At 36.1% G+C, this 115343-nt stretch carries 102 protein-coding genes, 2 tRNA genes, 1 other RNA gene, 2 pseudogenes and 2 other annotated features (2 of these 109 running past the window's edge); of the genes and pseudogenes, 23 read left to right on the top strand and 84 right to left on the bottom strand.

All coding sequences use genetic code 11. From position 1 onward, the window contains the following. Both folK and folB read right to left on the bottom strand, forming a co-directional pair. On the bottom strand, nt 1-177 hold the 5' end (the start) of the coding sequence (folK, locus tag IGJ50_RS11530; protein ID WP_069640619.1) for a 2-amino-4-hydroxy-6-hydroxymethyldihydropteridine diphosphokinase. Its footprint begins 312 nt before the window's first position; 177 of the gene's 489 nt are visible here — the first part of the coding sequence; its start codon is at nt 175-177; its stop codon lies off the left edge, out of view. After that, complete coding sequence (gene folB, locus IGJ50_RS11525; protein ID WP_069640618.1) at nt 174-539, bottom strand: dihydroneopterin aldolase; 366 nt, start codon at nt 537-539, stop codon at nt 174-176. Before folB ends, folK begins: the two co-directional genes overlap by 4 nt. Nucleotides 540-731: 192 nt before the next feature. Between folB and IGJ50_RS11520 the strand changes: the two genes are divergently transcribed. Further along, entirely contained in the window at nt 732-1664 is a 933-nt protein-coding gene (locus tag IGJ50_RS11520; RefSeq protein ID WP_429950491.1) for an aldo/keto reductase, read from the top strand. Between the two features lie 326 nt (nt 1665-1990). Here the strand turns inward: IGJ50_RS11520 and IGJ50_RS11515 are convergent, their stop codons facing one another. From IGJ50_RS11515 to IGJ50_RS11480, 8 genes and pseudogenes are all read right to left on the bottom strand, one after another. Next, complete coding sequence (locus tag IGJ50_RS11515) at nt 1991-3751, bottom strand: choline/carnitine O-acyltransferase (RefSeq protein WP_429950490.1); 1761 nt, start codon at nt 3749-3751, stop codon at nt 1991-1993. Between the two features lie 263 nt (nt 3752-4014). After that, a complete protein-coding gene (gene dtd, locus IGJ50_RS11510; protein WP_429950489.1) occupies nt 4015-4461 on the bottom strand; it encodes a D-aminoacyl-tRNA deacylase in 447 nt (148 codons plus the stop codon). A gap of 12 nt (nt 4462-4473) precedes the next feature. Beyond that, the gene (locus tag IGJ50_RS11505) at nt 4474-6687 is read right to left on the bottom strand and encodes a RelA/SpoT family protein (protein WP_069640614.1); all 2214 of its coding nucleotides are present in this window, start codon (nt 6685-6687) and stop codon (nt 4474-4476) included. Between the two features lie 414 nt (nt 6688-7101). Continuing rightward, a complete protein-coding gene (locus tag IGJ50_RS11500; RefSeq protein WP_429950487.1) occupies nt 7102-7749 on the bottom strand; it encodes a deoxyribose-phosphate aldolase in 648 nt (215 codons plus the stop codon). 17 nt (nt 7750-7766) lie between these two features. Then, nucleotides 7767-8516 (bottom strand): 16S rRNA (uracil(1498)-N(3))-methyltransferase, encoded by a 750-nt coding sequence (locus tag IGJ50_RS11495; RefSeq protein WP_429950485.1) that lies wholly within the window; start codon nt 8514-8516, stop codon nt 7767-7769. 1 nt (nt 8517) lies between these two features. After that, complete coding sequence (gene prmA / locus IGJ50_RS11490; RefSeq protein WP_429950483.1) at nt 8518-9465, bottom strand: 50S ribosomal protein L11 methyltransferase; 948 nt, start codon at nt 9463-9465, stop codon at nt 8518-8520. 21 nt (nt 9466-9486) lie between these two features. Continuing rightward, nucleotides 9487-9972 (bottom strand): DUF3013 family protein, encoded by a 486-nt coding sequence (locus IGJ50_RS11485; RefSeq protein ID WP_429950482.1) that lies wholly within the window; start codon nt 9970-9972, stop codon nt 9487-9489. Further along, a pseudogene (locus IGJ50_RS11480) lies at nt 9908-10607 on the bottom strand (DNA-3-methyladenine glycosylase). Before IGJ50_RS11480 ends, IGJ50_RS11485 begins: the two are co-directional and overlap by 65 nt. A 177-nt stretch (nt 10608-10784) precedes the next feature. On the opposite strand from IGJ50_RS11480, the gene IGJ50_RS11475 reads away from it, so the two are divergent. The 4 genes from IGJ50_RS11475 (at nt 10785) to IGJ50_RS11460 (ending at nt 13256) form a co-directional block, all read left to right on the top strand. Then, nucleotides 10785-12074 carry a replication-associated recombination protein A gene (locus IGJ50_RS11475; protein ID WP_429950481.1) on the top strand — a complete coding sequence of 430 codons (1290 nt, stop codon included), beginning with the start codon at nt 10785-10787 and terminating at the stop codon, nt 12072-12074. 62 nt (nt 12075-12136) lie between these two features. Then, nucleotides 12137-12330, top strand: a non-coding RNA gene (gene ssrS / locus IGJ50_RS11470) — 6S RNA. Nucleotides 12331-12398: 68 nt separating this feature from the next. Beyond that, on the top strand, nt 12399-12677 hold the full coding sequence (locus IGJ50_RS11465) for a hypothetical protein (RefSeq protein ID WP_429950479.1): 279 nt from the start codon (nt 12399-12401) through the stop codon (nt 12675-12677). Between the two features lie 99 nt (nt 12678-12776). Continuing rightward, entirely contained in the window at nt 12777-13256 is a 480-nt protein-coding gene (locus IGJ50_RS11460) for a universal stress protein (RefSeq protein WP_069640607.1), read from the top strand. Between the two features lie 51 nt (nt 13257-13307). Here the strand turns inward: IGJ50_RS11460 and IGJ50_RS11455 are convergent, their stop codons facing one another. From IGJ50_RS11455 to ulaG, 17 genes are all read right to left on the bottom strand, one after another. Further along, nucleotides 13308-14495 (bottom strand): acetate kinase, encoded by a 1188-nt coding sequence (locus IGJ50_RS11455; RefSeq protein WP_069640606.1) that lies wholly within the window; start codon nt 14493-14495, stop codon nt 13308-13310. Nucleotides 14496-14522: 27 nt separating this feature from the next. Next, entirely contained in the window at nt 14523-15530 is a 1008-nt protein-coding gene (locus IGJ50_RS11450) for a class I SAM-dependent methyltransferase (protein ID WP_069640605.1), read from the bottom strand. A gap of 255 nt (nt 15531-15785) precedes the next feature. Continuing rightward, nucleotides 15786-16130: a competence type IV pilus minor pilin ComGG gene (gene comGG / locus IGJ50_RS11445; RefSeq protein WP_069640604.1), complete on the bottom strand. Its 345-nt coding sequence runs from the start codon at nt 16128-16130 to the stop codon at nt 15786-15788. Next, nucleotides 16123-16596 carry a competence type IV pilus minor pilin ComGF gene (comGF, locus tag IGJ50_RS11440; protein WP_429950477.1) on the bottom strand — a complete coding sequence of 158 codons (474 nt, stop codon included), beginning with the start codon at nt 16594-16596 and terminating at the stop codon, nt 16123-16125. Before comGF ends, comGG begins: the two co-directional genes overlap by 8 nt. Further along, entirely contained in the window at nt 16562-16867 is a 306-nt protein-coding gene (gene comGE / locus IGJ50_RS11435) for a competence type IV pilus minor pilin ComGE (protein WP_429950475.1), read from the bottom strand. The genes comGF and comGE overlap by 35 nt, the downstream gene beginning before the upstream one ends. Continuing rightward, the gene (gene comGD / locus IGJ50_RS11430; protein WP_429950473.1) at nt 16848-17291 is read right to left on the bottom strand and encodes a competence type IV pilus minor pilin ComGD; all 444 of its coding nucleotides are present in this window, start codon (nt 17289-17291) and stop codon (nt 16848-16850) included. The genes comGE and comGD overlap by 20 nt, the downstream gene beginning before the upstream one ends. 2 nt (nt 17292-17293) lie before the next feature. Next, the gene (comGC, locus tag IGJ50_RS11425) at nt 17294-17584 is read right to left on the bottom strand and encodes a competence type IV pilus major pilin ComGC (RefSeq protein WP_207121122.1); all 291 of its coding nucleotides are present in this window, start codon (nt 17582-17584) and stop codon (nt 17294-17296) included. Continuing rightward, nucleotides 17581-18627 (bottom strand): competence type IV pilus assembly protein ComGB, encoded by a 1047-nt coding sequence (gene comGB / locus IGJ50_RS11420; RefSeq protein ID WP_429950471.1) that lies wholly within the window; start codon nt 18625-18627, stop codon nt 17581-17583. Before comGB ends, comGC begins: the two co-directional genes overlap by 4 nt. Further along, on the bottom strand, nt 18581-19543 hold the full coding sequence (comGA, locus tag IGJ50_RS11415; RefSeq protein WP_069640598.1) for a competence type IV pilus ATPase ComGA: 963 nt from the start codon (nt 19541-19543) through the stop codon (nt 18581-18583). The genes comGB and comGA overlap by 47 nt, the downstream gene beginning before the upstream one ends. A gap of 599 nt (nt 19544-20142) precedes the next feature. After that, entirely contained in the window at nt 20143-21474 is a 1332-nt protein-coding gene (locus IGJ50_RS11410) for an APC family permease (protein WP_207121120.1), read from the bottom strand. A 140-nt stretch (nt 21475-21614) separates the two neighbouring features. Then, nucleotides 21615-22325 carry an L-ribulose-5-phosphate 4-epimerase gene (locus IGJ50_RS11405; protein ID WP_100630376.1) on the bottom strand — a complete coding sequence of 237 codons (711 nt, stop codon included), beginning with the start codon at nt 22323-22325 and terminating at the stop codon, nt 21615-21617. After that, the gene (locus tag IGJ50_RS11400) at nt 22315-23175 is read right to left on the bottom strand and encodes an L-ribulose-5-phosphate 3-epimerase (RefSeq protein WP_429950469.1); all 861 of its coding nucleotides are present in this window, start codon (nt 23173-23175) and stop codon (nt 22315-22317) included. The genes IGJ50_RS11405 and IGJ50_RS11400 overlap by 11 nt, the downstream gene beginning before the upstream one ends. Nucleotides 23176-23180: 5 nt before the next feature. Beyond that, a complete protein-coding gene (locus IGJ50_RS11395; RefSeq protein ID WP_069640595.1) occupies nt 23181-23819 on the bottom strand; it encodes a 3-keto-L-gulonate-6-phosphate decarboxylase UlaD in 639 nt (212 codons plus the stop codon). Nucleotides 23820-23886: 67 nt separating this feature from the next. Further along, nucleotides 23887-24186, bottom strand: a complete 300-nt coding sequence (locus IGJ50_RS11390) for a PTS sugar transporter subunit IIB (protein WP_207121119.1) — start codon at nt 24184-24186, stop codon at nt 23887-23889. Nucleotides 24187-24369: 183 nt separating this feature from the next. Beyond that, entirely contained in the window at nt 24370-25848 is a 1479-nt protein-coding gene (locus IGJ50_RS11385; RefSeq protein ID WP_429950467.1) for a PTS ascorbate transporter subunit IIC, read from the bottom strand. Between the two features lie 15 nt (nt 25849-25863). After that, on the bottom strand, nt 25864-26322 hold the full coding sequence (locus IGJ50_RS11380) for a PTS sugar transporter subunit IIA (RefSeq protein WP_207121118.1): 459 nt from the start codon (nt 26320-26322) through the stop codon (nt 25864-25866). 15 nt (nt 26323-26337) lie between these two features. Continuing rightward, nucleotides 26338-27402 (bottom strand): L-ascorbate 6-phosphate lactonase, encoded by a 1065-nt coding sequence (gene ulaG, locus IGJ50_RS11375; RefSeq protein ID WP_429950466.1) that lies wholly within the window; start codon nt 27400-27402, stop codon nt 26338-26340. 195 nt (nt 27403-27597) lie between these two features. Here ulaG and IGJ50_RS11370 point away from each other — a divergent pair, with 195 nt between their 5' ends. The 3 genes from IGJ50_RS11370 to IGJ50_RS11360 all read left to right on the top strand — a co-directional run bounded on the left by IGJ50_RS11370 (nt 27598) and on the right by IGJ50_RS11360 (nt 30153). Beyond that, nucleotides 27598-28362: a hypothetical protein gene (locus IGJ50_RS11370; RefSeq protein WP_429950464.1), complete on the top strand. Its 765-nt coding sequence runs from the start codon at nt 27598-27600 to the stop codon at nt 28360-28362. 15 nt (nt 28363-28377) lie between these two features. Beyond that, entirely contained in the window at nt 28378-29145 is a 768-nt protein-coding gene (locus IGJ50_RS11365) for a DeoR/GlpR family DNA-binding transcription regulator (RefSeq protein WP_069640589.1), read from the top strand. Between the two features lie 78 nt (nt 29146-29223). After that, nucleotides 29224-30153, top strand: a complete 930-nt coding sequence (locus IGJ50_RS11360) for a LysR family transcriptional regulator (protein ID WP_069640588.1) — start codon at nt 29224-29226, stop codon at nt 30151-30153. Between the two features lie 50 nt (nt 30154-30203). On the opposite strand, the gene rlmN is transcribed toward IGJ50_RS11360, so the two are convergent. From rlmN to IGJ50_RS11320, 8 genes are all read right to left on the bottom strand, one after another. Further along, nucleotides 30204-31268, bottom strand: coding sequence for a 23S rRNA (adenine(2503)-C(2))-methyltransferase RlmN (rlmN, locus tag IGJ50_RS11355; protein ID WP_069640587.1), 1065 nt, complete (start codon nt 31266-31268; stop codon nt 30204-30206). A gap of 174 nt (nt 31269-31442) precedes the next feature. Next, nucleotides 31443-33266, bottom strand: a complete 1824-nt coding sequence (locus IGJ50_RS11350; RefSeq protein WP_429950461.1) for an FtsX-like permease family protein — start codon at nt 33264-33266, stop codon at nt 31443-31445. Continuing rightward, nucleotides 33256-34005 (bottom strand): ABC transporter ATP-binding protein, encoded by a 750-nt coding sequence (locus tag IGJ50_RS11345; RefSeq protein WP_429950459.1) that lies wholly within the window; start codon nt 34003-34005, stop codon nt 33256-33258. The genes IGJ50_RS11350 and IGJ50_RS11345 overlap by 11 nt, the downstream gene beginning before the upstream one ends. A 108-nt stretch (nt 34006-34113) precedes the next feature. After that, nucleotides 34114-34815 carry a GntR family transcriptional regulator gene (locus tag IGJ50_RS11340; protein ID WP_207121114.1) on the bottom strand — a complete coding sequence of 234 codons (702 nt, stop codon included), beginning with the start codon at nt 34813-34815 and terminating at the stop codon, nt 34114-34116. Nucleotides 34816-35079: 264 nt separating this feature from the next. Continuing rightward, entirely contained in the window at nt 35080-37455 is a 2376-nt protein-coding gene (locus tag IGJ50_RS11335; RefSeq protein ID WP_429950453.1) for a DNA translocase FtsK, read from the bottom strand. Nucleotides 37456-37578: 123 nt separating this feature from the next. Further along, the gene (nhaC, locus tag IGJ50_RS11330; protein WP_429950452.1) at nt 37579-38961 is read right to left on the bottom strand and encodes a Na+/H+ antiporter NhaC; all 1383 of its coding nucleotides are present in this window, start codon (nt 38959-38961) and stop codon (nt 37579-37581) included. 346 nt (nt 38962-39307) lie between these two features. Next, complete coding sequence (locus IGJ50_RS11325) at nt 39308-40519, bottom strand: NAD(P)/FAD-dependent oxidoreductase (RefSeq protein ID WP_429950450.1); 1212 nt, start codon at nt 40517-40519, stop codon at nt 39308-39310. A gap of 31 nt (nt 40520-40550) precedes the next feature. Then, entirely contained in the window at nt 40551-41456 is a 906-nt protein-coding gene (locus IGJ50_RS11320) for a prenyltransferase (protein ID WP_207121111.1), read from the bottom strand. A gap of 119 nt (nt 41457-41575) precedes the next feature. Between IGJ50_RS11320 and IGJ50_RS11315 the strand changes: the two genes are divergently transcribed. Then, complete coding sequence (locus tag IGJ50_RS11315) at nt 41576-42556, top strand: polyprenyl synthetase family protein (RefSeq protein WP_069640579.1); 981 nt, start codon at nt 41576-41578, stop codon at nt 42554-42556. A gap of 50 nt (nt 42557-42606) precedes the next feature. Here the strand turns inward: IGJ50_RS11315 and cydC are convergent, their stop codons facing one another. From cydC to IGJ50_RS11275, 8 genes are all read right to left on the bottom strand, one after another. Further along, nucleotides 42607-44367 carry a thiol reductant ABC exporter subunit CydC gene (gene cydC / locus IGJ50_RS11310; protein WP_069640578.1) on the bottom strand — a complete coding sequence of 587 codons (1761 nt, stop codon included), beginning with the start codon at nt 44365-44367 and terminating at the stop codon, nt 42607-42609. After that, nucleotides 44367-46097 carry a thiol reductant ABC exporter subunit CydD gene (cydD, locus tag IGJ50_RS11305; protein WP_429950447.1) on the bottom strand — a complete coding sequence of 577 codons (1731 nt, stop codon included), beginning with the start codon at nt 46095-46097 and terminating at the stop codon, nt 44367-44369. Before cydD ends, cydC begins: the two co-directional genes overlap by 1 nt. Continuing rightward, a complete protein-coding gene (gene cydB, locus IGJ50_RS11300; protein WP_069640576.1) occupies nt 46094-47119 on the bottom strand; it encodes a cytochrome d ubiquinol oxidase subunit II in 1026 nt (341 codons plus the stop codon). The genes cydD and cydB overlap by 4 nt, the downstream gene beginning before the upstream one ends. Next, a complete protein-coding gene (locus IGJ50_RS11295) occupies nt 47116-48534 on the bottom strand; it encodes a cytochrome ubiquinol oxidase subunit I (protein ID WP_069640575.1) in 1419 nt (472 codons plus the stop codon). The genes cydB and IGJ50_RS11295 overlap by 4 nt, the downstream gene beginning before the upstream one ends. 339 nt (nt 48535-48873) lie before the next feature. Then, on the bottom strand, nt 48874-49923 hold the full coding sequence (locus tag IGJ50_RS11290; RefSeq protein WP_429950445.1) for a DUF916 and DUF3324 domain-containing protein: 1050 nt from the start codon (nt 49921-49923) through the stop codon (nt 48874-48876). A gap of 41 nt (nt 49924-49964) precedes the next feature. Then, nucleotides 49965-53000 carry a WxL domain-containing protein gene (locus IGJ50_RS11285; RefSeq protein ID WP_429950443.1) on the bottom strand — a complete coding sequence of 1012 codons (3036 nt, stop codon included), beginning with the start codon at nt 52998-53000 and terminating at the stop codon, nt 49965-49967. A gap of 299 nt (nt 53001-53299) precedes the next feature. Next, the gene (locus IGJ50_RS11280) at nt 53300-53599 is read right to left on the bottom strand and encodes a hypothetical protein (RefSeq protein WP_207121106.1); all 300 of its coding nucleotides are present in this window, start codon (nt 53597-53599) and stop codon (nt 53300-53302) included. 187 nt (nt 53600-53786) lie between these two features. Next, nucleotides 53787-55865, bottom strand: coding sequence for a DNA topoisomerase III (locus IGJ50_RS11275; RefSeq protein WP_069640571.1), 2079 nt, complete (start codon nt 55863-55865; stop codon nt 53787-53789). A 187-nt stretch (nt 55866-56052) separates the two neighbouring features. Between IGJ50_RS11275 and IGJ50_RS11270 the strand changes: the two genes are divergently transcribed. Next, nucleotides 56053-56766, top strand: a complete 714-nt coding sequence (locus tag IGJ50_RS11270) for a DsbA family oxidoreductase (RefSeq protein WP_429950442.1) — start codon at nt 56053-56055, stop codon at nt 56764-56766. 151 nt (nt 56767-56917) lie between these two features. Then, complete coding sequence (locus tag IGJ50_RS11265; RefSeq protein ID WP_069640570.1) at nt 56918-57103, top strand: hypothetical protein; 186 nt, start codon at nt 56918-56920, stop codon at nt 57101-57103. A gap of 25 nt (nt 57104-57128) precedes the next feature. On the opposite strand, the gene IGJ50_RS11260 is transcribed toward IGJ50_RS11265, so the two are convergent. Beyond that, nucleotides 57129-57494 carry a DUF1033 family protein gene (locus tag IGJ50_RS11260; RefSeq protein ID WP_069640569.1) on the bottom strand — a complete coding sequence of 122 codons (366 nt, stop codon included), beginning with the start codon at nt 57492-57494 and terminating at the stop codon, nt 57129-57131. Between the two features lie 226 nt (nt 57495-57720). On the opposite strand from IGJ50_RS11260, the gene IGJ50_RS11255 reads away from it, so the two are divergent. After that, nucleotides 57721-58113 (top strand): hypothetical protein, encoded by a 393-nt coding sequence (locus tag IGJ50_RS11255; protein ID WP_069640568.1) that lies wholly within the window; start codon nt 57721-57723, stop codon nt 58111-58113. A 22-nt stretch (nt 58114-58135) separates the two neighbouring features. Here IGJ50_RS11255 and mnmA read toward each other — a convergent pair whose 3' ends face one another. The 6 genes from mnmA to IGJ50_RS11225 all read right to left on the bottom strand — a co-directional run bounded on the left by mnmA (nt 58136) and on the right by IGJ50_RS11225 (nt 63770). Beyond that, a complete protein-coding gene (mnmA, locus tag IGJ50_RS11250; RefSeq protein ID WP_207120511.1) occupies nt 58136-59260 on the bottom strand; it encodes a tRNA 2-thiouridine(34) synthase MnmA in 1125 nt (374 codons plus the stop codon). A 267-nt stretch (nt 59261-59527) separates the two neighbouring features. Then, nucleotides 59528-59797 (bottom strand): hypothetical protein, encoded by a 270-nt coding sequence (locus IGJ50_RS11245; RefSeq protein WP_069640566.1) that lies wholly within the window; start codon nt 59795-59797, stop codon nt 59528-59530. A gap of 352 nt (nt 59798-60149) precedes the next feature. Then, a complete protein-coding gene (locus IGJ50_RS11240; protein ID WP_207120510.1) occupies nt 60150-60491 on the bottom strand; it encodes a DUF1831 domain-containing protein in 342 nt (113 codons plus the stop codon). Nucleotides 60492-60572: 81 nt separating this feature from the next. After that, nucleotides 60573-61718, bottom strand: coding sequence for an aminotransferase class V-fold PLP-dependent enzyme (locus IGJ50_RS11235; RefSeq protein ID WP_207120509.1), 1146 nt, complete (start codon nt 61716-61718; stop codon nt 60573-60575). Nucleotides 61719-61796: 78 nt separating this feature from the next. Continuing rightward, nucleotides 61797-62699, bottom strand: a complete 903-nt coding sequence (gene rarD, locus IGJ50_RS11230; RefSeq protein WP_207120508.1) for an EamA family transporter RarD — start codon at nt 62697-62699, stop codon at nt 61797-61799. A 105-nt stretch (nt 62700-62804) separates the two neighbouring features. Then, nucleotides 62805-63770 carry a ribose-phosphate diphosphokinase gene (locus tag IGJ50_RS11225; protein WP_207120507.1) on the bottom strand — a complete coding sequence of 322 codons (966 nt, stop codon included), beginning with the start codon at nt 63768-63770 and terminating at the stop codon, nt 62805-62807. A gap of 242 nt (nt 63771-64012) precedes the next feature. On the opposite strand from IGJ50_RS11225, the gene IGJ50_RS11220 reads away from it, so the two are divergent. From IGJ50_RS11220 to IGJ50_RS11205, 4 genes are all read left to right on the top strand, one after another. Then, nucleotides 64013-65194: a serine hydrolase domain-containing protein gene (locus IGJ50_RS11220; RefSeq protein WP_207120506.1), complete on the top strand. Its 1182-nt coding sequence runs from the start codon at nt 64013-64015 to the stop codon at nt 65192-65194. Nucleotides 65195-65333: 139 nt separating this feature from the next. Then, on the top strand, nt 65334-66089 hold the full coding sequence (locus IGJ50_RS11215; RefSeq protein WP_069640559.1) for a metal ABC transporter ATP-binding protein: 756 nt from the start codon (nt 65334-65336) through the stop codon (nt 66087-66089). Continuing rightward, nucleotides 66086-66943, top strand: a complete 858-nt coding sequence (locus IGJ50_RS11210) for a metal ABC transporter permease (RefSeq protein WP_069640558.1) — start codon at nt 66086-66088, stop codon at nt 66941-66943. Before IGJ50_RS11215 ends, IGJ50_RS11210 begins: the two co-directional genes overlap by 4 nt. Further along, nucleotides 66940-67869, top strand: coding sequence for a metal ABC transporter substrate-binding protein (locus tag IGJ50_RS11205; RefSeq protein ID WP_069640557.1), 930 nt, complete (start codon nt 66940-66942; stop codon nt 67867-67869). The genes IGJ50_RS11210 and IGJ50_RS11205 overlap by 4 nt, the downstream gene beginning before the upstream one ends. Nucleotides 67870-67914: 45 nt before the next feature. Here the strand turns inward: IGJ50_RS11205 and IGJ50_RS11200 are convergent, their stop codons facing one another. The 8 genes from IGJ50_RS11200 to IGJ50_RS11165 form a co-directional block, all read right to left on the bottom strand. Beyond that, the gene (locus IGJ50_RS11200; protein ID WP_429950436.1) at nt 67915-69453 is read right to left on the bottom strand and encodes an ABC-F family ATP-binding cassette domain-containing protein; all 1539 of its coding nucleotides are present in this window, start codon (nt 69451-69453) and stop codon (nt 67915-67917) included. Nucleotides 69454-69919: 466 nt separating this feature from the next. After that, nucleotides 69920-70384, bottom strand: coding sequence for an NUDIX hydrolase (locus IGJ50_RS11195; protein ID WP_429950435.1), 465 nt, complete (start codon nt 70382-70384; stop codon nt 69920-69922). Nucleotides 70385-70505: 121 nt separating this feature from the next. Then, the gene (locus IGJ50_RS11190; protein WP_429950433.1) at nt 70506-71699 is read right to left on the bottom strand and encodes an amidohydrolase; all 1194 of its coding nucleotides are present in this window, start codon (nt 71697-71699) and stop codon (nt 70506-70508) included. 15 nt (nt 71700-71714) lie between these two features. Further along, nucleotides 71715-72548: a MetQ/NlpA family ABC transporter substrate-binding protein gene (locus tag IGJ50_RS11185; protein ID WP_429950431.1), complete on the bottom strand. Its 834-nt coding sequence runs from the start codon at nt 72546-72548 to the stop codon at nt 71715-71717. Nucleotides 72549-72574: 26 nt separating this feature from the next. Continuing rightward, nucleotides 72575-73255: a methionine ABC transporter permease gene (locus tag IGJ50_RS11180; RefSeq protein ID WP_069640553.1), complete on the bottom strand. Its 681-nt coding sequence runs from the start codon at nt 73253-73255 to the stop codon at nt 72575-72577. A 23-nt stretch (nt 73256-73278) separates the two neighbouring features. Further along, nucleotides 73279-74349, bottom strand: a complete 1071-nt coding sequence (locus IGJ50_RS11175) for a methionine ABC transporter ATP-binding protein (RefSeq protein WP_429950429.1) — start codon at nt 74347-74349, stop codon at nt 73279-73281. An 11-nt stretch (nt 74350-74360) separates the two neighbouring features. Next, nucleotides 74361-75191 (bottom strand): MetQ/NlpA family ABC transporter substrate-binding protein, encoded by an 831-nt coding sequence (locus IGJ50_RS11170; protein ID WP_069640551.1) that lies wholly within the window; start codon nt 75189-75191, stop codon nt 74361-74363. A gap of 65 nt (nt 75192-75256) precedes the next feature. Continuing rightward, nucleotides 75257-75508 (bottom strand) — a binding site (T-box leader). Nucleotides 75509-75622: 114 nt separating this feature from the next. Further along, nucleotides 75623-75856 (bottom strand) — a binding site (T-box leader). A 65-nt stretch (nt 75857-75921) separates the two neighbouring features. Further along, nucleotides 75922-76182, bottom strand: a complete 261-nt coding sequence (locus IGJ50_RS11165; protein WP_429950427.1) for a zinc-ribbon domain-containing protein — start codon at nt 76180-76182, stop codon at nt 75922-75924. A 193-nt stretch (nt 76183-76375) separates the two neighbouring features. On the opposite strand from IGJ50_RS11165, the gene IGJ50_RS11160 reads away from it, so the two are divergent. Further along, nucleotides 76376-76448: transfer RNA gene (locus IGJ50_RS11160), tRNA-Thr, on the top strand. Nucleotides 76449-76635: 187 nt separating this feature from the next. Further along, complete coding sequence (locus IGJ50_RS11155; protein WP_429950425.1) at nt 76636-77130, top strand: GNAT family N-acetyltransferase; 495 nt, start codon at nt 76636-76638, stop codon at nt 77128-77130. 78 nt (nt 77131-77208) lie between these two features. On the opposite strand, the gene rpoN is transcribed toward IGJ50_RS11155, so the two are convergent. After that, a complete protein-coding gene (gene rpoN / locus IGJ50_RS11150; RefSeq protein ID WP_429950423.1) occupies nt 77209-78534 on the bottom strand; it encodes an RNA polymerase factor sigma-54 in 1326 nt (441 codons plus the stop codon). Between the two features lie 59 nt (nt 78535-78593). Here rpoN and IGJ50_RS11145 point away from each other — a divergent pair. Next, nucleotides 78594-78665 (top strand) — tRNA-Arg (locus IGJ50_RS11145). A 579-nt stretch (nt 78666-79244) separates the two neighbouring features. Here the strand turns inward: IGJ50_RS11145 and IGJ50_RS11140 are convergent. From IGJ50_RS11140 to IGJ50_RS11120, 5 genes are all read right to left on the bottom strand, one after another. Further along, complete coding sequence (locus IGJ50_RS11140; RefSeq protein WP_240604503.1) at nt 79245-80222, bottom strand: hypothetical protein; 978 nt, start codon at nt 80220-80222, stop codon at nt 79245-79247. Between the two features lie 130 nt (nt 80223-80352). Then, nucleotides 80353-80643 carry a hypothetical protein gene (locus tag IGJ50_RS11135; RefSeq protein WP_429950421.1) on the bottom strand — a complete coding sequence of 97 codons (291 nt, stop codon included), beginning with the start codon at nt 80641-80643 and terminating at the stop codon, nt 80353-80355. Between the two features lie 167 nt (nt 80644-80810). Then, the gene (locus tag IGJ50_RS11130) at nt 80811-81482 is read right to left on the bottom strand and encodes an ABC transporter ATP-binding protein (RefSeq protein WP_069640546.1); all 672 of its coding nucleotides are present in this window, start codon (nt 81480-81482) and stop codon (nt 80811-80813) included. Between the two features lie 4 nt (nt 81483-81486). After that, entirely contained in the window at nt 81487-82578 is a 1092-nt protein-coding gene (locus IGJ50_RS11125; RefSeq protein WP_429950419.1) for an ABC transporter permease, read from the bottom strand. Between the two features lie 143 nt (nt 82579-82721). Next, a complete protein-coding gene (locus tag IGJ50_RS11120; protein WP_069640544.1) occupies nt 82722-83303 on the bottom strand; it encodes a TetR/AcrR family transcriptional regulator in 582 nt (193 codons plus the stop codon). A gap of 350 nt (nt 83304-83653) precedes the next feature. Here IGJ50_RS11120 and IGJ50_RS11115 point away from each other — a divergent pair, with 350 nt between their 5' ends. Further along, nucleotides 83654-84547, top strand: a complete 894-nt coding sequence (locus IGJ50_RS11115; RefSeq protein ID WP_429950417.1) for an NlpC/P60 family protein — start codon at nt 83654-83656, stop codon at nt 84545-84547. 275 nt (nt 84548-84822) lie between these two features. Here the strand turns inward: IGJ50_RS11115 and IGJ50_RS11110 are convergent, their stop codons facing one another. Next, nucleotides 84823-85155 carry a hypothetical protein gene (locus tag IGJ50_RS11110; RefSeq protein WP_429950415.1) on the bottom strand — a complete coding sequence of 111 codons (333 nt, stop codon included), beginning with the start codon at nt 85153-85155 and terminating at the stop codon, nt 84823-84825. A 284-nt stretch (nt 85156-85439) separates the two neighbouring features. Here IGJ50_RS11110 and IGJ50_RS11105 point away from each other — a divergent pair, with 284 nt between their 5' ends. Then, a complete protein-coding gene (locus tag IGJ50_RS11105) occupies nt 85440-86138 on the top strand; it encodes a response regulator transcription factor (RefSeq protein WP_429950413.1) in 699 nt (232 codons plus the stop codon). Beyond that, a complete protein-coding gene (locus tag IGJ50_RS11100) occupies nt 86128-87627 on the top strand; it encodes a HAMP domain-containing sensor histidine kinase (protein ID WP_429950411.1) in 1500 nt (499 codons plus the stop codon). The genes IGJ50_RS11105 and IGJ50_RS11100 overlap by 11 nt, the downstream gene beginning before the upstream one ends. 232 nt (nt 87628-87859) lie before the next feature. Here IGJ50_RS11100 and glmS read toward each other — a convergent pair whose 3' ends face one another. The 5 genes from glmS to IGJ50_RS11075 all read right to left on the bottom strand — a co-directional run bounded on the left by glmS (nt 87860) and on the right by IGJ50_RS11075 (nt 94205). Next, nucleotides 87860-89671, bottom strand: coding sequence for a glutamine--fructose-6-phosphate transaminase (isomerizing) (glmS, locus tag IGJ50_RS11095; RefSeq protein ID WP_207120564.1), 1812 nt, complete (start codon nt 89669-89671; stop codon nt 87860-87862). A 442-nt stretch (nt 89672-90113) separates the two neighbouring features. Beyond that, the gene (locus IGJ50_RS11090; RefSeq protein ID WP_429950409.1) at nt 90114-90947 is read right to left on the bottom strand and encodes an energy-coupling factor transporter transmembrane component T family protein; all 834 of its coding nucleotides are present in this window, start codon (nt 90945-90947) and stop codon (nt 90114-90116) included. Continuing rightward, nucleotides 90944-92653 (bottom strand): ABC transporter ATP-binding protein, encoded by a 1710-nt coding sequence (locus IGJ50_RS11085; protein WP_429950407.1) that lies wholly within the window; start codon nt 92651-92653, stop codon nt 90944-90946. The genes IGJ50_RS11090 and IGJ50_RS11085 overlap by 4 nt, the downstream gene beginning before the upstream one ends. A 131-nt stretch (nt 92654-92784) precedes the next feature. Beyond that, nucleotides 92785-93336, bottom strand: coding sequence for an ECF-type riboflavin transporter substrate-binding protein (locus tag IGJ50_RS11080; protein ID WP_069640536.1), 552 nt, complete (start codon nt 93334-93336; stop codon nt 92785-92787). A gap of 11 nt (nt 93337-93347) precedes the next feature. Beyond that, a complete protein-coding gene (locus IGJ50_RS11075) occupies nt 93348-94205 on the bottom strand; it encodes an SAM hydrolase/SAM-dependent halogenase family protein (RefSeq protein WP_429950405.1) in 858 nt (285 codons plus the stop codon). Nucleotides 94206-94572: 367 nt separating this feature from the next. On the opposite strand from IGJ50_RS11075, the pseudogene IGJ50_RS11070 reads away from it, so the two are divergent. Next, nucleotides 94573-94722 (top strand): annotated as a pseudogene (locus IGJ50_RS11070) (transposase); the annotation flags it as partial. A gap of 69 nt (nt 94723-94791) precedes the next feature. On the opposite strand, the gene glmM reads toward IGJ50_RS11070, so the two are convergent. The 14 genes from glmM to IGJ50_RS11000 all read right to left on the bottom strand — a co-directional run. Then, the gene (glmM, locus tag IGJ50_RS11065; RefSeq protein WP_207120568.1) at nt 94792-96147 is read right to left on the bottom strand and encodes a phosphoglucosamine mutase; all 1356 of its coding nucleotides are present in this window, start codon (nt 96145-96147) and stop codon (nt 94792-94794) included. Between the two features lie 84 nt (nt 96148-96231). Then, nucleotides 96232-97380, bottom strand: a complete 1149-nt coding sequence (locus IGJ50_RS11060; protein ID WP_429950402.1) for a CdaR family protein — start codon at nt 97378-97380, stop codon at nt 96232-96234. Then, the gene (gene cdaA / locus IGJ50_RS11055) at nt 97377-98264 is read right to left on the bottom strand and encodes a diadenylate cyclase CdaA (RefSeq protein ID WP_069640532.1); all 888 of its coding nucleotides are present in this window, start codon (nt 98262-98264) and stop codon (nt 97377-97379) included. The genes IGJ50_RS11060 and cdaA overlap by 4 nt, the downstream gene beginning before the upstream one ends. Before the next feature lie 158 nt (nt 98265-98422). Beyond that, a complete protein-coding gene (nifJ, locus tag IGJ50_RS11050) occupies nt 98423-102100 on the bottom strand; it encodes a pyruvate:ferredoxin (flavodoxin) oxidoreductase (RefSeq protein ID WP_429950400.1) in 3678 nt (1225 codons plus the stop codon). Nucleotides 102101-102288: 188 nt separating this feature from the next. Beyond that, nucleotides 102289-103287 (bottom strand): DUF3114 domain-containing protein, encoded by a 999-nt coding sequence (locus IGJ50_RS11045; protein WP_429950398.1) that lies wholly within the window; start codon nt 103285-103287, stop codon nt 102289-102291. Nucleotides 103288-103417: 130 nt separating this feature from the next. Next, a complete protein-coding gene (locus IGJ50_RS11040; protein ID WP_069640529.1) occupies nt 103418-103726 on the bottom strand; it encodes an antibiotic biosynthesis monooxygenase family protein in 309 nt (102 codons plus the stop codon). Between the two features lie 136 nt (nt 103727-103862). Further along, entirely contained in the window at nt 103863-105203 is a 1341-nt protein-coding gene (glnA, locus tag IGJ50_RS11035) for a type I glutamate--ammonia ligase (protein WP_069640528.1), read from the bottom strand. A 42-nt stretch (nt 105204-105245) separates the two neighbouring features. Continuing rightward, nucleotides 105246-105629 (bottom strand): MerR family transcriptional regulator, encoded by a 384-nt coding sequence (locus tag IGJ50_RS11030; RefSeq protein ID WP_010764139.1) that lies wholly within the window; start codon nt 105627-105629, stop codon nt 105246-105248. A gap of 366 nt (nt 105630-105995) precedes the next feature. Next, the gene (hflX, locus tag IGJ50_RS11025; RefSeq protein ID WP_429950394.1) at nt 105996-107225 is read right to left on the bottom strand and encodes a GTPase HflX; all 1230 of its coding nucleotides are present in this window, start codon (nt 107223-107225) and stop codon (nt 105996-105998) included. 3 nt (nt 107226-107228) lie between these two features. Further along, nucleotides 107229-108149 (bottom strand): tRNA (adenosine(37)-N6)-dimethylallyltransferase MiaA, encoded by a 921-nt coding sequence (gene miaA / locus IGJ50_RS11020; RefSeq protein WP_429950392.1) that lies wholly within the window; start codon nt 108147-108149, stop codon nt 107229-107231. 5 nt (nt 108150-108154) lie between these two features. After that, nucleotides 108155-108895: a glycerophosphodiester phosphodiesterase gene (locus IGJ50_RS11015; protein ID WP_069640525.1), complete on the bottom strand. Its 741-nt coding sequence runs from the start codon at nt 108893-108895 to the stop codon at nt 108155-108157. Between the two features lie 205 nt (nt 108896-109100). Continuing rightward, nucleotides 109101-111245 (bottom strand): glycosyltransferase family 2 protein, encoded by a 2145-nt coding sequence (locus IGJ50_RS11010; RefSeq protein ID WP_429950390.1) that lies wholly within the window; start codon nt 111243-111245, stop codon nt 109101-109103. Between the two features lie 9 nt (nt 111246-111254). Next, complete coding sequence (locus IGJ50_RS11005; RefSeq protein ID WP_429950388.1) at nt 111255-114494, bottom strand: glycosyltransferase; 3240 nt, start codon at nt 114492-114494, stop codon at nt 111255-111257. 1 nt (nt 114495) lies between these two features. Beyond that, nucleotides 114496-115343, bottom strand: partial view of an ABC transporter ATP-binding protein gene (locus IGJ50_RS11000; RefSeq protein WP_429950386.1) — the 3' portion only. The gene runs 358 nt beyond the window's last position; 848 of the gene's 1206 nt are visible here — the last part of the coding sequence; its start codon lies beyond the right edge, outside the window — the gene reads right to left on this strand; its stop codon occupies nt 114496-114498.

The raw sequence follows: 115343 nt of genomic DNA, 5'->3' as shown, positions 1-115343 counted from the left end.
AATCACAGCGTTATAATAATTTTCTTGCGGAACATCCCCATATGGTAATGTTTCATACAATTTTGATTTTTTCAAAACTTGAATATCCTCATCTTGATTGAGTAACTCAATTGCTTCTTGTAATGTCCTAAGACGATCTCCCAAATTACTCCCCAATGCTAAATAACCGATTGTCATACGAAGTCTCTTTCCATTTCGATTTCGATATTATCAAACACTCCAGGCATCGGTACACTATATTTTCTGACACGAACAAGAGCACTTTCTAACTTTTTGCCATGTTCTGTTTCAATATCATCCAAGATAGCTGAAGCGACAGCTTCTATTAAGTTGTAAGAATGAGTGGTTAAACGCTTAGCAATTTGATCATTCACTTCCGCATAACTAACGGTGTCATTGACATCATCCGTCTTACCAGCCTGATCTAACGGCAATCTTAATTCGATATCAACTTCTAATTGTTGTCCTAAAATTCGTTCTTCTGGTAAAACACCATTTTTAGTGTAAAACTTCATATTATTGATTCTAATTTTTCCCAATTTGCTTCCATCCTTCAACTATTTACTCACTGATACATTCAGTTGCAACTATTATACTATAGAAAATCAAGAAATCTTTAGCTTTCTGTTTTTTGAGACATTTTGTTACAAAAATTCTAGCCATAAGTGGCATAACTTTCTTCTTTTGTTTTAATGAACTACACTAATTATAGAAAGTCAGGAGGAATCATCATGACAAAAAACGTACGAATTGGTAAAACGGAAGTTTATTCAACCCCAATTGGTTTAGGAACAAATGCTGTCGGCGGTCATAATTTGTTTCCAAACTTAAACGATGATACTGGAAAAGAAATCGTCCGAGTTGCTTTAACAAACGGTATCACATTATTGGATACTGCCTTTGCATATGGAATGGGGCGTTCAGAAGAGTTGATTGGTGAGGTGTTAAAAGATTTTGACCGTGATCAAGTAGTGATTGCTACAAAAGCTGCACATGATCCAGCTAACGGGGGTGCCTTTAATAATACACCCGAGTTTTTGATACACTCTGTCGACGAAGCATTAAGACGTTTGCAAACAGACTATATCGATATTTTTTACATTCATTTTCCAGATGAAACGACGCCTAAAAATGAAGCTGTGGCTGCTTTGCAAAAGCTAAAGGAAGCTGGTAAAATCAAAGCGATTGGCGTTTCTAATTTTAGCTTGTCACAAATTAAAGAAGCAAATCAAGAGGGCTATGTCGATATTGTCGAAGATGAATATAGCTTGATCCATCGTGAAGCAGAAATCGAATTATTCCCTTATTTAAAAGAAAATCAGATTTCTTTTGTGCCCTATTTTCCGTTGGCTTCTGGCTTATTAACTGGAAAATATGAACAAGGTGTAATTTTTCCACCTGAAGATTTACGCAGTAAAAAACCAGACTTTCAAGGGGAACGTTTTAAAACAATTATCGATAAAGTTAGCCAACTTAAATTGATTGCGGCCGATTATAACACCAGTGTTGCAGCGATTGTAGTTGCTTGGTACATCAAGAATCCTTTTGTGGATGTTGTGATTCCTGGTGCTAAAAAACCAGAACAAGTAAGGAATAATGTAAAAGCTTTGACTGTACATTTGACAGCAGAGGATTATCAACGAATCGATAGCTTGTTTAGTTGATAAAAAAGTAGCTTCTTCTCATTGAAGACACCATTTGCTAAAATAGATACATTAAGAAATCTTATGAGTAAAGAGGTTGGGGCAGAAGTGTTTAATCCCAAGAAATAAGAAGCCTTCAAATCTTAGTGCTTTAGCACTTAGAATTTGATGTGATCGAAGTGTAGTGATTGCTTCTGTTCCCACCGTTTATACGGATTCCTTGAGTCTGAGAGATAACTCGTAGATTCATGTCCCAGACTCTTTCAAAAACAAAAAATACTGAAAATAACGCTAAGACCCAAGAAAGAGTCTGCTCATTATTCTCAGTATTTTTATTGATCTTATGACTAGATTTCTAAAAGATTTGTTAGTGCTATCAGTGCTTCAGAAATTGCTTCAAGCAGTTGCATCGCTTCATTTTCATATATTTTCTTAGCCGATAGCGTCAAAATTACTTCCTCCGCTAAGATGCCATAATAAAGACCAAACCCAGTCTCATTGACTGGTCCAAAGCTAAAGGACTCTAATATATCATAAGGAAGCCCAGTAGTTGATATAAAGTCATCCCCTAAGATGGTCAATGCGTCTGTTAAAAAGGAATTCGGTCCTTCCTCTCCATTAAGCGCCATATTTTGAAGACCAAATAGATGACGTTCGACTCCTTGGCCATTTTGACATTGACTGATTCGAGCAGAGTGAGCACTAGCAGCTTCTAAGAATAAGGCTAGAGATTCTTCCTTAGAAATTGGCTCACTTCTATTAGAAAAAGCTTCTACAAACTGCTTTTTCTCTTGGCTAATCGAACGGGCAGACTCTGTTCGTCCTTCATAATACATCCGCATCGCAACAGGTTCATAAACAGATCTTAACTGTCCAAAAACATTCTGCTGTGCTAGTGCTAACGCGATATGAAAAAAAGCATCTGGACTTACTTGCGCTTTTTTCATTCGCTCTTTACCAACAGCTGAAACAACTTGATGTTTGATAGTATACGAGTTATTCTCGATTTCTGCTAGGCTTCTTGCTTCTTCCAGAATATCAATCATTGAATCAGTCAGTGTCCATTCCAGTTTTTTGACTAAATCAGAAGAACTCTTTTCAGTTGTTTCTTGTATCTGAGTATTGAAAGATTCAAAAATTTTAGTAAATAGATTCAACGCTGGTACGCCATCGATCGCCGTATGCTCCATGTTAAAGCCAATATATCCATTTTTTGTGATCACAGCCTGTGTTGTTTTTGATAAAAATTGATGGCTTGTATTTAATAAAACTTCAGCAATTCGATCTTCTGTTGTTTCATCGTTTCCACTTGAAAAACTTAAAATAAATAAGGCGTCTTCGATTTGTTGTAGACTCTGTTTAGTTGACTCTTCTTTGATTAACTGTTGATAAATAAATGATGAGCGCGCTCTTTCAACACCTGTTAGATATGAAATGAGTTCCTCTCCATGTGTAGAGTCTTGCTCAAGAGCTAAGAGATACGTCAAATTTTCTTGCAATTGTTTTAAAGAATACCGTTCACCTAGTGAATTTGTAACATCTAAACGGAAATAGAGATCGTTTACAAAAATCACAATATAATTTTCTGGTGTCTGTGTTTCTTTTTTATGAAAGGAATCTTGATTTTTTCCAGGTATTCTGCAGCTTTTGAAAAAATTCGAATAAAAAGACATGTCGACATTTTGCTGCTTGTTTGTATATTCGATTGGATAGGTTCCTTCAGCTAAATTAAGATAAATGGTACTCATTTGATATATAAGCTGAGCGGCTCGGGCTTCTTTAGAGTTAATGTGTTCATAGTAGCGCTCTGCTATAATCAATGCAAAATTTGATTCACTTTGTAAATAGCCACGGCTTTTTAAATAGCTTTTTTCCCAAGCAGGTGCCAACCAACTTCCCGCTCCTTTGTTCGCATGATCAACTAATTTCTTTTGCAATACTAGCCCCTCAGAAGTACTAAATGTTGAAGCTTTTTCCTGAAAATCATGTAATACTTCTGTCGTCAGTAACGGACTCACCCAGTCACTTAAACGAGCTATCGTTTCACGTAATGCCGGCACAGGTAACTTTTTCAATTTTGGTAATAATTCTTCTTGATATTTTTTCATCTTACACCTCAACGTTCACTTTATAGTTCATTATACCAAGCATTTACTACGAATATACCTTTTTTGAAGAACTTATTAAAAAAAGAGGTTGTGATTAAAAGTCGTTTAGGCTCGAGCGATTGGACTAAAAACCGCACAATGCATAAAGCGCATTGTACGGTTTTTAGGATATTGCCGAAGAGCCTGACTTTTTCACACCATTTTCTTGAATTCACAGTGACATAAATAAAGCGCAAAGAGCTTCATCTCAGTCATTTTTTTGTTTATTTATCTTTGGTATCAATCATAATAGTTACTGGTCCATCATTAGTCAATGACACGGCCATATCAGCACCGAATTCTCCAGTTTCAATGGGAATATCTAGCTCTTTAAGCTGCTTGTTGAAAAGCTCATACAAAGGAATCGCCCTCTCAGGTCGAGCAGCTTCTATAAAACTAGGTCGGTTCCCTTTTTTGGTATCTGCATATAATGTAAATTGAGAAACACTCAAAATACTCCCTTGAACTTCTTGAATACTTAAATTCATTTTGTCCGCTTCATCTTCAAAGACGCGAAGCTTACTGATTTTACGGACTAAATAAGCTACATCTTCTGCGCTATCTGATTCATGGATGCCGAGTAAAATCATAAACCCTTGATTGATTTTCCCAACACTTTTTTGATCGATTGTAACTTCTGCTTGAGTCACTCGCTGGATAACTGCTCTCATACTTGCTACCTCCTAGCCATTGGTTCGACGAACATTATAAACATCCGGTATATTCTTTATTTTATCTACGATTGTTTTTAAATGGGCTAGATTTTGGATTTTTACTGTTACATGGATCATGGCCATTTTATTTTTCGTCGGCTTCGCTTCCACGCTGACTAAATTTTTAGTCATTGAACTAATGACTTGTAGGACATCATTCAATAAACCACTACGATTATAGCCATAAATTTCTAAATCAGCATCGTATTCTTTATTCGTGTTATCCGTATCTTCCCATTCGACTTCAATCAATCGTTGGGCAAGTTCTTCTTGATGCTGCACATTTGGACAATCTGCTCTATGAATGGACACACCGCGTCCTTTCGTAATGTATCCAACAATTTCATCTCCAGGTACAGGATTACAGCAACGGCTGATGCGAATAAGCAAGTTTTCAACGCCTTGAATCACAATCCCGCCTTCATGGCGAACTTTCATTTTATCTGATTCTTTTTTGACTGGTTGCGTCATCAATTCTTCAGCTTCTTGTTTTTGGCGTTCAATTTCTTGTTCTTTACGCTCTTTTTCAGTTAAGCGATTAAAGACCACTTGAGCGCTGATTTCACCATAACCAACAGCCGCATATAGATCGTCTTCTGTTTGAAAATTAAAACGCTCCAGCGCTTCTGCCATTTTTGCTTTACTTAAAAATTCTTTTGGTGTAAATCCATGTTCGATCAGGTATTTACTGATTGCATCATGTCCTTTGATGATATTAACTTCGCGATCTTGGACCTTGAAAAATCGTTTGATTTTATTACGCGCTTTACTTGTCGCTACCATTTTCAACCAGTCACGACTTGGTCCAAAGGAGTTTGGTGAGGTCAAAACTTCAATGATATCGCCATTTTTTAGTGTATAATCCAACTGAACCATTTTCCCATTGACCTTGGCACCTGTTGTTTTATTGCCAATTTCAGTATGCACACTGTACGCAAAATCAAGTGGTCCAGAGCCTTTAGGCAATTCCGTTACTTCGCCAGTTGGCGTAAATACATACACTTTATCGCTAAAAATATCCCCTTTGACACTTTCCATAAATTCAGAAGCATCATAGCTTTCATCTTGTAATTCAAGAATTTCACGGAACCAACTTAATTGCTTATTATCCGTGTCTTCATCGACTTTTTCAGTTTTCCCTTCTTTATAAGCCCAATGAGCAGCAACCCCAAATTCTGCAATTTGATGCATTTCATGAGTTCTGATTTGAACTTCTACAGGATTACCTTTGGGTCCGATAACGGTTGTATGAATGGATTGATACATGTTTGCCTTGGGCATTGCAATATAATCCTTAAAACGTCCTGGCATCGGTGTCCATTTTGTATGAATCGCACCTAAAACAGCATAACAATCTTTGATTGAATCAACGATTACACGAATCGCCAACAAATCATAAATTTCATTGAATTGCTTTTTTTGATCTTTCATTTTGCGGTAAATGGAATAAATATGTTTGGGACGACCGTAGATTTCAGCGTATATATCTAAATCTTCCGTTGCTAGGCGGATATCTTCAACAGCTTCTTCCACATACGCTTCACGTTCATCTCGTTTACTTTGCATTAAATTAACGATACGGTAATATTGATTTGGGTTGATATAGCGCAAGGCTGTATCTTCTAATTCCCATTTGATACGGCTAATCCCTAAACGATGTGCGAGCGGAGCATAGATTTCAATTGTTTCTTGAGCAATTCTGCGTTGCTTATCTTCTCGTAAATGCTTTAATGTCCGCATGTTATGCAGACGATCGGCTAATTTGACCATAATCACGCGTAAATCTTGAGCCATTGCTAATAACATTTTTCGGTGATTTTCAGCCAGTTGTTCTTCATGAGATTTATATTTTATTTTTCCAAGTTTGGTCACACCATCCACTAACATCGCAACATCAGCACCAAATTCAGTTGCTAAATCCTCAAGCGTGACGTCTGTATCTTCTACCACATCGTGTAAAAATCCTGTGGCAACTGTATGTGGGTCCATCCGTAGTTCTGCTAAAATTCCAGCAACTTGGATTGGGTGGATAAAATAAGGCTCACCTGACTGTCTAACTTGACCATCATGTGCTTTCTCAGCATAATCACAGGCTTTTTGAACAAAAGCAACATGCTGGGGCGCCATGTATTTTGACACGAGCTTCATAACTCCAGGGCCCGTCATAATTTCCTCTTTTGGCATGTTTCTCACTCCTTTTACTTTTTGGTCCGTTATCCGCTATCTCTACGTCAGCTTCGCTTCCTAGAATAGTGGTACTCCTTTTACTTTTTGGTCCGTTATCCGCTATCTCTACGTCAGCTTCGCTTCCTAGAATAGTGGTACTCCTTTTACTTTTTGGTCCGTTATCCGCTATCTCTACGTCAGCTTCGCTTCCTAGAATAGTGGTACTCCTTTTACTTTTTGGTCCGTTATCCGCTATCTCTATGTCAGCTTCGCTTCCTAGAATAGTGGTACTCCTTTTACTTATGTACCAACATCCCTCTATATATGTATATGATCGATCGTTCAAAAAAAGAAAAGCACCACTTGAAACAGTAGCACTTCCAACAACTTTTATTATACTAACATTTTTCTATATTTTCAATTCCTCGCGTTTTAATTCAATTTAGAAATCAATGGCAATATCTCACGGCCATTACTAATACCGATATATGAAGCTCCAGCTTGAAAAAGTAACTCAATTTCAAGCAACGTTGGTGCTTTGACATTTACTTGAAACGTCATCTGCTTTTTACGACCTGTTCTAAAAATACTCATATCATAGATCGCTTGTTCCATCGTCAAATTCAAGCCTAAAGAAATAGCACTGACATTTAACTCTGCGATATCCATCGCCAATACTTGCTTTTGACCATCTGTTAATTGCCGACTATCTAAAAAGAAACCTAGAGCATTTCGTCCAAAAGACAATTGTTCTAATGCTTGATAACTTTCATTCCCATATCTTTCTAGCTGTTCAGGTGCCATCGTCACAAAAACATCTGAAGCACCTTCTCTATATAATTGTCCTGTTTCAAAAGCTTTTTTTGCCAATGTTCCACCGCCTAAGGGAAAATCAACCAGACTACCGATTTGAATCTTGGTTCCTGTCAATAATTGTTTGGCTCTTGCAACATTATAAGGTAACACAAAAATAGATCGAACAGGAAATTCTTTTAAAAACAGAAGCTCATCTGTGAATTGTCGGTCTGTAAACGATGGATCCATTAACATAATTGAAAGTCTTTGTAACTCTAATTCCATAAACAACCCCCTATAATTTACATTAATTCAAAATGGTAACTAATTGCACCTAAGGCATATAATGGCGCTGTCTCCGCACGTAAAATTCGTGGCCCCAAACCGCAAAGAATCCCGCCATTTTCTTGAAATAAACTGACTTCGGCAGATGAAAACCCACCTTCTGGACCAAAAATAAACAAAAGCGATTGCCCAGTTTCTAGTCCAGAAAGTACTGTTGCAAAGCTGCTACGTTCACCGATCTTTGCAGATTCCTCATACGCAATCAACACTTTATCATAACGAGAAAAAACATCGATCAACGCTTGTTCTCTTTCTAATAATACGATATCCGGTGCAAACTGGCGATGAGATTGCTCAGCAGCCTCTGTGGCAATCTTCTTCAAGCGCTCAGTTTTTTTAACTCGCTTTTTTTGATCCCATTTTACAACCGATGTCTTAGCAGGAAAACCAATAAACTTGTGACTGCCAAGTTCTGTCCCTTTTTGAACGACCCATTCCAACTTATCACCTTTAGGATAGCCACAGGCAATCGTAACATCGATTGGCAACTCTTTTTCAGCAGTCTCTTTACTAAGCTCTTTCAAATAAACAGATGTTTCTGTGATTTCCGTGATTTCTGCAATGATCGCAGTATGATCATTAAACACTAAGAAAACTTGTTCTTCAGGTGTCATACGCATCACTCGTACGATATGATGGTAGTTTTCTCCACTGATCTGATAATGATCCTGCGCTGCATAAGGCTCCGTTAAAAAGTAACGCTGCATCTTACTCTTCCTCTGTTTTCTTTAATATCATTGCATACCAATCCCCTTGTTGGAAAATTTGATCTACAAGGAAACCTACGCTAGTCATTTTTTCTATAACCATTGCTTTTTTCTCCTGAATGATTCCTGAAACGATCAAAGTACCATCATTTTTCAATAAACGCCAAGCATCCTCGATCATCAACGTAATAATATCAGCTAAAATATTTGCCACGATCACGTCTGCTTCGACCGTTATCCCTTTCAGCAAGTCGTTTGCCGAGACTTGAACATCACTAGCAATTGGATTCATATTCATATTTTCTTTAGCAGCCGTCACTGCAACTTCATCTAAATCATAGGCATAGATTTCTTTAGCACCTAGATATTTACTCGCAATACTTAACACACCAGAACCTGTGCCAACATCAAGCAGTGTTTCACCACCACGTAAAACAGTTTCTAGGGCTTGTAAAGTCAAACGGGTTGTTGGATGGGTTCCAGTTCCAAAAGCCATACCTGGATCTAAGGTAATGATTTTTTCAAGCGCATCTTGCGCTTCATATTTCTCCCAGCTTGGAACGATTGTTAGAAACCGTGTCACACGAACTGGATGATAATATTTTTTCCAAGCAGTTGCCCAATCGCTTTCAGCTACTTCACTAACACTCACTTCATTTTTCCCAATAGCAAGACCAAACTCTGGTAAGCGGGTAATGCTCTCTTTGATAAAAGGTAAGATTTCCGGCAAAAAGGTCGTTTCGGGAAAATAGGCTATAACCAATGCACCTTCTTTAATGTGCGTAAATTGTTCTTTGTCTAGTAATTCACCATATAAATCACTTTGAAAATTTTCTACATCTAAAGCATCTTCTATCGCAACACCACTCGCTCCAGCTTCCATCATGATATTTGAGATTGCTTCAATTGCTTCACTAGCTGTTTCAACTTTTACTTCTGTCCATTTCATATGATCACCTCTTTACTCTTTTTAATAGCTTGGGTACGCAATATAGGTATCGCTCTCTACTTTTTGATACTTTTTAACAGCTTCTTCAAATAATTCTTGTGACCATTTCAGCTCAAATACGGCTTGCCCCTCATCCGTTAAAAAGTCTAATAAATCACTTTGTCCTTCAGTTAAAACATCATTTAAGTAATCAATGAAACCATCTAACACAGACTGTTTGATTCCCTTTTTGCCCTCATAAGAAATAGTCGCTAGAAAATCTGCCTTATCTACAGAAGACTTTTCAGGATTATAAAACAAGATCCCATCTTCAAATTCAATGATTTCTTCTTCTGAAACCGTTCCTTGTGCATCATCGATCTGTTCATGTGCTGTATTTTCGGCAAATAATCGAAAAACAACTTCAATTGTATGGTTTTTAGCGTTCCAATCAAGAGCTACATCATATTCCATGATTTTTCTGGTTATTTGTTGGTCTAAATAAGTTAACATTGTTGCTTTTTTCATTTATTTTCTTCCTTCCAGCCAAAGGCCTTTTGATCAATATCACTTCTTTTTTGTTTGGATATATAAGGATTTCCTGAAACAATATACCTTAATGGTAATTCTGTCCAAATACCTTTATTGGGAATACCGATTCGAGGAAGTGGGATGATTTTTTTTGGTGTTTTTCTTTTTTCTGGTACTAATCGTAATGGACTATCAAAAATTGATTGTCCATATAACGCTTGATTAATTCCTAAAGCTGATACCAGCTTACCTGGCCCGTTAGATAATTCGATGCCTTGACGACCATTGCGGTTTTCTACCATTTTTTCGATTCCCTCAATGGGTTCAATTGCACGAATCATAACTCCTTGGGGTGTGCCTTTTTCTTGAGTCACCATATTTAAAATCAAATGTGTGTGCATCGTATATAAATAAATCGTTCCGGGTTTATCGTACATCGCTTTTAGACGTGGTGTATTGCGCAAGCCAAAACTATGAGCAGCCTCATCTTCTGGTCCTAAATAAGCTTCGGTATCAACGATATAGCCTGCAAGTATCCCCGATTCTGTTTCGTGTTCTAAATACATACCTAACAAAAACTGAGCAATTTCTTCAGTTGTTTTTGTCTTAAAAAAATTTATTGTCTCATTCATTATTTTTCACCACTTTCTATAATACACGAATCAAAGCCTATTATCCATTGAAATAACAAATGAACCGTACAAAAAACAGCCGTTTAATCAATGAATTTCCCTATCAAACTCAGCGAGATACAAACATACGTTCTTTATGGTATAATAGATAAGATAAAGAAAAAAGGAGGGCCAACGATGCAAAAACCATTAGCTTATCGTATGCGGCCACGTAATTTAGATGAAGTCGTTGGACAACAACATCTAGTAGGACCAGGAAAAATTATCCGTCGAATGGTCGAAGCTCGTATGCTTTCATCCATGATTTTATATGGTCCGCCAGGAACTGGTAAAACGAGTATTGCTAGTGCCATTGCGGGTTCTACAAATTACGCTTTTCGATTGTTAAATGCAGCAACTGATACGAAAAAAGATTTGCAGATTGTTGCAGAAGAAGCAAAAATGAGTGGAACTGTAATCTTACTCCTAGATGAAGTTCATCGCTTGGATAAGACAAAACAGGATTTTCTACTACCTCATCTTGAAAGTGGTCGAATCATTATGATCGGGGCAACAACTGAAAATCCTTACATTACGATCAATCCAGCTATTCGAAGCCGATCTCAAATTTTTGAAGTCAAACCATTAACGGAAACGGATATTCAAAAAGCGATCAAAGAAGCTTTAACTGACAACGAGCGTGGGTTAGGAGAATTTCCAGTTGTCTTGGAAGAAAAAGCTCTGCAGCACTTATCCCGTGCAACTAATGGTGATTTACGTAGTGCCTTAAATGGATTAGAGCTAGCAGTCAAATCCACTCCAGAAAATCAAGATAAAAAAATTGAAATCACTCTTTCGATTATTGAAGAATGCGTTCAGCGTAAAGCCTTGACTCATGATAAAAACGGTGATGCTCATTATGATGTGATTTCGGCTTTTCAAAAATCGATTCGCGGTAGTGATGTAGACGCTGCGTTACATTATTTAGCTAGACTGGTTGAAGCTGGCGATTTACCAATTATTTGTCGTCGTTTAATGGTAATTGCTTATGAGGATATTGGATTAGGCAACCCACCGGCTGCAGCTCGCACGATCACAGCAGTTCAAGCCGCCGAAAAATTAGGTTTTCCTGAAGCGCGCATCCCCCTTGCCAGTGTGGTGATTGATTTGTGTCTATCTCCAAAATCAAATTCTGCTATTAGTGCAATCGATGCCGCCTTAGCCGATATTCGTGAAGGAAAAGCAGGTGATGTTCCTGACCACTTGCGTGATAGCCATTACTCTGGTGCCAAGGAGTTAAACCGAGGCATTGGCTATAAATACCCTCATAATTTTGAAAACGCTTGGGTCGATCAGCAATATCTTCCCGATAAAATAAAAAATGCTCATTATTATGAGCCCATTGATACGGGGAAATATGAACAAGCATTGCATCAGCAGCATCAACGGATACAAGAGTGGAAAAAAAATAAGAAAACAACAGAGTAATCCGCTTTCAAATTTAAGCACCCTCGTTGCTGTTTGCATGAGAATGTGCTATTATAAAGATGGTAAATCTGTGATGTACGCGTTGTCTTTTTTGTGTGTTGACCGAACATTTTATTGATATCTAGGGATCCTTCTGGTACCTAAGCTGGTAACATGCCTTTTCATTTGGTAGTTCGAAGCTGTCAGTCGTGGAACCCACCTGCTTTGTTTGCGGGTTCAATACTATAGGACGAATAACGGCATCAACGGATTTTACCATTTTTATTTGATTACCAAACAATTTGCGTAGTGCAAATTGTTTTTTATTTGATGGAGGTTCAATTCATGATTCAAGTACTTATTTTTGTATCTGTGGCATCGTTAGTTATTATCGGAATTTATTTATTAAAAAAAGCGACTGTCTTTTTACCATTGATGCATAATGGTGAGCCTGACGAAAATAAACAGTTTTTACATCAGTTTGGTGTTTTTTATCTGATTTTAGCTGCCATTGGTGTTTTAGTTGGCATCTTTAACTTAACATTTTTTTCGTTATTCTATATTTTTAGCTTGCTTGTAATTTCAGCTGTATTCACTGTGATGTTCGCCAAGAAGATTCTATAAACGTATCTTCTTTTTTTATTTCCTTTTTTTAAACTTTTGTTCTACAATTAAGGTATCAAGAACAATATATTTCTAATTGTTTGAAAAGGAGTGAGCATAATGTTACAAAATTATCGTAAAATCATGGTGGCTGTTGATGGATCATCCGAAGCTGAGTTAGCTTTTCAAAAAGCAATGAATGTTGCAATGAGAAATGATGCAGAGTTGCTTTTAGCACACGTCATTGATACACGAGCATTCCAATCTGTTTCATCTTTTGATGGAGTCTTAGCCGAGCAAGCAACAGAGATGGCAAAACAGACACTTGAAGGTTACAAAAAGCAAGCAAAAGAACATGGTTGTGAAAAAGTAACTAGCCTCATTGAATATGGTTCTCCAAAACCTTTGATTGCAAAACAATTACCTCAAGATCATGAAGTGGATTTGATCATGTTAGGTGCAACTGGTCTGAACGCTGTGGAGCGGTTATTCATTGGTTCTGTTTCTGAATACGTTATCCGAAATGCAACTTGTGATGTATTAGTGGTAAGAACTGATTTAGCTAACAAAATCCCTATTCAACAAGATGAGGACAACTAATTTTGAACATAAAAAAGCAACCTGATTTTCTCAGGTTGCTTTTATTTATAATTATTTTCTCAAACGTTCAACATCACGAGCAATCATTAACTCTTCATCTGTTGGAATCAATAATACTTTAACTTTAGAATCCTCTGTAGAGATTACTGATTCTTTGCCACGAACATTGTTTTTCTCATCATCTAGTTCACAACCAAACCACGTCATACCTTTGATTACTTCACTACGAACATGAGCGTCATTTTCACCGATTCCAGCAGTGAAGACAATCGCATCTACACCGTTCAAAACAGTTACATAACTACCAATGTATTTACGGATACGATCTGTAAAGATATCGTAAGCGACTTGAACTGCTTCTTTGTCCATGTTTGCTTCTAAGTCACGCATATCACTAGAGATACCCGTCAAACCAAGTAAACCTGATTGTTTATTTAGAATATTGATCATGTCTTTGATATCTGTTAGTTCAAGTTTTTCCATCAAGTAAGCTAACAATGAAGGATCGATATCACCAGAGCGAGTTCCCATCGTTACACCTGCAAGTGGTGTGAAGCCCATTGATGTATCAACCGATTTACCACCATCGACAGCAGTGATTGAGGCTCCATTACCTAAGTGACAAGTAATGATTTTCAATTCTTCAATCGGACGACCTAGCATTTCAGCTGCACGATCAGCTACATATTTGTGGCTTGTTCCATGTGCACCATATTTACGAGCGGCATATTTGTCATAGTATTCAGTTGGAATACTATATAAAAAGTTATGTTTCGGCATTGTCGTATGGAAAGCTGTATCAAAAACAGCAACGCTGATAATTTCTGGTAAGATTTTTTTGAATGCTTTGATTCCCATTGCATTTGCTGGATTGTGTAATGGTGCAAGATCTGCTAATTTTTCGATTTTTGCTAAAACTTCGGCATCAATAACAACTGAATCTTTGAAGTCTTCCCCACCGGCAACTACACGGTGTCCAACACCCGTAATTTCGTTATAAGAAGCTAGAATCTTCAACTCAGTTAATTTATCTAATAACATTTTTACAGCAACATCATGATCATTGATGTCAACGATTTCTTCATATTTTTCATCGTTGCCATATTTAATTGTAAAGATAGAATCATTTAAACCGATTCGTTCAACGATTCCTTTAGCGATTACTTCTTCATTCGGCATTTGATATAGTTGCCATTTTAAACTTGAACTTCCAGCATTGATTGCAATTGTTTTAGACATAATACTCTCCTCTTTAATCAGTTGTTTTTATTTTAAATTTGAAGACTTCCAAGCCTCAAATTGTTGAAAAAATTGTGTCACTTTTGCAGGATCTTTTAAGGAACCTAATTTTGCAACTAAAACTTCTTTTACTTGCGCACTATGTTCACCTTTATTTTGGACAAACAAAATACTTTTCCTTGATTGCACTGACTTGAACAACTCATCTGGCAATTGAATCATTCCTTGTAGATAAACATTTTTTTGCAGCCAATTTTTGAAAAAAGAACTTTGCTCTGTTTCTAGAATATCAGTTGGAATCAAGAACAATCCATATCCATCAGGTTTAACAAATTTCATCGCTTGTTCCAGCAATAAATGATGTGCGTAAGTATGGCCTTCATCTGCTGCTGAAGCAAATTCTTTGGCTTTTTCATCGTTTGGATAATAGCCGATCGGTAAATCACTAATAGCTACATCAACAGGATCAACAAGTAGATCTTGTAACCCATCTTGATGGAATAGCTGTATTGCGGCTTTTGTCCATTCGTTGTTAGTAGCTGATACTGAAAGCAGCGTATCATCAATATCCACACCAAAACCTTGAACAGTATACTTCGCTATATTCAAGTTAAGGATTACCGTTAAAAGAAGATTTCCCATACCTGATGCTATGTCTAATATTTTTAGCGGTTTCTCTGGACTATATAACTGTTCGATCAAATAAACAAACAAAAAACCGATACTGTCTGGTGTTAATTGATGATTTGCCTGTAAGGATTCTACTTTATTCCCTTTAAGTAAAATCAACTGAGATAAACGCCTAATTTCTTCTGGTTCCAATTCTATTGCTTGTAGTTGTTGATAAATGGTTTTTAACCTTTGAACGGTTTGCTCATCTGGTACTCCATCTAAGACACGTACTTGAAAATTATCAATGATATTTTCACCATTTTCAGTATATGCATCCAAAAAAGAAGTATCTAAAGAACGTTTTAGCAATCCGATGGCTTGTTCCATTAACCCGAAAGCCTTTTCTATTTTCTCTGGGAACAAAAGAAACACCTCAATTTCCATCTAAAATATAACAATTTTCATACCTGTTCTATTTTAACGAAAAACCTAACAATAATCAATCAATTTCCTAATATTATTTGTAAATCCCTGAACTATTCTCATTTTCATAAAATTTATTAACTCATTCTAACGTATTTTCTTTTTAAAATGAATCTCTGTATCAGTTTTTTTCTATGTTAGTTTGATACACGTTTCACAAATAATTTATTCGTGTTATTTGTAGTACTTGATCTGTTATTTTTTGATTTGGGCTTTTTCAACTGCTTGATAGTTCATTTGGAATCTATATCTAGTTTGATTTAATTGAATAACAAAGTTAATTGTTTTTTGATCATATTCGTATTGTAATGTTCCTGATGAAAAATGTTGTTGACCTCTTTTTCCCAGTGGTTGTGTCTCTTGTCTAATATCAGTGAGAAACATGCTGACCATTGTTTTAGCGATGTAATAATCTTTGGTTTCTTGTGTAAATCGTTGCGTCAGTTGAAAGTCTTCCAGCACCAAGATGAAAATGAAACTGAATAAAAAGACAAGTAATAACGTTGTAAGCAAAATACCTCCTTTATATCTGTTACTCATGCTTATGTTCCTGAGTTATGATCCATTTTGCCGTTTGATTTAAATTATTTTCAAAACTTACTTTTATCACTATCGTTTTCCCCTCCTCAATAAAGGTTGCCGTTTTGACTTCTGTTAAAAGCGGCTGATATCCACCATTTTCCACTTTTACAATCTTTCCTAGCTTATATTCAATCCAAACAACATTTCCATTTTTTTTATTTTTAAGAACAATTTTGTTCGTTTGCGTTTTTTCATAATAACAATTTACTAATTCATTTTCCAACTGAATCAAGAATATATGCCACTCTTTTTCGCGCTCACTTTTCAATTGTTTCGTAACTACCGCTACATTCTTAATGCATGCTGAAAAGAGCAGACAAATACTAGAGAGGATCAGCAGTGCAAGTAAACACTCTATCAGCGTGAAACCTAAATACTTATCATAGGAACTACTCCTTTTTAAGGCTAACTGTCTCTTTTCCATCTGTAATCACCACTTCATTCAACTGATTATTTATTTCGTAAAAATGTACCTGATAGTTATCATTTTCTGAGCGTACTTTATAATTTTCGTAATGATTTACTTCTTCATATAAAACTCTATGAAGTTGCAACCTGTCTATGGCTTGTTTGTTTTTTTTAAATAAAAATGTATTCAATGAAAGATAGCTCCCAACAATCATGCACAATAAGCTCAGTGCAATCAAACTTTCAAATAAGATATAGGCCTTATAATTATTTAATTTTCTTAACATAGCGCCCACTCCCCAATTGAAATTGAAATTCAATCAATTGCTCTTTTTCGGACCATGAAAAAGAAAATTTTGATAAGTTCCCATTGTTACCTGAGCCTTTTTTGAAAATGATTTTTGGGGGTCCCGTAGCCCTTAAAACCGTTGGAATCTCTAATACTGTTTTCTCTGCTTTTCGTCCATCTCTAGGAATCAGAAAATTAAAAGACTGGTTTTGTTCATAAAATATGATCTGAGTATCAAGCCTATTTACAATCGCCATTTGTTGTGTAAACAATAGTCTCTTCTCAAAAGATGACAAAAATTGTTCAGCTGACAATACCTGCTTCCATTTTTTTATGGCGAGTGTTGGTAGTAATATAAATGTTATACAGATAGATAGTACCAGCAAAGATTCTATCAGCGTAAAACCTTTCATATTCTTCATGGTTACTTCTTACTTGCTTGGTACTTATCATATTGATCTTGCGTAATGTACTGTTCTTTTACTAGCTGCTCTACGGTTGGGATTTGATTTTTCTCCATAGTATAAAGATCGATTTGTGTCTCCACTATTTTTACAATTGCTTCATTCCCTTTTTTATCTACGCCCTCTTTGTGTTTAGATAGATTAGGAACAAACAACAAAATCAAAACCGAAATTATTAACAACACAACTAACATTTCTAAAAGAGTAAAACCAGCATAATTTATTCGTTCTTTTTTCTTTTTACTATTCATAAAAAGTCCTCCATTCCACCATAAATCGGCAACAACATTGCGGCATAAATACTAACGACTAGCAACGCAACAACTAAAAAAATAATCGGTTGAATCCATTGAATCATTTTTTCCATACGCTTAAAAAAACGTAGCCAACAAAGTTGGCTATACAAAATCAATTCTTTTCCAAGATTACCTTTGATCTGCCCTTGTTGAATAATCAAAGATAGTTCTGGAGAGAAGAAAGGAAATTTGGGCAATTGATCATAAAACGTGGTTCCTAGAATCGATTGTTCTTCGATCCGTTCAGCAAGTTCACTCATTAAGGACCTTTGATTAATCGTTTTCATTAAATAGATAACTGTTTTGATTTCCAAACCTTGAGAAAATAGCTTTCCCCACTCTAGCGCAAAAAAAGCGGAATTATATTCTTTATAGAAATTTCCTAAAAGTGGTAGTTTTGAAATAAATATAGCTCTTTGTAAAAATGTCCTCTTCTTCAAATAACAACGGATCAGTACAACTAGTGTTAGTATGATAAGTATCACTGTTAGTAAATAATAAGGACTTTGTTGGATAAATAGAATTCCTATATTATCTGCTCTGATTGTTCCATTTGCCATCAATTGTGGTAACAAAATTTGACGAATGCTTGTCAAAACAACCATTAAAAATAAGAGCAACAGCACAGGATAGCTAATTACTTTATAAAAATTTTGTCGCTGTTTAGCAACAATTATCATGTGTTCTTTGATTTTGCATAATGTTCCTGTTAAATCTCCATGGGTTTGAGCAAATTCAATCTGAGTAATAACCGTCAACTGAAATCCTAATTGTACTAACCCACTTTGTAGAGAATCGCCTTGATGCATACCCTCGAGCAAGTCATCAATGATTAATCCAGAAACTGAACCAGATTTTTTCATAAACAATAAACTTTCTTGAATCGTAAATCCATTACCTAACAAGTCTGCAAGTAATTGAATAAACAACTGCTGTTGCTGATTGGATAATTTATTCTTCTTTTTCTGCATAAAATGTTTGATTATCAATAAATCCATATGCCCAAACCTTTCTTAATTCTTTCGACCATTTTGAAGTTGTCTCTCTAGAGAAGCTATAGTCAATAAGTAAGCCGCTGATTTCTTCATTAGTATTCGTTCTAAAAGGCAACAACCTTTGATAAATAATGCTGGCTACACATTCAGTAATCTCGCTTAACTGAATCCCTAGTTCAGCCAAGCGTTCATATACACCACTAATACTCCTTGCATGAATCGTTGCAAACACAGTATGACCTGTAAGTGCAGCTCTGATTGCAGCTTGTGCAGTAAGTCCATCCCTAATTTCCCCGATGATCAAAATATCTGGTCGGTGACGTAAGCAAGCTTTGATCAGTACATCATAGGTCAAATCAATTTTAGTATTGGTCTGTAATTGTAAGAATGCCTCTTCTTCAATTTCTACTGGGTCTTCTATCGTGATCACTTGCTGAAATTGATCTGTTTCTTTTGCTAGCTTGTACATTAAGGTCGTTTTTCCAGATCCAACCGGTCCACAAAATAAATGAAGCCCCCGACGTTTAACTTGACTTCGGATAATTGTTAGTTGTTTCGGCAAAAAATAATTTTCGCGACTGTTTCCAAAAACATGTAAAAAGCGGATCACTAAACTTTCTCTTTGCCTAAAATCTCCTACTGTTGATAAGCGTAACCGGATTTCCTCTTGATTAATTTTATAAGTTACAGCACCAACTTGCGCTTTTCTTTTCTCACCAACGTCCATACTACCAATAAATTTGAAATGAAAAATCAACTTTTCTCCTTCACATGTATCTAACTCTTTAAAAATAACTTGGCGACTGCCTTTTCTTGTGAATATTCGGACTTTATCTTCAATCGGTAAAATATAGATGTCTTGAAGATATTCTGCCACCCCCCACTCAATCAATTTCAAAGAAAGTTCTTTAATATCCATCCTCTTCCCCCCTTAAAGTAATATACGCAATTAAATAAGAAAACAATGTAAAAAAACCTAAAACAAAACATCTTTGTTTTGTTTTAGGTTTCACCTCAGAAAAATTGAACTAAACCGATTTAAATATAGATCATTTAGAGTTCATTTGTTTAATCAAAATATATCTTACTTATATTCCGACTTTCTGAACTTAATTAATTGTTGTTAGATCCTTTATCTAACACTAGTTATGTTCATAAAAAAACCGTTCTGCTTCTGATTGTCATTTATTCTTAGCCTTAAAAACAAAAAATAAAGCCGTAAATGTTGAAAGAACAACACTTACAGCTTTATTAAGAGTTCTGATGCACTATCTTCCCCAAAATAGTTTATCGTTTTGATATATTCATTATACTAAAGAACTGACCAGAATAACTTTCAGAAATTGTTAATTTTATTAAAATTTTTGAGAAAAAGCCACTCTTAATCAAAAGCTTAGAAAATAGTATCGTTTAAATCTAATGACGAAGATCTAGTTAAAACCAATTACGCTAATAATTGCTTAATATTTTTACTAAGCTCTTAATATAAAGTAAGTATTTTCAAATAATAAAGCAAAATTATTTTTTCTTTAATCCTTTTATTTTTTGATTTAGCAGATACACTGGAATTCCTAACAAAGTGATTCCTATACCGATGCTTGCTAAAACTGTTTGTGTAAATAACGTAGTAATCAAAATGAATAATCCACCTAAAATAGCTACTGCAGGAATTACAGGATAAAACGGTACCTTATATGGACGTTTAAGCTCGGGTTCTTTTTTTCTTAAAATAAATACTGCCGAAAAAATCAATAGGCTAAACAACCACATCACAAAAACTAACATATCTGTTAACAAATCAAAACTACCTAAAAACATCATGACAGCCGCAATTAAAAATTGAAAAATCCCAGCAATATAAGGAACAACAAAGCGTTTCGATAATTTTTGAAATTGTTGACTGAATGGAATCATTTCCTCTAATGCCAATGCATAGGGAACGCGAATACCTGTCATAGTATAACCATTTAATGCTCCATAAACAGAAATCAAAATACCAATCGTTACTAACTTACCACCCATCGATCCAAAAATTTGATTAGATGCTTCTGATGCTGCATTCAGATTACCAGAAAGTTGGTCGATCGATAACGTTTTAAGAAAAACAAAATTAATTAAAACATAGACGATCGTAATGAACGTCAAGCCTAAAAAAATTGCTTTAGGCAAATCCTTTTCTGGCTGCTTCATTTCCCCCGCTACTGCTCCAACACCCAACCATCCATCATATGCAAACATAGTCGCCAATAAAGCTCCGCTAAGTGCATGAATAAAACCAACGTCTCCTCCAGTTCTTACAGGAAATAATGAAACTTCTACATTAGCTGGCATAAAAAGTCCCACCAACACAATCAAAGCAATTGGGATCATTTTAATCACCAAAGTAAACGATTGTAAATTCGCAGCCATTCTAGTCCCTAACAAGTTGACTAGTGTCACACTTAAGCCAGTACCGATAGCTATCGGTAATAACAAATTAGTAGATAAATGAAATAAGTGAATAAATTGTGTCCCAAAAATTATAGATAATGCCGCAATATTTGCAGGAAAATAAATAACACTTTGTGCCCACCCTAATAAAAAACCTGGAAGCTTTCCATAAGTGTACTCTATATATTTTACAGCCCCACCAGTTTTTGGAATCGCTGTTGCTAACTCAGCGCTAGTCAATCCAGCACATAAAGTCAATAGCCCTCCTAGTACCCAAGCAAAAACCGTTAGACTGGGCGATTTTGCAAAACTAACTACACTTGCTGTTTTAAAAAATACACCCGCCCCAATAACAGTCCCCATAACTGTTGAAAAGGCACCAAATAGAGAAATCTCCCGTTTTAATCTGTTCTCCCCCATGCTCAACCTCTTTCTCTTTTTTAAGTTATTTTTCTAGTATAGCTTTTCTATATTTTAATTCAAGTATTTTTATAAAATAAAAAAGTACAGAGAAGTCTAAATCTGACTTTCCCTGCACGATGTAATATCTTTACTATTTTTTATACTTGTCCATAATAAGCGCTTATACCATGTTTTCTAAAATAATGTTTATCTAAAAGATACTGTGGGATTGGTTGAACAGTCTTATTTACCATTTCTGTCATACAAGCCATCTCAGCTACTTCATCCAAAACCACACTGTTTTCTACTGCTTTTTGAGGTGTCTCCCCCCATGTAAATGGTCCATGTCCATACACCAATACTCCTGGCACAGCCAAAGGGTCAATACTTTTTTCTTTGAACGTTTCTATGATCACTTTGCCTGTTTCTAATTCATATGCAGAGGTTACTTCTTCTGATGTCAACTGCCGCGTACAAGGAATCCCACCATAAAAAGTATCAGCATGAGTCGTACCATACGCTGGGATTTCTCGACCAGACTGCGCCCACATTACAGCATGTTTTGAATGCGTGTGTACAACTGAATTAATTTCTTTAAATGCTTTATATAATTCAATGTGAGTTGCTAAATCAGAAGATGGTTTTAATCCTGCCTCCAACAAGTCACCATTTAAATTTGTCACCACCATATCACAAATTTTCATCTTGCTATAAGGGATTCCACTGGGTTTGATGACAATGACTCCAGCATCTCGATCGATCTCACTAACGTTTCCCCAAGTAAGTTTCACTAATCCAGAATCTGGTAATGCTAAGTTTGCGGTAAATACTCGTTCTTTCATCTCTTGTAGCAATCGTTTATTTAACACTAAAGCCCGCCTCCTTTAAATAAGGAAATAGAAACTCTTTTGCTTTTTCAATTTCATTCTCCGGTGTCTTACTATTTTCGCTCCACATTTCGATCAAAAAAGGACCACTGTAATCCAAACGTTTCAATGTCTTGAAACACCCTAAAAAATCAACACATCCCGTACCGAAAGGAACTTCTTTAAATTTCCCGCTGAAGTCTTCTGTTACTGCTAAAGTATCTTTTAAATGAATAGCTGTAATCTGATCAATCCCTTTTTCTAATTCATAGCCAACATCATTTTCTGGCCATGCTGATAAGTTTCCAATATCTGGATACACTTGCAAGTATGGTGAAGGAATCTGTTTTTTGATGTTTAAAAATTTAGAAATTGAACTCATAAAAGGATCATCCATGATTTCTACCGATAAAACGACTTCTTTTGCTGCTGCCATCGCTACCGCTTTCTTTAAATTTCTAATAAAATACTCCCTTGAATGCGCTGTTTTTGATTCATAATAAACATCATAGCCAGCTAATTGAATTGTACGTACCCCTAGATCCGATGTCAAATTGATTGCTTTTTCCATCAGCTCTAGCGCTTTTGTTCTTTTCACCTGTTCCTTAGAGCCGAAAGGATAGCGCCGATGCCCACTTAAACAGATCGATAATATTTTTATACCGGTTTCATGAATTGCTTCTCTTACTTCTTTACGCTCATCGTTTGACCAATCTAACCTTTTTAGACGTTCGTCTGTTTCATCGATTGACAGTTCAATAAAATCAAAGCCTAATTGCTTGGCAAGCAATAAGCGTTCTTTCCAACTACTATTTTTTGGGAGTGCTTTTTCGTAAATTCCTATTGTGGTCACCAGTCTCACCCCCAAATACGTTTAATTTCATCTTGAAAATCCTGTGCTGCTTTTTTAGGGTCTACAGCAGCCGTAATACCTCGACCTGTAATGAATGTATAGATGTCAAGACCTGCAAATAATTTTAACGATTCAACATCCAACCCACCGGTAACAGAAACACGGAATCCCAGCTCAATCAATTTTTTTACTTTTGTCAGATCGGCTTCACCCCAAGTTTCTCCTGCCAAAAGCGCATCTCGACTTTGATGGTAAATCGCCTGAGAAATCCCAGCCTCTAACCATCTTTGGGCCTGATCATATGTCCAATCCCCATATAATTCAACTTGAACTTCTTCAACTTCTTTCGCTGCAGCTTTCATGGTTGGAATCGTGGCACAGCAGATAACAGTCATCCAATCTGCTCCTGCTTCTCGACAATTTTTTGCAACAGTCCCCCCAGCATCTGCACATTTAGTATCTGCAACTACTTTTTTATCTGGATATAATGCACGAATACAGCGTATAGCTTGCGCTCCAGCTTGTAAACATAAAATCGTACCAACTTCTACGATATCTACAATCTCACCGACTGCTGCGACATCTTTGATTGCACTAGGTAAATCTGAATGATCTAATGCTACTTGTAAATTAGGTCTACTCATTTATTTCTCTCCTTTACCAATTGATTGAGGACGAACTAGCTATCTAGTCTGAATCCTATAAGCAGAATTATTTAAATTTTGCGGCTAATTCTGTTTCTTGTACCCGCTCACTGATCTCTTTTGCCGACATAACATTCTTCACACCTACAACTGTAATTCCTTTTTTCTTTGCATCATCAAACATATTGAGAAAATTCATTGGACAAAAAACTACATCGTATTGTCCAGCTGTGCTTTTCCCTTCCGAAATCGCACAGTGATGGATATTGGTAATAGTAAAACCAAGTTCTTTCAATGCCTTTTCTACACTTTTTTTCATCATTAAACTTGTTCCTGAACCATTTGCACAAGATACTAATACTCTCATTTTAATTTCCTCCTAAAGTTTTAAAGCCCAAAGAACTCGTTTTTAGCCTTGACAAAAATAGAAAGAAAAACAGTATATTCTTTCTACTGTTTTTTACTTTTTCCTGAAAGGCTAGCTCTTAAAGCTAAGTAAATGTAAAAGTGAAGCAGGATCGGCTGGGCTTTTTTAGAGACTATTCTATAATCAAGCTCCTTTAGCTGCCATTTTTTTAACATATGCATCATAGTCTTCCGTAATCAAGAAATAGCCTTCAGGATTTGCCCGATATTGCAATTGCGGGATTGCTAGTAGTAAAATAACGACTAAACCTACACCAAAATAACCTAAATATTTCATTAATACAGTCATGATTGGCCAAACAGTTGCCCAGTCAAACATTCCGATATAACCGCCATATTGAGATAAACCAATGAAAGCTGCTATCAAAGCGGACCCTAGAACTTGGATCACCCCTGAAATAAATGGGAAAATACATGCAGCTTTAAATCCACCTCGGTTATTTGCGTAAACTGCAATTACTGCATTATCAAAAAATAGTGGAATAAAACCTGCAATAACAATTACTGGCGATTTAAATAAAATCAATAGGCCAATCGTTATAAATTGTCCTAGCGCCCCAAATAAGAAACCAATCGTTACTGCGTTTGGTGAACCAAATCCAAATGTCGCAGCGACATCGATCCCAGGAACTGCCCCTGGCAACAATGTATTGGAAATTCCTTGGAATGATTCTGTCAATTCTGAAACGAATGTTCGAACACCTAATTGTAAAATGGCTAGATAGACAGCAAAATATAATGCAGTCTGTAAAATATAGAAAAAGAAACTTTGTCCTTCTACCATAAAACCTGCCTCAATCAAATATGCTGGTCCTAATACAACTAATATAATTCCAAAAAAGAATAGCATTAGGATTGAGGTTGCCACCATATTTTCATTGAAAATAGATAGGAATCCTGGAAGTTTTACATCCTCAAGTTTCCGATTGTTTTTATCCTTTTTCATTTTTTCAGCTAACTTCGCAAAAATGAATACGCCAAACATCTGTTGATGTGCAATCGCAAAACCTGCTCCCTCCGTTAAATCTTGTGTAATATCAACGGTCAAATTAGAGCCCACAGCCCAATAACAGCCTAAAATAAGTCCCATGATCAATAGAATTTGAATTTGTCCTAAGTCAGGAAAACAGAATAACAAAATCCAAAAGGCTGTTGCGGCTTGCTGTATTTGAACATTTCCAGTTGTAAAAACTGCTCGTAACTTCGTATATTTTTTAAAACGAACTAATAAAATATTCATGACAAACGCAATCAACAGTAAAATCATCGTATCACTGAACGTTCGTCCAAACGTTTCTTCGATACCTGCGGTTACAGCATTTTGGCCAAAATAAGGATCGATGACCATCGCATCTAGATCAAATCGTTCTTTTAAGCCAACTAAAATCGGACGAAAATTATTCACCAATCCTCCTGATCCCACAGTTAAAATCAGATATCCAACAGTTGCCTTTAAAAAACCGGCGATACTTTCATATAATGGTTTTTTTAATAAAACATATCCTAAAAGTACAATAAACCCAATCAAAAATGCTGGTTGTGTTAAAATATTTGCAGCAAAATAATCCCAAACCCCCATTAAAAAATCTAATATTTGCGTCATTTACTCCCCTTCTTTCTATAGATCAAAAGTAGTCATCACTCTTTGATAGTCTGCCATCGTTTCTACTGTCATCAATGCCTCGATCACGCCTTCAGTCATCAACATTTCTGATAGTTTTGAAATATTTTCGACGTGCTCTTCACTATTTTTAGCAGCTAATGTGAAAAATAAACGGGCATTTTTTTCAACATTACCTTCTTCAAACACTACATCTTGCTTCATTTTTGTAAATGAAATAGCTGTACCTAAAACTCCCTGACTCTCCTCTGACGAATGCGGCATCGCCACACCTGGAACGATCACGATATATGGTCCATATTTTTGCACACATTCTATGATCTCATCTATATATTGCTGTGTGATGATCTTCTTTTCCAGTAATGTCTGGCAGCTAAGAGCGATGGCAGCCTTCCAATCAGAAGGCGTTTCTTCACAAAATCGAATCAATTCATTATCATAAAAATACTTTAGCATGCACTTACTCCTTTCTTATAAAAATGATGGAAACGGTGTGTCATTATCTTTTGTAAAGACATCATCAAAACCTCTGTAAAAATTAAATTCAAGCTGATCTTTATCATTCGGATATGTAAACTTCCCGCCAACTTGCCAAATAAATGGCTTAAACTGATAATTCAAGCGATCCTTTTTAAACTTCCAAATTTCTGTAATTTCTTTAGGATCTGCCATAAAGTTTGCCCAAATATCGTAGTGAACTGGAATCACAACTTGGGCATTCAATGATTCTGCCATTCTTAACATATCAACTGAGGTCACTTTATCAGTAATCCCGCGAGGATTTTCACCATAAGCACCTAAACAAACATCAATTTTGTGTTCATTTCCATGTTTTGCAAACATATTAGAATAATGGGAATCTCCTGCATGATAGATATTACCGCCACTTGTTTCAAATAAATAATTCACCGCAATCTCATCCATATCTTGCGGTACTTTCCCTCGTAATGTTACTTCTGGGTCTTCACAAGTCACTAGTGCAGTTCGGTCAAAAGCCTCCAAAGCAACAATATCCACATCCTTGATTGAGACGTGGTCACCCGGTTTTACAACCATCGTCTTAGCTTCCGGAATCCCCCACCTCAACCACGTAGCAACGACTTCTTTTGGCCCAATAAAACGCGCATTTGGACAATTCTGATGAACAGCTGCCGCTGTGTTGATATCTAAGTGATCTGAATGGATATGTGTTACAACCAAAGCATCCACATCTTTTATGGCAAATGGATCAATAACAAACGGCTGAGTTCGTAAATTCGGCTGCATATTCTCACAACCGCTCATACGCATCATTTGATGTCCTTTTTTCATCTTGCCATTACCATGACTTTGTTTTCCTGTGCCGCACCACAAGTCACATAGGATATTCGTTCCCTCATGAGACTTCAGCCAAATTCCTGTACAACCTAACCACCACAGTGAAACTGTCCCAGCTTTTACTACTTCCTGTTCGATTTCTTCATTTAAATACGTTCCCCATTCAGGAAAAGTACTTAAAATCCAACTTTCTTTCGTTACATCATGAATCGTCTCCATATCATCTCTCCACCTTTTCTCAATCTATTTACACTTTTCATTCTACAATATTTTAAACCGTTTTCAATCCATTTTTATGATCGTTTAATCATTTTTAAGAGCGAATAAACAAAATTATCGTCACCAAATTATAAAAACCTTATTTTTATGTTCATTCAATCATTTGTATGATATAGTGATAAAGAGGTGATAAACATGAAACATTCAGTTTGGAAAGGGATTTACTTTGGAAAAAAGGCACTCTTATGGTTTGTTTATTTATTATTTGCGATTTATATTAGTTCTCTTGTTGTCAGTTCCCAAGCACTTGGTGCTAAAGTGTTTTTTGGTGTTGTCGGAGTTGTAGCATTAGGTATTGTGATACTTTTTGAATATTTAAAAACGATCTATGAAAAAATGATTTACGCTTTGACCGTTAAGTGTAATTTGCCTGAAGCAATAACCCTAAAAGAAAAATTGAAGGAAAAAGATTTGTTTAATGGCTTCAAACAGTCTATTATTATTTTTGACAGTTTACTTTTATTAGATGCTGGAAAGTACGTTACATGTTTGGACCATCTACAGAACAATCAAAAATTTTTCCATTCTACTTTGGATTACCTCTTCATTTATTATCATACGCAAATGTACTGCTATTTTTTTTTAGAAGAGGAAGAAAATTTGACTTTTTGCCTAGATCGTCTATTCAAGTTAAAAAATAGTAAAAAAAAGCAAATTCGCGGATTATTTTCATGGCATGAAATTACTGGAATCAAGTATTTCCATCAAAATAGAACTAAAAAATGCTTAAGTGAATTAGATTTAGTTGATCAGAATCGACTAAATAATCGTGAATTGACCTATCTTTTATATCTAAAAGGTCAATGTTTACTTAAACTAAACAATCAATCAACTGGGCATCGTTTATTGAAAGAAGCCAAAGAGATAGGAAAAACACTTGCAATAGCTCAATTGAGTTAAAAAGGAGGAGCACATATGAAAAGCTCGCATCAAATGATCAAAGAGCGTCGAGACAAACTACTCGCACTATTGACCACAGAAACAAGTCTATTAGTGAAAGAAATCAGCCTTGAGCTTGCTGTTTCAGAAATAACCATTCGTCGTGATTTGACGGCGTTAGAAAAGATGGGCTTAGTTCAACGAACTCATGGTAAAGCCAAAATTGTTCAAAAAACCGGGACCGAGGATTACAATGAGGAAATTGAAATTTTAAAAAATGCGATTGCTAAAAAAGCGGCTGAGTTTGTTAAAGATGGCAATACTTTATTTATCAATACCGGCTCAACTGCTTTATCTTCTTTAAAAAACTTAGAGAATAAACGTGTAACGATCGTGACGAACAATGTAAAAGTAGCTAATTTAGACCACAATCCAAATTCTACCGTTATTTTATCTGGTGGTGAAATTCGATTTCCAAAAGAAGCTTTAGTTGGTGATATTGCAATCGACTCATTTTCAAAAATGTCTTCTGATATTTCAATTATCGGCTGTTCTGGACTGAGTATTGAAAATGGTATTACCACGCCTGTCTTACACGAGTCTAAAATCAATTCTTTGATTATTGAGCGAACAAATGGGTTAGTCATTGTTGTTGCCGATTATCGTAAGATTGGTTTTTCTTCTAATTTTACTAGTGGTAAAATTAAAGATATCAACTATTTAATTACAGATACTTTTGCTTCTCCTGAAGTGATTCGAGCAATCGAAAAACAAGGAGTACAAGTGATTCAAGTTGAACTCTAATGCTACTAAAAGGCGGGCATTACTCTCCACCGAGCCAAACCAGTCCATACCGCTTTTATATTAAGGAGGTCTGATATCATGCGGATCAAACAATTGGATTATATCGTTAAAATCGTTGAATTAGGTTCAGTAAATGAAGCTGCAAAGCATCTTTTTATTACCCAACCAAGTCTTTCAAGTGCTGTTAAGGAACTCGAACAGGAAATGGGCATTCAAATTTTTCGGCGTACACAAAAAGGAATGGTTTTAACAATTGAAGGAACTGAATTTTTATCGTATGCTCGACAGATTTTAGAACAAGTGGAATTAATGGAGGGGAAATATAAGGGACAAGAAACACGTCGAAGATTGTTTTCCGTCTCTGCTCAACACTATGCTTTTGCGGTTCATGCGTTTGTTCAACTAATCAAATCTTATGAAAAGAATGAATATGAATTTACTTTTCGTGAAACGCAAACGAATAATATAATTGAAGATGTCAGCACTTTTCAAAGCGAATTAGGTATTCTCTATTTAAATTCCTTCAACGAAAATGTGATTCGTAAACTATTAAAGGAAAAACAGCTAACATTTCATTCATTGTTTACTGCCCATCCTCATGTTTTTGTAAGCAAAAAGAATCCTTTGGTCGGGAAAAAATCAGTCACTCTAAATGATTTGGAGAACTTCCCCTATCTTTCGTTTGAACAAGGACAGTTTAATTCTTTTCACTTTTCTGAAGAGATTTTGAGTACTCTTTATCATAAAAAAAGTATTCGTGTAAGCGATCGAGCAACATTATTCAATTTCTTGATCGGGCTGGATGGCTACACGATTAGCTCAGGTGTTTTAAGCCGTGAATTGAATGATGAGAATATCGTTGCTTTACCTCTAGAAGTGGATGAAACAATGGAAATCGGCTGGATCCATCCGGCTCAGATGTCTCTGTCACCAATGGGTAACGAATACTTACGTTATTTAAAAGAACACATTATTGATTATGGATTTACTATTTCAAATGACGAATAGAAAAAAAAGGCCGAGACAAAACTAAAAATCAGTTTTGTCTCGGCCTTTTTCTATCGTTTAGCTTTTTTTATTTGTTTACTTCTCAATTGTCCGCAGGCAGCATCGATATCTGTGCCATATTCTTTTCGAATCACACAGTTGACACCATTTTTCTTTAAAATATCATAGAATTTCAATACATCTGCCTTTTCACTACGGCTATATTGGTCATGTTCACTAACTGGGTTATATGGAATCAAGTTAACAAAGGTTAACTTCTTCTTATCCTTCAATAAATCAGCCAATTGTTGGGCATGTTCTGGACGGTCATTCACATTACTCAACATGATATACTCAAACGTAATTCGACGATTTGTTTTTTCCAAATACTCATCGACTGCATCCATCAATTTTTCGATAGGAAAACTACGGTTGATGCGCATGATCGATGTACGAACATCATTATTTGGCGCATGTAAAGAAATTGCTAAGTTGACTTGCAAGCCATTATTCGCAAATTCTTTGATTTTTGGTACTAATCCACTTGTTGAAACTGTAATATGACGAGCGCCAATTGCTAAGCCTTTTGGATCATTGATCGTATGTAGGAAATTCATTAAGTTATCATAGTTATCAAACGGTTCACCGATCCCCATTACAACAATATGGCTAACTCGCTCACCTTGTCCACGTTCGTCAAAATAATGTTGAACTAACATGATTTGGGCGACGATTTCTCCTGCTGTCAGATCACGTTGTTTTTTTAGCAAGCCACTGGCACAGAAGGTACAGCCAATATTACACCCAACTTGAGTCGTCACACATACAGACATCCCATATTCTTGACGCATTAAAACTGTCTCGATCATATTTTTGTCGGGTAACTCAAAAAGATATTTCACAGTACCATCTTTCGCTTCTTGAATAATTACTTGGCGCAATGGATTGATAATAAAGTTTTCTTCTAATAAATCAATAACCTCTTTTGACAAATTTGTCATTTCATTAAATGCCATGACACGTTTGATATATAGCCATTCCCATACTTGAGTGGCCCGGAACTTTCTTTCGTCATGTTCGATGAACCATGCGATCAGTTCTTCTTTTGTTAAACCATAAATGGATGCTTTTTCCACTAGTTCTCTTCCTCATTTCTTCTAAACATTCGCTTCATACTATAACTTATTGTCCACGATTTGTCCATATGTTCTCTAGGTTATGCAGCACTTTGTTTCTATAGTTTTGAAACTACTACTTATTGAAAAGAACCTCTACAAACGCTTCACTCGTTTGCAGAGGTTTTCTTTTTTCTAAGCTTGAACCAATCGATAAACTTTTTTGAAATAAAAGACACGAGCAATTAGATAGTAGATGATTTGAATCACGATAAACATCCCTAATACTTGCCAACCAGCTATTTGCATCCCTTGATTAAACATATGATACATCGCAGTCAAAGCCACAGCTCCGTGAATCACCGAGACAATAATCGGTGTAAAGAACAGGATTCCCACTTGCTGATAAATCATTTTCTTCAATTCTTTTTTCGCTAACCCCATTTTGTAAATCATCTTGAATTTCTCAACGTCGGCGTCCATATCACTATATAATCTGAAATATAAGAAGCTGCCGGCAGAAACAAAGAAGACAATTCCGATAAAGATTCCCACAAATAAAATTGGTGCATATTCATTTGTAATCGTTTGTTGCGAATAACTTTTGGCCATCAAAAGTGGATTTTTCTCTTGGAACTTACCCACAGAAACCAGTTCATCGTAACTAGCATTTTTAGGCTGCCAAACAGTCGTTATCGTATTTTCCAAGCTTTGTAGCTTGGTCTCATCTGGTACGATGACCGTTGTGGCATAGGCTGAGACGACCGCCGATTTTTCTGTTTTAGTGACAGGTAACGTTACCTCGTCTGGCAGTTTCACTTCATTTATTGTTACTTCTTGTATGCCGATTTCATTCGCTAGTCGCAATTGAACAGCGTTCCCTTGGGTTTGAATCGTTGGTTTGTTCGCTAATTTTGCAAGATGATTATAGTCAGATTCTTTGATCACATCAATTTGCTCAGCATTTGTATAAATCGTTGCTTCTCCCTCATCCACTTGTATCCCTTTATCCGCTAACAATTGGGTAAAGGTCTGTTTTATCCCAGCTGTTTCCTCAGCTGTTCCAGTGAGTTGAAACTCATATGGCACTTGCTTCATTCCATCTAAGATCATATTTTGAAACCCATATAGCGTTCCGATCGCAGCAAATGCCACCGTTGAAATAATCGATACTAAGAAAAAAGAGCGGGCATTGTCTTTCATACGGAAAGCTAAATCTGAAAAAACCACCATATTCGTTTTTTTCCAAAAAATAGCTTGTTTCTTTTTTAAACGCTCAATAACTGAAACACTTAATTGATTGAATAAAAAACGCGTACCTGCAACTACTAGAAAAATCACAGGGATCATGACAAAGGGAACTAACATGCCTTTAACTAATAGAGCAATTGCATAACCTGCACCGATCAAAACGATCGCTAACATCGTTTTAACACGCGAGCTTTGGATCGTGCCTTTACCCAAGTCACCTGCTTTTAACAATTCCTGTAAACTTAACTTTGGTAAACGAAACTGAATGAAAAACGAAATAGCTAAAAATAAGGCTGTAAAAGAAATAATCGTTAACCCTAGTGCTTGTGTTGGAAAATAGAAACCGAAACTGACATGCATCAATTTATTACTCAACCATAAAATCACCTGTGAAAAGCCAACTCCAGCCAAGCTACCAATGATCGTAGCAAAAAAACCAATAACTAAATTCTCAATAAAAACCATTTTTTTTAGTTGCTTCGGGCTCATTCCCTGGATCATCAATAGACCAAATTCTTTTTTTCTAGACTGGATGAAGACATCCATGGAGTATAGGACAAAGAAAAAGGCAAAGCCATAAATAATGATTGCAGCTGCTAACATACCGATTTGCGCCTTATCATTCAAGCCATCAGCTAATGACGGGTGAAACGCAAACACGGTAAAGGTGAAGAAGACCATCACTGAAAAAAGTGTGCTTAAAAAATATGCCATGTATAAATGTTTATTTCTTAAAGTATTTCGAATGACAAATTGACTAAAACTCATTATCAACACCTTCAATCTCAGATAGTTTCACCATGATTTCATCGTAAAACATCTTTTGATTTCCATTGTGGTGGATCTCATCGATCAATTCACCGTCTTTGATAAATACGATTCGCTTGCAATAACTGGCAGCTAAAGGATCATGGGTTACCATTAAAATCGTAGCTTTTTCTTCTTCATTTAATTGTTGTAATAATTGCATGACATCTTTTGATGATTTTGTATCTAGATTTCCAGTTGGTTCATCTGCCAATAATAGTTGGGGTTGATGGATCATTGCACGAGCGACAGCCACACGTTGAGCTTGGCCTCCTGAAATTTCTGCAATGCGTTTTTTCAGCAACTGTGCAATTCCTAAGCGATCCGCTAAAAGATTGAGCTGTCGTTTCATCACTGAAATTTTTTCCCCATCCAAGGTTAATGGTAAAATAATATTCTCTTCTACAGTCAACGTTGGCATCAAATTGAAACTTTGAAAAATAAAGCCTAGCTCTCTTCGTCTGAATTTCGCAATTTCTTCTTGATTTAGTTGATTAGGGTCTTTGCCATTCATTAAAATCTGTCCTGATGTCGGCTGATCGATTGTTGCTAAAAGATTCAAAAAAGTACTCTTTCCACTTCCAGAAGGACCCATAATCCCGATAAATTCACTGTCATTTACCGTTAAATCCAATCCTTTTAGTGCTTCATATTTGATTTCAGTTCCATATGTTTTCGTTAAATTTTCTACTTGTAACATCATCATCGCTCCTTTTCTCTACTGTTTTAGTCTAATCCAATTACAACGAACACACCATAGAAAAAAATAACAGATTGCTTACACTTTTGTAAGTAATCTGTTATTTCTTTAAGCTTCATATTCAATAACATACGGATAAAGAGCTGTATTATAAATTGCTTCTGAGAACTCAACGATTTCACCAGAAAGACCAACTGATTTACGAATTCTTTTTAGTCCATTTTTTTCGGAAGTTGCTAGAGTTTCTTGCTGTTCACTAGTCAATTCTACTGTTTGAAAACTATCCTCAAACTTGATGATTTCGATGCCATGTTGATCCATCAAACGATATAAGGACTCCTGTTCAAAATCTTCTACTGGCACATCAGCCATAATCGTTGGGAGATAATAATTAAAAAAGATATAAGGACGATCATCTAACGTGTAAAGACGAGCGACCTTGATCGCTTCTGCTCCAAGACAAGCATAGATTGGAGAATCAATCTCTAAAGTTACTTTCTCTAATTTCAGAATTTTCTTAGCTACTTGTTGTCCAGAGTCATTTAAATATTCTGTAAATGTGCCCGCTTTTGACAATTTATTATAAGGACGATTACTCAAAACAGTTGTTCCTTTACCACTTTTCTTTTCAACTAATTCTTCTGAAGATAATAATTCAATCGCTCGACGGACTGTTATTTTACTTACATCAAATAGTCGTTCAAGCTCTGCTTCTGTTGGTAACAAGGAACCCACAGGATATGTACCATTCATGATATCTGATTTGATTTGTTCTGCCACGTCTAGATATAATACGCTTTTTCTTCTCATATTCTCCATCCTTATATAATTTATTAGTGTATCGTTTTATTTTAGTTTATTCGTCTTGTATTGCGAATTCCTTAATTCTAATCGCATTTATACTTTAATTGGCAATTCATCCATCTGTTCTATAGTATTTTGTACATTATACCAAAGTTTACATTTATGGCAAACCTCTTTAGAGAAACTGTGTACATATAGCATCCATTGTTTCGTCTTTAATAAATAAAAAATGGAGTCAGCTTTTCTGCTCACCCCACTTTTTCAACATTCTTACTCTGATCCATGATCGATTGGTGCATCTTCTGGCATCGGTTCAAGAAAGACTTTCCTTGGTTTGCTGCCTTCTGATGGTCCAATCACACCATGCTCTTCTAATTCATCTACTATACGAGCTGCTCTGTTGTAACCAATTCTAAATCTTCTTTGCAATAATGAAATACTGGCTGTTTGCATTTCTACCACCAATGCTTTCGCCTCTTCATACAGATCATCTTGTGGTGTATCACTTGACCCGTTACTCATTGTATCTTCTTCTGTCGGCATCATGCTCTCTTGGTAATCAGCCTCTTGCTGTTCGGTCACAAATGCCACAACACGTTCAACTTCATGATCTGAAATAAACGCTCCTTGAACACGAATCGGTTTGTTCTCACCCATTGGTAGGAACAACATGTCCCCTCGGCCTAATAGTTTTTCCGCTCCATTACTGTCGATGATTGTTCTAGAATCGGTTCCACTTGAAACGGCAAATGCCATCCTTGACGGAACATTTGCTTTGATGATTCCTGTGATGACATCGACACTTGGTCTTTGTGTTGCCAAAATCATGTGGATCCCAGCCGCACGTGCCATTTGGGCTAAACGGATGATTGCGTCTTCCACTTCATTACTCGCTACCATCATCAAATCGGCTAACTCGTCAACGATTACAACAATGAATGGTAAAATCGGACGATTTTCGCCATCTTCAAGGTTTTTTTGAATAACTAATTCATTATACCCAGAAATATTTCGGACACCTGAAGCGGCGAATTTTTCATACCTGAATTCCATTTCCTGTACAACTTTTTGTAAAGCCTGAGCTGCTTTTCTTGGATTTGTCACAACAGGTGTAAGTAAGTGGGGAATCCCATTGTAGACATTTAATTCTACCATTTTTGGATCGATCATCATCAGTTTCACTTCATGAGGTTTTGCTCTCATTAAAATACTGGAGATGATCCCATTGATCGCAACTGATTTCCCACTTCCGGTCGATCCTGCAATCAGCAAGTGAGGCATTTTTGCCAAATCTGCGGACTGCACCATACCAGAAATATCGCGGCCAAGTGGTACTTCTAGTAATTTATCTGGATGGCTGGGAGCCGCTTCGATGATATCTCTAAATGATACTGTGCTAACTGTGCTATTGGGCACTTCGATCCCGATCAATGATTTCCCTGGGATCGGCGCTTCCATCCTGACATCTTTTGCCGCGAGCGCTAAGGCAATATCATCCGTCAAACTAACTACTTTACTGACTTTAACTCCTACAGCTGGTTGAATCTCAAACTTCGTTACAGCTGGTCCCAGACTGGCTTTGACAACTTTTGCATCTACGCCGAAGCTTTTGAAAGTTTGTTCTAATACGCCAATATTTTTTTCGATTTTTTGATACTCTCCGCTTTGATCGGCGGCTGGGATCGAATCTAATAAGGTTGAAGGTGGCAGTTCATAGTCACGATCTTCGGCTTCTTCTGAAATCTCAAAATCTAACTCGCCACTTTCTTCTAGTTCAGGAGTAGTCGTTGTTTTAGGCTGAGTTAGTGGTTCTTGTGCCTGACTTTGGAAGCTATCGATTGGAACGAGTGTTAATTGCTCCGGTTCTTGTAAATCTTTTTCTTCTTGTTCCCGAGCTTCATGCGCTAATTTTTCACCTGGTGTTAATTCTCGTACATCATTTTTTAAACGTTCTTGCGCCATTTGTTCCATTTTTACTTGTTTAGCTGCACGTTTTTCTGCTCGTTTGGCTTCTTTTTCTGCTTGTCTTTCACTACTTTTAGCTGTTATGCCACTAAGTTTTTCTCTGACAATCTGTAGGCCGTTCATCACTTGCTGAAAATCGAGCATACTGATTAAAAATGCCCCAAACAATACAAGTAATCCCGCAATTAAATAACTACCAAATTGAGCAACTAAGAAAAATGTCCCACTATACAAGAGCGCACCGATCATTCCACCGCCAACATTTTCAGCCACGGTACTTCTCTTTAAGTCAATTCGAAGAAAATCCCAAGTAGTTCCAATAATATCAGGTGACTGAGTTCCTACATTGCGGAACATGTAAGCATGTAAAAATAGTAAAACCCCTAAGTAAATGATCAACCCACCAATGATTGGGCGACTTTTTTTAATTGGAAATTCTTTCCCAAAGATTACTAATGACAGCCCATAAAGCATGAGTAAAATAGCTGCTATTGAAAAAGTATTTCCTATGACCACACGCAAACCGTTGGCAATCAATGTGCCAAGGAATCCTAATTTTAATAATCCAAATAATCCAAAGAAGATAAAAAAGATACCGAGAAAAATGAAATTAAGATGCTCCTGCTGTTGTAGTTGCTTTTTAGTTTTTTTCTTTTTTGCACTTTTCCGTTTTTGTGCCATGTAACATCCCTCTTTTCAATCAGTATCCATTATACCTAAAAATAGAGCCGAACAAAAGTACCCCCATTGTTTCTCTTAAAATTTTAATGATTTTGAATAAACACACGCCTTTATTCGCATTACTTATTCTACCAAAGATGCTTGTTTATGAATCCCAATTCCAGTTATACCAGAAAAAATCGACAAAATCGGACAGAATAAAATAAAGAAACTAAATGGTGCATAATCTAATGTAGCCACTTGCAGTGTACTTGCCATGAATACTCCGCTTACTCCCCAAGGAATCAATGAATTTAGAACTGTTCCAGAATCTTCCAAGGCGCGTGACAAAACTTCTGGGGCAAGACCTGATTTATCATAACTTTCTTTAAAAGCACGGCCAGGTAAAATGATGGATAGATACTGCTCTCCGATCATTAAATTAGCCAAGGCACCACTGAAAACTGTCGCAGCTACTAAACTACCTGTTGATTTCAACTTAGCAGCAAGCGGCGCCATCAAAACAGTGATCACGTCCATTTTCATCAATAACCCGCCCAATGACAATGTTAAAAGAATCAATGAGACTGACCACATCATACTTTGAATCCCCCCTCTAGTCAACAAAGCATCAATTTGTTCCATTCCTGTTTCTGAAACAAACCCATTTTCGATTATCGTACTCAATTGTTTTAAATCAACCGTCTTTTCTTGAAACAAATACATCACACTTGAAACTAAAATCGTGACCAATAATGAAGCAATAGCTGGAACCCGTTTGATTGAACAAAAAACTAGCAGCAGAATCGGTAAAAGCGCCCACCAGCTAATCGAAAAATTTTCTTGTAAGACTTCTAAAAATTGGTTTGTTTCAATCATTGTTTGCCCAATTTTTGTTTGAAAGCCAATAATTGCATATAGCATAAACGAAAGAATAAAGGCTGGAACGGTCGTCCACATCATATTTCGAATATGTTTAAATAAATCTGCTCCGGCAACCGCAGAAGCTAAATTGGTCGTATCAGAGAGCGGCGACATTTTATCACCAAAAACAGCACCTGAAATGATCGCTCCGGCTAGTATCGCAGAATTGAACCCCATTGAGATTCCCATCCCCATTAAAGCCAAGCCAATTGTTGAAACAGTAGTAAAGGCACTGCCAATCGAAATTCCCACTACTGCACAACTAACAAAGGCCGATGGTAAAAAAATCGTGGTGCTAATCACAGAAAATCCAGCGTACATCATGGTTGGAATCACACCACTAGCAATCCAAACTGCAATCAAGGCACCGATCAAAATAAATATGACCATCGGAACGATTCCTGTTTTAACCCCTTCAATGATCCCTTCATGAATCTTATCCCAGGAAGCTTGCCGCCACTTACTCCAAGCTATTAATAAGCCTAAAGCACATAACACTGGGAAAATCGGACTCATACCGATGCCGATCACACAAATACTAATAATCAATAATAATGATAGAAATACAATAAATGCTTCTTTGACACTTAACTCTTTGTTCATCTAAAATCCCCTTTTTCCTGTCAATTTAACGATTTAAAAATAAAAAAGTCCCTGACAATCAAAAATAGACTGTCAGGGACGAATAAACGACAAGACAAATCCTATGATTTTGTCTTGAACGTATCCTTACACGCGGTACCACCCATAGTTGAAATTAAATAATAATTTCCTCTCAAAAGACGTTAACGGATCTCACCCAAATAAACATCATGCTCCAGATTTGTAATTCAAAATGTTGTTTTGGCCAACTTCCAGCAGCCGTTGACTTTCTGTCATTTCAAAACAACTTTCTACTTGGAACCCTTCGTTGCATTTCGATTGATTTTATTATACTACAATTTTCTCTTTAACGGTAAAAATCAAAACGACCTTTAGCTAACACTTCTTTCACTCCACCTGTCTCAAATAAAGAACGATCCATGATTGCTTTTTTAATGAATGAAGCTGGATAGCCTTTGACTTCCATTTTACCAACAACACCAAACGCATGACTATTGCCAATAGAAGCGACAGAACCTAGCGATTTAAACGTAAACTCTTTCGTAGGTTCTCCTTTTAACTGGGCTTTGATGTTCTTACCTGCGTGTTCACCCATTTTAAGTGAAATTTGTGCAGTTGTCGGATAAGGTCGATTTGATTCTTTATCCATCACAGCAGAGCAGTCACCGATAATGTAGACATTCTCATGATCTGTATCTGTTAAGTCTGGTTTAACCATCACACGTCCACGTTTTGCTGCAAAACCAGAATCACCAACAACATGACTGCCACTGACACCAGTTGTCCAAATGATTGTTTTTGCTGTTAATTCATTTAATTCATTTGTTTCTTGATTATCTAAATAAACAACCGTATCTTGTTTGATCTCTTTGATTGGCTTTCCAACTAAGAAATTAACACCCCATTTTTTCAAATGATCGATTCCGTAACCACCTAATTTTTCACTAAACATTGGCAATAAACGAGTCACAGCCTCAACACAATACAATTGAATCTTGTCAGGCTCAACACCTGCGATTTCAGCTAGTTTTTTCTTGCCTTCATGCAATGAACCTAATAATTCGATCCCAGTGAAACCTGCACCGCAAACCACGATTTTTAGGTAATTTTCATCTTTTGTTTCTTTGTATGCTTTCATTTGTTCTGTTAAATGTTGATAGACTTTTTCTGATGTCGGAATATCGACCATTTTTAATGAGAATTCTTCAACACCTGGAATACCAAATGATTCTGATTCATAACCTAAAGCTACGATCAAATAATCGTAAGAAATCGCTTCTTGATCTTTCAAATGAACAAGTTGATTTTCACTATCGATTTTTTCCACTCTACCTTGTACAAACGTCGTACATGCTGATTTTACAACATCTTTGATTGGATAAGTAATTCTTTCTGACGTTTGGATTCCTGCTGCAACTTCGTGGATATCTGTTGCTTCAAAGTGGTAATCATTTTGATCAACCAATGTGATTTTCAACTCATTGTTTCCTTTTTGTAATTCATGGAGCGCTCTTAATCCGGCATAGCCAGCGCCCAAAATAACGACATGCTTACTCATTTTTAAAATCCCCTCTTAACCTTTTTATTTATTATTTAAGCCACAATCCTATGGCGAAAAATACAACTTGTGCCAGTGCTCCGACTGCTAAAATTCTAACAGCGCAAATAAATGTCTTTGTTTTGACTTGCTCCTTTAAAAATAACTTCGTTTGTTTCCAAATAAATGGCAAAACAAGTAACGTCAATAACATCGTAATCGGTGTTAAGCCCAAAACAACACTCAACACAATCGATGCAAATGCAATCACGATCAATCCGACAAACAAACCAATCGATGCTTTCTTCCCTAAATAGTGAACTAAGGTGAAGCGATGATTCATTTCATCTTCTTCTAAATCACAAATATTATTTGCTAACATTAAATTAGCGATCAAACAAGTATTGGGTAGTGATACTAAGAAGATACTGCCAAGATTGCCCGCTGTCCATTGAAAAGAATCAAATGTATTGATATAGACACAAATCAACATGATCATAAAGCCCATCGTAAATCCTGAAAAGAATTCACCCAAAGGCAAACTTGATAATGGTTTGGGTCCAGAAGAATAAAAGATTCCAATCAAATAACAGTACAGCCCCAACCATAATAGCGGCCAACCGACAATCATAGATAAACCGATTCCCATCAATGCTGAGATGACGATCATCCAAATGATCCATTGACGAAGCATTGATAGTGACAGGTTCTCCCGCCCGATGATATTCGTCTTTTCTTTATAATCATGCCCTTCTTTGGCATGGTGGTAGTCATTATAGTTATCTAAAATATCAACAGCCATATTAAAAATAAACATCGCAATAAAATAAATAAGAACATAACCTAAATGTAAACTTCCATAATGATACCAACTAAAACAAATTCCTAAAAGAAAGGGTAAAACACTGGCTGTCTTTGCTTTTAGTTCAACTAATTCAAAAAAAACTTCTCTATTCAAATTATACTCTTCTCTCCTTACATTATTTAGTTTTATGCTCACAGAATAATTTACTTGTATTTCTTCACCAACATCGTATACAATCAATAGTATTGAATTACTGAAAGGACTATTGTGTTATGAATGATTTTTGGAAGGAATTTCCTATTATCCAACAACAACTAAACGAAACTTGTGAATTGATCAAACATCAAGTAAAAATACGAAACAAAGAAATTGAAGCAGCTTTAGTCGAGCTAACGTGTTCTGGTGGAAAATTATTGCGCCCTGCCTTCTTTTTTTTATTTACTCAAATTGGCGATGAACAAAAACAAGACCATCAACAACTAATAAAAATTGCTGCTTCAATCGAAATTTTACACATGGCCACACTTGTCCACGATGATATCATCGATGATTCTCCTCTTCGAAGAGGAGCTGTTACGATTCAATCTCGTTATGGCAAAGATGTTGCCGTTTATACAGGAGATTTATTATTCACAGAGTTCTTTGAATTACTTGCTGATACAATGAATGGTTCAGATTTCTTACATACGAACGCTTCTGCGATGAAACGATTACTACTCGGTGAATTAGATCAAATGCACACACGTTATAAAAAGAACATGACGATTTCCGATTATTTACGCAGCGTTAATGGCAAAACAGCTGAACTATTCTCATTAAGTTGTTTAGAAGGTGCTCATTTTGGCTTTGCTTGTGCTGAGGTCCAGCGTCTGGCAAGACGGATTGGTCGCCATATTGGGATTGCCTTTCAAGTCTATGATGATATCTTAGATTACACCGCAGATGTCAAAACCTTAAAAAAGCCTGTCTTAGAAGATCTCGCTCAAGGTGTTTACACATTACCGTTGCTCTTTGCGATGCAAAAATCACCAGAGCGCTTTAACAATTATTTAGAAAAGGGGGCGGCCATAACAACTACCCAAGCAAGTGAAGTTGCTCAACTTGTTTACGAACTAGAGGGCGTAAATGATGCAAAAGCATTTGCTAAACGAGTAACAGAAAAGGCTTTGACTGATATTGAAAGACTACCTGATTGTTTAGGTAAAGAACAGCTAACTCAATTAACGCACTTATTATTACAACGATCCTTTTAAAAGCTTGAGGCAACGCTCATTGCGTTTTGCCTCAGCTTTTTTTATTTCATTCAGTGCTTATTCATACCACGATCAATTGCATATAATTGTTGATAATGCGGATTTGTCGCCAGTAGCTCTTGTGGAGAACCACTCATTTCTAGCTGACCATCTTCAATAAAAACGACCCGGTCCATCATGTGAACCCCTTGCAAATGATGTGTGATCCAAATAATCGTTTTATCTTTCAATGTCTCAAAAAACGTCTCCAATAATTGTTGTTCTGTGATTGGATCCAGTCCTGTCGTTGGTTCATCCAACAGTACAACTGGTGTATCTTGAAGTAAAATCCGTGCTAAAGCCAAACGATGGCGTTCACCGCCAGAAAAACGCAGCCCCGCTTCATCCACCATCGTCAGTAACCCTTCCGGTAACGCTGCAATCATTTCTTTTAAACCAACCTTATTCAATACTTGCCAAACCTCTTCTTCTGAGGCTTCTTCTCGTCCGATTCGAACATTATTTAGAATCGTCGTTCTAAATAAGTAAGGTGTTTGATGAATCACACCAATCGATTGGGTAATTTGATCACCAAATTCTGCTGTAGGAATCCCGCCTAGCGTAATATAACCTTTATCTGGACGTAAATCCCCACGAATCAAGGTTGCTAAAGTACTTTTCCCTGAACCGCTACGGCCTAAAATTGCTAATTTTTCTTTTGAATGGATTGTTAAACTTAAATTTTCCAGTACATTCTTAGCTGTTCCCTCATAAGAAAATGACACATCCGTGATCTTGATTTCACTATCAGTAACCGTTACATCGTTCACGACTTGATTTGTCTCATCTGGCTCTGGTAAATCATTCAATCGTTTGATGGAATCTTTATAAATATTTGTTTCTTGCGCCGCATCAGGTAGGGGAGCAAATGCATCGATCAGTGGAAACACCGTTAAAGTAAATGCTGCAATCCAGTTAGCCGCTCCACCATGGTTGCCAGGAAAACGAACGCTCGTCCAAGCTAAAATGGCAACTGTAATGACCCCAAAAGCGACTTGTAAAACAAAATCACGAAAACGATTGAAACGTTTGATCTTTTCATCTAACTGGCGTAATTTTGCTTCCTCTTTCTCATATGAATGAACAAATTCTTGTCCACGTTGACTAAACACCCAATCAGAAACGCCTAAGATATTATCTGTCAATGTTTTATACAATTCATTTTTAGACACTTTTTGTTTCTCTTGTCTCGCACCATTTACTAAAACTGAGAGCATTGGCAAAAGAAAAATCACTACACCTAACATCAATAACATGCACAGACCAAACCACCATGAAAACAAACCTAGTCCAATAATAATAAAGATATATAACAACCAAGCGATCACAGTTGGGAAAATCGTACGCAAGTACAAGTTCTGCAAGTGATTGATATCTTCAGATAATAAACCTAAAATATCACCCGTTTGGTATTTCGATTTAAAGAAAATCGCATCTTTCTCTAAAACCAGGTAAAGTTTCAAACGCAAATCAGATGTCATTTTCAAAACCCAATTATGACTGACTAGACGCTCAATATATCGGAAAACTGGACGACTAATCCCAAAGGCGCGTGTTAATACAATGGGAATATAAATCATCAAAATATTTTCTGGAAGTGATGCTGCTCGGCTAATTAAATAACCCGAGTTAAACATCAAAGCACCCGCACTGAAGAAAGTTAAAAAGCCTAAAATCAGGGCTAAGTACAATAAGCCTTTATACTTTTTCAAGAAGGGTTTAACCCATTGATCTTTTTCATATAATTCTTTATTTGTTGGGGTATTTTCCATTATTCTGTCCCCCTCATTTGATTGACTAATTTTACATAGTAGCCATTTTTTTCAGTCAACTCAGCTAAGGTGCCTGCTTCAACCAACTGTCCTTTATCCATCACTAGAATATAATCCATTTCTGCCATCCAATGTAATCGATGCGTGGCAAAAAAGACAAGATGTTCTTCCATTAAAGGCAACATTCTTTCTTTCAATTCTACCTCAGTTTCAATATCTAAGTGAGCAGTCGGCTCATCAAATAGTAAAATCCGACGTTCTTGATCTAAAAAAGCTCTAGCAAGCGCCACACGCTGTGCTTGGCCTCCGCTTAGCATTCTCCCGCTTTCGCCAATTACCGTATTGATACCGTCCCCTAGACCTGTTACAAGCGTTTCTAGTCCTACTAACTGAACAGCAGCCATCACTTGCTCATCTGACGCTTCTGGCGTATAAAAACGGACATTATTGGCTAAGGTATCTTGGAAAATATAAGGAGACTGCGGAATATAGAGTACTTGACTTTGCCATTGCTTTTGCAGAAAATGTGGGATCTCTTGTCCATCGACTTCGATTTTTGTCATTTCAGCATTCGGTTCCAAAAATCCACTCAATACATTGATCAAGGTTGATTTTCCCGAACCACTTGCGCCAATGATCCCAATTTTTTGATACCCTTTTGCTTTAAAATCTAATCCTTTTAATGCTGGCTGAGCGGCTTCTTCATATTGGAATGTTAATTGTTCAGCTGTTAATTCACTCAACGCTGTCCAATCTCCTAAAGTAAGACGATCCGTTTCAGTCATTTCTGGTAAATCCAAAACAGCTTGGATTGCTTGGAATGAATTTTTACCATCTAAAGTCGCATGATAATCACTTGCAAAATCACGCACTGGTAAGAAAAATTCTGGTGCTAAAATCAAGGTCGTCAATGCAGGAAATAGTAAAATCCCACCTTCTAACAAACTCAAACCTAAAAATACCGCTACAACAGCTACTGATAATGTTGTAAAAAAGTCCAAGGCAAACGTTGATAAAATCGCGATTTTCAAAGTACTCATCGTTGCTTCTCTAAAACGCTCACTGGTATTATAAATGCTGCCTGCATACTTCTTACTTAACCCAAATAGCTTTAGAGTGTCTAAGCCTCGTAATGAATCGATAAAATGGTTAGACAAAATCTGAAATGCTTTGTATTGTTTATCCGCTTTACTTTGAGCCGCATATCCTAAAATGATCATAAATATAATAATCATAGGAAACACCACTAATAAAACGACTCCAGAACGAATATCCAATGTAAAGACAAAAATCAAAATGATCCAGGGAATGATCATCATATTCATAATTTTCATCAAAATCAGATGCAGATAATTTTCTGCCTGACTGATTCCTTCAAGTGCCATCGTGATCATATTTCCCGTACCATTTTTCTGAACCACCGTTGGTCCCAGGCGGAAAACCTTTTGCAACAAGGCTTCCCTTAATTCACGTGATCGCTCATAGCTAAAGGTGTCTAACATTTTCTCACGAAGATACGTCACGACATGTCTACCAGTATAAAACAAAAAGAACACCAAAATATTCAACAGCTGGTCTTGTAGCAGACCACCTTCCCATAACCCAACAACGGCTTTCGCTAAATAAAATGCTTGTCCTATAATAAATACTGCTTGCAGGAAAGAAAAACCTGCAAGCAAGATCATGATATTTTTGATTTTCGGCATTTTTAAGATGGCTTTATCGATCATCCTTCATACCCCACAGCAGCGATTGCTGGATGTTTGATCCGTTTTCTAAAGACATAATAAGACCAGCCTGTATAGGCTAATACAAATGGTAAAATCGTTAATGATAACCATGTCATTGTTTTCAATGTGTAAGGAGAACTTGAAGCATCTTTGATCAAGATGTCATAATACCCTTCACTACCGATCATCACTCGTGGGAATAAACCACTAAATAATAATGCCACTAGAAGAATCAACGTCAAACCACTAGCAAGGAACGCCAACATTTCTTTTTTCTTAAAGACACTGACGTTGGCAACAACTGTCAATGCTACAATTGCTACAACAAGTAATAATGTCACTAAAAAGTTATTATCAAAGAAATCTGTTTTAAAGTACAACAAAGCGGCAAAGACAACTAAGCCAACATATAAAACCCAATAAAAGAATGACGCATAATTACGTGCACGCTCTCTCACAGGACCTTCTGTTTTAAGCGTAATATAATTCAAGCCATGTAGGTAGCACAATAATGTCAAAGCAACCCCACCGACAACAGAAAATACATTGATGTAGTCAGTAAATGAAGCCATCATATTGCCATTCACATCAAGCGGCATTCCTTGAACTAAATCAATGAATAAAACCCCAAAGAAAAATGGCACGATAAAACTACCGATCGATAATGTCCAGTTCCACATTCTACGACGTTTGCCATCTGGCATACGGTGACGGAATTCAAATGACACTCCACGAATGATCAAACCAACTAAAATAATAAACAAAATCAAGTAGAATCCGCTAAATAATGAAGCATACCAGTATGGGAAAGAAGCAAACATCGCCCCACCTGCTGTTAATAACCAGACTTCATTACCATCCCAAACCGGTCCAATCGTTTGGATGATTTGTTCTTTTTCCTCTTCGTCGTGCGCTAATGTTTGAACGGACATCCCCACGCCAAAGTCAAAACCTTCTAGGAAGAAGAAGCCTGAGAATAAAATACCAATTAGGACAAACCAAAGTAATTGCAACGTACTCATTCGCCAAAGACCTCCTTATCAAATGGATCTACATCAGTAGAGTTTGCCTCTGCTAATTTCTTTTCTTCATAATCTGGGCCTTTTTTAAGTTCGACCGTAATCAAGTAAACCATGACTGAACCTAGACCTGCAAAGAGAATAAAGTAAATAATATTCGATGTTAACAGTGAAGCCACTGATACGTTTGGCGACACACTGTCTTCGATCGTAAATAAACCATAAACAGTCCAAGGATAACGACCAAGCTCAGTAATCAACCAACCTGTTGTATTTGCCAAGAATGGAGCAAATGTACACAATGCTAATATCCAAACCATCCAACGTTTTTCATAAAGTGAAGGTTTTTTCTTGCGACTAAAGAATAATCCTAAAGCTGAAACTAAAAGCATCAATGCACCAAAGCCAGCCATGACTCTAAAGCTCCAGAATAATGTGTTGACTGGTGGATAATAATTTTTATCATCACCATACTGTTCTTTCAAACGTTCATTCACAGTGTCCATTCCATCAACGGAACCAGATAAACTGTTATAAGAAAGGATACTTAGCATATAAGGAATTTGAATCCCAAATACTTGTTTATGTTGCGCTTCATCTGCCCAAGCAATCAATGTCCAAGCGGCCGGATCGCCAGAATCTTCATAATCCCCTTCCATTGCCGCAAATTTCATTGGTTGATCATTGATCAAGGCTTTCATTTGCAAGTCCCCTGTAAATAAAACAGATAGTGACCCAAATAAAGCGATCCATAAACCAACACGCATAGATGTTTTGTGGAAATTCATATCACGTTTTTTCAAAATTTGGAATGCAGCTAAACCTGCAACGATCATCCCGCCCATCACAATTGCGCCAGACAGAACATGTGTAAACTCATACCAAACTTTTGGATTGCCAATTACGGCCCCAAAATCGATCAATTCAGCACGACCATTGTTTAAAGTATAGCCCACTGGATGTTGCATAAAGCTGTTTGCCGCTAAAATCCAGAAAGCCGACATCATTGAACCAAATACGACCAACCAAATAAATGTTAAATGTAGTTTAGGACTGACTTTATCCCAAGTAAATATCCATAAACCTAAAAATGTTGATTCTAAAAAGAATGCAAGTAACGCTTCAATTGCTAGTGGAGCACCAAAAATATCTCCGACAAAGCGTGAATAATCTGACCAGTTCATTCCAAACTGGAATTCTTGAATAATTCCTGTTACAACTCCGACTGCAAAACTTAATAGAAAAATGTTGCCCCAAAACTTCGCCATTTTGCGATAACGCTCATCTTTTTTCACAACATACATCGTTTCCATGACTGCGACTACAAGTGCTAATCCTATTGAAAACGGTACGAAGAAGTAATGAAAGACAGTCGTCATTGCAAATTGGAATCTTGCTAATGTTACAATATCAAACATCAATAATCCCCCTTGTTTTTACTGTTTCCACAAAAAGAATAAGCTGATTTTATCCATTGTAATTATCCATTTGCGCAGTTGGTTGGTGCTGCCAAAATGAATCAAAACCCAGAATAAAATAAACCTAAATACAATATGTGCGTGGAAACTCTTTTTATTAATTTTAGAATGATTCCAATCTAAAGTATACTCTTTTATTTACAAAATACAAATGTTTCTGTCCTATTTTCATCAAAATATTCCTTTGTTCTTGGGGAAAAATAAGAAAAGTGAGAAGATGACTACTTTAGCTTCCCACTTTTCTATTCATACTCTAGTCTTCACTAACTATCTAAACCGTTACTTTTTTCTTCTATTTCTATTTTTCCAATTAATTGACCACAAAATAAATAGTAGCAACACTATATAAAAAATCAGCTTCCTTGAGGAAGTCGCCTCTAGTTGATTCGTTGTTTCATTTAATTTCTTATTCTCTTTTTCTACAATGGTAAATTCTTTTTCCATAGTCCACTCTTTTTCACCATTTTTGTCTTTCACTTCTAAAATGTAGTTTCCAGCTGGAAACTCATTTTTTTCCATACTTATTAAGTAGTCAAAATTTGAGTTTGGGGCCATGTTAATATTCTCTGATGTTTGAGTGAAAAAAATTTCTTTTCCTTCTTTTAAATAGATTTTAGCTTCAATCATCATATCCTTAATAATGACAGGTTGAGTATTTTGAATATTTGCCTTGATAAACTTTCGATAGTTGACTTTGCCAATCGTCACTGTTGTTAATTTCAATTTTGCCTCTGCTTCTTTTTCATTTTCTGTCAATAACAGACCAATTGTATACGCAAATTTATTAATTACAGTAGTACCAGTGCTTTTTTTTTCATTTAATGCTCTTTGCTTCTCTTCGCTTATCACTATTCCCCCAAGGAGTACTCCATCAAGCTTTTCAGTTGGCATTGTAATCTGTATAAAAAGCGTCTTAGTCTGATTTGCAGGAATAACAACCTCTGAATCTGTTTTCACTAGATCTGAAATTCCAACTTTTAACGTTGAATCTCTTTTTTCACTTTTTGTATATTCTACTGTGCCATTATTATTAGTGGTTGCATCATTAATTTGAATCACAGCTACTATATCTTCTTTTTGGGATGTATTTTTCAACTCTACTTGAATAACTTGCTCTGTTCCTGCAGACATTAGTAAGTCAAAATACGTTTTTGTTTTGTCTCTTTGATTTTCGGGGATGATTGTTTTCACTTCAAGAGATCCCGCTATGGCGTCTTCATTCTGCTCATTATTATCTGCCTGTCCAACTACGTTGAATGAACCCATCAGACACATTACAAAAGCAATTACTGATAATAGTAGATATGGTTTAATCATCTTTTTAGTCATACTGCCTCCCTATACTAACTTAATGCTATACGTCTCTGATTTCATATGGGAGAATCAGTTAAAATCCACGTTAATGTCGTCGTGTATTTTTCTGCCACTAATTGTGGCTGTGCTGGAACGTCTAATTGTATACTTGTTTCAGCTGTTGACCCTTTATCACCAAATCTCACTACTTGTGTCCCCATCCCCGTTTTAGCTTCGGCTGTAGCAACATCTATAGTTGTCATGCCATCTGGTATTAACTCCAATTCTTTTTCTGAAACAGTTGCCAGTCCTGCCGCATTACTTTTCCCTTTACTCATAGTTAGATTTTTTAAAATGATTTGTGCTCCCACTAGTTCTTTCTTTGTGATAACGGATGTAAACTGCTCTTCTTGTCTTACTTGAAGTCTCCAACCTGCATTTGTCTCCCGCTCATCAGAGATTTGAACTGAGTTTGCAAAATTCTCCGTTAGCCCCGCTTCATTTTTTCCGTTTTCTAAAATTGCATTGTAGGTTTGTGCATTAAGTGTCATTGCTTGCTGTCCAAAATGAAAATTAGAAACATGTAAAATCTTAAGTGGGTTGTTATTTGGCTTGACACTCATTTCATTCGGTATCATTATCTTGTCAGGATCTTCTGGGTTTACAGGACTTATTGAGGTGTAATCTTTTTTATAGATAAACTTTTCAACTTGAGGTTTAAGTTGATAATTCAGTTCTATTAGAGGTGAACTCACATCTAACTCATATCCTTTGATTTCTTTTGCATTGACTGTGATTTTTTCACCAAATCGGCCTGTAAATATCTCTGATTTGTCTAATTCTACGCCTTTATTGTCTACATACTGAATGGTTATAGTCCCAGGATGAATCTCTAAAAAATCTTGATGCAGTTCTAACAAAACATCTCTCTCTGCTTCTGGTAATGATAAAATTGCAACAGTTATTTGTGTTTTCTCTGGATTATTATCTACACTTGCCCATTCAGCATCTGATTTTATTGTATCAATTGCAGAGGTAATTTTTTCTTTTGCTACTGCTATTCCAGGTGTTCTATTTTCGTTTACCAAGTAGCCATTTTTCACAAGCAGCACATTGCTTTTAAGCGTTGGATCAATTAACGTTTCAGTAGCTGCAGTTAATCGATTTGTTGTCTCTGCATGGTATAACTTAATTTTATACCCTTCTTTCAGTGGAAGTTCACTTTTTTCTACTACTACATCTGTTCCTTCCATTTCCTTGTGATAAATCAACTGATCAAATTCATCAAAAACTTCTATTGAAGCATAAAGTTGCCCTTTAAAATAAGTGTGAGGTGTAGTAGAGGTTACATCAATGATCATCTTTTGATTCATAAAATCTGTTTGAATGACACCGAAAACCCTATCATATAGACCTTTAAACTGAATCGTTTCATCGTATAGCCTACTTCCCTTTATCTCAGTTAGATTAACAGTTGTTTCATTTTGTGCATCACGAACATACGCATAATAATTATCCGCTTCATAAAATCCCTCCGTTTTAGGAAGTTGCAGGGTATAAACACCGTTTTCCAACTTAGGAATGACAATATCTGGTTCATTTATTTCAACTTCTTTAACTAACTGATTTCCATCTTTTATACCTATTTTCTTCCCTTTTATTTGGGCAAAATCATGTATATTAAGATGAATAGTCAAGGCCCCTACTGGTAAATTTAAAGCAGCTATTTCTTGATTTGTGACAAGGCTAAACTGGGAATCAACCATCAATGAAGGACTTAATAAAGAGACCGCATCCTTTAACTTTTCCTTAGGAACGACATCAACGAGAGAAGTAACTGCCGAATAACTTTTTCCACGATTTACTATTCGTTGTCTTTGTTCTGTTAAAGGTAAGCCCCATTTAAGCAGGACTGAACTATAATCTTTCTGCATTTGACTACTATAAAATAGATTAAATAAATCGGGTAATGACATATTTTTAATGTTCTCGTCCCCATTATTTACAGCCTCTCTATACATGACATTCAGTTTTGTCCAATTCTCTTTTCCAACACTTTGAGTCAGATCGGTTAAGAGAATTAGCCGTCCTCTATGATCCAAGTCGGGATACCCGATTTGCTGCTCAACTAATCGACTGTATAATCCTGATTCTACAGTTGCTTTATTCCCGAAATTATATAACCAAGAGTTTTTCTCTACGATCGATTTCCCTCTGTAAGTATCGGTATAAAAAACGGCTAATAAATTGTTAGACACTTCCCCCGTGTACATGTCTTTATTATTATATGATGGTTGATAGGCATGTCCTATCTCATGTAGGGTACCCCAATCCCATTTTGTCATCCATCGATTCACTACCGTATCTTTTCCATTTGAAGAATAGTTATCTTGATAATATGCGGCGATTCCGGGTCCTGTTCCACCATCAGCTTTTAAGAAAAAGCGGTTTTCTGGTTTTTTATTTACACCACTCACCGTTTCTGAAAGCCCCATTAGCTCATCGTAGTAGTTAATGATACTGTTCTGATAGGTAATGTATTGATCTAAATCAGAAAAATCTTTTAAACTCTCTGCTTGCTCTTTTTCTTTATTAGGGATTAATAATTGAAATTGTTCCCCCTTTACCAAACCAAACGCTGCATTTGTGTCTCTCCACTTTGAAAAAAAAGTTTGTTCATTTGAGCCTGATTCATAAACTGGTAATGCTACACTAACACCATCGATTTCATACTCAACTTCAGCATCATTTTCCCCATAAGGCGTGTTGATAAATGGCACAGCACTATGTTCGACAGGTACTGTTTTCCATTCATTCGTTATGGGCAGAGATTTCTCTTGTGTTCGATTATTTCCAAGTAACCATAATGTTAAATTATTATACCCATCATTCACGCTAGTTCTGCGAATTTTTATGGTTGAACCTCCATTAACTACAATCCCTAAATCTTGCCTATCGTGATATTTGGCTCGAGACATCCCTGTTTTAAATATCCAATTTGGTTGCTCCAAACTAGTAACTTCTAGCGTTGTTGTTTCAGCATAGCTATTTTGAGCAAAAAAAAACAGTCCTAGTAGTATTAAAAAGTGTGCTAATAAATTTTTTTTCATCATTCTATGTAATTCCCCTTCATTTTAAACAAGTTGATTTTGCCAGAAAATAAAAAACAAAGTGATTGGATTGAAATAAATAACAATAAGAACCTTTAAAAAAACTCAATGATCAAAAGAACATTATTTTACTAATGCATAAATAGTAGAATATGTTATTCATATTCTACTATAATATATTATTTTATTTTTTCTGTTTTTCAATAGACGACTTCCCCAAAGAAAAAAATGAAATTTTTTTCATCAAACTAAAACAACGTGACGAATCCAATCTACATTTGAATTACGTCTGCCAAATATCTTTAGTCCAACAATCCTTGCTTCTTTGAATAATCCATGTATTGATAAACCTTCTTAATTTTATTTTGTTTCACCTCAGCTATTTTTTCTCGAGTAAAGCTTTCAATGATCCCTTGATTTTGCAATTCTTCGATCATTGCAGTTAATTGATAAAATTCTGTCAAAAGTTGTTCTTCATTCGTTTCATCTGCTCTAGAAGGGTGATGATCATCAAACCCAAACCTGATTGCTTTTGATAATGCTTGTTGAATTTCTGCACATTCTTCCATTGCTACTAAGGTTAAATATTCATTTTTTCTCATTTTTATGCTCCTTTCTTCTTTGGTGCATTATTTACCATACTTTTCTAACTCACAACCGATACTCTTATCTTCAAAATTATACCATAAATTAAAACCCACTGACTCTTCGCTTAATATCTTCCAAACAAATAATAAAATAAAGCCACCGATCATCTTATTTATTGATGACCAGTGTCTTTATTTAAACTCAATCTTGTTTCATTGCCGCTTTTAACGCTTGTGCCAATGCACTTTCTTCTGGTTCTTCTTTTTGTGAGTATTTCTTCATCAATTTACGTTCTTCGTGTTTCGTCAGTTTCTTGTTACGCTCTTTTTTATCCTGCATTTTTTCAGTAATCGAGCAATATTTACATTTAAAATATGAACCATTTTTCCCATCAATGATATCCATTTTACGGTGACATTGTGAACAACGGTGGTTAGAAACTTTCGGGTCTTTTCTGCGGCGATAACTACAGTCTTGGTTAGAGCACACATAGATTTTACCGTCTTTCGTGTTTTTCTCACGCAAGTTTGAGCCGCATTCTGGGCATTTCTTTTGCGTAATAGAAAAGTCTTGGTATTTGCTTTCACTTTGTTTGATCTCATTGACAAGTTTTTTTGTATCTTGTTCGATTTCTTTTAGAAAAACGGTACTGCTTTGCTTGCCTTTGGCGATAGCTTCTAACGTTTTTTCCCATTTTTCTGTTAGTTCAGGTGTGACTAACGAGGGATTGACTAATTCAAGGAGTTGCTTCCCTTTTGGTGACACGCTTAAGCCATTTGTTGTCCGTTCCATCAGCTCTGACTTGATCAGCTTTTCAATGATTTCAGCTCGTGTAGCTGGTGTTCCCAAACTATGCTTTTCCATTAAGCCTAGCAAGGTTCCTTCGGTCAGCGGCTTTGGTGGTGCAGTTAGTTCTTTATTAATAGTGAAATTTGGTGGTATGATCATGCCCAATTTCCAATCAAAACTTGGCGCTACTGCTTCTTTTTCTTGCTTCCACCCCGTAACTTCAACTTTACTTTGGCGGAAGACAAATTGTTCTTTCCCAAAACTTACGGTTACTTTTGTTTGTTTTGTACGATGAGATTCTGCAAACATCCCTAGGAAACGAGTGACGATCATGTTATAGATTTTTTGTTCATCGCCACTTAACTTTTCATAACGCGGGCGTTGTTCAGTCGGAATCAACGCATGGTGATCTGTGACTTTTTCATTTTGGAATACTTTTGTCAGTTTGACTTGACCGCCGTCTTTGATATAGGTTTTAACTTCTGGTGAAAAATCGCTGACTGCTTGCAAGCGTTCTTTCATAGTAGCTTTCATATCTGTTGTTAAATATTTACTATCCGTTCTTGGATACGTCACGATTTTATGAAATTCATAGAGACTTTGTACTAATGACAAAGTTTTCTTTGCAGAAAATTGATAGCGCTGATTGGCTTCTCTTTGGATTTCTGTTAAATCATACGGTAGTGGTGCTTGTTCTGTTTTGACTTTTTCTTGGATATCGGTTACTTTGCCTTTACCTTCACTTAATTGTTTCACAAAGGCCTCTACCTCATTCCGTTCTTTAAAAGCGTAGGGATTACTTTGAACAAGTTTGGCTTTTTCTTTTTGAACTTGCAACTCTACTGAAAAATAGGTTTGTGGTCTAAAGCTTTCTATTTTCTTTTCTTGTTGACGGACCAAAGATAGGGTTGGTGTTTGAACTCGTCCAGCTGACAAGCTGTCTTGGTACTTGACAGTCAACGCTCTTGTCACGTTTAATCCCACTAACCAATCTGCTTTTGCACGCGCTAAAGCGGAATAATACAAATTGTCGTACTCTTTAGCTGGTCTTAACTTTTTGAAACCATCTTTGATTGCTTTATCCGTTTGGGATGAAATCCACAACCGTTTTACTGGCTTATTAAAATGGACATATTCTAAGATCCAACGAGCAACTAGTTCCCCTTCACGTCCTGCATCCGTTGCAATAACTGCTTCGGTAACATCTTTGCGATTTGCTAATTGTTTGATCGCTTTTAATTGATGGCCTGTTTTAGGTAACGGTTTTATTCCTAAGTTCTTAGGTACCATTGGTAGAGTCTCCATTTGCCAGGATTGCCATTCTTTATTGATGTCTTCCGGCATTTTTAATCCTAACAAGTGTCCTAACGCCCATGTCACAATAACATTAGGTCCTTCGTAATAACTTTTATTTTTTTGATTTGCGCCAAGAACTTTACTTAAATCTTTAGCAACACTAGGTTTTTCAGCAATAATTAGTTGTTTCCCCATTTATTTCACTCACTTTCTGAATTTCTTATGTAAATTGAATTCATCTCCAAAACGTCAATAGGTTGATTTTACCACACTCTGCGTACTCTTTTCGCCTCTTATTCAAGCATTTTAATTGAAATGTAAACAGAAGAACTGTATTCTTACTAATAGTAAGTTAAAAAACACTCATTATTAAGGAGAAACTATGATCACAATTGAATTTTTTCACGATGTTATTTGCAGTTTTTGTTTTCCTATGTCTTATAGAATGAGACAAGTCAAAAAAGAAATGCCTGAAATCAAGGTTATCCACCGCTCTTTTGCTTTGGCAAGAGAATCACAAGACCACGATCGAATGTTTGGTTCTCGAGAAAATGCTAAAAATGAAATTTTATCCCATTGGTTTCATGCTAACCAAAATGATGAGCTTCATCGTTTTAATATTGAAGGAATGCGCGAAACTGATTTTCTTTTTCCTACTTCTATGAACGGTTTACTTGCCGCAAAAGCTGCAGGTATAGTCGGCGGTGAGGATAGCTATTGGGATGTCTTTGATGCTTTACAAGCAGCACTATTTATGGATAGCCGTAATATTGATGATCTTGATGTGCTTGAAGCAATTATAAAAAATTGCTCAATTGACTTTGAAAAATGGCAATCCGCTTTTACAGATCCAGCAACTTTAGCATTAGTTGAAGAGGATTTTAATTTAGCGAATGCTTACCAACTCACTGGTGTACCTGCCTTGATTGTGAATGGAAAATATCTCATCAACGGTGCACAGCCAATGGAGCAAATCATCCAAGCGATTCAGATAATCAAGGAAAAAGAAAGCCCAGTTATTGAAATTATTAAAAACAATGATTCTGGGGATGGCTCTTGTAATATGGAAGACGGTAAGTGGGTCTGCAAAGAGTAAGTAATCTTTTTGGAAAGCCAAGACGCTACTGCAGGAGTTGCTTCTACTCTCATCCTTTATCTAAATTTTTTGTTCCAAGTTTGCTGAAAAGAAGCAGTTATTCTTTTTTATGATTATTTAGGGTATAATTATAAAAAGGAGGTCGTTTTACATGACTAATGAATATAATACTCCATCACCAACACCACCTGAAAATAATACCACTATTACTCAAGAAACTTTTAAAGAAAAAAGTGATTTCGTCTTTTTAACGAAAGATAATAATACTGAAATCATCCTACCCAAAAATATATACGTGCATGAAAAAAAAGATAAGACAAAGAAAAGTCAGAGCTAAGCGACTCTGACTTTTTTCTATCCTTCTAAACCAAACTCGATTTACAGCATTTCGGCTTCGCACAATCGTTGTGCCGTTCATGAAAATCATCGCCACTTTCAAACGTCACTGCTTTTTGGTCTTTCAGTAAAGCAAGTCCCTTATATTGCTGCAGATCTTCATCACATTCTTCACACCAGCGTTCATCCCCAGCATTCCAGAACGCTGCTAAGTAATTCACTTTTGTATTTATGTATTCATATGTTGAAGAAAGTTCTTGCCATTTTTTTATGTAATAACGTTCTGCATCTTCTAGACGGTCAAATGACTTTTCTTCCTCAATATCTTCTTGCCAGTCTTCAAAAAACCACCATGGCTCATTATCGCCGTACATGATAACAACTTGGTACATTGATCGATCACTCCAATTCTTTCTACAAGAGCTATTCTAGTCACTTATCGTGAAACTTTCAACTTAAGTGCTTGTGAAATAGTTTTTTGTTCAAACCTTCATTATTTCTAATTTTACCATAAGTTGAAATAAACAGAAGAATAAATTTAAATTGATCTTTATTTCATTGCGTATAGAATAGCCTTTTGCTAAAATATGGAAAGAATAGAAAGGAACGTTTCTTATTATGAAAAAACCTGTATTTTGGAACTCAATTGCTATTTATTTACTATTATATAATAATATTTTGCTCATTATTGCGTTGATCATGTCGTTAAAAGCGATAGTGGAAGGACATGGATCTTTTGGAGCGGATGTTTGGTATCAGATTTTTGTTTTTCTCATTTATATTATTGTGATTGCCGGATTAATGATAGGTGGTAAAAAAGGATACATCGCCTCAGTGCTCTTTATCCCATTCATCTTTCTAATGTATTTTTACCCACCGATAATGGTCAGCATGTTTCCTAAAATGATTATGTTAGCATTTCGTGTGTTTGAATTTGTTTCGATGCTTTATCTGGTTATTTCACCAGAATCTAGAGCTTATATTCAAAACAGTAAGCAAAAAAAGGAGTAGGAATTTCTCCCTACTCCTTTTTTTAGATATATTGTAGTACTTTTTCTTCTTGGTAAGCTTGATCAATCAAGCCACCACCAAGACATTCCATACCATCATAAAAGACAACGGCTTGTCCTGGAGTAATTGCACGTACAGGTTCAGAAAAAATCACTTTAGCTGTCGTTCCGTCACCCGTTAACACAACTTTAACGGGTATATCCTCTTGACGATAGCGGAACTTCGCCGTACATTCAAATTCTCTAGGCATTTCTGTATCAACGGTAAAATGAATTTCACTTGCATCTAAGTGTGTTGCATATAATTGTTCATGATGGAAGCCTTGTCCAACATATAATGTATTCGTTGCTAAATCTTTCCCCACTACAAACCAAGGTTCTTGTGAGCCTTTGCCACCACCGATGCCTAAGCCTTGGCGTTGACCAATGGTATAATACATCAAGCCGTCATGTTTTCCTTTGATCTCCCCGTCTAACGTCATCATATTTCCTTTATTAGCAGGTAAATAAGTACTTAAAAATTGTTTGAAGTTCTTTTCGCCAATAAAACAAATACCTGTTGAATCTTTTTTCTTCGCAGTTGCTAGATCAGCGCGTTCTGCAATTGCTCGAACTTCTGATTTTTCCATGCTGCCTAAGGGGAACATCGTTTTAGCTAATTGTGCTTGAGATAATTGACTCAAGAAATAGGTTTGATCTTTATTATTATCTACACCACGTAACATACGTACTGTACCATCTTCTTTTCTTTCTACTTGGGCATAATGTCCCGTTGCCACATAATCTGCACCTAGTTGCATTGCGTATTCCAAAAAGGCTTTGAATTTGATCTCTTTATTACACATCACATCAGGATTTGGTGTTCGTCCTGCACGATATTCTGCCAAAAAATATTCAAATACACGATCCCAATATTCCTTTTCAAAGTTTACTGAATAATAAGGAATACCGATTTGGTCAGCAACTTTCGCTACATCCTTGTAATCTTCGGTGGCTGTACATACACCATTTTCATCCGTGTCATCCCAATTTTTCATAAAGATACCCACGACATCATAGCCTTGCTCTTTTAAAAGCAGTGCTGTAACAGAAGAATCTACACCTCCGCTCATGCCTACAATGACACGAGTTTTGCTGTTATCTGTCATTTGATCACCATCATTTCAATTTAGATTCTGAATTGATCTACGATTTGAAGGTCGTAACTTTTCAGTGATACTTATTATACTAGTATTTTGATAGAAGTAAAGCTCTTAGGAACATACCTTAATTTTGGCTAAATAATAACTGATATTTATCTCCATATTTTCGTAGTAAGTTTTCTTCTAGCAGTTGATATTCCAGCAATTGAGAATGACCGATAGTAAAATGATAGGCCAAACTTTGATTTCTTCTGCCATCATCAAATACTATATTTAAAAGATGAACATCATTTTTTTATTATCATCACTGCTAGCACTCATAGCAAAATGGATAATTTCTTCATCTTTATAACGAATACCATTAATACTGATCCTGCCTTTATGAATACCTATATTTTGTAATGGTATCCTCTTTTTAAAAGAAATGTTTCGGATCCCGACAATAAAAAATATTCCAAGGACAATCAATGCTTGCCATTTAGTTTCCAAAAGTCTGATCGGAACAAGCAGGTACATAAGAAAAGTAATAACAGCTCCAATCATTAACGCAATCAGATACTCCGCCCATTTTATAGAATAGCGATCAATTCCAGAATGGATAAACCGATCAGAATGATCTCTGTCTGACCCTCTAACAGAGACTGCAAGATAAACGAGATCCTATTATCTTTTGAATAAAAATATAGTACCAAGCTAAAGATTATCCCTATTAAAATCATAAATACTAAATTATTTTTTCTAATCCAAAACACCTTATTTTTCATTTTCCTCACTTCTTTTAAAGATCGAGGACAAAAAAAGTTTATCAAGAATTTTTAGGTCTGACAAGAGCTCTTACTATCAAAAAATAAGACCTGTCCACAAAAGGACAGATCTTATTTTTTGAATCGATTGATTACACTTTTTCCAAAACGCCACGACTGATCATGCCATCCATCAAGAAATAGAACTTCTCTTGGCTCATTGCATGTGATTCATTCTTGAAAATATTCATTGATTTTAGTCCGTTCGCCGTTGTTACTGACATTTTTAATGTTTTTAAATCTTCAGCAATCGTAATTTTTAATTTAAACCCTTCTTTACTTTGAGGAGTTGCATCCAATGGACGAATCAATTGGAAGTTTCCTGAATTTGTTTCAGTAAAACCATTATCTTTTAATGTATATTTCTTTGCTTGTTCATTTACTTTATAAAATACCGTACAACCTTCTACTGTTGCTTTTTCTTCAAATGCCATTTTTCCACCTCTTTATTTATTGTCTCTTTTATTATAGTTTGTAGTCTTTCATTTTACCAGCTCTAATCGATTTTTCTTAGATTAAGCTTGCATTTTTTGGATAGTGTTGATCAAGGTCGTCACAAATCGATAAATTTGGTCATCATCATTGCCTAAACCAAAGCTGATGCGTACTGATTCTTTGATTGCGGAATGATTCTTCCCATACATCGCTTCTAAAACGTGGGAAGGTTCAACAGTTCCTGCCGTACAAGCTGAACCAGTTGAGATTGCTACTCCTTGCAAATCTAAATGCATCAATAATAGATCGCTTGCTATGCCTGGAAAACGTAAATTCAAAATATGCGCTAATTTCTTTTCAGGATGACCATTGATTTGATAGCGAATCTTTGCCTCATCCAATTGCGTCAAGATGATTTTTTGATAATTAATATATTTTTCATGCCGCCGCTCTTTTTCATTAGTAGTCAACATTTCAACGGCTCTGCCCATACCAGCAATCCCCGTCAAGTTTTCTGTGCCCGCCCGACGTTTTTCTTCTTGTTCTCCACCGTGTAACAATGAAGGTAAAGAAATTTCATCGTTTTTATATAAGAAGCCTACTCCTTTTGGTCCATTGATTTTATGAGCCGAAATACTTAGCAAGTCAATTCCCAACTCGTGCGGTAAGATCCGTTCAGAGCCATATGCTTGTACAGCATCAGTATGAAAAATCGCTGGGTGTGTCTTTAGTAATTCTCCAATTTCTTTGATTGGCATTAAATTACCAATTTCATTGTTACCATACATCACAGAAACCAATATTGTATCCTCCCGTAATGCATCCTTCACAGCAGCAGCAGACAGCATCCCTTTTTTGTCAACAGGTAAATAGGTTATATCAAATCCTAAGCCGTCCAAATACTTCATTGTTTCCAACACAGCAGGGTGTTCGATGACCGTTGTAATTAGGTGCTTCCCTTGGCTTTGTCTAGAAAGAGCGGTCTCAATAATTGCTGTGTTATCCCCTTCGGTACCACCGCTATTAAAAATAATTTCATGTGGTTTTACCTCAAGGCTTGCTGCAATCACTTGGCGAATATCTTCTAATTTTCGGTGTGCTTGTCTGCCGAATGTATGGATACTGGATGGATTGCCAAATGTCTGTGTCATTTCACTTGTCATTAGGTCTATAACTGTAGGATGGATCGGCGTCGTTGCTGCGTGATCTAAATAAATGGATTCCACTGAACTCGTCCTTTCTGAAACATTTTTAATGGGATTAGTGTACCATAACTAAGATTGTTCCTCAAAGATTGCTTCTTCTCAACTTCCCTTTGCAAAACGCTTTTCTTTACGATATGTATAGATATTGCCATACGTAAAGACTGCAATCGCTAGCCAAATAAAACCAAATGCGATAAATTGTTCTGCTGAGTAAGGCTCATGGTATAAAAAGAGAGCAGATAGCAACATTAATGTGGGGCCAACATACTGAATGAATCCTAAAATAATATAAGAGATTTGTTTTGCTGCTTCTGCAAAAAGCAATAATGGAATTGCTGTAACAATACCTGCGCCAACTAATAATAAATTAGTTGTTGCCTCATAATTCATAAATCCTTGTTGTGAAAAGAATAGTAAATAAATCATTGCGACAGGTAAAATAACAAACGTCTCAATTGTTAACCCAGTATATGAACTAACCGTCACACCTTTTTTGATCAGGCCATAAAAACTAAAGGTTACAGCCATGACAAGTGGGGCAAAGGGAATCTCTCCAGTTTGAATGGTTAATAAAACGACACCTGTCAAAGCTAAACTACAAGCAATCATTCCTGAACGATTTAATTTTTCCTTCAAAATCAGTGTTGCCAGTAATACATTCACCAGTGGATTCATATAATATCCTAGACTAGCTTGTGTCACATGTCCTTGGCTAACTGTATAAATAAAGGTAAACCAATTGACTGAAATTAAAATAGCGGCACAAATAATAGCAAATAATTTTTTCTTATCCTGTAGTACCATTTTAACTTCGGCTAAAAACAATGACCACTTTTTCGTGATCAAAATATAGACAATCATAAATAAAAATGACCAAATAATTCGATAACATAAAATATCTAATGGCTCGACGGTTGGCAGCAACTTCCAATAAATCGGGATGATCCCCCAAAATACATAGGCAATAAACCCTAATAGAACACCTTTTTTTTGCTCTTTCATCTAGCAGCCCCTTTCTCTTTTTCTTTCCGAATGAAAAGAATGAATAAAAAGAAGTTCAGCTTAAAACAATAACTGAACTTCTTTCATCATTTAAACAGGTCATTATTATTTCTCTTCTAAACGAAACAGTGGACTCATTGGTGTATTTTCATGAATTCGTTTCACTGCTTCTCCCATAAGCTCTGCACAAGAAACAATCGTTAAGGCATTTGGTTTGCGGTCTTCTGAAATAAATACAGAATCCGTTACACAAATTTGTTCGATTGGGGCAGCATCTAGTGTCTCTTTTGCGCCTTTAGACAATAGCCCATGAGAAGCACAAGCATAGATTCTCTTAGCGCCGTTTTCTTCTAAAATCTCTGCAGCCGTTGCCATCGTACTACCAGAATTTAAAATGTCGTCTACTAAAATACAGGTTTTCCCTTTAACTTCACCAATAACATACCCTGAACGTACACCATCAACTTCCTCTTGATCAATGATCGCTAAGGTTGCATCTAAATACTCTGACAAGCTTCTAGCTCGCTGTACACCGCTATTTTTAGGAGAAACAACGACAATCTCTTCTCCCGTTAATTGCTGCTGGCGATAATTATGTGCAAACAACGGCATTGTGAATAAATTATCCACTGGAATGTCAAAGAATCCTTGGACTTGAACAGTATGTAAATCTAAGGTCAAGACACGCGTTGCACCTGCTTCTTCTAATAAATTAGCTACCAATTTCGCTGTGATCGGTTCTCTTGGTTTCGCTGTTCGATCTTGTCTAGCATACCCATAGTAAGGCAATACCACGTTAATTGTTTTAGCGCTAGCTCGTTTTAATGCATCAATCATGATCAATAATTCCATTAAATTATCATTAACAGGCAAATTGGTCGATTGAACAAGAAAAACATGGTCCCCACGAATACTCTCTTCAATGTTGATTTGAATTTCTCCATCACTAAATTGACGCACCGTACTTTTTCCGAGTTCAGTCCCGACAACTTCAGCAATTTTTTCTGCTAAAGGACGATTAGCATTCAAACTAAAGATTCGTAATGTTTTATCCTGGTATTTTTGGGTCATGATTTCCTCCGTGATCTCGATATTTTTCTATTCTTTCAGTTAAAAACTTCAATTTCTATTTTACCATTGATTCAGTAAAAAATCATGGATCTTTTTCTTTCTTGTGATAAATAATTGAAATTTTATCGACTTTTCAAAGAAGAAAATCCTCCTTACAAAAGTGTTCGTTAAATCGCTATGAATGCTCTTGCTTTTCAATAATAAGTGAGCAAAAATAAAGAATACTTGGAGGTGAATAACCTATGCATCACAAAAAGCAGCATAAAAAAAATAATCCTTGGATACCCGCAATGGTTACGATCCTGTTATTCGTACTTATTGGATTAGAAGGATACCTGCTATTTACCCCTCATGATACTGCGCCCGCTACAAAAAAAGAAACACTTGAAACGACGCAATCCGCTATTGATCGGACTCAAGATGCTCAAATTGCAAGTAATTTTAATCAAGAGGTTCAACCTACTTCTGATTTAGCGCAGCAAATCAACCAACAACTTGAAGACAATTCTTTTATAGGAACAGCTTTAGTTGTACATGACGGTCAGATTATCCTCCAAAAAGGCTTTGGTTATGCCAATTTTGCTAAAAAACAGGTCAATACGCCTCAATCCCTCTTTCAAATTGGTTCCATCCAAAAAGCGTTGACAGCGTCATTGATTCTACAACAAGTACAAGCAGGAAAACTTTCATTAGATGAAACGTTAGATCGTTTTTATCCAACAATACAAGAAAGTGAAAAAATAACCATTCGTCAATTACTTTCAATGAATTCAGGATTGTATCAAAAAGAAAAACCGAGTCTTATGATGTCTGATGAGGCATTTTTACAATTTGGCATTGCCAATGCTGCAATGGGGACTTATGGTCAGTTTAAGTATGATGCAATCAACTACTACATTTTGGTGGGTATTTTGGAACAACTAACTGGAGTGTCGTACCAGAAATCATTTAATCAAACCTATATTCAAAAATTACAATTATTTCACACTCTTTCTTACAATGATTTTTTACATTCAAAGGACCGAACCGTTGCTTATGAAAATGTTTCTGGCAAAGATTATGGAACTGAAATCGCCGATAAACCATTAGTATTCAAGCAAGAAATTGGAACAGGTAGTATTGCTATGACCACGGGTGATCTGTATTTATTTTTTTCTAATTTTTTATCAGGAAATATTATTGACAAAGAAACCGTTGATTCATTTTGGACCTCAGAAACATTGAGCAAATTTGCTGGCGGAATGTATAACTACAAAAATTATATTCGTGCCCATGGAATTGAAGAAGGATTTGAGCCCAATGTCTATTTTTCAAAAGACAAACAAGATGCTGTGATTTTGCTTACCAATCAATACCCTAAAAATCATAGTAACACTCTTTTGGGTAAAACAATTTTTGATTTATTAGGCTCTTATGAAAACTAAATAACCTAAATAAAAAATCTAGCGGTCGGTCTGACCGCTAGATTTTTTATTTTTTTAGGCAAACCTAAAATATAGATTGATTTTAATTTAAGTTTATCTTATACTAATTTTAAGGCAAACCTAAAAAGGAGGTTTTTACATGTCTATAACTAACAATAATCTTACAATCAATCATTTAACGGTTAGCTATCAAGGTCAACAAGCTTTAACCGATATTTCTTTACAGATTCCTGCTGGAAAAATCACTGGTATTATCGGTCCAAATGGTGCTGGAAAATCAACATTTCTAAAAGGAATGCTAGGATTGATCAAAACAGATACTCGAACGGTGTTAGCTGGTGAGCGGCCGATCGACACTCAAAAAAAACGGATTGCTTACGTTGAACAACGTAGCGCACTCGATCTTTCTTTTCCAATCAATGTGTTAGAAGTTGTACTTCTAGGTACGTATCCAAAACTCGGACTTCTGAAACGGCCGAAAAAGGAAGAAAAAGAACAAGCTTTAACTGCACTTAGAACCGTACAACTTGAAGACTTTGCCAAGCGGCAGATCGGTGAATTATCTGGCGGACAATTACAGCGTGTCTTCATTGCTCGTGTTCTTGCTCAAGAAGCTGATATCATTGTTTTAGATGAACCCTTCGTAGGAATCGATATGACAAGCGAGAAGGTGATCATGGATATTTTAAAACAATTAAAGGAAGCAGGAAAAACCATTTTGATCGTTCATCATGATCTTCACAAAGTTGCACATTATTTTGATGAGGTGATCCTTTTAAAGAAAAAACTGATTGCAAATGGACCTGTTACAGCAACTTTTACAAACAAGAACATTCAACTAGCCTACGGTGACACAATGGGCGATATTATTATCAAAGGAGTGGCTGATGCATGATAGCAAATTTTATTGATGGTTTGGTTCGTTACCAATTTTTACAAAACGCTTTGATCACTTCGATCATTGTTGGTCTTGTTTCAGGAATTATTGGTTCATTTATCGTTTTACGCGGAATGTCCTTGATGGGGGATGCGATTTCTCATGCGGTATTACCTGGAGTCGCAGCTTCTTATATGTTTGGTGTCAATTATATTTTCGGTGCGACGATTTTTGGTATCTTAGCTGCTTTATTGATCGGTTTCATTACTCAAAAAAGTCAGTTGAAAAATGATACGGCAATCGGGGTTGTTTTTAGTTCCTTTTTTGCCTTAGGAATCATCATGATTTCCTTTGCCAAGAGTTCCACTGACCTTTATCATATTCTTTTCGGAAATGTCTTAGCCGTTCGAGATTCTGATATTTTGATTACTGTGATTGTTGGAATCGTCGTCTTGATTTTTGTCAGTCTTTTCTATAAAGAGCTGCAAATTACCTCTTTTGATCCAACGATGGCACAGGCTTATGGACTGAATGTTCAGTTTTTCCATTACGCATTGATGTTTTTGTTAACCTTAGTCGCTGTATCATCTTTACAAACAGTCGGCACGATCTTAGTAATTGCCATGTTGATCACTCCTGCAGCAACAGCTTATCTGTTGACGAATCATTTGCCGACAATGATTGCTTTAGCTTCAACTTTTGGCATATTAAGTTCGATCATTGGTTTATTCTTTAGCTATTCTTATAATTTAGCATCAGGTGCTACGATTGTTTTAACTGCTGCTGCATTTTTCATTTTAGCTTTTCTATTTTCACCAAAAAAAGGACTATTTTTTGTCAATAAACAGAAAACGGAGGAATCTACACTATGAGAAAAAAAATACTTTTAATTGCTGCTTTAGCTAGTTTATTTTTACTAGCTGCTTGTCAATCTAACACTGCCGATACGTCTGATAAAGAGAAAATCAACGTTGTAGCAACGAATTCGATTCTTGCTGACATGGTAGATAATGTGGGGAAAGATTTGGTTAATTTACACAGTATTGTGCCAGTGGGAACAGACCCTCATGAATATGAGCCTTTACCAGAAGATGTTGCCAAAGCATCTGAAGCTGATGTGTTATTCTTCAACGGCTTAAATCTGGAAACAGGCGGCAACGGTTGGTTTAAAAAATTGATGGAAACCGCCAAGAAAAAGGAAGACCAAGACTACTTTTCAGTAAGTAAAAAGGTCGATCCGATGTACTTAACAAGTGCTGGCAAAGAAAATGAGCAAGATCCTCACGCTTGGTTAGATATTCAAAACGGCATACTTTACGTTGAAGCAATCAGAGACACGTTGAGTGAAAAAGATCCTAAAAATAAAGAAACTTATGAAATCAACGCCAAGGAATATATTGAAAAACTTTCAACCTTAGATAAAGAAGCTAAGGAAAAATTCGCTGATATTCCAGAAGATCAAAAACTATTGGTTACTAGTGAAGGGGCATTTAAATATTTCTCCAAAGCATACGGATTGACTGCCGCTTATATCTGGGAGATCAATACAGAGAGCCAGGGGACACCTGATCAGATGAAGCAAGTCATTGACCAAATCAATAAGACGAAAGTTCCAGCATTATTTGTGGAAACAAGTGTTGATAAACGAAGTATGGAACGTGTTTCAAAAGAAACAAATTTACCAATTTACAATACGATTTTTACCGATTCTATCGCCAAAAAAGGGGATGACGGTGACAGTTATTATGCTATGATGAAATGGAATTTAGATAATATTCACGATGGCTTGATGAAATAGAAAATGTGGAGTTGGCATGGTTATCCCCTGTCAACTCCACATTTTCTATTGTATCATGTCTTCAATATTAATCACACGATCGGTGATATCTATATAAAACTCCTCTTCGTGAGAAACGATTACGATTGTTCCTTGAAAATGCTGAATTGCTTGTCGCAAACTGTCTTTCGCTGCAGCATCAATATGATTCGTCGGCTCATCTAAGAAGATAAGATTGCTGCTCTCCATTGTCAGTTCACTTAATTTTACCTTTGTTTGTTCTCCTCCACTTAATAAGCGTAACGGTTGATTCACTAATTTATCAGGTAAGCCGCATTTTGCCAGATAGGTACGTATTTCTTTAACGGTCTTTTTAGGAAAACGATCGCTTAGATAAGCGAGTGGTGTTAAATAATCATTGTCCCACGTCAACTCTTGGGAGAAATACGCAATTTTAGTATTGGCAGGATATTGATATTCGCCACTGATGGCATTGATTTTCCCAGTTAACGTTTTGATCAATGTGGATTTTCCAATACCATTAAAGCCTTTGATTGCAACTTTTTCACCACTATGAATGGATAAATTGATTGGGGCTAATAGTGGTTCACTGTAACCGATCACCAACTCATTTGTCACTAAAGCTAAACTTGCGACAATCGACTGGTAAGGAAACTGGATTTGCGGTTTCATCAAACTTCCAGGTGGTGCCAATCGTTCCACTCGATCTAATTGCTTCTGACGACTTTTAGCCATCGTTGCGCGATTTCCCGCTTTGTATTTACGAATATACGCTTCGGCTTTTTCAATTTTCGCTTGTTGTGCATGATATTGTTTCAAATAACTTTCTTTGTTCTGCTCTTTTTGAGCAAATGATTTTTCAACATTTCCTGTATATTTTGTTAATTTACCAAATTCAATATCACAGATACAATTAGTGACAGCATTTAAAAAATGATAGTCGTGAGAAACTAAAATAAATGTGCCAGTAAAGCTATTTAAATAATTGATCAACCATTCGATATGAGTATCATCTAAATAATTTGTTGGTTCATCTAAAAGTAAGACATCTGGTTCTTCTAACAGCAGTTTTGCCAAAATCACTTTTGATCGTTGACCTCCACTTAATTCATTCATCGGTCGATTTAACCCGATTGCTTCAATCCCCAAGCCATTAGCAAGATCATTGATGATTGTATCCCTTTGATAAAAATCACTTTCATCTAGCTGTGTTTGAAAATTCCCAGCTCGTTCTAGTAACTTGTCCTCCCCAGTTTCACCAAATTTTGTATATAGTTGATTGATTTTCGTTTCTATTTCATACAATGGTTGATAAGCTTGCTGTAAAAATTCATTGATCGTACTATTTCCAATCACTTCCACATATTGATCTAAATAACCAATTTTAGTATTATTTTGCCAAGTGATCGTGCCATCATCTGCTAAAATTTCACCAGTTAAAATTTTGACTAATGTTGATTTTCCAACCCCATTTTGACCAGTAAGTCCCATATGATCCCCTTTATTGACTCGCAAAGATGCTTCTTCATAAAGAATCTTTTCACCAAAGCGTTGGGTTAAATCTTCAATTGTTAATATGCTCATTTGCTTTTCCTCATTTCTATTTCTTGATTCATTGTAAATTGTCTTAAGTGCTATTTATTCGATAGTTAAACTTGTCTTAGACAACTGTTTTATACGTTTAAAATCAATTTGTTCTTTTCAGTTTGATACAAAAAAACAAGCGACCAAATAGGCTTCCCTATCTTATCCCTTGTTCTGCTCTCAACAAAGGACAACGTATAAAACACGTTGTCCTTCAATCAGCGCTATAAAAAATCATCATCCATCGCCAAAAAAATACTAAATAAGACTAGCAACTAGTCTAAAAAAATTCAGTATTCTTCTTAAACGATGAAGCGTTCATTTTATTAGGCTCCACAACAATGCTTCATCACATTCAACTGTCGGGAGCTGATTCTTTTTACAAATTTATCGGAAAGAACAAACATTCTTAATCACCTTTCTTTACAAAAATAGTTTACCATAATTGGTTTGAAAAGCAAAGATTCTACTTTTTTTGAATAAGATGTTGTACCGATTCTTTTTTTTCATTTGTTATTTTTTTTAAAAAGGCAGGTCGGATATCTGCATCTTGCAACTCCCCCAAGGATAACCAAAGCAGCTGTTCTTGGGCACCAAATTCATTCCGCGAAGAAGAGGAAACCAGTTTATCGGAAAGTTCTATATAATAATACAGACAAAGTTCATGGTAGCGCTCGTTAGTCAATGCAGATGTAAAAAAATTTTCATGAAAAAAACCTAGTTTTTTCTGTTTAATTCTTTTCCCAGTTTCTTCAAAAACTTCTCTTTCAATCGCTTCATCAGCTGTTTCATGAAGCTTCACCCGTCCACCAACTGAATAGAAATATGGTTCCTTTGAATTTGATACAACTAATAAACCTAAATCACTTGTGATAATGGCTCCGACGCGATAATTAAATCGCCCTGCATCCGTTTGAAATGTACAATCCATTTTTCATCCTCCATTTTTATTTAGTATAATCAACCTCTACAACCTTACTAAGTAGAAATTAAAAAGAATAAGTGCTGAAGTATATTACCCTTCAATACTCATTCTTTTTCAAACGACTATTCTAAGCATTTAAATAGGTTAACGCATAATGTACATGAAATTCTGTTGCCAACGCTAGTCCTGCTTCATCAATATCAAATTTTTCGTGGTGATGACCATACTGTGTATCAAGATTATCCAGATTTCGAGTCCCAACACGACCATAAACACCTGGAGCTTTTAGCAAAAAATCAGCGAAATCATCTGCTCCTAAGCTTTTGATGTGATCCGTTACGACGTTGTCCCGCCCAACGATTTCTGCCGCTACTTCTTGCGCTAATTCGGTTGCTGTATCATCATTGATCAACGGACCTGCCGCATCATGAATATGAAAAGAAGCAATTTTAGTTCGATGAGCTTCAGCGACTTGTTCAGAAATTTCTTCTACACGTTTCAAAACAAACGCTCGCGTTTCATGGCTAAATGCTCGTACAGTTCCTTCGATTCTTGCATGATTCGCTACAATATTATAGCGAGTACCTGCATCAAGTACGCCAATACCAACCACCACTGGATCTAGAGGACTGACTTCTCTAGCCGCAATTTTTTGAAGTTCTACGACAATACTTGCAGCGGCTAACACTGCATCTCGCCCAACATTCGGCTGTGCAACATGACTACTTAACCCCTCAACTTCAATTTTGAAAATATCACAAGATGCATTCGTCGCTCCTTTGGTGGCCACTAGTTTTCCTACAGGAATGCTGGAATCTAAATGAATGCCAAAAACTTGATCGACATTTTCAACAAAACCACCCTCTACAAATTGACAAGCACCTGCGCCAATTTCTTCTGCTGGCTGAAACGCTAATTTGATGCTTCCACTAAAGTCTTCCTCATGATTTTTCAACACTTTAGCTGCACCTAATAACGCAGCTGCATGACCATCATGTCCACAAGCATGATTCAACCCAGGATTTTTTGATTGATAGTTTTTCCCAGTAGCATCTTCTAATTCTAAGGCATCAATATCCGCTCTTAAAAGAATCGTTTTTCCAGTTCCTTTTTTACCAGTGATGGTTGCCAAAGCGCCAGTTTCACCAACTGCTTCATAAGGAATCGCTAATTTTTCAAGCTCTTCTTTGATTCGTTTGATCGTTTCAAACTCTTTTAAACTGGCTTCTGGATATTGATGAAAATGACGTCTTAGCGCAATCACATTGTCTGAATTTTCTTGAATTTCTGCTTTGATCGATTGTTTTGTTACTACAGTCATTTATTTATCCTCCTCTTATTTTCTGCCAAATGTTTCCCAAGCTGGAATACTTGACCCTTTTGACGTTTCTTCGATGACTTTCTTTGTTTCTTCTTGTTGATAGGTATCGATCACTTTATTGTACGTTTTATTGTCTTCATCTTCTTTACGGGCAACAATGATATTGACGTATGGTTTAGATGTTTCATCAACTGGTTCTAGGAAAATCGCATCTTTAGTTGGAACAAAACCAGCATCTACGGCCATTCCGCTATTAATAACAGAAGCATCAATATCTTGAAGTGCTCGAGCAGTTTGAGAAGCATCTAATTCTGTGATTTTTAGATTCAATTTATTTTCTGTCACATCATTGACTGTTGGTGTTTGTTTTTTAGCTGGATCAACCTTGATTAAACCAGCACTTTGTAATAGTAATAACGCGCGTCCACCATTTGTTGCATCATTTGGGATGGCGATTTCAGCACCATTTTTTAATTCTTTGATGTCTTTTATTTTAGAAGAATAGATCCCTAACGGCGCACTAACTGTATTCCCAATCGAAACAAGCGCTGTTTTATGTTCTTTGTTATAGTTATCCAAGAAAATTTGGTGTTGGAATGAATTCAAATCAATTTCTTTTTCCGCTAAGGCAGCATTTGGTTGTGTATAATCGGAAAATTCGACAAGCTGAAGATCAATTCCCTCATCTTTCAAACGTTCTTTTACTGATTCTAAAACTTCATTATTGACCCCAACTACACCTAGTTTCACGACTTCACTCTTCTCACTTTTAGCACTCCCAGCAGAACATCCAGCTAAGATAAATCCAATCGTTAAAGCTAATCCGATAATTTTAATTGTTTTTTTCATTCTATTTCCTCTTTCCACTTATTATTTTAATGAGATGTTTTTTTGATCAATGTATTACTGATAAACTGACTAGCAAAAACTAAAACTAAAATGATCAATGTTGCTACAATTGTCACATCCGTTTGGAATCGATTGTAGCCTCTGGTGATGGCTAAATTTCCTAAACCGCCCGCTCCAATTGCTCCAGCCATTGCCGTCAGCCCAATTAAATTAATGATTGTAACGGATGAAACACGGATAATACTTGGCAGCCCTTCAACTAAATAAACCCTAAAAATAATGCCCAATGGACTAGTTCCCATTGACTCAGCTGCTTCGATCACACCTGAATCAACTTCTAATAAAGCATTCTCAATCTGTCTTGCAAAAAATGGAATCACTCCTATCACCAGCGGCACTAAAGCAGCCGTTGTCCCAATCGTTGTTCCTGTTAAAAAACGAGTGAGCGGCTGAATCAATGCCAGCATGATGATAAAAGGAATGGATCGGCATACATTAATGATTTTTTCTAAAATATTATAAATAAAGCGATTGGCTAAAATTCCTTCAGGACCTGTTGCAACTAGAACAACGCCAAGTAACGTACCTAAGATTCCAGCAATAACTGCTGTCCAAAAGACCATATATAATGTTTCAATCGTACTATCGATAAATTCTTGTTTTAGTAATAGCACATTTGGAAAATAATTTTGTAAAAATGTCTGCATAATTGGCACTCCTTTTCTTTACTTTAGATAACTTGTAACGGTACGATATTTTTTGTTCCCTCGTAATCTTTCAGGACTTTGATTTTCACACCTTGTCTTTGTAAAAAGTCTAACGCCCTCTCCCGTTGGTTCTCCTCTCCCAAAAGAATCACAATCAGATTTCCAATAGGAACTTGCTGTAAAATTTCTACATTGCCATATAGGATATTCGTCACAACATGGTATTTGCTGTAAAGTTGCGCAATCAAAGGCTCACTTGTTTGTTCTCCCACATACGAGAATTCTACCAACACTTCATTTCCACTTAAATTCGTTAAACTAGGATGCTGAATAATCGTTTCCAACGCTTGATCAATATGTGTCGCAGTTCGAATAAAGTCCTTCGTCAAGGCTTCTTTAGGCTGACTGAAAATCGACACAATATCATTTTGCTCAATCACCTGTCCTGCTTCCATCACAGCTACTTTGTTGCAAATTTCCTTCACTACTTGCATTTCATGGGTGATCAAAACGATTGTTAAGCCTAGTTCTTTATTTAATTTTTTTAATAACTCTAGAATCTGGATCGTAGTTTTTGGATCAAGCGCACTGGTCGCTTCGTCACATAATAAGATTTCTGGATCGTTGGCTAAGGCTCTAGCAATCGCTACTCGCTGTTTCTGTCCACCGGATAACTGACTCGGATAAGCATCCTTTTTATCGGACAGTCCTACTAGATCAAGCAAACGTTCGATTTTTTCTTTGCGTTGTTCCTTTGATAATCCAGAATATTTTAGTGAAAAGTCTACATTGGCGAAGATTGTTCGTTCCTTCATTAAATTAAAATGTTGGAAAATCATCCCAATTTTTTTACGCTGTGTTCGGAGTTCTTTCGGTGAAAAGTGAAGAATATTCTTTTTATTAATTAAAACTTCACCAGCTGTTGGTCGTTGAAGTAAATTGATCACACGAACTAAAGTGCTCTTACCTGCTCCTGAATACCCTACAATCCCAAAGACATCCTCTTTTTCAATCGTTAAGGAAACATCTTGTACCGCATTAATTTGTTGTTTTTTTTGATAAAATGTGACATCGATATTTTTTAATTCAATCATTTTTGCACCTCCTATAATTCTTTTGGAATAAACCAGTAGTTTCCTTGGTTATGTTCCTTTAAATAATTTTTAAATGTGTCTGAATGATAAGCTTTCACAACGTCCTTGGCCCAGGCACTCTCTGAATTCTTTTCATCTACCGTTGCAACCAGTTCATACTCTTTTAAGACATCTTCTGAAAGTAAGCTGTCATTAGGTTCAAGTTTGGCGCTATAAACAATGCTTCCAGGAATCACTGCGTAATCTAAATCTGCTAAACTTCGGGGGATCTGCGCTGATGACATTTGAATCAGTTCTAAATTTTTTGGGTTACTTTCAATGTCTTCTTTTGTTGCTTTAACTGGATCAACGCCTTCTTTTAATTTGATCCACCCCGCTTTTTCTAAGAGATTGAATGCTCGTGCAGTATTTGAGGCATCATCAGGAATCCCGATTTTATCTTGTTCTTTTACCTCCTCTAAATTGGTTTTCCTACCTGGAAATAGTCCCGCTGGAACAGTTGGAATTGATGTAATCCCGACTAAGTGAGCTGCTTTATTCTCATTAAAATTATTCAAATACGCTGTATGTTGATCAACATTTAAATCAATTGCTCCCTCTGTTAAAGCCACATCTGCTTGAATTAGTTCTGTAAACTCTGTTTGTTCTATTTGATAACCCTCTTTTTCTAAAATCGGTTTGACTGCCTCTAGAAATAATTCACTATAAGGCCCTGGTGATGTCCCGACTCGGATAACTTTGCTTTCTTTTTTTTCTGATACACCCTGATCGTTATTTCCACATGCCGTAATGCCGATGATCCCTGTTATGATCAACAAAACTCCAACTAACTTTTTCTTCATGTCTCTTCCCTCCATTACTTTATTTATAAAAGAAAAAAGCGTCCTCAAATGTATTAAATTATACATTTGAGGACGCTTTTGCGTGCTACCACCTCTATTTGATATTTATTCACATAAATATCCTCGTCAAGTACGGCGATCACTGATCGATTATACTCTAGCACGGTAACGGGTGCATCCGTCGTTGTCTTATGAATCATTCATTCGAAGCGCTGCTCAATGGCCATTTTCCAGATTTCGTTTACCGCTTGTTTTCAGCTGCTCAAGCTCTCTGTTAGATATCGTTTCATCTGTACTTTCCATCTCATTGCTTTGTTTATTTAATTATTTGAAGGATCAACACTTCCTTCGTCAGTCTTGTACTGTTCAACATCTAATTGCTATGTAATTAGATGTTGAACATGTAAAAAGCCCTCTACCAGCTTATGCTAGTAAAGGGCGAATAATCGCGGTACCACCTTTGTTTTAAAGTAAAAAAATTACTTTTCTTAGACCAAGTCTTACAACTTGTCGCTTTGATAACGGGTGCTTTCCCGAAGCTGCTTACGTATCAACAGCATATCCTCATGAGGCCATCTTCAATCCTTTTGCACTTATCTCTTTTCACCTACCGAGACTCTCTAATAAAGCACATCCAAATTTACTCTTCTCTTCAACGGACGAATATTCATTTGTTGTTACATTGTATTCTACTGGAAAATAAAATCGATGTCAAACATTTTTTTATTTTTTACTCAGTAATTGTTTCAGCTGTATTTACCAAGTACTGTTCTAAGACTTCCTTTGATAATTCTTTCCCGTATCCACAAATTGGACACAACAAATAATGACCAGATGATGTAGTGAAAAGTGGGATCCAAAATAACGTAAATTTACGCCCGATTTGTTTTCCCTGCATGACTACTTCGTTATTACAAGGGCTACAATCACATTGAATCACCGTATCCCCTAAATCCTTTTCAAAACCTCGACTACCCCAAACAATAAACATATTTATTTTCTCCCTTTCATTTTAGTTTACCAATAGATTCTAAATCCTGTTAATAACATTTGAGAGCTGTTCGTCAAGATCAAGCGTTTATTATATAACAATTCACAATTTTTTAATCTTCTGATTTAAGCGGAAATTTATTGACAAACTTCAGCATCTACGGTAATCTGTTATCTGTATTACATAATAATATGCCGCCTTAGCTCAGCTGGTAGAGCACCACCATGGTAAGGTGGGGGTCGACGGTTCGAATCCGTCAGGTGGCTTACTATAGAAGCTGTATTTTCAAGTAGTCTGGGGGTACAGTTTTTTGCTGTCCTCTTAACTTGTTGATAGCGCCCCCTCTTCTGATTCAATCCGTCTACTTCGAACATAAACAGATAGTCATTCAATCTTTGTAAAAAAACGAATATAATAAAAATAAATAATTCCTTTGGAGGTGACAATCAACTGATGTCGAATAACAAAAAACTAACATTCGAATTCTATCAAAAAAATGATCAGATACTCTATTCTATTCTTACTCAAGACATTCGTGTTATGCGCTACATTACTGAAAAAGCTGAATCGGAAACTGAAGTTGTTGATAACTTCAAAAAAATTCTACACTATAATGCTACTCATCATGACCAAACAGGTTATTACAAAATTTTTGATCAAGAAACCTATATCGGCTTTGGCAAATTATCTTGGGATGACGAAGATAAAATCGAAATTGGGTATATGATACTACCTGAAAAATGGGGGAAAGGGTATGCAACTCTTGTGATTGCACATTTTCTAGACTGGATAAAACGCTCAAGATCTCTATCTCAATTCACTGTTTACGCCATTATTGATCCTAAAAATAGTGCTTCGAAACATTTATTAGAAAAACATGCGTTTGTTTCTGTTTGGCAAGGGATTGAAGATGGGCTACCTTCTGAACATTTGATTTGGCAACCCTAGTTTTCAATTTCTGAATGGACTAAAAAGTGTCCGCTCTTTTTCTAAGAGCTAGACACTTTTTTGTTATACACTTAATTTTCAATCATCATATCTCTTTCGCTTAGATGAAGCAGGTATTCCCAAAGCTTCCCGATACTTTGTAACCGTTCGACGCGAAATTTCTATCCCATGTTCTTTTAGCAAGTCCACCAATTTCTGGTCAGAAAATGGTTTAGCTTTATTCTCATTATCAACTAAAGTCTGTAATTGTTTTTTTATACTACCAGTTGACGTTTCTTCTCCTGTGCTATCATTTGACAATCCATGAGAAAAAAATGAACGAAGCTCAAATACACCAAATTCTGTTTCCAAATATTTACCATTAACTGTCCGACTGACTGTGGATTCGTGGATGTTTAACGCTTCAGCAATCTCTTTTAAAGTCATCGGTTTTAGCGGTCGATCTTCTTTTAAAAAGAATTCCTGTTGACGCTGGACGATCTCTGTTCCAACTCTTAAAATCGTATCGCCACGTTGCATGATTGTTTTTTCTAACCATTCGAATTCATTTTTCTTTTCCTTGATGTATTCTTGAACCTCTTTATCATCCGTTGCTTGCATTCGTTCAAAATAGGTTTGTTGGAACTGGATCGTGGGCGTACCCGCTTTGTTTGAAATCACAGTAAGCTGCCTGTCTTTGATTCGTATGGTTAAATCAGGGCGGATATACAATCCAGAAGTGGATTCAAAAATACTTCCTGGCGCAGGTGTCAAGGTCTGAATATAATCAAAAATCAATTGAATCTCTGATAAACTGACATCAAATTTTTTAGCAATCAGACCCCACTTGCGATTAGCTAAATGATCAAATTCCTCCTCAATCACAATATAAGCCAATTCAGGTGCATTATCATCTCGTTCAACCTGCAACATCAAACATTCACGTAAGTCTCTTGCACCGACACCAGCCGGATCTAATTGTTGGATCAATGTCAAAGCATCCAACATCTCAATTGATTTTGCGCCTGTTTTTAAACAGGCTTCATCTAAATCAATCATCAAATAACCATTTAAATCAATAGATTCAACTAGAAATAATACTAAAGTACGTAAATAAGTATCACGATAATTTAAGTGGATTTGATCGATCAAATATTCAAAAAGCGAGGTGTGATCGTCAGGAATTTGATTTAAATAATTATTTTCTTCATTTGTATAAGTTCGACTACTAGAACTTGGAAAATCTCCATAGTTTGTCTCTGTTTGTATATCGATCAAAGGGTTTTCCAATGACTTAGATTCTATGTATGCAAAAAGCTCTTCTGAATTGTATTGTAAAATCTGTATCGATTGTTGTAATTGTTGTGTCATTGCAAGTTTTTGGACTTGTTTTTGTTGTTGTGATAAATGTTGTTCGAATTTCAATTTCTTGGTCCTCCCCCTTGTAATTTATCAAAATATCAGCTAAACTAGTAGACGTGCTTGCGCCCTTAGTGTAGTGGATATCACGTAAGATTCCGGTTCTTGAGACGGGGGTTCGATTCCCTCAGGGCGCATCTTTTTTGACTACTAGTTTCCTACTACATGTAGCATTATAGCATAGTTTACAGGCAGATGTAGACCTGTTTTCGCTAGATTATCGTAGTAGTTCTAACCGGTGCACTACAATAGTGTAGTGTTTTTTTTTATAAACTTTTTTCATTAGAGCTAAATTATTGTTGCCTCTCTCCCTTTTCTCATTTATCTATCAATTTTATATAAAATTTGATAAATAAATGCCGGTTTTGTGTGTTATTATAGTTTTTTTGGAAAATATATTAGTTAGGTAGTTGATAATATTGAGTCAGCGTCACACAAGGCTACTAGTTATTTCGCTCTTTTTAGCTCTTACAGAAGTTATCTTCACACATTATTTTAATCAATTTAGTGCTATTGATTATCAAGTGTTATTTTTAGTTATTACTTTGATCCAAGGAGGAATCCTCTTATATTTCTTGCTCTCGTTTCTGTTATTATTATTTATCAATCGTACACCAAGAAAATAATTTTCCCACTTATTATCCACATAAAAAACGCCCGCTAAAAGCTAGAGTATCAAGCTATCTTTTGGTGGGCGCTTTCTCTTTTGTCAATTCTTATAAAATCATCGTCTCCAGTTCAAAACGAATCTTACTTTGGATTTTCTGGATTTTTTCTATTTCTGTACGTTTTTCATCTATCTGATATTTTTGTGCAATCGAATGATTATAGGAAATAATGTAACTAATCGCCCACAATCGAGGTTCTTCAATGATTTCATCAGCTAAAGGATACAATAATGCAAAATGCAGCCTGATTTCCTCCATGATATCTACCAGTAAAATGGGATCATCATTGATCAATTCTTTTTCTAAAAATAATAGAATTCTTTGATAGGCTGCGCAATCCAAAGGCATACCGACAGCTGCTGGGATAACTGTATATTTCTTATTATCTCTCCACAAAAACTCAACTTCTTCTTTCACATGAAGACTGACAAGCTCTTCCAAGATCCATGATCGAACTAAATTATGTACCTGATCATCCAGTAGAATTTTCTTTCCAATCGCAATAAATTCATCTTGGGGAAGTTGGCCAGCTTTTTTGACGATTGCTAATTGTTCATAATGGTTATGGGTATTTAGATGAAGCAATTCTTCTTTTAATTCTTTGATTTTACTCACTTCAAATTGCTGATACATCAGTTCCACATGCCGAATTTTCTTCTTTAAAGAAATCAATTTTCTCATTTCACCGCTTTGCTCCATCAAAATTCGCTCGTTGATAATACTATGTGCCTGAATAAACATATGATTTTGGATCAGGATTTGGATATACAACTCCATATAATCTAAATAAGCGAAATAATGTTCTTTCATTTCTGAAGCTAAAGATAATGCCTGATCATTTTCATCTATTTCTAAGTACATATTTACCAACACTAGATTTAACGGAAAGTCTTGTCGAATTGCATAAGCTTGTTCGTAGTAACCAACAGCTTCAACTAAATCTCCTTGTTTTGCGGCTTCCTGTCCCAGCTCAATAAACCGTTCATAGTTTTTTGGAAATGGAATTTTATTTGTCAAAAGAAACACCACCTTCCTAATGTTTATTTCCCATGATATCGTAATTATTCACATAATTACTATCAAAAAAGAAATAGTGTGTATACTTTAAAAAGGAAACCCCTTACTTAACTAACTATCCTATAAGCTCAATGAACTTCTAATATAAATTTCGAATAATAACAGCCATTTCTGATTGCCCTTGTGCCTGCATTCGTTCTGCTTTTTCACTCAATGTATAGCCAACATAAAAGTCTTTTGTCAATTCATCTTGCACCTTAAATTCTGCAACTTCTTCTACATGAAAAGCATTTGGTTCAACTTCTTGAACACTATCCCACCCTGTATCAATAAATACTTTTGTAGCATCATGGATGGCATCATTTGCTTCTAACTCTGCCACAATTTTCTTTAATTGTGAGAAAGTCATTACTTCTACCCGATTATCCATTGTATTGCCTCACTTTCTGTTCTCTACTTCTTCTTATATTCCCACCACATGTATATCCAACCATTTACTTTTCTCCACTATTATCATAACCTAAAATTGATTTTTAGAACACTTAAATTTAAAAAGAAGGAAAATAAACTTTTTTGTTTATTTCCCTCCTTTTTTTATTATTCTTTGATTAATTCACCATCTTCAATGCGATAAACCTTGTCACTCCATTCGATCATTCTCGGATCATGTGTGACCATAATCGTTGCCTTTTGCTTTTCGTGTGCTTCTTTTGCTAAAATTTTAACGACTTCATAGGCATGCTCTGTGTCTAAACTTGCCGTTGGTTCATCAGCTAATATAAGACTTGGTTCATTAAATAATGCCCGCGCGATCGCCACTCGCTGACGTTCTCCACCGGATAGATCACGTGGAAATTTATGGATCAGATCGGCGATATCCAAAGAAGACAATAATTCATTGATTCGCTGTGTTTCTATTTTTTTCTTTTCGATTTTATCAACTAAAGTAAATTGCTTTTCCACAGTTAAAAATGGAATCAAATTAGAAGATTGTAAAATAAACCCAATCTCTTCAAAACGTAATCTTGATCGCTTCTTTTCATTTAAATGGGTAAAATCTTTTCCATTGATCATGATATTGCCGGTTGTAGGTGTCTGTAGCCCTCCTGCAATCGTTAAAAAAGTACTCTTACCTGATCCAGAAGGGCCAATGATACTGACAAATTCTCCAGCTTTAACACCTAAATTGATTCCTTTTAAGGCTTCAACTTTGGCATGTCCTTTACCGAATGTTTTTCGAATATCCTCCATCAATAAAATATCATTCATTCTCTTACCCTCCTATGGCTTTCATTGGATCAACATGTGTGACTGTACGAATTGAAAAGACACCGCCTAATACAGCAACGATAATCAACACGATGCTATAAATCACTAAATTCGTACTATCTAATTCAAAAGGCATTGCGCTTGGTAAAATTAGATTGGTCAGCAAAGTCAAGACGACCCCAATCGCAACCCCTATCACCCCTAGAATAAAGGTTTGTGCAATGATCGATTTAATAATATAACCATTAGAGATTCCTTGAGCCTTCATTACGCCAAATAAACTCGTTTTTTGTAATGTCATCACATAAATGAAAATTCCAATGATCGCAGCTGTGATCACAAATAAGAAATAGATCATCGCATTTAATGTAAGATTCTGTTCACTATATCCAGGTAACTTTTCAATAAATTCTTCAATTTCATATTTGACTAAATGATCATCCACAGTTTCCAGCTTGATTTCACTCGTTGGCGTAGTCTGAACGACGATCCCATTGATTGGCGCTTTGTCTCCTTCAATGATTTTACCAAATTTAAGCTCTTGCCATTGATCTAGTGATGTATAAATCAAAGGCACAATGCTAAAACTATTTTGTTTTGTAATACCAACAACTTTCAGTTCTTTGTCCAATTTTCCGATTTTTACAGTATCACCAAGTTTGATTCCTTTGTCTACTAAGTTTTGTGGAATGATGATTTCACCAGTGTTCTCAAAATATCGCCCTTCAACTAATTTGGGTCTAATCGAGCTATTCATGCTCACACCAAAAAGAGAAATATTGATTTTATCAGCCTCTTTATTTTGACCAACTTTATTTATTGCTCCTGCAAATTGTCCTAGTGGTTCTTTTTGTTTTGCTTCTACATGGTTTAAATCATCCATGACCAAGCTTGACGCATTCAAACTTTTATTCGCGTCTTCAGATAACACAATACTTGTAGCATCCCATTGATCAACGCCTTGTCTTACTCCTTGCGCAAGACCATTAGCTAAACCAGATAACATAAACGCAACATAGGCAACCAACACGATAACACCAATCACTAAAGTATACCTTAACTTAAAAAATTTCATCTCTTCTAAACCTAAAAACATGGATTCCACCTCTTTTTTATCAATTGATAAAAAAATGTTCAAAAAAAAGCAAAGACATTTTTTATCGGTTGATAAAAATATTACCATAAAAAAAAGAATTAGACAATATTTTTTTATCAGATGATAAAAAAACTGTCAATTCTTTAAGATAAAACACCATGTAAAACCATATTCATCAATTCAGTAATTTGCTCTGAACGTTCTTTTTCTGTAGATAGTTGATGAATCGTTGAAAATAGCAATGACAGGCTCATCAGATAAAACTGAGCTGCCTTTTTTGATGACACTTTGTTGCTTAATGGTGTTTGACTTGCTTCAAAAATAACTTGTAATGGTTCTAAATAATAATCATTTAAAATGTAAAATAGTCGCTGCTTATTTTCTTGTTCCATCTCAGCGGCACTTTGATGAATAAATGAAAAAATATCTCTATGATAAACAGTTAGCAAGGCTTTTGTACATTTGATCAGCTGATTCTCAATAGTATCCGGGTCTTTTTGGATTTGTTCAATCTCATTTTTTAACTGAATGCCAATTTGTTTATTGATTTCAATAAACAGAAGCTCTTTATTGGAAAAATGATAGTACAATGCAGGTTGTGTGATATTAGCTGCTTTGGCAATATCACGAGTCGAAGTGTTTCTGTATCCATTTGTTAAAAACAATTCTTTGGCGGTTTCTAGAATCAATTGATGTGTTACATCAAATACAGTTTCCTTTTTCATTGCCTATCCCCTCCGATATTCACTGTATGAACTATTTTAAATCAAAACGAAAAAAAAAGATAGTCACTAAAAATGCAAGCTGAAATCTTAACCAAATTGTCCTTTTTTGTTTTGTTACTTAACTAACTATTATCAGACAAATGTTATTGAAATAAAACATTGATTACATTACAGTTCGCAACTCACCTGAAATAAAAGTACGTTTTTTGTAAACGAAGAAATAAACATTTAACCTGTCTTTTACATACTTTTTAAGCAAGTTATGTTTAAATATTAACTGACCTTCCAATAAATAAACTGGGAAAAACAAGTTTACTTTAAGGAGAATCAAAAATTTAAGGAGCGTTTTTTTGAAAAAAAATAAATTCATTACTACGTTATTTCTAAGTTGCTTAACCTTATCTGCTGGTCTATTACTGAATGAACAAGCCTTCGCAAATCCAGCCGAGACAACCGTCGCCCCTGATCAAATCATTACTGAAAACACCCAAAAGTTAACTCAAATAAAAGAGGTCAAAAAAGAATTGCTTCATCAAAAAAATAACAAAAATGAGCAATTAGCTAATTTAGAAAAAAAGATTAAGAAAATCCAAGTTTCCCTTGATCAAATAGAAGAAATCGAAGCAATTGGCAGAATTTCTAACCCTTCAAAATCTGATAATACACAGATGATAAAACTTAAAACAGAGCTTTTACCGACTACCATTCAAGCGGATGCTAAGAGCATCAAAAAAGAACAACTGATTGAATTAAAACAACAGGAAACTTCATTAAAAATAGAAACAGATACTCTTTCAAAACAGCAATCTGAAACAGAAAAACAAGCAGCTCAATTATCAGATAAAATAACTCAAGTAGAGAAACAAAAAACGGAACAAGCAAAACAAACCGATACTCGTACTGCAGTTGTCGCTGCTGCTAAAACGCATTTAGGTAAACCTTATGTGTATGGTGCCGCTGGCCCTGATGCTTTTGATTGCTCTGGATTAGTTCAAGTTGCTTTCGCATCTGCCGGACAGGCTTTAGGTCGAACAACCGTTGACCAAGAAACTGCAGGCACAATTATTTCGGTCACAGAAGCTCAAGCTGGTGATTTAGTTTTTTGGGGAAGTCACGGTGGAACTTATCATGTTGGCATTTCAACTGGTGACGGTTCGTATATTCATGCACCTGTTCCAGGTGATGTAGTTCAAATTGCGACAGTTGCTTCCTATGCTCCTGATTTTGCTGTACGAATTTTATAATTTTTTTCAAATTGAAAAGAGCAAATAAAACTAAAATTCAGTTTTATTTGCTCTTTTTCCTTTGTATTCCTCTATTTTTTAATTAATATTGTAACAAAAAAATAATATGTTTAACAAATTATGATTTACAACTAAAACAATTCTCATTTTTTTACAAAAAAACTTAAATTGTTGAGAATTATGAGAAAGTATGGTATTTTATAGTTGTGTGTAATTTGATTTGTGTTCCCTCTATCAATTTGATGGGGGAATATTTTTTTGATCTTTCTAGTCGCTTAATGACAATAGTTCTTCCTTGTATCATGATGGTTTTGCCTTTTGTTGTTCACTTGATTGTGATTGCTATTTTCACGTCTATTATAAGAATCGTTATTTCCTTTTTCCCATTTTTCTTGACTTTCATTTACTTCTTCTTTCGTTACTTTCCGAGCTTCTACTTTTCGCTCTTCTTTTGCTCTAAATCCTCGTTGATGTCCATGTTTGTGTCGCATCTCAAAGGTGTCCATCTGATTATCATCCAGACTTTCTACAGCCTCGCTGACCGTGGTAAATCCTACCAAGCCTGTAAATAGTACAACAAATAAACCGCTAATTACGTTCTTTTTCATTTCTTGTTTCCTCCTATTTTAAATTTGTCATAAACTCATCCAGCTCTGCCTGAAAATAAGAACGGATAGAGCACTTTTTCTACAAGGAGAAAGAATTCCCCCACTTCACCTCTACTCATTCTATTTATGTCATTTAGCTTCAGCCCATCCAAGTCACAAAGCTATATTCCAAAGCTGTTCCTCTTTAGATTAATAAAGAATTGTGTCAAATATGTGTCGAAAATAAATTCCCTAAACTAGTAATTATTGACTATAATAAAGAGGAGCAATTAGGAGGATATCAAATGAAAAATATCTTGATCGTCGATGATCATATACAAATTACAGAGGTTTTAAAAGAATATAGTATAAAGGAAGGCTTCTCACCGATTATCGCTTCTGATGGAGTAGCTGCATTAGATGCGTTCTTCAGTCATTCGGTTGAGCTTATCTTGTTAGATGTTATGCTTCCAAAACTTGACGGTTTTGGTGTTTGCAAACAAATACGCGAAACATCAAATGTACCGATCATCATGGTCACAGCAAAAGGAGAAGACTATCATCGAATCATGGGTTTAGATATTGGAGCAGATGATTATATTGTCAAACCCTTTTCACCTAACGAGGTCATGGCACGAATTAGAGCGATTCTAAGACGAATCGAGCGTACAGAAGAGAACCAACATACAATGGAACAATTAACTTACGATAATTTGATTGTTTACTTGGACGAAAAAAAAGTAACGATTGACCAGCAAGAAATTATGTTGACTAAAAGAGAATTAGAACTCCTATGGCTTCTTTTGTCCAATCAAGAAAAAGTATTCTCTAGAAATAATCTTTTAGATAGCTTGTGGGGCATTGATTACTTTGGCGATGCCCGAACAGTAGATACTCATATCAAACGGTTACGGGCAAAATTAGATGAAGTGACTCATCCAACTTGGGAAATTGCGACAGTTTGGGGACAAGGCTATAAATTCGAGGGCAAAAATGAAAAATAAGCTAACTAGAAAACTGATTCTATACTTCTCACTTACTTTATTCCTTTTTTCATTGGTTATTGGTCTGGCTTTCAGTATTTTATTTTCTAAACAAACTGTAACGATCCATACGGAAGAAATGACGCGCCGAGCAATTGTGGTTGCGGATACTTTACGCGATTATTTTATTGAACAAGAAAACAGTAATGACGAGAATAGTTCTTCTATGCATGGCATGATGGGGTCTGGTTCTTCAATGAAAATGGGCATGGGCTACTCTTCTTTTTTAACTTTTATGGATCAATTAGCACTTGATGATATTTGGATCGTTGATGAAAATGCTGATACCATCACAGTAGGGCACGGTATGCATAGGAAAGAATATAATGAGCTGCCTGATAATGCTCAAGATGTTATCAAGAAAGTTTATACAGGTAAAACAGCCACTAGTGATGCTTTTAGTCGTTTTATCGGTGCACCAACAGGGACCGTCGGTGCACCAATAAAAGATAACAATGGTACCGTCCTTGCAGTCGTACTTTTACATTCAGCAATCTCCAGTATGCATAAAGAAGAAAATCAAGGGTACTTTTTGCTTTTCATCAGTATTTTGATTGCTTGGATCATTGGACTGCTACTATCTATTCTATTATCAAAAAAATTTATTGCTCCTATCAATAAAATGAGCACTTTTACTGAGCAACTGGTTGTAGAAGATTATGATGAGGTATTAGACATTGACACAACAGATGAAATGGGCCAACTAGGAGCAAAACTAACTATTTTAAAAGATCGACTTGCGGAAGCCAAATTCCAGAGAGAAAATCGCGAGCAAGCACAAAAAAATTTCTTATCCACAATTTCTCACGAATTACGTACACCTGTAACGGTGATTCGTGGCTCACTTGAATCTTTGAATGACGGATTGATCAATCAACCAGAAAAAATCAAACAATATCATCAACAACTTTTAACTGAATCCATTGTTTTAGAAGGTCTGATCAATGATTTACTGGAACTATCTAGATTGGAAAATCCTGAATTTAGTATTACAATGGAGCCTGTTTCAATCAATGATATTTTAACTGACAGTATACGAAGTTTACGCTTAAAAACAGTAGAAAAACAACAGCAATTGCAACTAGATAAGTTAGACGATCAGCCCATTGTGATCAATGGGGATTATGGTCGGATTCGACAACTCTTTGTCATTTTAATTGAAAATGCTCTTAAATTTTCTCCCATAGGAGCAACTATTACCATTCAAGCAGGCCTAGAAGTAAAACAGTTGATTATCAGTATTCACAATCCTGGTTCATATATTGCTCCAAATGAGCAAAAAGAGATTTTCCAACGCTTCCATCAAGCTCGTTCGAAAGAGCAATTAGATGGCACTGGTTTAGGCTTAGCGATTGCTAAAGAAATTGCTGAACGACATCACTTTTCTCTAAAGGTCAGCAGTGATAAAAAAACTGGAACAACTTTTTATATCAAAATACCTGTAGAATAGAAAAAGATGAGAGTCTGGGACATAACTCTACGAGTTATCTCTCAGACTCAATGAATCCGTATAAACGGTGGGAGCAGAAGCAATCACTACGCTTCGATCACATCAAATTCTAAGTGCTAAAGCACTAAGATTTGAAGGCTTCGGAAATAAGCTCAAATTCACAAAAATTTGAAGAGCAATTTTCGTGAATTCCTTCTTATTTCTCCAATCTAGGCGCTCTTGTTCCAGCCTTTTATTCTACAGTTACACTTTTCGCTAAATTACGTGGTTTATCCACATCGTACCCTCTTTGCAAGGTTGCAAAGTATGCAATCAATTGTGTTGGGATAATACTGACCAATGGTGTTAATAATGGGTGTACATCCGGTATAATGACTTGATCTGTCTCTTTCGCTAACGATTGTAGAGAAATCACAAAATTATGTGCTCCTCGGCTTTCAACTTCTTTTAAATTCCCACGAGTATGAGCAGCTGTCTTTTTATCTGTAACAACACCAAAAACGGGTGTGCCTTCTTCGATCAACGCAATTGTGCCATGTTTTAGTTCTCCAGCTGCGAAGCCTTCCGCTTGAATATACGATATCTCTTTTAGTTTCAACGAAGCCTCCATTGAAACGTAATAATCTACTCCTCGACCAATATAAAAGGCATTTCTCGTAGTAGATAAATAGTCTTCTACTAATTGACTAATCACCATTTTTTCATCGATCATTGTTTCCATAACAGCGGCAATTACACTTAATTCATGCGCAATGTCAAAATCTAAAGAAGACTGGTTGCCTTTATGGTCACCCACAGCTTTAGCAAGAACAGCTAAAACAGCAATTTGAGCTGTATAAGCTTTTGTTGAAGCTACAGCAATTTCTGGTCCAGCATGAAGCAATAATGTATAGTCCGCTTCTCTAGACAACGTTGAGCCCGCTACATTTGTTAGCGTTAGTGAAGGATAACTAAACTCATTCGCTTGTACAAGTACTTGACGACTGTCGGCTGTTTCACCACTTTGGCTTAGGAAAATGAAGAATGGTTTCTCTGATAGTAACGGCATATTGTAACCGAATTCACTAGATAGATGCACTTCAACTGGCGTATTCGTCATCTTCTCAATAATTGCTTTGCCGACCCAACCAGCATTGTAACTTGTGCCACAGGCAATAATATAAATCCGATCACTGTCGGTCACATGGTCAATGATTTCCTGATTAATCACAGTTTCTCCAAACGAATCTGTATACTCCTGAACGACCCGACGCATAACTGTCGGTTGATCGTCGATTTCTTTTAACATGTAGTAAGGATAAGTTCCTTTTTCAATATCACTTAAATCTAATTGTGCTTCATACGACTCACGATAAACTAGATTGCCTTTTTGATCTTCGATTTCTATCTTATCAGCTTTGACAATTACCATTTCACCATCCGCAATCTCGACAAAATGATTTGTCTCCGTCAACATCGCCATGGCATCACTGCATATAACGTTAAAATTATCGCCTAGCCCAATCAATAGTGGACTTTTATTTTTTGCGACATAAATCATTTCTGGATTATGTTTATCAATCAATGCAAATGCGTATGAGCCTTTGATTACACTCAGCGATTTTTTAAAAGCCTCTTTTGTCGTCATTCCAATGTTTGAGAAGTATTCAATCAAATAAACCACAATCTCTGTATCCGTTTCACCCTCTAATTGTTTATTTTGAAGAAATTCCTGTTTTATTTCTTCAAAATTTTCAATTACGCCATTGTGGACTAAAATAAAGCGTTGATTACTTGAGGTATGTGGATGGGCATTTCTTTCACTAGGTTTTCCATGAGTCGCCCATCGTGTATGTCCGATTCCAATTGTTCCTTGAATCTCGGGGTTGAGCTTGTTTTGTAGATCCGCAATTCTTCCTAAAGATTTTACCAAATGTTCCTGTCTGTCTTTATCCGTTACAAAAATCCCCGCCGAATCATAGCCTCTATATTCCAATTTTTCTAATCCTTGTACTAAAACATCTGTTGCATTTTCTTTTCCTATAATTCCTACAATTCCACACATACTATTATTCCTGCTTTCCTTAAGTTATCGATCAAGCAAAAAGAAGCAATCAAATAAAAAATACAGCCTTTGTTCGTATCTGTAAAAAAGCAATCCTATTTTTTATTATAACCAATTCGATTTTCTCGAGTCCGCTGCTTAAGTTTCTATTCTGCATAGTTGAACTTTTGTTATAATTTTACAATTATTTTTTGCTTCCAACTTAAAGAGTGCAGCCCCCAGAACTATCCGCCGAATCTTTCGATAAGTTCTTTCCTCGTCACCTAACTGCTCAGGCCTGGCGCTATCCTATATTGGTATAACTATCCTCCTTTATTGTTTTTAAAATAGAAACTGCATTAATAATACAATAGATCAAATTAATCTGTCAACAAATTTATAAAAAATAAAATTGGTATATATAAAAAAACCTGCTAGATAGTTCTAACAAGCTTTTCCAATTTTATCTAAATGGATTATAAAATCGCCCATCGTTAACTTTAAACAGAGCAAAACTAATAACAGTTAAGGCAACTGCTACCCCCATAACTAAGAAATCAGATAGACAAAATGGTTGTTGCGCATACCAGGTTCTTTTTTTCTTTTCGCCAAAACGGCGTAGCTCCATTGCTGTGCTGATTATTTCAATTCGATCTAAACTCGACAAAATCAAAGGGAAAACTATTTGCGCCGTTCCTTTTAGGCGTTGAGTCAGTTTTCCTTTTTTAGACATTTCAAATCCCCGCGCTTGTTGAGTCAATGATATATTAATAAAATCTTCTTGAATATCTGGAATATAACGAATTGCTAAAGCTACTGCATAGCTGATTTTATAGCTAACACCAATTCGATTTAAGCTTGATGCAAATTCACTTGGATTAGTCGTCAAAAGGAAAATCAAAACCAAAGGAATCGTACAAAAATATTTCAACACTAAATTAAATTCATAAAATAACTGTTCTTGGGTGAGTGTAAAACGACCGATTCCTTCCCAAATTACCGTCCTAGATTGATACAATTCTACCCCATATTCAGGAGAAAATAGATAAACAGCAACAATATTCAGCAATGAAAAGATAAAAATAAATTTCACAACAAAAGAAATTTGATGCCATTTAATATTTGACACTTTAAACAACACAAGTGAAAATACAGTCATACCAATCAAAAAACGCGTATCATAAGTCGTCATACAAGCGACTGATAATAAGATTAAAAAGACTAATTTAGCTGTTCCATTCAATTTATGGATAATCGTTTTATCGGGAATGTATCCTAACATTTGATGCTCATTCATTTCAAACGCACCTCCTGATCATAGGCCATAAAGTTTTCTGTAAATAAAAACGGATCATCCAACCCTAAATGTTGTGCAAAGGTAAATAAACTTGTTTCTTTAAGAGATGCTTTTTCTACTAGTTGAGGATCTGTTAAAACTTTTACGGGAGTTGTATCCGCAATGATTTTCCCATCATATACGACTAACGCTCGATTTGTATATTCCAACATAAGATGCATATCATGAGTGATCATTGCAATCGTTACACCCATTTCATTTAGCTTCTCCAAAAACGTCATCATCTCGGTATAATGTTTAAAATCCTGTCCTGCAGTTGGTTCATCTAAAATAATCAATTCTGGTTCTAAAACTAAAATTGATGCAATCGTCACACGTTTTTTTTGACCGAAGCTAAGCGCTGATATCGGCCAACGACGAAACGAATACAAGCCGCAAATTTTCAAAACATTCTCAACACGTTCTTTGATTTCAGCCTCTGAAACACCTCTCAATTGCAATCCTAGTGCAACCTCTTCATAGATCATCTTCTTAGAAATCATTTGATTAGGATTTTGCATGACAAAACCGATCTTATCCGCACGTTCTTTGATTGAATAGTCTGTAAAATTTTGTCCTGTCCAACTCATCTCGCCTGATTGCGGCGTAATAAATCCGCAAATAGCTTTACATAACGTCGATTTTCCAGCGCCATTCTTGCCAACGATGCTCAACATATCACCACGATTAAAAGTAACAGAAATATCGTTTAAAACATAATGATTATTACGCGTATACTGATAAGTAAGATTTTTTAGCGTTAATAATGGGGAAGTTAGTGGGGGAACAGAAATTTTCGCCTTTTTCTGCATCCATTTTTCCATCTGCTCTTTTAGATTTGATGTGTGAACCTTTTCAATATTAGACAAATCCTTAACTTGTTGTAAATTTACACCAGCGTATTTCATAGCAGTTATATAAAGCGGCTCCCGAATTCCATGCTCTGTTAGTATATTTGTTTTTAGTAGCTCATCTGCCGGTAAATCTGCAACAATATTTCCTTCATTAAAGACGATCACTCGATCAACTGAGCAATATAAAACATCTTCTAAACGATGTTCAATAATCAAAATAGTTGTGTTTGTCTTTTGATGGATTTCTTCAATTAATGAAATCGTTTCTTTGCCAGCTTGCGGATCAAGATTGGCCAATGGTTCATCAAATAGTAAGATTGGCGCTTCATCAATTAAGATTCCTGCCATAGTTACACGCTGTTTTTGCCCACCTGAAAGATCTTGCGGCCGATGTTTCAAAAACTCTTTAAGTCCAACAATACTAGCCCAATGGTCGACTTCCTCTTTCATTTTTTTTTGCGGTACTTCATCATTTTCTAAAGCAAATGCGATATCTTCTCCCACCGTTAATCCAATAAACTGACCATCTGTATCTTGTAGCACAGTTCCAACATCAAAAGATAAATCAAATAAACTTGTATCCGTTAATTTTTTATCTCGAATCATTACATTACCAGTTATTTCACCTTCAAAGCTATAAGGAATCAAGCCATTGATGCATTGAGCAAAAGTAGATTTACCGCTACCGCTAGGTCCTACGATCAAGACTTTCTCTCCTTCATAGATCGTTAGATTGATATTATGTAACGTTGGTTCAGCCTGACTATGATATTGGAAGGTAAAATTATCAAACGTTATCAGTGGTTTTTTCATTGAAGTCGCTCCTTTTTCTATGTAAAAAAAGCAAGAAAAGGTTCTTTAGCTTTGAAAAACAAGCTTGCTTTTTCTTGCTCTTAATGGTATTTCAAAAATCCTAGTTATTCTATTCTCATTTTACTACATAATCAATCTTTTGTTAAACTGCCTTTTTTTGTGCGAGTTGCAGCGTACGCAGCCATAAGCAATGTACCAATTATTCCAACTGCAATAATATTCAATACTACCGCAACCACACCTTGCGTATAGACTTTGCTAGCTGGTTCACTATAAATTAACACGTCTAGCGTCGGCGCAATCAATCCCCATACAACAGCATTTCCAATTACTTGATAAATATTAAAATAAATAATGTCTTTTTTAGTGAATATACCATGTTGTAAATCGATTTTTTTTCCTGCTAAACCATAGATTACTCCTATAATACCAGAACAAATGATCCAACTCCACCACGCACTGCCATATGTTGTAAAATCTTTTAACGTATGACCAATTAAACCAATCAAGCCCCCTGCTAGTGGTCCAAAAATAACAGAAATCAACGCTAGAAATGGATAAGCGGTTTCCAGATTTGTATTCGGAAAACCTGTTGGAATAACGACAAAACGACCTAAAATAACGAATACGGCTGAACCGATCCCAATTGCCACGATTGTTTTTACAGAAAATTCTTTTTTCATATACTCCACCCCTATTCAAAAACTATTTTTGGTGCTTTTCTTAATTGAATCGTCCAATCTGTTCCAGTTCCAATATGATACAGTTTGGAGAATGAATCCTGATTTACCGCTACACCAATGTTTACCAAGGAATTAACATAGACTAATGGCTCACCAATATTTACATCTGCAAAAGACTTAGCGAATTTCATGATATTTTGATACACTTTTTTTCCTTGGTGAAAAATCGTTACCTGCAATTGATCGTCATGAGCAATCGCCGCTTCCTTCATAAAGGCTAACGGAATATTTGTCCACAGAGAACCGAACCGAATATCTAAAACATCAATACTACCTTCTAAAATATGTTCATCATGCTTGGCTTCCACTAAAGATAAGGTTTCAATCGAATCTGCCGCAACAACACTCCCTAATTCTTCAAAAGAGATTTCTCCACAGGCTAAACGCGCACCATTATAAGCATAGATGTCCCTACCATGAAAGGTATGGCTTTCTTCAGAGTGCGGTAAGCGACTTGTTACTTCATTAATCGAACGTATCTCTTCAATTCCTTGATAATGTAAAATATGCGTTAAAGATCCATTATCAGGTGTAATAATATAATGTCCAGAGCTTGTCTTCGCTGCAATACTTCGTCTAGCACTCCCCACACCAGGATCAACTACAGAAACAAATACGGTTTCTTTCGGCCAATACTTCACTGTTTGATACAAACGATATGATGCTGCCCAAATATCATAAGGCGGAATTTCATGCGTTAAATCACCAATAACAATTTCATCACTAACCATATGCGCTACACCGTACATGGCACTTACTGCTCCGTCACCAAGTCCAAAATCTGTTTGCAGCACTAAATAATTCCCCATTTTACTACTCCTCTCCAAAAATAAAGTATACGTAAATACTTTTATGAGAAAATAGAGGAAAAACCACCTATTCTCTCATATTGATTCTCAAACATAGTACCTTTTTATGGGAATTCTGTCAATCCTATTATCGAACAATCATTAATTCATTTTCCATAACATTCGTGTTTTAATATACCTTTTATTTTTTAATAAAGAAGAGGTTATTGTAATCTTAATGACCTCTTTTGCATAGGCAAATTCGGATATTAATATATCGGCCTGTTCACCTTCCTTGTTTACTTTATTTGAGCTATACATTTCAATTATGATATTTTCTTTTTTTGCTGGCTATTCTTTGAATTTTTTCCAACTAATCGTTGTGTTTGGACCATCAGAATGCATAAATAATTATATTAAAGAGTTGAAGAGAAATGCTTATGGGTTTCATAACTTTTACAATTTTAAATTTGGGAATCTCTTTGTGTTTTCGTACAATTCTTTTTCAAGAAAAAAACCTAGAGGAAAGTTCCTCTAGGAATCATACTAATTGATTTAATTCTTTGGACTTTCTTTACCAATATTAGTTGACAAAGAGTCCCAAAAATTACCCGATACCGATTTCAGCTTTTACGACATCCGCAATTTTATCTACATAGTAATCAACTTTTTCTTGCGTTGGAGCTTCAGCCATCACGCGTAGTAATGGTTCTGTCCCAGAAGGACGGACTAAGATACGGCCGTCACCATTCATTTCTGTTTCCATTAATTCAACAATTTCTTTGATTGCAGGAACATCCATGGCACCATTTTTATCAGTTACTCGTATATTGACTAACTTTTGTGGGTAAACCGTCAGTTCAGAAGCAAGCTCAGATAATTTTTTCCCAGTTTGTTTCATGACATTTAATAATTGAATACCAGAGAGCATGCCGTCGCCAGTTGTATTGTAATCTAGAAAAATCATATGACCGGATTGTTCTCCGCCAAAATTATAATCATTTTTACGCATCTCTTCTACAACATAACGGTCACCAACTTGAGTGATGACATCCTTCATTCCAGCAGCTTCTACCGCTTTACGAAAACCTAGATTACTCATGACTGTTGTTACGATCGTATCTTTTTTTAAACGGTTCTTTTCAGCAAGATACTTGGCACAAATAAACATGATCTTATCCCCGTCAACAATATTTCCTAACTCATCAACCGCAATGATTCGATCACCATCACCATCAAAAGCCAGACCTACATCAGCCCCTTTTTCAACGACCATTTCCGCTAATTTTTCAGGGTGAGTAGAACCTACACCATCATTAATATTTAACCCATTAGGGCTGGTACCCATCGTATAAAAATCGGTCTCTAGGTCTGCAAACAATCGGTTGACAGACGTTGCTGTTGCACCATTTGCTGCATCGATGCAAACAGTTAGTCCAGATAAATCACCTGGAATTGTTTGAACTAAGAATTGAGAATATTTTAGTAACCCTTCCGGAAATTCATCAAGCGTACCTAACCCTTCTGCGGAAGGACGCGGTAACGTATCTTCCTGAGCATCCAATAAAGCTTCGATTTCAAGTTCTTGATCGTCTACTAATTTAAAACCATCCGAACCAAAAAATTTGATTCCATTATCTTCAGCAGGATTATGCGAGGCTGAAATCATTATACCGGCTGATGCTTTTTGCAATCTTGTTAAATAAGCCACACCGGGTGTTGAGATAACGCCTAGTTGAAAGACTTCGATTCCAACAGATAAAAGTCCTGAAATCAATGCTTGCTCTAGTAATTGACCAGAAATACGTGTATCACGGCCGACTAAGACTCTTGGTCGGCGAGTAGAGTCCTCATGCTGACTCAATACATAGCCACCAAAGCGACCTAATTTAAATGCTAATTCTGGTGTTAGTTCCTTATTGGCTATTCCTCTAACACCATCTGTTCCAAAATATTTACCCATTATAACTCTCCTTCTACTTACTAAGAAAGCTTTAGTCATTCTAGTGAACACATAAAGAATAACTGATCTCCTTAGTCAATCAACTTAATTTGCTGAAACTGAACTACTCCCATTTTCTACGCCCTCTTCACCTGTACTATTCGTACTGGATGAACTAGATGAGCTTGAAGAACTAGATGAATTTGCTGGTTTTTCATTTGAAGGTAATGGACTAGGTAACTCTTGATTTGAATAAGAGGTTGTTGTGCTTTGTCCACTAGATTCAGAAAAACTGCTGCTGGTTCCTGAAAAAACAGGGTTGATTGTCACTTCTACTTCCTCAGGTGAAACGATATAATCTGCATTTGTCGGAATCTTTATTTTTTGTTTCATTGATGTTTTTATATTACTCACATCAACAGGGATTTCTATTGTATCAATCGCATCTAAAACAGACTTCGTTCCTCTAATTTCGACTTTTTGTTCTGAAAGATTAAATGTGTAATGTTCAATATTAGCAGGTGGCGAACCTGTTGGGCTGATCGTTAATCCAACTTCTTTTGAAGGCAACGATAACTCAACCACCACTTTTACCTGGGGCGCTGGATTTTCAATACTCAATACTTGTCCTTTAGTGTCAAGCGCTTGAACATTGACCGTTTGTTTGATTGTATCCACAGATTGTTTAACATTTGATAGCGGCGCAATGACACGATCGATCGCTTTAGCAGTTTCTTCACCAGTTGTGATGTCTACAGTTTTAGGACTGACTGTGGTTTTTTCTACTTTGTAGCCGTCTGTTTCAATTGATTCTGGTAATTGGGCTTCCACCTCAAATGATTTAGTCACCTTATTCTCTACAGTCACCGTTATCGTTTTAGGTTCGATTTCTGCTGTTACAGCAGTACTCAAGCCTTTTACTCTTAATTGAATCTCTGATGTTCCAAGTGGCGTTTTAGTCAAGTCTGCAACAATTTGAAAGTTTCTAGTATCCTCATTGGATTCTAAATTCAACTGGATTCGATTGGCACTGCTTAGATGAACATTGACCGTTTCTTCATAACCTGAAACAAAATACTTATCTTGATCATACTCTAACTGAACTGGAATATTATACAGCATCTCGTCATAAACTTGACTTGTGCCAGACATATTAGAGAGATTGCCTGACGAATTGGCATTAAAAAATAGCAGCAAAGAAAAAAGTAGTGCTAACAATCCTGAAAACCAGTTACTTTGAGAGGGCTTTTTCATTTCTTTTTCGCCCCTTTCGTCACACCATCAATAAAGTGTTGTAAAAGGTTCTTTTTATCTTTACGCTCTTCTTTGGGCACCAATTCTGCTCGAAGGATTTTCAAATATTCTTCTTGTGTTAACCTCGGGATCAAATCGTTATTTAAGGTTAAGCTAACATCACCAGTTTCTTCTGATACAATAATCGTCACCGCATCACTGACTTCACTGATACCAACAGCGGCTCTATGGCGAGTACCAAATTCTTTTGGAATCAAGTTACTTTCAGACAAAGGCAGATACGCACTTGCTACAGCGATTTTCCCTTGTTTTACGATCACTGCCCCATCATGCAGCGGTGTATTTGGAATAAAAATATTGATCAATAGCTCTCCTGAAATATCTGCATCTAAATCAATACCCGTCTCAATGTATTCATCCAATCCAGTATTTCTTTCCACTGTGATCAATGCGCCTATTTTCCTTTTAGACATGTATTGAATCGCTTTATCAAAAGCCAAAATCATCTTTTCGTCTTGCTGTTGTTCAGATCGACTCGTTCGGAAAAAGGAGCTTCTGCCAAGATGTTCTAAGCCTCGCCGGACCTCTGGTTGAAAAATCACAACCGCAGCGATCACGCCATACATGATGACCTGGTTCATCAGCCAAGATAATGTATGTAACCCAATCAGTTCACTCAGTATTCGGATCATGATAAACACAGCGACCCCTTTTAACAATTGAACTGCTTTTGTTCCTCTGACAAGCATGATCAACTTGTAGACTAGGTACCAGACCACAAGAATATCGATCACATTAATAATATAATCACGCGACAAAAAATCGGATGAGATCAATTGCCGCCAATAATTTACATCAAATAATTGACTAAGTTGAAAAGACATCATAAACCTCACTTCTCTCTGAAGATTTCTTAATCAGTATACCATAATCTTTTGCTTGGTTACAGGATTGAGAATGGAAGATAGAAAAATTTAAGTAAAAAAGAATGAAAGAATCTAGCAGAAATGCAAGAGTCTTTCACTCCAAATCAACTTCCTTTTTACTCTTCTAGTTTCTCTCGTTTTGCCGCTCGCTCTGCTCTTCGGGCGGCTCTTCTTGCGTCAGCTTCTGGATCAGTGACTCGCTCCTTTTTTGTACGAGGAGCTTTTTCTAGTACCACTTCATCCGTTACCTTTTCCAATTTTGCTCGAATTTTTTCTTCTTGCCCAGCCATTCGCGCATAATTATAAAAACGATTTTTTGCATCAGTCACTGTCTTTTCAAATAGTTTTCCTGCAAATTCAGGCTGAGTCGCTTCTAACGAAGAGAAACGAACCTGTTTGCGCATAAATTCTTGCATGGCTTCGAAATTTGGTTTCTTGTAGTCTAGAGTCATCGGATTTTTACCTGATTCTCTCAATACTGGATTATAGCGATACAATGACCAATAGCCAGAATTAACAGCTTCTTTTGCTTCTTCCAAGGTTTTGCTCATGCCACCTGCTAATCCGTGAGTAATACAAGGTGTATACGCAATAATGATTGAAGGTCCAGGGAAACGTTCCGCTTCTTCAAATGCTTTGATCGTCTGCATTTGATTAGCACCTGACGCGATTTGAGCCACATAAACATTGCCATAAGTCATCGCCATCATGCCTAAATCTTTTTTAGAAACATACTTGCCGCTTGCTGAAAACTTCGCAATTGCAGATGCTGGTGTTGCTTTTGAGGTTTGTCCACCAGTGTTAGAATAGACTTCATTATCTAAAACTAACATATTGACATCTGCCCCACTAGCAAGAACATGATCGATCCCGCCATAACCAATATCATAAGCCCAGCCGTCTCCGCCAATCATCCATTGACTATTTTTTACGAATAGATCATTGTCTGCATAAATTGCTTCTAACAATGGCTGGTTATTTTTTTCATCCTGCAACGCTGCTTTTAATTTGGCAGCACGTTGTTGAGTGCCTTCGCCTGTATGCATGTGTTCGATCCAGTCTTCCATCAATGATTTTAATTCCGAAGAAGCTACTGTCATTGCTGCAGTCATTTTCATAGCTAAATGTTCGCGACGAGTTTGACTAGCTAACAACATGCCATAACCGAATTCTGCATTATCTTCTAATAGTGAATTAGACCAAGCAGGGCCTTGTCCTTGATCATTTGTTGTATATGGTGCAACCGGTGCTGCCCCGCCCCAAATTGAAGAACAGCCAGTAGCATTGGCAATCATCATACGATCACCGAACATTTGAGTTAGTAGTTTCACATAAGGCGTTTCACCACAACCAGAACACGCACCAGAAAATTCTAATAACGGTTTATTAAATTGTGAGCCTAAAACAGTATTTGGTTTGGCTGGATTTTCTTTTTGTTTCAAGGTCATAGAAAATGCCCAGTTCATTGCTTGCTCTTTTTGTTCTTCGTAAGGCTTCATGACTAATGCCTTGCCTTTAGCAGGACAAGCATCTACGCATAGACCACAACCTGTGCAATCTTCTATAGAAACTTGAATACGGTATTTCAGTCCATCTGCACCGCGCATTTCTCTGACGATATAGCCTTCTGGTGCTTCATCTATTTCTTCTTCATCAACTAAAAATGGACGAATGGCTGCATGAGGGCAGACAAACGCGCACTCATTACACATCGTACAACGATCACTATTCCATTCAGGTACTTCTACCGCAATCCCTCGTTTTTCCACGGCTGTCGTACCAAGCGGCATCCGACCATCTGTCATATCATTTTTGACAAAAGCACTGACTGCAAGGTCATTTCCTTCTTGGCGATTAATAGGTTCAACAATTTCATGAACATAATCAGTGACATTTTCCGCACGTTCTTTGGGTTTTATTTCAATCGTTTTCCATGATAATGGCACTTCGACTTTATGCAAAAGCTCAACCGTACGATCGATTGCCTGAATATTTTTTTCCACAACAGCCATTGATTTTCTAGCGTAGCTTTTAAATGCTTCTTCTTTTAAAATAGGTAGCACTTCTTCAAATGGCATGATATCCGCCAATTTGAAAAATGCGGTTTCCATCGCTGTATTAATCCGTCCACCTAGCCCAACTTCACTAGCTAACTTAACAGCATTGATCGTATAAAAATGAATGTCATTTTCAGCTAGATACCGTTTCAATTTTTTCGGTAAAAAACGTTCTAACTGTTCATCATTCCAAACTGTATTTAGTAAAAAGATTCCGCCTTTTTTTAAGCCTTTCACTAAGTCATACGTATTTAAATACGCTGCAGTATGACAGGCAACAAAATCGGCATGTTCAATCAAATAAGTCGAACGAATGGGTGTTTCCCCAAAACGCAAATGAGAAACTGTTAAACCACCAGATTTTTTCGAATCATAATAAAAGAAGCCTTGTGCATATTTATCGGTATGATCCCCAATGATCTTGATTGCTGATTTATTTGCACCAACTGTCCCATCGGAGCCAAAGCCCCAAAATTTTGCTTGATAGGTTTTAGGATTGGTTAAATCTAACGCTTCACCGCAATCAAGTGATGTATAAGTAACATCATCTACGATCCCAATCGTAAAACGAGATTTTGCTGCTTTTTTATCTTTTAATAATTCATCGTAGATCGCAACGATTTGATTTGGTAAAACATCTTTTGAGCCTAGTCCATAACGTCCCCCAATAATCATTGGGCGCAGCTCTGATTCATACATCGCACTTTGAACATCTAAAAGTAAAGGCTCTCCACCAGCTCCTGGTTCTTTGGTTCGATCCATTACACCGATTGCTTTAACTGTTTTAGGCATTTTCTCTAAAAAGTTTTCAATAGGAAACGGGCGATATAAGTGGATATTTAGAAAACCCACTTTTCTGCCTTGTTTTGTTAAATAATCAATCGTTTGCTCAATTGCTTGGGCCGCTGACCCCATTGAAACGATGACTTCCTCAGCATCTTCTGCACCGTAATAGGTAACTAAATCATAGGTTGTACCTCTTAGCGCGTTGATGTCATCCATATATTTTTTTACAACAGCGGGAATTTTTTCATAATAGCTATTGATTGTTTCGCGCTGCTGGAAATGGATATCAGGATTTTGGTTTGTTCCACTGACAGAAGGGTGATTAGGATTCATACTTCTGCTACGAAAATGCTCTAGTTGCTCTTGATCTAATAATGGTGCCAATTCGTCATATTCCAGTACTTCGATTTTTTGAATTTCATGACTTGTCCGAAATCCATCGAAGAAGTTGATAAACGGAATACTTGATTCAATCGAAGCTAGATGAGCAACTGCTGATAAATCCATGACTTCTTGCACACTGCTTTCGCATAACATAGCAAAACCAGTCTGACGAGCAGCCATCACATCTCCATGATCACCAAAAATATTCAAAGCATTCGTCGTTACTGCCCGACTCGCCACATGAAAAACTGATGGAAGTAATTCTCCAGCAATTTTATACATATTTGGAATCATCAGTAACAATCCTTGTGACGCTGTATATGTAGTAGTTAATGCACCTGTTTTTAGTGACCCATGGACTACGCCTGCTGCGCCTGCTTCTGATTGCATTTCAACGATTTTGACAGGCTGTCCAAAGATATTTTGCTTCCCCTCTGCTGACCACTGATCGACAAGCTCAGCCATAGTTGAGCTTGGTGTAATTGGATAAATAGCGGCTAATTCTGTAAACGCATATGAGATGTATGCGGCTGCTGTGTTTCCATCCATTGTCTTCATTTTTCGCATTGTATATTCATCATCCTTCTATCTAAAAGTAGAATAGTTGCACGCATATTCTACTCTATTATAACGGATGTCAGGTTAATTTGAAACAGTTTGTGAAAATATTTCACAAACTTATTAATTATTTTGCTTTCCTTTCTTGAAAAAAAAGTGTTTTTGTGAAAAAAAGATTGGAAACTGTCCTTCCAATCTTAATTTTCCTTTTTTTTATACCTTAATCCTTTTTCTGCTAGTCTTCTGACTAGTTGATAAACCCAATTATCGGTAGGAGAAATCCATTCTCGTTTAAGTTCATTTCGCTTGTTCGTATCAAAATATCTAGGAGGATTTCCATCTAATTTATCATGCGTCTGATATTGATCGACTCTGGGACGTTCCCCATAGTTAAATGTTTCACCATTTGCAATGGCATTCTCAAGCTCACCTCGTGCCTCCACATCTTCTTTCCATTGACTTAGAAGCTGACCTTGTTCGTCTAAAATAAATTCACTATGATAATCTCCAGATAAAATTTTTCGATAAAAACCATGTTTTCTGATATTCTTGATTAAGCCTTTATTAGTCAGCGTCTTCGCTCTTTTTTTTCGATCGTTAACCATTATGTCTATGGCAAGTCGCGCACGATTGTGGTACTGAGGATCTGCATAAAACCAATTATTTCCAAGAATCCTTTTGATTGCGACTTCATCATTACTGCATCCGAATCTCTTCTTATAGTTTTCTACATAATTAATCGCACATTTATCCAATTGATTTCTAAATTGATGGATTTTTGTCTCGTTTGCGTATTTTTTCTTAAGCGCTATTTTCGATAGTCTTTTGTCTTTTTGAGCTATAGTCAAACCGTCGGGATATGCAGTTTGTACCGCTTTTGCGTAATGAATAAAAAATGGTCCTCCTGGCGGTAGTTGATCACAAAATTTATAGGCTGTTTTTGCAAACGTTAAATCCCCTTGTTCATTCAGATAGCCTCCTAAATGATCGATGACTAACATGACTTTTTCATTAGCTGATAGCTGACTTTTATCAAACATTTCTGTATAGATTTCAGAACCGACTAAAAAGATCGCAAGATCACAATCTAATATGCCTTCTTCGCTATAATTAACGTAAGCAATTATTGCCGCTTCATCCCAGCCATGTTGTTTAAGTTTTTCAAGAATAGTCGAAGAATAAGTTGATTCTTCCATGTTATTTCTCCTCAATCTTCATTTGAATTCTACTATACCTGCTTTTTTACGAAAATTACACTGATTTGAATGTATAAAAATAAAAAAGAACCCAAAACAAACACAGTCGTCTTAGATTCTGCTCTAATTCCTATGAAAATACTTCATAGCTTTTTCTGATTTTTTCTAAAACCATCGAAGGTTTCGCTTCTTTATTCTTATGGGCATCTCGATGTTCTTGTAAATGTTCTGGACGTTTCAACCAATTTTGAAAATCCTTTTTACTTTCCCATTTCGAAACCAACATGAATTCACACGTATTTTTATCTTCTGAAAACCAGCATTCACTTGATAGACAACCTGAAAATCCCAACATAGAGGTAACATCTTTACTTGTTTTCGTCTCAAATATCTCTTTACCTTCTTCTTTTATAATAAATGTCACTGTTTGAACAATCATAATCCGCTCTCCTTTTCAAGTTAATTGAGAATTATTCTCACTTAGAATTATACCACACTTTTCTTTAGGAGCTGAAACTATTTTTTTATAAAAAAATGGATAAACCAGTTTTTGGTTTATCCACACGATTTCAAGCCTAATATAATTCTAAATATTGTTCTCTTTCCCATTCAGAAACAGTTTGGCGGAAAGCAGCCCATTCCATTCGTTTCGCTTCAACAAAGTTCACATAGATGTGTTCACCTAGTGCATTGACCATCACATCATCTTTACGCAATTCTTTGATGGCATTATGCAGTGTTGAAGGTAAATCATGAATTTGTGCTTCTTTTCGTTCTTCTTCATTCATCACATAAATATTACGGTCCACCGCTTGTGGCGGATCGATTTCATTTTTGATCCCATCTAATCCAGCTTGTAAAAGTGCTGCCATTGTTAGATAAGGATTTGCTGACGGGTCAACAGAGCGTAATTCTAAACGGGTGGACAATCCACGCGATTCAGGAACACGGACTAATGGTGAACGATTACGCCCACTCCATGCAACATATACTGGTGCTTCGTAACCTGGTACTAAACGTTTGTATGAATTAACTGTCGGATTACACACCGCTGTGTACGCACGCGCATGCTTCAATAGTCCACCCAGGAAATGATACGCAGTTTGGCTTAATTGCATTGAACCATTTTCATCATAAAAGACATTTTCATCGCCTTTGAATAATGACATGTTGCAGTGCATTCCTGAGCCGTTGATCCCATACAATGGTTTTGGCATAAAGGTTGCGTGCAAGCCATGTTTTCTAGCAATTGTTTTAACAACTAATTTAAAGGTTTGGATATTATCGCATGCTTCAATAACATCTGCATATTTAAAGTCGATCTCATGTTGACCTGGTGCGACTTCATGATGTGACGCCTCAACTTCAAACCCAAGACTTTCTAGTTCAAGAACGATATCTCTACGGCAATTTTCACCAAGATCTGTCGGCGCAAAATCAAAGTAACCGCCGCGATCATTTAAATCGGTTGTGATTTTGCCATCTTCATCCAATTTGAATAAGAAAAATTCTGGCTCTGGACCAAGGTTAAATGAAGTAAAACCTAGTGCTTCCATATCAGCAAGCGCACGCTTTAAATTCCCACGTGGGTCTCCTGCAAAAGGAGTGCCATCAGGATTATAAATATCACAGATCAAACGAGCAACTTTTCCGTGTGTACTCTCCCATGGAAAAATCATCCATGTCGATACATCAGGATACAAATACATATCGCTTTCTTCAATTCTCACAAAACCTTCAATAGAAGACCCATCAAACATCATTTTATTACTTAACACTTTGTCTAATTGGCTCACTGGAACTTCCACATTTTTGATTGTTCCCATAATGTCTGTAAACATTAATCGTAAAAATCGAACATTTTCTTCCTCGGCAATTCGTTTGATATCTTCTACTGTGTCTTGTTTCTTCGTCATTGTATCCTTCACGTCCTTCATTTTTTGTATAAAACTCAAGTGTTACAATTTGGGGCCTCTTGATTGGAATGGATTTTGTTGAGTAAGTCCACCTTGAGAAATAAGTTCATCATATAATATTTTCCTAACATCTTCATCCGTCAGCGGTTTGTTTGATTCTTGGGCGTGCATTTGTTCTTCCAGTTTCATTTCGTAGACACGTTTGATTCCTGCCATATTTAGACCATCCGACAAATAATCCTTGATTTCCAACAATACATCAATGTCATTCAGTGAATACATACGTCGGTTTCCTTCACTTCTTTCTGGATGAATCAAATCCTGCTCTTCGTAATAACGAATTTGACGTGCTGATAAATCAGTCAGTTTCATAACTGTACCAATTGGAAAAACTGACATTGATCTTCTCAGTTCCTTCTCCCTCATATCCACCCCCCTCTCTTAATTTAAAAGCGTAGTAGGTTCTTGTCGTTTCAAACGAAAAATAGGAAAATAAGCTTTTGACAATATCTGCTACATACAGATGTTATCTTTTTCATAGAAACTAACCTACATAGCTAGATAGATTAAATATAGAATATCAATACTTTTTTCCGTTGTCAATGATTTATGTTAGGTTTTCTAACATAAAACTAAAATATCGAGCAAAAACTGATAATAAGCTCTAATTTCAGCTATATTTTTAGCAAAAATAAAAAAGGTATCTTTTAGAATACCTTTAATGGAAAAACGATTCAAATCGAGTATGACTGATTGTTTAACATTATCTTTTCCTATAGCTCAAATAGTTAGTTATCTAGCCCATTTAGAATTTATCGGTGCAAATCCTTTTACATGGTACGCATTTTTATCTTCTTCAAACTGTTCTGATAAAAGTAATGTATGGCGCGTCAACTCACTTAATTCTTGCCCTTGATCCGCAGCTAGCTCAAATTCATATGGAACTAATAACTCCATCATTTTTTCTCTAACTGCTCTTGTAAGGTCTTCTTTGCCCAAAGTACTCTTAGCAGAAACTAATACATTAGGAAATAAAGTCGGCACAAAGTCAGCTTCATCGATTTGATCACTTTTATTATAGACGGTCAAAACAGGAATCTGTTTTAGATCTAAATCATTCAGTAATTCAACTACCGTTTGCTCATGCTGTAAGCGGTCTTCTGCACTAGCATCCACCACATGCAATAATAGATCCATGTTCCGACTTTCTTCCAAGGTCGATTGAAACGCTTCAATCAATTGTGTCGGCAAATCTTGAATAAAACCAACAGTATCTGTCATGGTCACAATCATCCCTTGTGGCAGCTGCCATTTTTTTGTTAAGGGGTCTAATGTGGCAAACAGTTGATCTTCTGAATAGGTCCCAGCCGTGGTCAATAAATTTAAAATTGTTGATTTACCTGCATTAGTGTAGCCAATCAAGCCAATTTGAAAAATATCAGATGAACGACGCTTTTGCCTGCTTCGTTCACGATGGGCAGTCACTTCTTTTAGTTCCCGCTTGATGGCTATGATTTTATTACGAATATGTCGGCGATCTGACTCCAGTTTTGTTTCCCCAGGTCCTCGAGTTCCAATGCCGCCACCTAGGCGGGATAATTGTTTTCCTTGGCCAATCAAACGTGGAAGCAAATAATTCAATTGTGCCAACTCAACTTGCAGCTTCCCTTCTTTTGAACTAGCCCGCATTGCAAAAATATCCAGGATAAGTTGAACTCGATCGATTACTTTTACCCCAAGTGCTTCAACAATCAATTGATTTTGTCGTGGCGTCAGTTCATGGTTGAAAATGACAATATCTGCTTCATAAGCATCAACTAGTTGTACTAGCTCTTCTACTTTCCCTTTACCGATCACAGTTTGCGAATCGATACGAGGACGTTTTTGCGTTAAGGAAAACACGACGTCTCCTTGTGCCGTTTTCGTTAAGTTTTTTAACTCTTTCATGGAACCCTCGAAACGGGCATAGTTGTTCTCTGTTTCTACGCCTACTAAAATAACCTTTTCTGTTGTTTTGTCCATTTTTTATCCCTCCGAAGAACCCAGCCAGTCTTTGATTTCTTTTTCTAGCTCTACACTACTAGTAGGCTTTTGTACTAAATCCCACCAGCTGGTATTCATACGATTTTTAAACCAGGTCAACTGCCTTTTCGCATATCTTCTTGAATTTTGCTTCACTTGTTGTACAGCTTCCTCTAAGGTTACTTTTCCTTCAAAATAAGGAAAAAACTCCTTATAGCCAATTCCTTGGGTCGATTGTTGTGTTTGCTTTTTGTAAAGTAGCTCAGCTTCTTTTAAAAGCCCCTCAGTAAGCATCCGTTCTACTCTAGTATTGATTCTATCATAAAGATTAGCTCGGTCTGTCTCTAAGCCTACTAAAAAATAATCATACAGCGGCTTAGGTGTTTTCTTCGGTGTTAAAATACTATAACCAGTTTTATCAAACACTTCCAAAGCTCGAATCACTTTTTTTCGATTATTAAAATGAATACTTTCAGAAGCTAGAGGATCTTTCTCCTGCAGTATTTCCCACAGATGTTGATTACCATATGTCTCGGCAACTGTTTGATATTTCTCTTTGAGCTCTGTAGACTCATCCTTAGCGCCTAGTTCAAAATCATACAGCAAGGCTTGAATATACAGACCTGTCCCACCAACAACAATTGGTAATTTGCCTTTTGCGATGATTTTGTCAATTGCCTGACGTCCTTCTTTTTGAAAATCTGCTACAGAATAGGTTTCTGTTAAATCACGGCAATCAATCAGATGATGGACAATTCCTGCACGTTCTTCTTCTGTTGCCTTTGCTGTACCGATATCCAGCTGTCTATAGACTTGCATCGAATCGCCGCTAATAATTTCTCCGTTTAATTTTTTTGCTAATTCAATACTCAAAGAGGTTTTTCCAACTGCCGTTGGTCCTACGATTACTAATACTTTTTCCAATTTTTTCATCCTTTTTTTTGCATCGATTCACGTACTTGCATCGCTAACTCTGGAAAATCTGTATGAATCCCTGCCAAATGATAGGCAAAACAAAGAGCCATCTTCTCTTCCTCATTCACTGTCCAAGGCCGAATTGCTTTAGGAAAATCAGCTAAATCTTCTATGTGTTCCAGTACCCAATCGATTTTAGGATGAATCCCTGCAATAAAAGCTGTTTGAAGCGCTCGTTGTTCATCCTTTTCTGATAACCTGAATACTGACGCAATTTTTTGATTTTTTTCTATTTCCCAAACTTTTTCTAAACTTTTAAAATAAAAACTTGAATACATATAATCGAAAGTCCAAGGTTGGGACTGCAAAAGCTGAACAAGCTTTGATTCGATCCCTTCATAGTGAACCTGATCTGTTTTGATTTCAATATTCAATAAACCAGAAAAGTTTTCTTCTTTAAGTAGCATCAGGACTTCCTCTAAAGTCGGGATTTCTTGAAAGATTGGATTTTTGGTGAACCAGCTACCAGCATCTAATTGTTTTAATTCTGCTAATGTTAATGCCCCCACTGCTCCGTGGCCATTCGTAGTGCGATCAAGTGTTTCATCATGGATAATGATCAACTGACCGTCTTTTGATAATTGGACATCTAACTCGATACCATCTGAACCGACTCGAATAGCTTCTTTAAAGGCTGCCAGAGTATTTTCTGGGTGTGTTCCTTTGCTACCGCGGTGGGCGATTACTTTTGTCATCTTGGTCCCTCCAGTCGGAAGTATTGTACCACTCAAGATTATCTATATCAAATATAATTTTTCCAATTATTTATTAAATTTACATAGAACAGAGACTACTTATAACCTAAAGCTACTACAATAAAATTATCAAGTAAATGAAAAAACAACTAGTATGATTCTTGTTCAATCCCAAGTTCATACTAGCTGATTATTTTTTTAATACTTAATGGATCCTAACACCAAAGTCTCCAGCTGTTCTAGTTAGATTAGGATTATAGTATGGATCCACCTCTATATAATTTCCCCACCTAGCTTCCATTAGCTTTGTCTCTTCTTGGAATCTCTTAAGTTTCTCTGGTGTGTCTTCATGTCCTCTTGATTGTGATTCAAAATGAAAAAGTTCAACATTGTGAAGCCAGATATTATCTCGTCCTAATTCATGAACTTTTAAACACAGATCTACATCATTGAAAGCAACCGTTAACGATTCATCAAATCCATCAACTTCATCAAAATCACTTTTCTTAATCATTAAACAAGCAGCTGTCACAGCCAAATAATTCACATTTATTTCTAGCTTTCCAAAGTAACCAAAGTCACCACGTGGGAATGTATGATGCCCATGCCCAGCAGCTCCGCCTAACCCTAAAATAACTCCTGCATGTTGAATTGTATGGTTAGGATAATATAACTTAGCACCAACACACCCAATTCGGTTTAATTGGGCGACAGAAACCATTCGTCTCAGCCAATCAGTTGTGATCACTTCTGTATCATTATTTAAGAAGAGTAAATATTTACCAGAAGCCTTTTTAGCCGCTAAATTATTGATTCTTGAATAATTAAAAGGGATATCAATCGACTCAATTATTATGCGTTCAGAAAGTTTCTCCTTAAATTCCTCATATAACTGATTCATTTTAGGATCTGTACTTCCATTATCAGCTACAATGATTTCATAATTAGTGTAGCTTGTCTTCTTCACTATTGAGTGTAAGCATCGTTTCATATCATCATAGCCATTTTTCGTAGGAATAATAATACTCACTAGATCTTCGGATAAAAGATCATAATTCACATCAAACAAGCCATTACCGGCGGCATGTGTGGCGGTCCCCTTGATTTCTCTTCTAGCTAGAGCATCTTCCAATGCCTTTCTACCTGCTTCAAAGGCATAGCCCTTGGTTGATTGATCTGCTGCAGTGGAAGTTGGTAATACTCGCCAATAATAGAGAATTTTAGGAATATGAGCAATTTTACTAGCAGTCGTTTTTTCGGTAAATCGCAATACTAAATCATAATCTTGCGATCCTTCAAGACCTACTCTGAATCCGCCAATTTCTTCCATAATGGAACGACGATACACGCCTAAATGAGAAATGTAATTCGTTCCTAATAACAAATCTGGTGACCAATCTGGCTTGAAAGCAGGCTCAAATCGATTTCCTTGCATGTCAATTTTATCTTCATCACTATAAATCAAGTCTAAATCAGGATATTGATTCAGCAATTTAACTACTTCATACAATGCAATTGGCGCAAGCTCATCATCATTATCCAATAATGCGACAAACTCACCTGTTGAAATCTCTAAAGCAGAATTAGTTGCTTTACTGATATGTCCATTTTTAGGACGATAAACTACTTTTATTCGAGAATCTTGCTTTACAAATTTCTCTAAAATTTTTCTTACGTTTGTATCCGTTGATGCATCATCACTAATACATAATTCCCAATTATCATAAAATTGGGCTTGAACGGACTGAATACATTTTTCAAGCCATTTTTGTTCAACATTATAAACAGGCATCAATACAGAAATTTTAGGCTGATAATCAAACATCGAAATTTCTTCTTTTATCTGCTGAAGATCCCATTGCTCATTTTCTTTTATCCAAGTCAAGTAGTCTTCATTTGAAGGTATTGAAATACCTTTTAATTTTATACGTTGAACGGTACTTCGGAGCCCGTTTCTTTTTAAGTAGCCTAAACCTTTACGGATAAGTTGTAACTTCTTTTTCCATACTTTCTCTGAGCCAGGCACTAAAGGATAGTTTCCATCTACTTCAATTTTCTTGATAATTTTCTCGTTTTCTGTGTGAAAAACTAAGTTAAACGCATCAAGTTTTCCTTTTGATTGGATAGTCAAAACAAAGCCCAGTTCCTGGTTGCTATCAAGCTTGTAGAGTCCGTTTACGTCACCACGATAAACAGATTGCTTATCAAAGAGGATTTGTGAGTCTGACTCAATACGAATCTCAGGACTTTCTTTAATTTCTTCATCTAGTCCCCAACCAGTGATCACAAGACTTTTATCTTTACCGTTTTTCATTATACTGTCGATACAGACTTTTAATTTTTTATTCATAAGAACTCCTTAATTTAGAGTATTAGGATTTTTGTATCCATCACTCAACTGATCAGAGGACCATTTTTCGACTAATTTCTTCGCGTGCTCTTTTCCTTCTAAGTGATTGATTCCTTCTACTGCTACCATTTCTGCGTAAGGAGTGAACACAACTTTCTTAGAGATAGTTTGCATTTTAAGAGATAAATCAGCTCCCATCAGTTGGAAACCTACAGACTCATCAAAACCTGAAACTTTTTCAAAATCTGATTTGCGAATCAATATGCAGTCTTCAGTTACAGCTTGTAGTTCTCTAGGTAGCGCTGGACGGAAATAATAGCCGATTGATTTATTTGATACACCACGTTGTTCATATTCCAATACTTTTTTATCTTGATCAACTGAAACACCAACATTTAATATTGTATCAAACTGATTAATTACCTTACCACCTACAAGTCCGATATCATTTTTTTGACCTAGATTCATCAATTCATTAAGCCATCTTGAATTTTCAGGTTCAACGAAAACATTGACAAACGCAAGATACTCTCCATTGGCATCTACAGCCTGTTGATTTAATGTTTCACCTTCCACAAAAGTAATTCGATTATCTAAATGCTCAACTGATTCTCTCATATTCGCTGGCATTATAAATTCTACATTATTGTAATAAGTCTTATCAATGAATCGTTTTAACGCTTCTATGGCTTTTTCTTTAGGACCTACAAATAAAATACTCGCTTTAGGTTTAACATTGAACTGGTAATTAACTTTATATGCACCATAATTTTTTGTCATTTGAACAGTCGCTGAAATGTCTCTTCTTGCTAAAGCTGCTTCTATCGCTTTTTGACCTGCAACGTAAGCATACTCTTTGCTTTGAGGATCAAAAGCTACAGAAGTTTCAACTGTTCTCCAATGATAAAGGATCTTTGGTATATGATGGATCTTATTTGCAGCTTCTGTTGCTCTTAATACGAAATCGTAATCTTGACTACCATTAAATTCATCTCTTAAACCACCCACACGCTGAAGAACCAAATCTTTTTTCACAACCACAAAGTGAGTGATATAATTATGACCTAATAATAGCTCTGAATTCCAGTCAGGTTTAAAGAATGGATCGAAGCGTTTCCCTCTAGTACTGATTTTATCTTCATCGGTATAGATGAAGTCAATTTCTTTATCTTCATTCAACGCTTTCACAACTTCGAAAAGAGCATTTGGCGCAAGTTCATCGTCATTATCCATAAAACCAATGTAATCTCCAGTTGCGATACCTAATGCAGAGTTAGTCGCTTCAGATATATGCCCATTTTGGTCACGGAAAACAACCTTGATACGGTCATCTTTGGCCATAAATTCTTCTAATAACGGTTTGATATATTCTTTTGACGAAGCATCATCTGCGATACAAAGTTCCCAGTTTTTATAAAACTGATTTTTTAGAGACTCGATACATACATTTAACCATTTTTCCTCTACATTATAAACAGGAATAACAATAGAAATTTTAGGTTGAAAAGACCATTGAGTTATTTCTTCGAGAATCTTCTCGCTGTCATATTGTTCATTTGCAAGAATCCATCTATCATATGCGTCTTGTTGATCATTACGCTCTTTAAACGCTCTTAAAGCCCCTATAAATCCTTTTCTTCTTATCGCGCCCAAAATAACTCGACTTCTTTTAAGAACACCCAATTCAGCTAAATTATATCGATTTACAGGCATATAGATTTTTTCGTCATTTGCGGTGGTAATAATCAAATGAACCATCTTATCAATCTGATAATTTTCGATTTCTATGATAAAACCATATTCTTGATCCTCTGGCAAATCATTAATATCGATAACATCTTGACGTTTCAAAGAGGTAACTTTGTAAAAAGAACCTTCGTTACTTTGCAATGCATAGCGTAATGGTTCTTTTGTTTTATTAGAAAATCCCCAGCCTTTGATGATTGCTTGATTTAATTCGCCATCATTTTCAACACTTTCTATATTTAAAGTAATTAACTTTTCACGCTCTTTTTTTGGTGTTGTTGTCGCGTTAATCCACCCATTGTTTTTTTGCGAAGCAATCACTTCATTATAACGCTCAGCCATGAATAATACTTTATCATTTGCCTTTTTCTCAGCAATAAGTAGCTCTTCTTGAAGTTTATTAACTTCTTGCTTTTGTTTTACTGAATAATGGATCACTTGATTCTGTATATCTGTAAATTCACCCTCATAAAGGAAATCAAACATAAGAGTCAGTTGATGATTTGCTACATACTTGCCATCAATAAGAAAGTGTCCATCTGTATTTTCAAAAAGATAGATACTGTCATTTTTCCACAGTGAATTGCTTTCAATCGAGCGTAGTTCTTTTCCTTCTACTATACCTTTAAAACGCACAATAGATGCTTGAGTAGATGGAAGAAGTTTCACATTAAGAACGCCTTCTGGAACATCGATAGTCATTTCTTTGCTTTCACCAGTATGGTTGTTCAATAACAGAACATTAGACTCAACCCTATCTGAATAGGTATATTCTAATCGAACGTGTTCTACAAAATTAGAATTCTCTGGTATTTTCCGATCAGGATTTTCAACTGGTTGCAGCGTTAATGAGTAGAAGTACTGATAAACTTCACCAAACAAGCGATTTTTGAAATCATATCTTACAGTTAAAGGTAAATCCTCATAAGTTGAATCAATTTCATTTTGACCAACTTGAGAATAAGTATAGTCTTCCACAACAATATTTAATCCAAGTCTTTGAAATAGTTTTTCAAAACCAGATTGTGTATAAAAGGTGTTATGCGTTGCATCAAGCAAACCATATTTATTCCAATTTAATTTATTGTTAAATAAATCTATCAACACAGAATTATGGGCAACATTTGGAAATGAGATAAGAAGTTTTCCATTTTCGGCTAAAAAAGGCAAAACTTGTTCTAATGCTTTTTCAGAATCAGATAAATGTTCTAATACATCTGCAAATATAATGTAATCAAACTCTTTTTGAGCAAAATATGTTGTCCACCCATAGTCCTCAATATTTCCAAGAAACCCATCTTGAGCAAACTGCATGACAAAATTGTAAAGTTCGGGATCGAACTCTACAATAGAAACATCACACTTTTTACCTTCAATTAAATACTTTGTCATACGTCCATTACCTGGTCCAAACTCTAAAACTTTACTATTATCTTCAATTTGAGCCAAGATTTTCCCTACGCTGGTATGTTCATCCAGAGATAAATCGAAATCATACTTCATTTTATAATGAGTCCTTCCATTCATGGTCTAGTACAACAATACCTTCACCAACATATTTACCAGTGATAAACATATTTAAAAATTTTGTTTTATATACTAACGGTACTGTCGCATTTTCTTCAAAAATAGCAATATCAAAGTAATACTCCCCACTTAATAAGGCCATTTTGTTATAGTGTAGATAGAATACATTATTTCCCTTTTTCCAAGGAATTGTTGATTCATCTAATAATGTGTTTAATCCGCAAACGTAATGGTTGTTCACTGTACGAATAGCAACGCCCAATACGGGGCTTTTTAGTGTATCATCTTTTACATCATATTCAACTCGAACGATAACGGCTTGATCTTGTTGTACCATCTCTAATGGTTTACGATCATTGTCCAATAATTCAACTTTAGTTACTTCAACAATATCAGGTGCACCGTGTTCTTCGATTTTTGTTTTTTCACGATCGACAGATTTAATTGATTTCTTCTTCAAGTAATTATCGTATTCTTCTGTTACTTCCATCGTCTTGCCTTCTGAAACGACCTCGCCATTTTTAAGCCAATAAACTCGGTCACAAAAACGGCGAACGGAGTTTATATCGTGTGAAACAAATAAAATCGTTTTCCCAGAATTTCTCAATTCAGTGAATTTTTCCATACACTTTAATTGGAACTCTAAGTCACCAACCGCCAACGCTTCATCGACAATCAGAATATCTGGATCTACGTTTATTGCTACCGCAAAAGCTAGACGAACAAACATCCCGCTTGAATATGTTTTTACGGGTTGATTGATATGATCACCAATATCTGCAAAGGCAATAATATCTTCGATCATTCCGTCAATTTCTTCTCTAG

This window comes from Enterococcus sp. AZ101 (assembly GCF_050499005.1).
Classification (GTDB): domain Bacteria; phylum Bacillota; class Bacilli; order Lactobacillales; family Enterococcaceae; genus Enterococcus_L; species Enterococcus_L ureilyticus.
The sequence above is the reverse complement of the archived record's forward strand: the minus strand, read 5'-3'. Positions and strand labels throughout refer to the sequence as shown.

Coding starts and splice junctions, on each gene's coding strand:
- IGJ50_RS11520 (WP_429950491.1), top strand. CDS start 732: ATGACAAAAAACGTACGAATTGGTAAAACGGAAGTTTATTCAACCCCA.
- IGJ50_RS11515 (WP_429950490.1), bottom strand. CDS start 3,751: ATGAAAAAATATCAAGAAGAATTATTACCAAAATTGAAAAAGTTACCT.
- dtd (WP_429950489.1), bottom strand. CDS start 4,461: ATGAGAGCAGTTATCCAGCGAGTGACTCAAGCAGAAGTTACAATCGAT.
- IGJ50_RS11505 (WP_069640614.1), bottom strand. CDS start 6,687: ATGCCAAAAGAGGAAATTATGACGGGCCCTGGAGTTATGAAGCTCGTG.
- IGJ50_RS11500 (WP_429950487.1), bottom strand. CDS start 7,749: ATGGAATTAGAGTTACAAAGACTTTCAATTATGTTAATGGATCCATCG.
- IGJ50_RS11495 (WP_429950485.1), bottom strand. CDS start 8,516: ATGCAGCGTTACTTTTTAACGGAGCCTTATGCAGCGCAGGATCATTAT.
- prmA (WP_429950483.1), bottom strand. CDS start 9,465: ATGAAATGGACAGAAGTAAAAGTTGAAACAGCTAGTGAAGCAATTGAA.
- IGJ50_RS11485 (WP_429950482.1), bottom strand. CDS start 9,972: ATGAAAAAAGCAACAATGTTAACTTATTTAGACCAACAAATAACCAGA.
- IGJ50_RS11475 (WP_429950481.1), top strand. CDS start 10,785: ATGCAAAAACCATTAGCTTATCGTATGCGGCCACGTAATTTAGATGAA.
- IGJ50_RS11465 (WP_429950479.1), top strand. CDS start 12,399: ATGATTCAAGTACTTATTTTTGTATCTGTGGCATCGTTAGTTATTATC.
- IGJ50_RS11460 (WP_069640607.1), top strand. CDS start 12,777: ATGTTACAAAATTATCGTAAAATCATGGTGGCTGTTGATGGATCATCC.
- IGJ50_RS11455 (WP_069640606.1), bottom strand. CDS start 14,495: ATGTCTAAAACAATTGCAATCAATGCTGGAAGTTCAAGTTTAAAATGG.
- comGG (WP_069640604.1), bottom strand. CDS start 16,130: ATGAGTAACAGATATAAAGGAGGTATTTTGCTTACAACGTTATTACTT.
- comGF (WP_429950477.1), bottom strand. CDS start 16,596: ATGGAAAAGAGACAGTTAGCCTTAAAAAGGAGTAGTTCCTATGATAAG.
- comGE (WP_429950475.1), bottom strand. CDS start 16,867: ATGTTAAGAAAATTAAATAATTATAAGGCCTATATCTTATTTGAAAGT.
- comGD (WP_429950473.1), bottom strand. CDS start 17,291: ATGAAGAATATGAAAGGTTTTACGCTGATAGAATCTTTGCTGGTACTA.
- comGC (WP_207121122.1), bottom strand. CDS start 17,584: ATGAATAGTAAAAAGAAAAAAGAACGAATAAATTATGCTGGTTTTACT.
- comGB (WP_429950471.1), bottom strand. CDS start 18,627: ATGGATTTATTGATAATCAAACATTTTATGCAGAAAAAGAAGAATAAA.
- comGA (WP_069640598.1), bottom strand. CDS start 19,543: ATGGATATTAAAGAACTTTCTTTGAAATTGATTGAGTGGGGGGTGGCA.
- IGJ50_RS11410 (WP_207121120.1), bottom strand. CDS start 21,474: ATGGGGGAGAACAGATTAAAACGGGAGATTTCTCTATTTGGTGCCTTT.
- IGJ50_RS11395 (WP_069640595.1), bottom strand. CDS start 23,819: ATGAGTAGACCTAATTTACAAGTAGCATTAGATCATTCAGATTTACCT.
- IGJ50_RS11390 (WP_207121119.1), bottom strand. CDS start 24,186: ATGAGAGTATTAGTATCTTGTGCAAATGGTTCAGGAACAAGTTTAATG.
- IGJ50_RS11385 (WP_429950467.1), bottom strand. CDS start 25,848: ATGACGCAAATATTAGATTTTTTAATGGGGGTTTGGGATTATTTTGCT.
- IGJ50_RS11380 (WP_207121118.1), bottom strand. CDS start 26,322: ATGCTAAAGTATTTTTATGATAATGAATTGATTCGATTTTGTGAAGAA.
- ulaG (WP_429950466.1), bottom strand. CDS start 27,402: ATGGAGACGATTCATGATGTAACGAAAGAAAGTTGGATTTTAAGTACT.
- IGJ50_RS11370 (WP_429950464.1), top strand. CDS start 27,598: ATGAAACATTCAGTTTGGAAAGGGATTTACTTTGGAAAAAAGGCACTC.
- IGJ50_RS11365 (WP_069640589.1), top strand. CDS start 28,378: ATGAAAAGCTCGCATCAAATGATCAAAGAGCGTCGAGACAAACTACTC.
- IGJ50_RS11360 (WP_069640588.1), top strand. CDS start 29,224: ATGCGGATCAAACAATTGGATTATATCGTTAAAATCGTTGAATTAGGT.
- IGJ50_RS11350 (WP_429950461.1), bottom strand. CDS start 33,266: ATGAGTTTTAGTCAATTTGTCATTCGAAATACTTTAAGAAATAAACAT.
- IGJ50_RS11345 (WP_429950459.1), bottom strand. CDS start 34,005: ATGTTACAAGTAGAAAATTTAACGAAAACATATGGAACTGAAATCAAA.
- IGJ50_RS11340 (WP_207121114.1), bottom strand. CDS start 34,815: ATGAGAAGAAAAAGCGTATTATATCTAGACGTGGCAGAACAAATCAAA.
- IGJ50_RS11335 (WP_429950453.1), bottom strand. CDS start 37,455: ATGGCACAAAAACGGAAAAGTGCAAAAAAGAAAAAAACTAAAAAGCAA.
- nhaC (WP_429950452.1), bottom strand. CDS start 38,961: ATGAACAAAGAGTTAAGTGTCAAAGAAGCATTTATTGTATTTCTATCA.
- IGJ50_RS11325 (WP_429950450.1), bottom strand. CDS start 40,519: ATGAGTAAGCATGTCGTTATTTTGGGCGCTGGCTATGCCGGATTAAGA.
- IGJ50_RS11315 (WP_069640579.1), top strand. CDS start 41,576: ATGAATGATTTTTGGAAGGAATTTCCTATTATCCAACAACAACTAAAC.
- cydC (WP_069640578.1), bottom strand. CDS start 44,367: ATGGAAAATACCCCAACAAATAAAGAATTATATGAAAAAGATCAATGG.
- cydD (WP_429950447.1), bottom strand. CDS start 46,097: ATGATCGATAAAGCCATCTTAAAAATGCCGAAAATCAAAAATATCATG.
- cydB (WP_069640576.1), bottom strand. CDS start 47,119: ATGAGTACGTTGCAATTACTTTGGTTTGTCCTAATTGGTATTTTATTC.
- IGJ50_RS11295 (WP_069640575.1), bottom strand. CDS start 48,534: ATGTTTGATATTGTAACATTAGCAAGATTCCAATTTGCAATGACGACT.
- IGJ50_RS11290 (WP_429950445.1), bottom strand. CDS start 49,923: ATGACTAAAAAGATGATTAAACCATATCTACTATTATCAGTAATTGCT.
- IGJ50_RS11285 (WP_429950443.1), bottom strand. CDS start 53,000: ATGATGAAAAAAAATTTATTAGCACACTTTTTAATACTACTAGGACTG.
- IGJ50_RS11280 (WP_207121106.1), bottom strand. CDS start 53,599: ATGAGAAAAAATGAATATTTAACCTTAGTAGCAATGGAAGAATGTGCA.
- IGJ50_RS11275 (WP_069640571.1), bottom strand. CDS start 55,865: ATGGGGAAACAACTAATTATTGCTGAAAAACCTAGTGTTGCTAAAGAT.
- IGJ50_RS11270 (WP_429950442.1), top strand. CDS start 56,053: ATGATCACAATTGAATTTTTTCACGATGTTATTTGCAGTTTTTGTTTT.
- IGJ50_RS11265 (WP_069640570.1), top strand. CDS start 56,918: ATGACTAATGAATATAATACTCCATCACCAACACCACCTGAAAATAAT.
- IGJ50_RS11260 (WP_069640569.1), bottom strand. CDS start 57,494: ATGTACCAAGTTGTTATCATGTACGGCGATAATGAGCCATGGTGGTTT.
- IGJ50_RS11255 (WP_069640568.1), top strand. CDS start 57,721: ATGAAAAAACCTGTATTTTGGAACTCAATTGCTATTTATTTACTATTA.
- mnmA (WP_207120511.1), bottom strand. CDS start 59,260: ATGACAGATAACAGCAAAACTCGTGTCATTGTAGGCATGAGCGGAGGT.
- IGJ50_RS11245 (WP_069640566.1), bottom strand. CDS start 59,797: ATGATTGGAGCTGTTATTACTTTTCTTATGTACCTGCTTGTTCCGATC.
- IGJ50_RS11240 (WP_207120510.1), bottom strand. CDS start 60,491: ATGGCATTTGAAGAAAAAGCAACAGTAGAAGGTTGTACGGTATTTTAT.
- rarD (WP_207120508.1), bottom strand. CDS start 62,699: ATGAAAGAGCAAAAAAAAGGTGTTCTATTAGGGTTTATTGCCTATGTA.
- IGJ50_RS11225 (WP_207120507.1), bottom strand. CDS start 63,770: ATGACCCAAAAATACCAGGATAAAACATTACGAATCTTTAGTTTGAAT.
- IGJ50_RS11220 (WP_207120506.1), top strand. CDS start 64,013: ATGCATCACAAAAAGCAGCATAAAAAAAATAATCCTTGGATACCCGCA.
- IGJ50_RS11215 (WP_069640559.1), top strand. CDS start 65,334: ATGTCTATAACTAACAATAATCTTACAATCAATCATTTAACGGTTAGC.
- IGJ50_RS11210 (WP_069640558.1), top strand. CDS start 66,086: ATGATAGCAAATTTTATTGATGGTTTGGTTCGTTACCAATTTTTACAA.
- IGJ50_RS11205 (WP_069640557.1), top strand. CDS start 66,940: ATGAGAAAAAAAATACTTTTAATTGCTGCTTTAGCTAGTTTATTTTTA.
- IGJ50_RS11200 (WP_429950436.1), bottom strand. CDS start 69,453: ATGAGCATATTAACAATTGAAGATTTAACCCAACGCTTTGGTGAAAAG.
- IGJ50_RS11195 (WP_429950435.1), bottom strand. CDS start 70,384: ATGGATTGTACATTTCAAACGGATGCAGGGCGATTTAATTATCGCGTC.
- IGJ50_RS11190 (WP_429950433.1), bottom strand. CDS start 71,699: ATGACTGTAGTAACAAAACAATCGATCAAAGCAGAAATTCAAGAAAAT.
- IGJ50_RS11185 (WP_429950431.1), bottom strand. CDS start 72,548: ATGAAAAAAACAATTAAAATTATCGGATTAGCTTTAACGATTGGATTT.
- IGJ50_RS11180 (WP_069640553.1), bottom strand. CDS start 73,255: ATGCAGACATTTTTACAAAATTATTTTCCAAATGTGCTATTACTAAAA.
- IGJ50_RS11175 (WP_429950429.1), bottom strand. CDS start 74,349: ATGATTGAATTAAAAAATATCGATGTCACATTTTATCAAAAAAAACAA.
- IGJ50_RS11170 (WP_069640551.1), bottom strand. CDS start 75,191: ATGAAGAAAAAGTTAGTTGGAGTTTTGTTGATCATAACAGGGATCATC.
- IGJ50_RS11165 (WP_429950427.1), bottom strand. CDS start 76,182: ATGTTTATTGTTTGGGGTAGTCGAGGTTTTGAAAAGGATTTAGGGGAT.
- IGJ50_RS11155 (WP_429950425.1), top strand. CDS start 76,636: ATGTCGAATAACAAAAAACTAACATTCGAATTCTATCAAAAAAATGAT.
- IGJ50_RS11135 (WP_429950421.1), bottom strand. CDS start 80,643: ATGGATAATCGGGTAGAAGTAATGACTTTCTCACAATTAAAGAAAATT.
- IGJ50_RS11130 (WP_069640546.1), bottom strand. CDS start 81,482: ATGAATGATATTTTATTGATGGAGGATATTCGAAAAACATTCGGTAAA.
- IGJ50_RS11125 (WP_429950419.1), bottom strand. CDS start 82,578: ATGTTTTTAGGTTTAGAAGAGATGAAATTTTTTAAGTTAAGGTATACT.
- IGJ50_RS11120 (WP_069640544.1), bottom strand. CDS start 83,303: ATGAAAAAGGAAACTGTATTTGATGTAACACATCAATTGATTCTAGAA.
- IGJ50_RS11110 (WP_429950415.1), bottom strand. CDS start 85,155: ATGAAAAAGAACGTAATTAGCGGTTTATTTGTTGTACTATTTACAGGC.
- IGJ50_RS11105 (WP_429950413.1), top strand. CDS start 85,440: ATGAAAAATATCTTGATCGTCGATGATCATATACAAATTACAGAGGTT.
- IGJ50_RS11100 (WP_429950411.1), top strand. CDS start 86,128: ATGAAAAATAAGCTAACTAGAAAACTGATTCTATACTTCTCACTTACT.
- glmS (WP_207120564.1), bottom strand. CDS start 89,671: ATGTGTGGAATTGTAGGAATTATAGGAAAAGAAAATGCAACAGATGTT.
- IGJ50_RS11090 (WP_429950409.1), bottom strand. CDS start 90,947: ATGAATGAGCATCAAATGTTAGGATACATTCCCGATAAAACGATTATC.
- IGJ50_RS11085 (WP_429950407.1), bottom strand. CDS start 92,653: ATGAAAAAACCACTGATAACGTTTGATAATTTTACCTTCCAATATCAT.
- IGJ50_RS11080 (WP_069640536.1), bottom strand. CDS start 93,336: ATGAAAAAAGAATTTTCTGTAAAAACAATCGTGGCAATTGGGATCGGT.
- IGJ50_RS11075 (WP_429950405.1), bottom strand. CDS start 94,205: ATGGGGAATTATTTAGTGCTGCAAACAGATTTTGGACTTGGTGACGGA.
- glmM (WP_207120568.1), bottom strand. CDS start 96,147: ATGGGTAAATATTTTGGAACAGATGGTGTTAGAGGAATAGCCAATAAG.
- IGJ50_RS11060 (WP_429950402.1), bottom strand. CDS start 97,380: ATGAAAAAGCCCTCTCAAAGTAACTGGTTTTCAGGATTGTTAGCACTA.
- cdaA (WP_069640532.1), bottom strand. CDS start 98,264: ATGTCTTTTCAACTTAGTCAATTATTTGATGTAAATTATTGGCGGCAA.
- nifJ (WP_429950400.1), bottom strand. CDS start 102,100: ATGCGAAAAATGAAGACAATGGATGGAAACACAGCAGCCGCATACATC.
- IGJ50_RS11045 (WP_429950398.1), bottom strand. CDS start 103,287: ATGGAAGAATCAACTTATTCTTCGACTATTCTTGAAAAACTTAAACAA.
- IGJ50_RS11040 (WP_069640529.1), bottom strand. CDS start 103,726: ATGATTGTTCAAACAGTGACATTTATTATAAAAGAAGAAGGTAAAGAG.
- glnA (WP_069640528.1), bottom strand. CDS start 105,203: ATGACGAAGAAACAAGACACAGTAGAAGATATCAAACGAATTGCCGAG.
- IGJ50_RS11030 (WP_010764139.1), bottom strand. CDS start 105,629: ATGAGGGAGAAGGAACTGAGAAGATCAATGTCAGTTTTTCCAATTGGT.
- hflX (WP_429950394.1), bottom strand. CDS start 107,225: ATGGACAAAACAACAGAAAAGGTTATTTTAGTAGGCGTAGAAACAGAG.
- IGJ50_RS11015 (WP_069640525.1), bottom strand. CDS start 108,895: ATGACAAAAGTAATCGCCCACCGCGGTAGCAAAGGAACACACCCAGAA.
- IGJ50_RS11010 (WP_429950390.1), bottom strand. CDS start 111,245: ATGAATAAAAAATTAAAAGTCTGTATCGACAGTATAATGAAAAACGGT.
- IGJ50_RS11005 (WP_429950388.1), bottom strand. CDS start 114,494: ATGAAGTATGATTTCGATTTATCTCTGGATGAACATACCAGCGTAGGG.